The 109,729-nt window shown below is 71.8% G+C and carries 80 protein-coding genes, 1 tRNA gene and 1 pseudogene; 43 read left to right on the top strand and 39 right to left on the bottom strand.

Translation table 11 applies throughout. The features are described from left to right. Positions 1–238 precede the first annotated feature (238 nt). Positions 239–931 carry a gamma-glutamyl-gamma-aminobutyrate hydrolase family protein gene (locus tag PKF00_RS37350; RefSeq protein ID WP_271222456.1) on the top strand — a complete coding sequence of 231 codons (693 nt, stop codon included), beginning with the start codon at positions 239–241 and terminating at the stop codon, positions 929–931. Between the two features lie 78 nt (positions 932–1,009). On the opposite strand, the gene PKF00_RS37345 is transcribed toward PKF00_RS37350, so the two are convergent. Then, positions 1,010–1,582, bottom strand: a complete 573-nt coding sequence (locus tag PKF00_RS37345) for a MarR family winged helix-turn-helix transcriptional regulator (protein ID WP_271222455.1) — start codon at positions 1,580–1,582, stop codon at positions 1,010–1,012. A 270-nt stretch (positions 1,583–1,852) separates the two neighbouring features. Further along, positions 1,853–2,662, bottom strand: a complete 810-nt coding sequence (locus PKF00_RS37340) for an acetoacetate decarboxylase family protein (protein WP_271222454.1) — start codon at positions 2,660–2,662, stop codon at positions 1,853–1,855. A 185-nt stretch (positions 2,663–2,847) separates the two neighbouring features. On the opposite strand from PKF00_RS37340, the gene PKF00_RS37335 reads away from it, so the two are divergent. Then, complete coding sequence (locus PKF00_RS37335) at positions 2,848–4,233, top strand: glutamine synthetase family protein (protein ID WP_271222453.1); 1,386 nt, start codon at positions 2,848–2,850, stop codon at positions 4,231–4,233. Positions 4,234–4,305: 72 nt separating this feature from the next. On the opposite strand, the gene PKF00_RS37330 is transcribed toward PKF00_RS37335, so the two are convergent. Next, positions 4,306–4,506, bottom strand: a complete 201-nt coding sequence (locus PKF00_RS37330) for a ferredoxin (RefSeq protein ID WP_271222452.1) — start codon at positions 4,504–4,506, stop codon at positions 4,306–4,308. A gap of 299 nt (positions 4,507–4,805) precedes the next feature. On the opposite strand from PKF00_RS37330, the gene PKF00_RS37325 reads away from it, so the two are divergent. Both PKF00_RS37325 and PKF00_RS37320 read left to right on the top strand, forming a co-directional pair. Next, positions 4,806–5,474, top strand: a complete 669-nt coding sequence (locus PKF00_RS37325) for a TetR/AcrR family transcriptional regulator (protein ID WP_271222451.1) — start codon at positions 4,806–4,808, stop codon at positions 5,472–5,474. A gap of 65 nt (positions 5,475–5,539) precedes the next feature. Further along, on the top strand, positions 5,540–6,844 hold the full coding sequence (locus PKF00_RS37320; RefSeq protein WP_271222450.1) for a YncE family protein: 1,305 nt from the start codon (positions 5,540–5,542) through the stop codon (positions 6,842–6,844). Between the two features lie 32 nt (positions 6,845–6,876). Here the strand turns inward: PKF00_RS37320 and PKF00_RS37315 are convergent, their stop codons facing one another. Continuing rightward, positions 6,877–7,761 carry an alpha/beta fold hydrolase gene (locus PKF00_RS37315; protein WP_271222449.1) on the bottom strand — a complete coding sequence of 295 codons (885 nt, stop codon included), beginning with the start codon at positions 7,759–7,761 and terminating at the stop codon, positions 6,877–6,879. 349 nt (positions 7,762–8,110) lie between these two features. Between PKF00_RS37315 and PKF00_RS37310 the strand changes: the two genes are divergently transcribed. From PKF00_RS37310 to PKF00_RS37300, 3 genes are read left to right on the top strand one after another with little or no spacing between them, the layout of a single operon-like run. Beyond that, positions 8,111–9,148, top strand: a complete 1,038-nt coding sequence (locus tag PKF00_RS37310; RefSeq protein WP_271222448.1) for an ABC transporter substrate-binding protein — start codon at positions 8,111–8,113, stop codon at positions 9,146–9,148. Then, complete coding sequence (locus tag PKF00_RS37305; RefSeq protein ID WP_271222447.1) at positions 9,148–11,142, top strand: sugar ABC transporter ATP-binding protein; 1,995 nt, start codon at positions 9,148–9,150, stop codon at positions 11,140–11,142. The genes PKF00_RS37310 and PKF00_RS37305 overlap by 1 nt, the downstream gene beginning before the upstream one ends. 6 nt (positions 11,143–11,148) lie before the next feature. After that, positions 11,149–12,267, top strand: coding sequence for an ABC transporter permease (locus tag PKF00_RS37300; RefSeq protein WP_271222446.1), 1,119 nt, complete (start codon positions 11,149–11,151; stop codon positions 12,265–12,267). A 124-nt stretch (positions 12,268–12,391) separates the two neighbouring features. Here PKF00_RS37300 and PKF00_RS37295 read toward each other — a convergent pair. After that, positions 12,392–12,529, bottom strand: a pseudogene (locus PKF00_RS37295) (SAM-dependent methyltransferase); the annotation flags it as partial. A 208-nt stretch (positions 12,530–12,737) separates the two neighbouring features. Here PKF00_RS37295 and PKF00_RS37290 point away from each other — a divergent pair. After that, positions 12,738–13,646 (top strand): Sco1979 family transcriptional regulator, encoded by a 909-nt coding sequence (locus tag PKF00_RS37290; RefSeq protein ID WP_498073066.1) that lies wholly within the window; start codon positions 12,738–12,740, stop codon positions 13,644–13,646. Between the two features lie 52 nt (positions 13,647–13,698). Here PKF00_RS37290 and PKF00_RS37285 read toward each other — a convergent pair whose 3' ends face one another. Then, a complete protein-coding gene (locus PKF00_RS37285) occupies positions 13,699–16,839 on the bottom strand; it encodes an AfsR/SARP family transcriptional regulator (RefSeq protein WP_271222445.1) in 3,141 nt (1,046 codons plus the stop codon). A 113-nt stretch (positions 16,840–16,952) separates the two neighbouring features. Continuing rightward, positions 16,953–17,771 (bottom strand): SAM-dependent methyltransferase, encoded by an 819-nt coding sequence (locus tag PKF00_RS37280; protein ID WP_271222444.1) that lies wholly within the window; start codon positions 17,769–17,771, stop codon positions 16,953–16,955. A gap of 428 nt (positions 17,772–18,199) precedes the next feature. Here PKF00_RS37280 and PKF00_RS37275 point away from each other — a divergent pair, with 428 nt between their 5' ends. The 5 genes from PKF00_RS37275 (at position 18,200) to hutI (ending at position 24,786) form a co-directional block, all read left to right on the top strand. Beyond that, positions 18,200–19,066 carry a MurR/RpiR family transcriptional regulator gene (locus PKF00_RS37275; protein ID WP_271222443.1) on the top strand — a complete coding sequence of 289 codons (867 nt, stop codon included), beginning with the start codon at positions 18,200–18,202 and terminating at the stop codon, positions 19,064–19,066. 89 nt (positions 19,067–19,155) lie between these two features. Continuing rightward, positions 19,156–20,826: a urocanate hydratase gene (hutU, locus tag PKF00_RS37270; protein ID WP_271222442.1), complete on the top strand. Its 1,671-nt coding sequence runs from the start codon at positions 19,156–19,158 to the stop codon at positions 20,824–20,826. Positions 20,827–20,918: 92 nt separating this feature from the next. Further along, positions 20,919–22,109 carry an allantoate amidohydrolase gene (locus PKF00_RS37265; RefSeq protein WP_271222458.1) on the top strand — a complete coding sequence of 397 codons (1,191 nt, stop codon included), beginning with the start codon at positions 20,919–20,921 and terminating at the stop codon, positions 22,107–22,109. 227 nt (positions 22,110–22,336) lie between these two features. Further along, on the top strand, positions 22,337–23,629 hold the full coding sequence (locus PKF00_RS37260) for a formimidoylglutamate deiminase (protein WP_271222441.1): 1,293 nt from the start codon (positions 22,337–22,339) through the stop codon (positions 23,627–23,629). Further along, positions 23,626–24,786: an imidazolonepropionase gene (gene hutI, locus PKF00_RS37255; protein WP_271222440.1), complete on the top strand. Its 1,161-nt coding sequence runs from the start codon at positions 23,626–23,628 to the stop codon at positions 24,784–24,786. The genes PKF00_RS37260 and hutI overlap by 4 nt, the downstream gene beginning before the upstream one ends. A 105-nt stretch (positions 24,787–24,891) precedes the next feature. On the opposite strand, the gene PKF00_RS37250 is transcribed toward hutI, so the two are convergent. Further along, on the bottom strand, positions 24,892–26,043 hold the full coding sequence (locus PKF00_RS37250; protein ID WP_271222439.1) for a Fic family protein: 1,152 nt from the start codon (positions 26,041–26,043) through the stop codon (positions 24,892–24,894). 245 nt (positions 26,044–26,288) lie between these two features. On the opposite strand from PKF00_RS37250, the gene PKF00_RS37245 reads away from it, so the two are divergent. Then, on the top strand, positions 26,289–27,092 hold the full coding sequence (locus PKF00_RS37245) for an SDR family NAD(P)-dependent oxidoreductase (RefSeq protein WP_271222438.1): 804 nt from the start codon (positions 26,289–26,291) through the stop codon (positions 27,090–27,092). Positions 27,093–27,284: 192 nt separating this feature from the next. Continuing rightward, on the top strand, positions 27,285–27,968 hold the full coding sequence (locus PKF00_RS37240; RefSeq protein WP_271222437.1) for a PASTA domain-containing protein: 684 nt from the start codon (positions 27,285–27,287) through the stop codon (positions 27,966–27,968). Between the two features lie 137 nt (positions 27,969–28,105). On the opposite strand, the gene PKF00_RS37235 is transcribed toward PKF00_RS37240, so the two are convergent. Then, on the bottom strand, positions 28,106–28,768 hold the full coding sequence (locus tag PKF00_RS37235; protein WP_271222436.1) for a response regulator: 663 nt from the start codon (positions 28,766–28,768) through the stop codon (positions 28,106–28,108). Next, positions 28,765–30,033: a sensor histidine kinase gene (locus PKF00_RS37230; protein WP_271222435.1), complete on the bottom strand. Its 1,269-nt coding sequence runs from the start codon at positions 30,031–30,033 to the stop codon at positions 28,765–28,767. Before PKF00_RS37230 ends, PKF00_RS37235 begins: the two co-directional genes overlap by 4 nt. A 449-nt stretch (positions 30,034–30,482) precedes the next feature. On the opposite strand from PKF00_RS37230, the gene PKF00_RS37225 reads away from it, so the two are divergent. Then, positions 30,483–32,075: an alpha/beta hydrolase gene (locus PKF00_RS37225; protein ID WP_271222434.1), complete on the top strand. Its 1,593-nt coding sequence runs from the start codon at positions 30,483–30,485 to the stop codon at positions 32,073–32,075. A gap of 77 nt (positions 32,076–32,152) precedes the next feature. On the opposite strand, the gene PKF00_RS37220 is transcribed toward PKF00_RS37225, so the two are convergent. Beyond that, positions 32,153–35,125 (bottom strand): helix-turn-helix transcriptional regulator, encoded by a 2,973-nt coding sequence (locus tag PKF00_RS37220; RefSeq protein ID WP_271222433.1) that lies wholly within the window; start codon positions 35,123–35,125, stop codon positions 32,153–32,155. A 247-nt stretch (positions 35,126–35,372) separates the two neighbouring features. On the opposite strand from PKF00_RS37220, the gene PKF00_RS37215 reads away from it, so the two are divergent. From PKF00_RS37215 to PKF00_RS37190, 6 genes are all read left to right on the top strand, one after another. Further along, positions 35,373–35,576, top strand: coding sequence for a hypothetical protein (locus tag PKF00_RS37215; protein ID WP_271222432.1), 204 nt, complete (start codon positions 35,373–35,375; stop codon positions 35,574–35,576). Positions 35,577–35,750: 174 nt separating this feature from the next. Beyond that, complete coding sequence (locus PKF00_RS37210; RefSeq protein WP_271222431.1) at positions 35,751–36,341, top strand: ATP-binding protein; 591 nt, start codon at positions 35,751–35,753, stop codon at positions 36,339–36,341. 221 nt (positions 36,342–36,562) lie between these two features. Further along, a complete protein-coding gene (locus tag PKF00_RS37205) occupies positions 36,563–39,940 on the top strand; it encodes an FtsX-like permease family protein (RefSeq protein ID WP_271222430.1) in 3,378 nt (1,125 codons plus the stop codon). Next, positions 39,937–42,531 (top strand): FtsX-like permease family protein, encoded by a 2,595-nt coding sequence (locus tag PKF00_RS37200; protein WP_271222429.1) that lies wholly within the window; start codon positions 39,937–39,939, stop codon positions 42,529–42,531. The genes PKF00_RS37205 and PKF00_RS37200 overlap by 4 nt, the downstream gene beginning before the upstream one ends. Then, complete coding sequence (locus PKF00_RS37195) at positions 42,528–43,541, top strand: ABC transporter ATP-binding protein (protein WP_271222428.1); 1,014 nt, start codon at positions 42,528–42,530, stop codon at positions 43,539–43,541. Before PKF00_RS37200 ends, PKF00_RS37195 begins: the two co-directional genes overlap by 4 nt. Further along, the gene (locus PKF00_RS37190) at positions 43,531–44,331 is read left to right on the top strand and encodes an ABC transporter ATP-binding protein (protein WP_271222427.1); all 801 of its coding nucleotides are present in this window, start codon (positions 43,531–43,533) and stop codon (positions 44,329–44,331) included. The genes PKF00_RS37195 and PKF00_RS37190 overlap by 11 nt, the downstream gene beginning before the upstream one ends. Positions 44,332–44,349: 18 nt before the next feature. On the opposite strand, the gene PKF00_RS37185 is transcribed toward PKF00_RS37190, so the two are convergent. Further along, positions 44,350–45,201 carry a maleylpyruvate isomerase family mycothiol-dependent enzyme gene (locus PKF00_RS37185; RefSeq protein WP_271222426.1) on the bottom strand — a complete coding sequence of 284 codons (852 nt, stop codon included), beginning with the start codon at positions 45,199–45,201 and terminating at the stop codon, positions 44,350–44,352. 765 nt (positions 45,202–45,966) lie between these two features. On the opposite strand from PKF00_RS37185, the gene PKF00_RS37180 reads away from it, so the two are divergent. The 6 genes from PKF00_RS37180 to PKF00_RS37155 are packed head-to-tail and all read left to right on the top strand — an operon-like array spanning position 45,967 to position 53,167. Beyond that, on the top strand, positions 45,967–46,872 hold the full coding sequence (locus PKF00_RS37180) for an AfsA-related hotdog domain-containing protein (RefSeq protein WP_271222425.1): 906 nt from the start codon (positions 45,967–45,969) through the stop codon (positions 46,870–46,872). Continuing rightward, positions 46,869–47,549 (top strand): methyltransferase family protein, encoded by a 681-nt coding sequence (locus tag PKF00_RS37175; protein WP_271222424.1) that lies wholly within the window; start codon positions 46,869–46,871, stop codon positions 47,547–47,549. The genes PKF00_RS37180 and PKF00_RS37175 overlap by 4 nt, the downstream gene beginning before the upstream one ends. Beyond that, positions 47,546–48,217: a nitroreductase family protein gene (locus tag PKF00_RS37170; RefSeq protein ID WP_271222423.1), complete on the top strand. Its 672-nt coding sequence runs from the start codon at positions 47,546–47,548 to the stop codon at positions 48,215–48,217. Before PKF00_RS37175 ends, PKF00_RS37170 begins: the two co-directional genes overlap by 4 nt. Further along, the gene (locus PKF00_RS37165) at positions 48,214–51,039 is read left to right on the top strand and encodes a PEP/pyruvate-binding domain-containing protein (protein ID WP_271222422.1); all 2,826 of its coding nucleotides are present in this window, start codon (positions 48,214–48,216) and stop codon (positions 51,037–51,039) included. Before PKF00_RS37170 ends, PKF00_RS37165 begins: the two co-directional genes overlap by 4 nt. Further along, a complete protein-coding gene (locus PKF00_RS37160) occupies positions 51,039–51,947 on the top strand; it encodes a UbiA prenyltransferase family protein (RefSeq protein WP_271222421.1) in 909 nt (302 codons plus the stop codon). The genes PKF00_RS37165 and PKF00_RS37160 overlap by 1 nt, the downstream gene beginning before the upstream one ends. Next, complete coding sequence (locus PKF00_RS37155) at positions 51,944–53,167, top strand: cytochrome P450 (protein WP_271222420.1); 1,224 nt, start codon at positions 51,944–51,946, stop codon at positions 53,165–53,167. The genes PKF00_RS37160 and PKF00_RS37155 overlap by 4 nt, the downstream gene beginning before the upstream one ends. A gap of 93 nt (positions 53,168–53,260) precedes the next feature. Here PKF00_RS37155 and PKF00_RS37150 read toward each other — a convergent pair whose 3' ends face one another. Continuing rightward, positions 53,261–53,629: a hypothetical protein gene (locus PKF00_RS37150; RefSeq protein ID WP_271222419.1), complete on the bottom strand. Its 369-nt coding sequence runs from the start codon at positions 53,627–53,629 to the stop codon at positions 53,261–53,263. Positions 53,630–54,603: 974 nt separating this feature from the next. On the opposite strand from PKF00_RS37150, the gene PKF00_RS37145 reads away from it, so the two are divergent. Continuing rightward, positions 54,604–56,703: an ATP-binding protein gene (locus tag PKF00_RS37145; RefSeq protein ID WP_271222418.1), complete on the top strand. Its 2,100-nt coding sequence runs from the start codon at positions 54,604–54,606 to the stop codon at positions 56,701–56,703. On the opposite strand, the gene PKF00_RS37140 is transcribed toward PKF00_RS37145, so the two are convergent. From PKF00_RS37140 to PKF00_RS37130, 3 genes are all read right to left on the bottom strand, one after another. Next, the gene (locus PKF00_RS37140; RefSeq protein ID WP_271222417.1) at positions 56,621–57,064 is read right to left on the bottom strand and encodes a hypothetical protein; all 444 of its coding nucleotides are present in this window, start codon (positions 57,062–57,064) and stop codon (positions 56,621–56,623) included. The two genes, PKF00_RS37145 and PKF00_RS37140, sit on opposite strands and share 83 nt — an antisense overlap. Beyond that, on the bottom strand, positions 57,061–58,293 hold the full coding sequence (locus PKF00_RS37135) for a hypothetical protein (RefSeq protein ID WP_271222416.1): 1,233 nt from the start codon (positions 58,291–58,293) through the stop codon (positions 57,061–57,063). The genes PKF00_RS37140 and PKF00_RS37135 overlap by 4 nt, the downstream gene beginning before the upstream one ends. Positions 58,294–58,462: 169 nt before the next feature. Continuing rightward, positions 58,463–58,756, bottom strand: coding sequence for a hypothetical protein (locus PKF00_RS37130; protein WP_271222415.1), 294 nt, complete (start codon positions 58,754–58,756; stop codon positions 58,463–58,465). 288 nt (positions 58,757–59,044) lie between these two features. On the opposite strand from PKF00_RS37130, the gene PKF00_RS37125 reads away from it, so the two are divergent. Further along, on the top strand, positions 59,045–62,158 hold the full coding sequence (locus PKF00_RS37125) for an AfsR/SARP family transcriptional regulator (protein WP_271222414.1): 3,114 nt from the start codon (positions 59,045–59,047) through the stop codon (positions 62,156–62,158). Between the two features lie 34 nt (positions 62,159–62,192). Here PKF00_RS37125 and PKF00_RS37120 read toward each other — a convergent pair whose 3' ends face one another. Continuing rightward, a complete protein-coding gene (locus PKF00_RS37120) occupies positions 62,193–62,528 on the bottom strand; it encodes an ArsR/SmtB family transcription factor (protein WP_271222457.1) in 336 nt (111 codons plus the stop codon). Positions 62,529–62,888: 360 nt separating this feature from the next. Here PKF00_RS37120 and PKF00_RS37115 point away from each other — a divergent pair, with 360 nt between their 5' ends. Further along, positions 62,889–63,056, top strand: coding sequence for a DUF3073 domain-containing protein (locus PKF00_RS37115; RefSeq protein ID WP_271222413.1), 168 nt, complete (start codon positions 62,889–62,891; stop codon positions 63,054–63,056). Between the two features lie 131 nt (positions 63,057–63,187). Here the strand turns inward: PKF00_RS37115 and PKF00_RS37110 are convergent, their stop codons facing one another. From PKF00_RS37110 to PKF00_RS37095, 4 genes are read right to left on the bottom strand one after another with little or no spacing between them, the layout of a single operon-like run. Beyond that, positions 63,188–64,519 carry a proton-conducting transporter transmembrane domain-containing protein gene (locus PKF00_RS37110; RefSeq protein ID WP_271222412.1) on the bottom strand — a complete coding sequence of 444 codons (1,332 nt, stop codon included), beginning with the start codon at positions 64,517–64,519 and terminating at the stop codon, positions 63,188–63,190. Next, positions 64,516–65,985: a proton-conducting transporter transmembrane domain-containing protein gene (locus PKF00_RS37105; protein ID WP_271222411.1), complete on the bottom strand. Its 1,470-nt coding sequence runs from the start codon at positions 65,983–65,985 to the stop codon at positions 64,516–64,518. The genes PKF00_RS37110 and PKF00_RS37105 overlap by 4 nt, the downstream gene beginning before the upstream one ends. Beyond that, a complete protein-coding gene (locus PKF00_RS37100) occupies positions 65,982–69,107 on the bottom strand; it encodes a YbcC family protein (protein ID WP_271222410.1) in 3,126 nt (1,041 codons plus the stop codon). Before PKF00_RS37100 ends, PKF00_RS37105 begins: the two co-directional genes overlap by 4 nt. Continuing rightward, complete coding sequence (locus PKF00_RS37095; protein ID WP_271222409.1) at positions 69,104–70,735, bottom strand: SulP family inorganic anion transporter; 1,632 nt, start codon at positions 70,733–70,735, stop codon at positions 69,104–69,106. The genes PKF00_RS37100 and PKF00_RS37095 overlap by 4 nt, the downstream gene beginning before the upstream one ends. 272 nt (positions 70,736–71,007) lie before the next feature. On the opposite strand from PKF00_RS37095, the gene PKF00_RS37090 reads away from it, so the two are divergent. Continuing rightward, positions 71,008–71,193, top strand: coding sequence for a hypothetical protein (locus PKF00_RS37090; RefSeq protein WP_271222408.1), 186 nt, complete (start codon positions 71,008–71,010; stop codon positions 71,191–71,193). Between the two features lie 673 nt (positions 71,194–71,866). On the opposite strand, the gene PKF00_RS37085 is transcribed toward PKF00_RS37090, so the two are convergent. Further along, positions 71,867–72,277: an NUDIX domain-containing protein gene (locus PKF00_RS37085; RefSeq protein WP_271222407.1), complete on the bottom strand. Its 411-nt coding sequence runs from the start codon at positions 72,275–72,277 to the stop codon at positions 71,867–71,869. 631 nt (positions 72,278–72,908) lie between these two features. Between PKF00_RS37085 and PKF00_RS37080 the strand changes: the two genes are divergently transcribed. Next, complete coding sequence (locus PKF00_RS37080) at positions 72,909–73,298, top strand: hypothetical protein (RefSeq protein WP_271222406.1); 390 nt, start codon at positions 72,909–72,911, stop codon at positions 73,296–73,298. Beyond that, complete coding sequence (locus PKF00_RS37075; RefSeq protein ID WP_271222405.1) at positions 73,283–74,158, top strand: HTTM domain-containing protein; 876 nt, start codon at positions 73,283–73,285, stop codon at positions 74,156–74,158. Before PKF00_RS37080 ends, PKF00_RS37075 begins: the two co-directional genes overlap by 16 nt. On the opposite strand, the gene PKF00_RS37070 is transcribed toward PKF00_RS37075, so the two are convergent. The 4 genes from PKF00_RS37070 to PKF00_RS37055 form a co-directional block, all read right to left on the bottom strand. Further along, entirely contained in the window at positions 74,155–75,600 is a 1,446-nt protein-coding gene (locus PKF00_RS37070) for an endonuclease Q family protein (protein WP_271222404.1), read from the bottom strand. The two genes, PKF00_RS37075 and PKF00_RS37070, sit on opposite strands and share 4 nt — an antisense overlap. 188 nt (positions 75,601–75,788) lie before the next feature. Next, the gene (locus tag PKF00_RS37065) at positions 75,789–76,562 is read right to left on the bottom strand and encodes a peptidoglycan recognition protein family protein (RefSeq protein WP_271222403.1); all 774 of its coding nucleotides are present in this window, start codon (positions 76,560–76,562) and stop codon (positions 75,789–75,791) included. A gap of 65 nt (positions 76,563–76,627) precedes the next feature. Next, the gene (locus tag PKF00_RS37060; RefSeq protein WP_271222402.1) at positions 76,628–76,945 is read right to left on the bottom strand and encodes a hypothetical protein; all 318 of its coding nucleotides are present in this window, start codon (positions 76,943–76,945) and stop codon (positions 76,628–76,630) included. Next, on the bottom strand, positions 76,945–77,343 hold the full coding sequence (locus PKF00_RS37055) for a hypothetical protein (RefSeq protein ID WP_271222401.1): 399 nt from the start codon (positions 77,341–77,343) through the stop codon (positions 76,945–76,947). The genes PKF00_RS37060 and PKF00_RS37055 overlap by 1 nt, the downstream gene beginning before the upstream one ends. 670 nt (positions 77,344–78,013) lie before the next feature. On the opposite strand from PKF00_RS37055, the gene PKF00_RS37050 reads away from it, so the two are divergent. The 5 genes from PKF00_RS37050 to PKF00_RS37030 all read left to right on the top strand — a co-directional run bounded on the left by PKF00_RS37050 (position 78,014) and on the right by PKF00_RS37030 (position 83,033). Further along, the gene (locus PKF00_RS37050) at positions 78,014–78,286 is read left to right on the top strand and encodes a hypothetical protein (protein WP_271222400.1); all 273 of its coding nucleotides are present in this window, start codon (positions 78,014–78,016) and stop codon (positions 78,284–78,286) included. Positions 78,287–78,748: 462 nt separating this feature from the next. Further along, positions 78,749–79,672, top strand: a complete 924-nt coding sequence (locus PKF00_RS37045; RefSeq protein WP_271222399.1) for a carbohydrate ABC transporter permease — start codon at positions 78,749–78,751, stop codon at positions 79,670–79,672. Between the two features lie 73 nt (positions 79,673–79,745). Beyond that, positions 79,746–80,573, top strand: a complete 828-nt coding sequence (locus PKF00_RS37040) for a carbohydrate ABC transporter permease (RefSeq protein ID WP_271222398.1) — start codon at positions 79,746–79,748, stop codon at positions 80,571–80,573. Between the two features lie 128 nt (positions 80,574–80,701). Further along, complete coding sequence (locus PKF00_RS37035; protein ID WP_271222397.1) at positions 80,702–81,886, top strand: extracellular solute-binding protein; 1,185 nt, start codon at positions 80,702–80,704, stop codon at positions 81,884–81,886. 1 nt (position 81,887) lies between these two features. After that, on the top strand, positions 81,888–83,033 hold the full coding sequence (locus tag PKF00_RS37030) for an ABC transporter ATP-binding protein (protein WP_271222396.1): 1,146 nt from the start codon (positions 81,888–81,890) through the stop codon (positions 83,031–83,033). A 95-nt stretch (positions 83,034–83,128) separates the two neighbouring features. Here PKF00_RS37030 and PKF00_RS37025 read toward each other — a convergent pair whose 3' ends face one another. Together PKF00_RS37025 and PKF00_RS37020 are read right to left on the bottom strand one after the other, a co-directional pair. Beyond that, entirely contained in the window at positions 83,129–84,238 is a 1,110-nt protein-coding gene (locus tag PKF00_RS37025) for an acyltransferase family protein (RefSeq protein WP_271222395.1), read from the bottom strand. After that, a complete protein-coding gene (locus PKF00_RS37020) occupies positions 84,235–84,870 on the bottom strand; it encodes a TetR/AcrR family transcriptional regulator (RefSeq protein WP_271222394.1) in 636 nt (211 codons plus the stop codon). The genes PKF00_RS37025 and PKF00_RS37020 overlap by 4 nt, the downstream gene beginning before the upstream one ends. A gap of 621 nt (positions 84,871–85,491) precedes the next feature. Between PKF00_RS37020 and PKF00_RS37015 the strand changes: the two genes are divergently transcribed. Further along, positions 85,492–85,563 (top strand) — tRNA-Cys (locus PKF00_RS37015). 282 nt (positions 85,564–85,845) lie between these two features. Continuing rightward, positions 85,846–87,102 carry an MFS transporter gene (locus PKF00_RS37010; protein WP_271222393.1) on the top strand — a complete coding sequence of 419 codons (1,257 nt, stop codon included), beginning with the start codon at positions 85,846–85,848 and terminating at the stop codon, positions 87,100–87,102. A 24-nt stretch (positions 87,103–87,126) separates the two neighbouring features. Here the strand turns inward: PKF00_RS37010 and PKF00_RS37005 are convergent, their stop codons facing one another. From PKF00_RS37005 to PKF00_RS36980, 6 genes are all read right to left on the bottom strand, one after another. Then, on the bottom strand, positions 87,127–88,341 hold the full coding sequence (locus tag PKF00_RS37005) for an LLM class flavin-dependent oxidoreductase (protein ID WP_271222392.1): 1,215 nt from the start codon (positions 88,339–88,341) through the stop codon (positions 87,127–87,129). Further along, positions 88,338–89,732 carry an NtaA/DmoA family FMN-dependent monooxygenase gene (locus tag PKF00_RS37000; RefSeq protein WP_271222391.1) on the bottom strand — a complete coding sequence of 465 codons (1,395 nt, stop codon included), beginning with the start codon at positions 89,730–89,732 and terminating at the stop codon, positions 88,338–88,340. The genes PKF00_RS37005 and PKF00_RS37000 overlap by 4 nt, the downstream gene beginning before the upstream one ends. 95 nt (positions 89,733–89,827) lie before the next feature. Continuing rightward, complete coding sequence (locus PKF00_RS36995) at positions 89,828–90,835, bottom strand: NAD(P)/FAD-dependent oxidoreductase (RefSeq protein ID WP_271222390.1); 1,008 nt, start codon at positions 90,833–90,835, stop codon at positions 89,828–89,830. 136 nt (positions 90,836–90,971) lie between these two features. Next, positions 90,972–92,060 (bottom strand): glycoside hydrolase family 113 protein, encoded by a 1,089-nt coding sequence (locus PKF00_RS36990; protein ID WP_271222389.1) that lies wholly within the window; start codon positions 92,058–92,060, stop codon positions 90,972–90,974. A 273-nt stretch (positions 92,061–92,333) separates the two neighbouring features. Continuing rightward, a complete protein-coding gene (locus PKF00_RS36985; protein ID WP_271222388.1) occupies positions 92,334–93,509 on the bottom strand; it encodes a Vgb family protein in 1,176 nt (391 codons plus the stop codon). A 376-nt stretch (positions 93,510–93,885) separates the two neighbouring features. After that, complete coding sequence (locus tag PKF00_RS36980; RefSeq protein ID WP_271222387.1) at positions 93,886–94,479, bottom strand: hypothetical protein; 594 nt, start codon at positions 94,477–94,479, stop codon at positions 93,886–93,888. 397 nt (positions 94,480–94,876) lie between these two features. Here PKF00_RS36980 and PKF00_RS36975 point away from each other — a divergent pair, with 397 nt between their 5' ends. Both PKF00_RS36975 and PKF00_RS36970 read left to right on the top strand, forming a co-directional pair. Next, entirely contained in the window at positions 94,877–95,458 is a 582-nt protein-coding gene (locus PKF00_RS36975; protein ID WP_271222386.1) for a hypothetical protein, read from the top strand. Then, positions 95,451–96,521 carry a hypothetical protein gene (locus PKF00_RS36970; protein WP_271222385.1) on the top strand — a complete coding sequence of 357 codons (1,071 nt, stop codon included), beginning with the start codon at positions 95,451–95,453 and terminating at the stop codon, positions 96,519–96,521. Before PKF00_RS36975 ends, PKF00_RS36970 begins: the two co-directional genes overlap by 8 nt. A gap of 111 nt (positions 96,522–96,632) precedes the next feature. Here the strand turns inward: PKF00_RS36970 and PKF00_RS36965 are convergent, their stop codons facing one another. The 5 genes from PKF00_RS36965 to PKF00_RS36945 form a co-directional block, all read right to left on the bottom strand. Further along, entirely contained in the window at positions 96,633–102,683 is a 6,051-nt protein-coding gene (locus PKF00_RS36965; protein ID WP_271222384.1) for a type I polyketide synthase, read from the bottom strand. Further along, on the bottom strand, positions 102,680–104,623 hold the full coding sequence (locus PKF00_RS36960) for an AMP-binding protein (protein ID WP_271222383.1): 1,944 nt from the start codon (positions 104,621–104,623) through the stop codon (positions 102,680–102,682). The genes PKF00_RS36965 and PKF00_RS36960 overlap by 4 nt, the downstream gene beginning before the upstream one ends. Before the next feature lie 4 nt (positions 104,624–104,627). Beyond that, entirely contained in the window at positions 104,628–104,804 is a 177-nt protein-coding gene (locus tag PKF00_RS36955; protein ID WP_271222382.1) for an MbtH family protein, read from the bottom strand. Continuing rightward, positions 104,801–109,213 (bottom strand): non-ribosomal peptide synthetase, encoded by a 4,413-nt coding sequence (locus PKF00_RS36950; protein WP_271222381.1) that lies wholly within the window; start codon positions 109,211–109,213, stop codon positions 104,801–104,803. The genes PKF00_RS36955 and PKF00_RS36950 overlap by 4 nt, the downstream gene beginning before the upstream one ends. Before the next feature lies 1 nt (position 109,214). Beyond that, the coding region (locus PKF00_RS36945) for a phosphopantetheine-binding protein (RefSeq protein ID WP_271222380.1) at positions 109,215–109,729 on the bottom strand (515 nt) is incomplete at its 5' end.

Below are 109,729 nucleotides of genomic sequence, written 5' to 3'. Positions count from 1 at the left end.
ATCTGGGCGATGAGCGCCCCGTCGATGGGGGAGTGGTCGTCGAACGTGGTGGGCGAGCTGACCCGCTCGCCGCCGATCCAGTGATCGCCGTTGACGGGGACGCCGGCGACTGTGGTCATCCGCTTCTCCTAATCGTTTGACTCCAAACAACCTAGGGCGAGCCGCGATGACCGGTCAAGACCCAGGGGAAGGCCTAGAATACCGTTTGGCTACAAATGAACCTTTGGAGGAGTCCGGGATGTCTCGTCGCCCGCTCATCGCGATCCCCTCGCGTTTCGCCGCCAGCACCTCGGCGCTGCGGTACGCAGCGGTGGTCACCGCCCGCGCGCTGGCCGAGGCGGTCTACCAGGCGGGCGGTGAACCGTTCCTGATGCACCCGGTCGACGCCGGGCGGGCCGCCGACCGGCTCGCGGCCGCCGCCGGGCTGCTGCTGCCCGGCGGCGGGGACCTGTCGCCGGAGGTCTACGGCGAGAGCGTGGCGCACGAGCAGGTCTACGACGTCGACGCCGAGCAGGACGCCTTCGACCTGGCCGCGGCCCGGCACGCGCTGACGGCCGGGCTGCCCACACTGGCGGTCTGCCGGGGCCTGCAGGTGGTCAACGTGCTGCTCGGCGGCCGGCTGCGCCAGCACATGGAGGTCGACCACCGGCACGTGGTGCACCCGGTGGCGGTGCGGCCCGGCTCGCTGCTGGCCGAGGTGACCGGGGCGGAGAAGATCACCGCGTCGTGCTACCACCACCAGTGCGTCGAGGCGCTCGGCCAGGGGCTTGTGGCCGTCGCGCACGCCGCGGACGGCACGGTGGAGGCGGCCGAGCTGGCCGAGCCTGCCGGCTGGTTCGTAGGGGTGCAGTGGCATCCGGAGGACACCGCGGCCACCGACCCGGTCAACCAGCGCCTCTTCGACGCCCTGGTGACCGCCGCCACCCGCTGACCCTTCCGGGAGACGTCCCGGTGGCGGTGGTCGCCCGCTGACCCCGCTCCCCACGGCTCTTCGGGGGCGGGGTGGTGATCATTCGGTGCGACGGCGGCCGCCGCGGCGCGGCGGGACGGGGGTCTGGCGGCGCAGGTCGTTGCGGCGCTGCTCGCCGTGCTCCTCCAGGTGGGTGACGATCCGGCGCAGGCAGGCGGCCAGGTCAAGCGCCTCGTGCTCCTCCAGCGCGCCGACCACGAAGGCCTCCTCGTCGTTGAAGGCGGGAAACAGCCGTTCCATCAGCGCCAGCCCCTCGGGGGTCAGGCGCAGCAGGGCCAGCCGGCGGTCGTCGGGGTGCTGGCTGCGCTGGATCAGGCCGCGGGACTCCAGGGTCTTGATGATGCCGGTCAGGGTGCCCTTGGAGATGCCGGCCTCGGCCGCGGCGTGCCGGGTCTCGATCTCCTCCCATATCCACACCACCCACAGCACGACGAACGCGCTCCAGGTCAGGTCGGCCACCCGCAGCGCGGAGTTCTCCAGGTGCTGGCGCACGGCGGCGGCGGCCCGGTGCAGGTTGGAGACGGCGGCCAGCGCCTCGCGTCTGATCGGGAACGCGCCGAGGCGGCGGTTCACCGCCTCCTCGGTCTCCGTCAATGAGTAGTGCGCGGGCACACAGGCTCCTTCGATGTCGAGCGGCAGCGGACTCTTCGGGAACTGACCTGAAAGAACAGTCCCTTACGCCATTTTCATTCGTGTACGTGTGATTCTGGACACACGAAGCTCACGATGGGGTCGGCGTTTCGTCTCCCCGCTGTCCCGGGGGCGGCGGGCGACTGGGGGAGCGCTCTCCCTCCCACATCCCAGCGGAAGACCGCCACACCCGTCAACGGGCCGTCCCGGCCGCCCCCTGCCGCTCGTTCGAAGGTCAGCGCCCGGAACGGGTCACTGCGCGCCCGAGACTCCGGACGCCAGCAGGGTGCCGCCGTTCCAGACGACCCCGACCTGCTGATAGTAGCCACCGATGATCTCGTCGACCTTGAGCGCGGCGAGTTCCTCGGTGGGGGAGTCGAACAGCTCGAGCTCCGCTTCGCCCTTCCAGGCCTGGCCGCCCTCGAAGGACTGCCCGCCGCTGGAGATCAGCTCGTCCAGGGCCAGGCCGCCGCCCGGCTCGATCGACGGCAGCCAGCGGTTGTGGGCCATCGGGTGGCCGTTGACGAAGCCGTTGGTCTCGCTGGGCTCGCGAAGCCGTACCACGGCCTGGGCCAGGCGGCGGTCGGCGGCGGCCAGGGTGCCGCCGAACGTGCCGCCCTCGCCGATGCGGGGCGCGGCCTGACCGAACGGGAAGGCGCGGGTCTGGTGGATCGAGCCGAGCTTCTTGGGGTAGCCCTGGTGCGTGCCGCGGGCGATCGCGAAGTCCTTGTCCACCCAGATGTAGACGCAGCGTGAGAAGGTCCTGCCCTCGAAGGCGCAGCGCACGACCACGAAGCATTCCTTGTACTGCGAGCGGACCGGGTCGAGCAGCTCCTCCTTGGTGCCGGAGCAGGACTGCCAGTCGGCCCAGATGATCGCGACCGCGCCGGGGTCCTCGTCGGCGAGGGTCAGGGGCTCGGGCAGGAGTTCGGCGACCCGGGCGGGGTCGGTACGGTATTCAACGGTGAGCAGGTCGCCGGAGTAGTACCACGGCGGGTTGGGGACCAGCGAGGAGCGGCCGGTCGCCGTCTTGGGGGTGAAGAAACCGCGCACCGTGGCCACGGCGCCTCCTTAGTTGAGAGGGACGTCTCGTTCGCGCTGACTGTTTGGGGCCATACGATATGCGTTGAACTGCGAGATGTCACGATGGAAAACAGCGGCCTCCTCTCAGGGAACCTTGTTCCCCGGGCGTTCGAGGCGTATGTTTTGCACCCAAACGAGTTGTCCGGACGTACCAGGGAGGCCCAGTGAGCGCGGAGTCCGTCGAGCGGACCGTCGAGCGCCTGAGGGAACAGGGCATCGACGTCGTCCGGGTCGGCTACCCCGACCTGATCGGCACCGAGCGCGGCAAGGACGTCCTGCTGGAACGCCTGCCCGACATCCTGCACAGCGGCGTGGCCTTCTGCCAGGCGGTCTACTACACCTCCCCCCAGGGCGACACCGTCCCGGTCCCCGGCGGCCTGGACCGCGGCCTGCCCGACGTCTCCATCCGCCCCGACCTGACCACCCTGGTCGAACTGCCGTGGGAACCCGGCGTGGCCCACGTGCTGGGCGACGCCTACGACCCGGCCACCGGCCTGCCCTTCCTGGAGTCGCCCCGCACCGTGCTGGCCGCGGCCGCCGCCCGGCTGACCGACCTCGGCCTGACCGCGATCGCCGGCCCCGAACTGGAGTACTACCTGCTCGAGCCCGCCGCCGCCGGCACCGGCTCGGCCGCCGCCAACGGCACCGGCTGGCAGCGCTACGACGACGCCCTGGGCAACGTCTACGTCACCGGCCGCAAGGGCGACCGCGGCTCCCACGTGCTGCGCACCCTGCGCACCCTGCGCGCGCTGAACATCGGCGCCACCATGGGCAACCACGAGTTCTCCGGCGGCCAGTTCGAGATCAACCTGCACCACTCCGACGCCCTCGACGCCGCCGACCGCGCCTTCCGCTTCAAGACCGCGATCAAGGAACTGGCCCGCCACGACGGGCTGATGGCCACCTTCATGGCCAAGCCCTTCGACGACGAGGGCGGCTCCGGCTTCCACGTGCACCTGTCCTGCCTGGACGCCGCCGGCCGCAACGTCTTCGCCGCCGACGCCGACGGCGACGGCGACGGCAGGGCATACGGGCTGTCGGCCACCGCGCTGCACGCCATCGGCGGCGTGCTGGCCCACGCCCCCGCGCTGGCCGCGCTGCTCAACCCCACGATCAACTCCTACAAGCGGTTCGGCCCGGACACCCTGGCCCCCTGGCTGAACGACTGGGGGCTGGACAACCGCAGCGCGATGCTGCGCATCCCGCCCGAGCGCGGCGCGGGCTCGCGCCTGGAGGTGCGGCTCGGCGACGCCTCGGCCAACCCCTACCTGGGCATCGCCGGCCTGCTGGCCGCGGTCTACCTGGGCATCCGCGACCGGATCCAGCCGCCGGCCCCGCTGGAGGGCTACGGCTACGACGCGACCAAGGCGCCGGTGCTGCCGATGTCGCTGCCAGCCGCGCTGGACGCCTTCGAGGCCGACAGCGAGCTGATCGAGGTGCTGGGCAAGGAGTTCGCCGCGGCCTATCTGGCCTACAAGCGCGACGAGGTGCAGCGTTTCTCCCGGACCGTCACCGACTGGGAGTTCCGCGAGTACGCCTACCACCTCTGAGTCCGTCTTCGGTCTCCCGGGTCACGCGGGGCCCCTCGAATGTCCTTCGAAGGGGCCCGCGAAGGGCGACGGTCATTCGGACAGGAGCACCGAGATGGCCCCCGAGGGGCACAGCCGTTCGGCTCGCTGGACGGCGGCCTGCCGCTCGGGCGGCGGCTCCGCGTCGAGGAGGAGAACGGTGCCGTCCTCCTCGTTCTGGTCGAACACCTCCGGCACGGTGAGCGCGCACATGCCCGCGCCGATGCACCGATGCGTGTCGGTCTGCACTTTCATCTGATCCTCCGGTCTGTACGGCCCAGGACTCAGGGTGTGGAAGGAGCCGAGGTCGCTCCCGCCCATCCGGACCTGAGTGCCTGCACACCGCAGATGGACATCATGGTGAACATGGTGGTGGACAGGGTGTCGCGCGTGGCGCCTCCTCCGCAGTGCGGCGAGGCACGGCTCAGGAATGATCAAACAGCATGAGGGGGCGGTTCGCATCTCCCCGTGTGCGAGTTGTCGGCCCCGGCGCCCCGTCACTCCCATAAAAGTACATCTAGTGCAAGTTTGCAATAAGTGCATAAGATAATTCCATGCACTACTCTTCCGTCATGGGTGAGGTTCCCGGACTGCGTGAACGCAAGAAGCTCCGTACCAGGCAGGCCTTGATCACAGAGGCGCTGCGCCTCTTCCTGGAGAAGGGATACGAGCAGACGACCGTCTCGGAGATCGCCATGGCGGCCGAGGTCTCGACGCGGACGTTCTTCAGCTACTTCGCGAGCAAGGAGGAGGTGCTCCTGCACCACGTCAGGGAGAGCCTCGACCGCGCGTTGCGGACGGTCGCCGAGCGCCGGAGCGACGACAGCCCGGCCGACCTGCTGGCCCGCGTGGTCGCCACGGCCTTCGAGGCCACGATGGGCAGCGCCGAGATGAGGCGGGACAGCGCGTCGATCACCCAGCTGATGATGACCGTTCCCTCGCTCAGGGCCTACGGGCTGCTGCTGCTGTTCGACACCCAGCGGGAGCTGGCCGAAGCCCTGCACCAGGCCTGCCCGGAGGAGCTTGACCTGATCGAGGCGTCCGCCGCCGTCGGCGGGGTGATCGGCGCGGTCAAGCTGGCGGGGTTCATCTGCCTGAGGCGTGGCGGTTCCCCCGACGAGGTGGCGGAGGCCAGCAGGCGCGCCGCCGAGATCGCCATCGCCGGAATGCGCGCCGTGGGGAAAGGCGAGACCCCCGGTGACCCTGCTTTGGGCAACCGCTGACCCACCTGTCCCTACCGTTTCCGTAGCCGGCCGCACGGAGAGCCGGGGCGACCGGGGAGCGCGCCATGCGGCAGTTGGAAAACGGACGGCGGCTCGTCGCGAGCGTGGTCCTGACCGCCTCGACGGCGTGCGTCCTGACGGCCTGCGGGGCTGGTGCCCCCACGTCGCACGACTCCGCGGCGCACACCGGTCCGCCCTCCCCGGCGGCCTCCGCCGACACCCCCGGCGTCCTGCCCGCGGACGCCGTTCGCGGGGCAGGTGAGGCCGATCCGGTGGACGTCTACGCCCATGACCGGCCCGGCATGCTCAGCCCGGCCGTCAGGAGGTTCCCCGCGCGGGTCTACGTGCCGAACAGCGAGAGCGACACCGTCAGCGTGATCGACCCGCGTACCTACCGGGTGATCCGGGAGTTCCCCGTCCACGGCAGGCCGCAGCACGTCGTCCCCTCATGGGACCTGAGGACGCTGTGGGTCAACAACAACGACGGCAACACGCTCACGCCGATCAACCCGATGACCGGCAGGCCCGGCAAGGCCGTACCCGTCGACGACCCCTACAACCTGTACTTCACCCCGAACGGCCGTACCGCCCTGGTGATGGCCGAGCGGAACAACCGGCTCGACTTCCGCGACCCGCGCACCATGCGGCTGCGGCGCTCGCTGAGCATGCCCTGCAGGGGGATCAACCACGGCGACTTCACCGTGGACGAGACCGTCTTCCTGGCCAGCTGCGAGTTCTCCGGTCAGCTGGTGGTCGTGGACGTCGGCGCGCGGAAGGTCCGCTCCGTCATCGACCTGCCGGGCAGAGGAGTGCCGCACAGCGACATGCGGAGCCTCGGGGCGCACCACGGCACGGCGGCCGGTACGGCGCACGAGATGTCCTCCGGCGCGGCACGGGCGGCGGGGCACAGCAGCATGCCCCAGGACGTCAAGCTCTCGCCCGACGGCACCACCTTCTACGTCGCCGACATGGCCAGAGGCGGGGTCTGGCTCGTCGACGCGGAGAGGTTCCGTGTCCGGCGCTTCGTCAGGACCGGCGCCGGCGCTCACGGACTCTACGTCAGCCGTGACTCGCGGCTGCTGTACGTCTCCAACCGCGGCGCGGGATCGGTCTCCGTGATCTCCTTCGCCCGCCGCAGGCCCGTCGACACCTGGCGCATCCCCGGTGGCGGCTCGCCGGACATGGGCGGGGTGTCCGCGGACGGACGCCGTCTGTGGCTGTCCGGGCGCTACCACGGCGTGGTCTACGTGTTCGACACCGGCAGCGGCCGCCTCGTCAGGAAGATCCCCGTCGGCGCGGGACCCCACGGCCTGGCGGTCTATCCCCAGCCGGGACGCTACTCGCTCGGTCACACGGGGATCTTCCGGTGAGGTGACGAGGCCACGCGGGCGGGACGCCGGGCTCAGGTCAGCGCGGTGAGGATGTCCTCGGCGTGCGTCCACAGCAACGATCCGCCCGCCTCGGGCAGCAGACGCCTGCGCGCCGTCGGGATGCGCAGGGCGAGGGTGGCCCCGTGGTCGGGAGAGTGGACCGTGCTGGTGTCGTGCCCGCCGTACCAGAGGTCGACCGGGACCGTGATGTCCGCGACGTCGAAAGGCCAGGGGGACATCGTGACGAGCAGGTCGCGGACGTAGCCCGCCGGCCCCTGGGAGAAGCCTTCGGCCAGCGCCCGGCGGTAGTGCTCCGCGAACGCCGGGTCGGTGTAGACGGCCCGGTCCTGATCCGAGCTCATCGAAACGATCAGCCGCCACAGCCCCTCGGCGTCGGCCTGCTTCTCGAAGGACGCCGCGAACCCGTCCGGGTCGGCGGCGACGGCCTGGAGCATCCCTCTCAGATGCGGGTCCAGGTCGTCGGCGAAGGCGGGATGGAGGAGTTCGTCCTGTCCGGAGACGATCGCGACCGCCCTGGCGACCCCCGCCGCCGCGCAGGCCAGCGCGAACGGAGCCCCCTGCGAGAACCCGACGACGGCGACGCCCCGCCGACTCCCGGAGACTCCCCCAAGGTCCCTGAGCCGGACGAACTCCCGGACGTCCGCGACCCAACTCTCCAGCGTGCGCCCCGGGTCGGGGTCGGAGGAGCCCAGGCCGGGGCGCTCCAGGGCGATCAGCCTGATCCCGCGCGCGGCGACCGTGTCCTTCCCGAACCCCAGCCACCGGCTCATTCCCGCACCGGAGAACAGCAGCACCGGAGTCCCGTCCTCCGGTCCCCACTCCGCCCAACCCGTCTTCCGGCCGTCGGACAGCTCCGCCTGCCCCAACCGCTCCGGATCCGCAATGCCGTATTTCATGTTTTGGACCCTAACGGTGTGCCGTCAGGGGGAGCCATCGATTAACCGGCCGTCCGGGAGGCGGCACCGGTGACGGCCTGACCGGCGGGAGCCGGTCCCGGGTGGTGCCGGAGACGGCACGGGCGAGTGCGGTAAGTAATGACTTCTTTTCTTTTTGCTAGTTTCCGGCACTACCTTTCCCGGGCTTTGCTGGGAGGGTCTGATCGGCCTGAGTCCTTGCTGAACGCAGAGTTCCTCATGTGCGCGCCTGACTGCCGCCGGCGCCCGCGCGCCGTTCACACGTCCACCGGCGGCAGCCGTCTGAGACGTCTGCCGGGAGTCCCCCCTGAGACATCTTCAGGAGGCCGCCATGGCCCGTTCACGTATCGTCTTCTCCCTCTCGCTCGTCGCCGCCATCGCGCTGGTGGCACTGGTACTCGGAGTGGTGGGAGGCAGGGCGACCAGTTCAGCCTCCCAGGCGTCCGGCGGGGGCGCGGGAGGGGCGGCGAGCGGCAAGAAGATCGACGTGATCATCAAGGCGAGCGACTCCTCGTTCTGGCAGACGATGATCGCCGGAGCGAAACACTCGGGCGGTGACTTCGGCCTCAAGGTGAGCACCTTCGGCCCCACGTCGGAGACGAACATCGACCAGCAGGTGCAGCTGGTCGAGAACTCCATCTCCCGGGGCGTCGCGGGGCTGGTCATCGCGCCCAACTCCTCCAGCGCCCTGAACTCGGCGATCGACCGGGCGCGCAAGGCGGGCATCAAGGTCATCACCGTGGACAGCCGCGTGACCACTGCCTCGGAGGGGTTCATCGGCACCGACAACGTCAAGGCGGGGACCCAGGCGGGCAAGCGCATGTGCGAGCTGCTCAAGGCGCAGAACAAGACCAGCGGCAGCGTCATGATCGAGTCCTCCGTGGCCGGAATCCAGTCGCTGGTCGACCGGGACGCCGGCTTCAAGCAGGGCCTGGCGAACAACTGCCCCAACGTCAAGGTGACGCTGCAGCGCTACAACAACAACGACATCAACACCGCTGCGTCGCAGGTCAACGACGCGCTGACCGCCAACCCGAACCTGGCGGGCGTGTTCGCCGACAACAACACCTCGGGCGTCGGCGCGGCCAGGGCGATCCAGGACAACAACGCCACCGACACCGTTCCCGTCGTGGCCTTCGACTCCGACCCGCAGGAGAACGCGGCGCTCGCCGCGGGCACCATCGACGCGCTCGTGGTGCAGAACCCCTACTTCTTCGGCTACCAGGGTGTCGTGGATGCGGGGATGGCGTCGGTCGGCCGTATCCCGCCGCGTGACATCGACCCGGGCGCGGTGGTCGCGGACAAGCAGAACATGAACCAGCCCGACGTGAAGCAGTTGCTCAACCCGCCGACCATGAAGGCGGAGTGATGAGGGCCGACGAAGAAGGAGCGAACGGAGGCGGAGCGACGGGCAGGCCCGTGGTCGAACTCCACGGCGTGTCCAAGGCGTTCGGTCCCGTCCAGGCGCTCAGCGACGTCTCGCTCACCCTCGTCCCCGGGCAGGTGAACTGCCTGGCGGGAGAGAACGGGGCGGGAAAGTCGACGCTGATCCGCGTGCTGACGGGCGCGCTGCGCCGAGACAGCGGCACCTACGAGATCGACGGGCGTCCGGTCACCGCGCCGACCCCCGCCTCGGTGCGCGCGGCGGGCGTGCAGGCCGTCTACCAGGAGCTGAGCCTCCTGCCGCACCTGTCGGTCGGGGAGAACCTGTTCATGGGCCGTCTTCCCGCCCGTACCGGGATCATCGCCAGGGCGAGGCTGCGGTCCCGCGCGAGGAAGGCTCTCGACGAGGTCGGCCTGACCGACCTCAGCCCGGACACGGTCGTGGAGCGTCTCCCCGCGGCCACCCGCCAGCTCGTGGAGATCGCCAAGGTGCTGACCGCCGACTCCGTCAAGGTGATCGTTTTCGACGAGCCGACCACGGCCCTCACCGAGGCGGAGTCGAAACGGCTCCTCGAGCACATTCTGCGGCTGCGCGACCGCGGCATAGCGATGCTCTACGTGACGCACCGGCTTGAGGAGATGTTCGAGATCGGCGACTGGGTGACCGTGTTGCGTGACGGAGGCCTGTCCGAGGCCGGGCCGATCGACCGCTACGACGAGGACCGCCTGATCACCGCCATGGTCGGCCGGGAGATCAGCTCGCTCTACCCGGAGTCCCACCGCCACGCGGGACCGCCCGCGCTGCGCGTGCGGGGCCTGCGCAGGTTCGACGGCTCGCCGACCATCGACCTGCACGTCGGGGCGGGGGAGATCCTCGGTCTCGGCGGCCTGCTGGGGTCCGGACGCAGCGGGCTGCTGCTGTCCGTCTTCGGCGCCGCCCCCATCGTGGCGGGCGAGGTGGAGGTCGAGGGGAGAAGCGTCAAGCCGTCCGGGCCGCGCACGATGATGAACGCCGGGGTCGGGCTGCTCACCGAGGACCGCAAGGTCCTGGGCCTGCTGCCGGAGCTGTCGATCAGGGAGAACGTCACCATCGCCAGCCTGCGCAGCGGTTCGAGGAAGGGGCTGCTGCCCGGTCGCGAGCAGGCGGAGGAGGCCGACCGGCTGCTCGACAGTCTGCGGCTGCGGGCCGGTTCCTACGAACAGCCCGTCTCGACGCTGTCGGGCGGCAACCAGCAGAAGGTCCTGCTCGCCCGCTGGCTGCTCACCAAGCCGAAGGTCCTCATGTTCGACGAGCCGACGAAGGGGATCGACGTCGGCGCGAAGGGCGAGCTGTACACGGTCATCGGAGACCTGGCGGCACAGGGGCTGGGAATCATCGTGGTCTCGTCCTACCTCCCCGAACTGCTGGGACTCGCCGACCGCATCCTCGTGCTGCGCGACGGCGAGGTCGCGGGCGAGTTGCCGGGAACGGCCACGGAGGAGGACGTCCTGCGTCTGGCGAGCGGAGGCAAGGGCGCCGAGACGCCGGTGCTCAGCGAGGAGATCCCCGCCCCCAGAAAGGGAACCGCCCCGACCCCGCCGCCACCCGGCGCCCCGCCGTCGGGTACGGCGTCGCAGCCCGGCCCGGCGTCGTCGTCCGGTGCGGCCTCGTCACCCGGCGTCGCGTCGCCGTCGGGTACGGCCTCGTCCGCCTCCCAGCCCTGGCCGCCGCCGCCGACCATGCTGACCCCCGGGTCGCCGCCGACCCCCCTCACCCCGTTGACGCCGACCGCCCGGCCCGCCGCCCGGCCCACGGCTCAGCCGAGCGCCCAGTCGCCCACGCGGGACCCGTCGCCTCCGGTGGGCGACCTGCCGCGCCCGGCGGACCCGCCTCCCTCCACTTCCCCTTCCCCCGCCTCGTCGGCCCGGGACGAGGGGCGACCGCCTCCCGGCGACGGAGGCGGCGCGATTCCACCGGTCCAGGACGACCAGGAGAGGTGAGCCGAGATGCCCAAGCTGATCTGGCGTGAGCCGATCACCACCACGACGATCGTCAACCGCCCGCCCGCTCCCGGAGGCCCGCCCGACCTGGAGACCGTGCCGAAGGTCGGACCGGACCTCCACCCCGAGGGCGCCACCGCCACCGTGGAGACGGTGACCGAGGCCCCACGCCGACGGGTCGTCACACTGGGGGACATCGCCGGACGCGAGAGCGGCGGCCTCGTCGTGCTCCTCGTGGCGGTCGGCGCTCTCACGCTCGCCAGCGACGAGTTCCTCACCGGCAACAACCTGGCCAACCTCGCCCGGCAGGTCGCGATCTTCGGAATCATCGCGGTCGGCCAGCTCGTGGTCATCCTGACCGCGGGCATCGACCTGTCGGTCGGCTCCGTCCTGGGCCTGGCCGGAGCGTCGACCGCGCAGTTCCTGGTCGCGGGCATGCCGATCGTGCCCGCCTTCCTGATCGGGGTGGGGATCGGCACCGCGCTCGGAATCGTCAACGGACTGCTGGTGACACGGGCCAAACTGCCGCCGTTCATCGCCACCCTGGGCATGCTCGGCATCGCCCGGGGAATCGTCCTGGTCACCACCGACGCCCAGACCATCCAGGGACTGCCGCCCGCGTTCCAGAACATCGCCAACGGCACGGTCCTCGGCATTCCCAACCTGCTCATCGTGGCCGTCGTGGTCACGGGCGTGATGTGGTTCGTGCTCAGCCGTACGGTCTTCGGCCGCTACATCTACGCCGTCGGCTCGAACCCCGAGTCGGCCCGCCTCGCCGGTGTGCCGGTGCGCCTGGTCACGACCTCGGTCTACGCGATCTCCGGCCTGCTCGCGGGTCTGGGCGGGGTGCTGCTCGCCTCCCGCCTCGGAGCCGGCATCCCGACCGCGGGCACGGGCTTCGAGCTCAACGCGATCGCCGCCTGCGTCATCGGCGGCGCGAGCCTGTTCGGCGCGAAGGGCAGCGCGCTCGGCGCCGCGACCGGCGCCCTGATCATGGGCGTCCTCAACAACGGCGGCAACCTGCTCGCGATCAACGCCTTCTACCTCCAGATCGCCATCGGCGTCCTCATCCTCGTCGCGGTCGGCTTCGACCAGCTCAACACCCGCCGCTCGGCGGCCGGCTGACCGTCGGGTCCTCCGCCGTTCCGCAGGGGCTTCGCCCCGGTCGTGCGGGCGGAGGAACCACGGGGACGGAGGCGGGGTTCTCGCCTTCGCGCCGGGGTCAGGGCTTGCGGGCCACGGCTCCGTACTGGGCCACCTGGGCGGGGAACGCGCGATCGGCGGGGTAGTGGTCCTTACCGCCGAGCCAGTAGTTCCAGACCCTGGCGTTGTGCGCGACCCCGGGGTTCAGCCTGCTCGGGTCGGCAGGGCTCCGCCTGCCGTCCACGCGTTCTCCTTGCTCTTTTCGCACCCGAGGCTCGCCCGGTTCCACCGCCTGGGGTACGGTGACGCCTTCGGTGTGATCACTGGGAATGATAGTGAACTCCTCGTTGCGAAGGCCGTTCCCCCTGTCCGAGTTCGGGTCGACATGGGAAGCTTGGACGCGGCCGTACGCCAGTGGTCTGCCGTGTCGGTTTGCTGCATAGGGAGCGAGCTTGCGCACTGTTCGGACGACCGTAAGCGACCTGGACGAGTCCCTCCAGGATCACCGGCAGGCGGGACCCACGGTCTCGCGGATGCTGGTCGGGGCGCAGCTGCGCCGTCTGCGTGAGGCCAGGGGTGTCACCCGCGAGGAGGCGGGCAACGCGATCCGGGCGTCGCACTCCAAGATCAGCAGGCTGGAGCTGGGCCGCACGAGCTTCAAGCGTCGTGACGTGGCCGACCTCCTCACCCTGTACGGCGTCACCGACGACGCCGAGCGCGCGACCCTGCTCTCGCTGGCCGAACAGGCCGGGGTGCCGGGCTGGTGGCAGGCCTACGGCGACGTGGTGCCCGGCTGGTTCGACGCCTACCTCGGACTTGAGCAGGCCGCCTGCGTCATCCGCAGCTACGAGGTCCAGTTCGTCCCCGGCCTGCTGCAGACCGAGGAGTACGCCCGCGCCGTCATCCAGCTCGGCCGCCGCGACGTCACGGGCCCCGAGGTCGAGCGCCGGGTCGCCCTGCGGATGCGACGCCAGGAGCTGCTGCACCGCCGCTCCAACCCGCCCAAGCTGTGGACCGTGATCGACGAGACGGCGCTGCGTCGTCTCATCGGCGGTCCCGCGACGATGCGCGCCCAGATCGAGCACCTCATCCGCGTCTCCGAGCTTCCCCAGGTCACCGTCCAGATCATGCCGCTGTGCGCGGGCGCCCACCCGGGGGCCGCGGGGCCCATCACGATCCTGCGCTTCCCCGAGGGGGAGCTTCCCGACGTGGTCTACCTCGAACAGCTCGCCGGAGCCCTCTACCTCGACAAGCCGGCCGAGACCGAGCGTTACTGGCACCTCATGAACCGTCTGGACATCGAGGCCGAACAGCCGGGCGCCGCGGCCGCCACCCTCCGCCGGATCCTCAAGGAGATCTGAGCGCCCAAGGAGATCTGAGCGCCCGGAGAGATCCGGACATCCTCCTCGGTGCCTACCGCCGCCGCGCCTGACCGCCCGGTTCGCCGCCCTGAACGAGGGCCAGCGCCCCCGCCCGGTCCAGGTCGCGGCCCGCGGCGTAGGCCGCCTCGTAGGCGTCGTCGCCCAGTTCGCGGCGGAGCCGTTCGGCGAGATGCGCGACCTCGGGATTGGACCGGTCGGACGTCCCCCTGAGCAGCTCGGCCGCGCCGAGAGTCCTCGCGGCCAGGGCGTGGTCGCCGCGGCACGCCCACAGCGCCGCCGCGGCGACCCCGGCCCTGGCCAGCACCGGCATGTCCTTCGCCTCGATCGCCTGACCGACCGCCTCCGCGACCTGCGCCCCGGCTGTCTCCAGGTCTCCCAGGTCCATCGCCAGCCGTGCCTGGGAGCTCAGGACCAAGGCGAGGAACTGCGACGAGACGACGGGCGCGTTCGCGATGGCGGCCGTCGCCGCGGCGTAGTGCCCGGCCGCCTCCTCCAGGTTCCCCTCCTGGCGGGCCAGGTCGCCGAGGCCGAGCCCGGCGAAGGCGACGTCCCTGGCCGACCACCCCCTGGCGTCCAGCTCCGCCATCTCCAGCAGCTGCTCGCGGGCCGCCTCCACCTCGCCCTTGTGCACCAGCACGGTCGCCAGCCAGATCCGCTGGCGGCCCGCGGGGTCGGCGGGGTTCAGCTCCTGGACCAGCCTGATCGCCTCCCGCAGGGTCCCGACGGCCTCGTCGAACTCGCCGAACGCCATATGCCCGTCGGAGAGGGAGGTCAGCGCGTTGGCCAGCCCCCAGCGGTCTCCGGCCTCGCGGAACTCCTCGGCCGCGACCGTCATGTCCTGGCGCATCCCGGCGAGGTCGCCGTCGTTCTCCCTGAGGAAGCCGCGCAGCATCCGGAGCATCGCCCTGGTCCAGGGGATCGGGTGGTTCAGCGACCGCTCGGCCGAGGTCGGCCCCGGGGGCGTGTCGTCGGTGAAGAGGGCGAGGCCGGGCTCGAGCAGGGCGAGGACGGGGTGCTCCGGGTCGGGGCCCGTCTCGGCGAGGAGCTCCCGCATCCGGGCGACGATGCCCTCCAGCGCGCCGTGGTTCCCCGAGACCGCCGTGTTGACCAGGTACAGGCCCGTCGCGATGGCCCGTGCCCGCTTCGGCGACTCGCCGGGAACGTCGAGGGCGAGCCGCTGCCACCCCGCGGCCTCCACGTATCTGCCCCGGATCGCCCACCACTGGCTCAGCGCCGCGACCAGTCGTACCGCCGTGTCGGCGTCGCCGGTGTCGGCGGCGAAGCGCAGCGCGGCGAGCAGGTTGTCGCCGTCCGCCTCCAGCCGGTCCATCCAGACCAGCTGCCGCGGACCTCTCAGGTGCGGCTCCGCCGCCTCGGCCAGCTCCAGGAAGCAGGCGGCGTGGGCGGCTCTGACCTCGGAGATCCTCCCGCTCTCCGCCAGGCGTTCGAGCCCGAACTCCCTGATCGTCTCCAGCATCCGGTGGCGCGACCCCTCGACCGGCTGGAGCAACGACTTGTCCACCAGGGCGGACAGCAGGTCCAGGGTGCCGCCGAGCCGCTCGGCGGCCTCCAGCGTGACCCCTCCGGGGAACACCGAGAGCCGCTCCGCGAGGTCGCGCTCCGCGTCGTCGAGGAGGTCCCAGCTCCAGCCGACCACGGCGCGCAGCGTCCTGTGCCGGGGCAGGGCCGTACGGCTGCCGCCGGTGAGCAGGCGGAACCGGTCGTCGAGACGGGCGGCGACCTGCTCGACGCCGAGGGAACGAAGCCTGGCGGTCGCCAGCTCGATCGCCAGCGGCAGCCCGTCCAGCCGCTCGCAGATCTCCAGCACCTCGTCGCGGAGGGTGAAGCCGGGCCGTACGGCCGCCGCCCTGTCCAGGAAGAGCCGCACCGCGGGGCTCCGCTCGGGCGCGGACCCCGGCTCGGGCAGCTCCAGCGGGGGCACGGGACACAGGGCCTCTCCCAGGATCCCGAGCGGTTCCCTGCTCGTGGCCAGCACCCGCAGCCGGGAGCAGCGTCCGAGCAACTCGTCGGCCAGGCGGGCGACCGCGTCCACGAGGTGCTCGCAGTTGTCCAGCACCAGGAGGGCGTCGTCGGCGGACAGCGCCTCGACGAGGCGGGTCATCGTGTCCCGCGTCACGGCGGGCATCCCTCCCGCCAGGCCCGGATCGCCCAGCGCGCCGAGCACGGCCTGCGGGACGTCCGCGGGGTCGGTCACCTGCGCCAGCTCCACCAGCCAGGCCCCTTCGGGAAGGCGCGCGGCGACGGTGGTCGCGAGCCGGGTCTTCCCCGCCCCTCCCGGGCCGACCAGCGTGACCAGCCTGCCCTCCTCGAGTCGCTCGCCGATCCGCCGGATCTCCCGGTCCCGTCCGACGAAGCTGGTCAGCGGCGTCCTCAGGTTGCCCCGTCTCCCGCGTCCCAGGGGCGGCGTCCTGTCGGCGCGGAGCACGGCCAGGTGGATCTCCCGCAGCTCCGGTCCGGGGTCGACGCCCAGCTCGTCGGCGAGCCTGCGGCGGAAGTCCTCGTAGGCGGTCAGGGCCTCCGCCTGGCGTCCCGCCGAGGCCAGCGCCCGCACCAGCAGACCGTGCAGCCGCTCCCGCAGCGGATGCCGGGCCGCGAGCACGGAGAGCCCGGTCACCAGGTCGGCCGTCCGGTCGGGGCGGTGACCGGTCGCCAGCTCCGCCTCCGCGCGGTCCTCCTCCGCCGTCAGCCGCGTCTCGTCGAGTCCGGCGACGTACGCGGTCGCGAAGGGGAAGGCGGAGGCGTCGGCCAGGGCGAGGCCCCGCCACAACCCGAGCGCCTCGCGGAGCCGCGGCGCGGCGGTCGCGGGGTCCCCGTCCGCGAGCGCGCGCCGCCCCTGCCTGGCCAGCCGTTCGAACCGGTGCGCGTCGACGGCGTCCGGCGGGACGTCGAGGCGGTAGCCGCCGGGAACCGAGCTCAGCGCCGACGCGTCCGGCAGGGCCCGGCGCAGCCTGGACACCAGGGACTGCACGGCGTTCGCGCGGTCGGCGGGCTTGTCCTCGGGCCACAGCGCGTCCGAGAGCTCCTCGACGGTGACGACACGTCCGGCGCTCAGGGCGAGCCGGGTCAGGAGCACCCGAAGCCGCGCCCCTCCGATCTCGACGGCCGAGCCGCCCGCCGTCACGGTCAGCGGCCCCAGGATGTCCACGTGCATACGGTCACTGTGTCACCCGTGCGGGGCCGCCGCGCCACCCGATCACGCCGCTGTGCCCCGGTCCGTTCCCCGTGGCCTGTGGGGCTGGAACCTGTGGGACCGGAGCCGGTGGACTACGCCTTGCGGCCGATCCCGCCGACGACCCATATCGAGTCGGGCCGGTGGAGCACGACCCCGTCGGGGCGCCACTGCGGGATGTAGACGACGCCGGGGTCGACGAGGTCGAGCCCCTCGAAGCAGCGTTCGACCTCGGTCTTGGTGCGCAGGCCCTCGCGGCGGGGACCGCTGATCGCGCCCTCGTCCTGGTAGAAGGCGGCGAGTTTCGCGGTCGCCTCGGGACGCAGGTCGGAGACGGGCTGCGAGATGGCCATGTAGCTGCCCGGGGAGATCGCCTTGCGCAGGTGGTCGGAGATCTGCAGGACCAGGGCGTCGTCCGGGATGTCCTGGAGCACTCCGAAGAGCAGGATCGCCACGGGCTCGTCGAGGTCGATCATCTCGGTGAGCCTGGGGTGGGACAGCAGGAGCTCCGGCTCGCGGACGTCGGCCTCGATGACCACGGTCAGCCGGTCGTCCTGGAGAAGGGCCTGGCCGTGCACCACGACCATCGGGTCGTTGTCGACGTAGACCACCCGCGCGTCCGGCGCGACCGAGTGGGCGATCTCGTGCACGTTGCCCTGGGTGGGCAGGCCGCAGCCGATGTCGACGAACTGCCGGATGCCCGCCTCCTGGGCGAGGAAGCGCACCGCCCTGCCGAGGAAGCGCCGCCCTTCGCGCCAGAGCGCGGGCAGCTCGGGAGTGATGGCCAGCGCGGCCTCCGCCGCCTCCCTGTCGACGGCGAAGTTGTCCTTGCCCCCGAGGAAGTAGTCGGCCACCCGTCCCATGTTGGGGGTCGTGGTGTCGAGCCTCGGCCGCTGGGGCCTCGACGATGCCACGATGCTCTCTCCATCCAGCAGATCCATTTTCTGCGGAGAGTATCCGCTTTTGTTATGCCTGGGGGGCGTATTCCGGCAACCGGTGGCTCCAGCTGCGATGATTTCTGCCCTTCCCATCCGGCTCGTGTCCCGTTCTCCGTATGATCACGCCTCTGGCGTCCGGGCCTGGCACGGAAGTCCAGGGAACGACCGGCATGGCTTCGGGAAACCGTCGAAAGCACCGTCGGCGGCCGAGCGGCCAGGCTTCACGCACCGACCGAATACGCCATTAGGGACTGCTTGTCGCTCTGCATGTAGCCATGCAGACTTCATGGTGAATGAAGATATGTCAATGATCGGAAGGGGTGTCGAGCGCGCCCGAGCCTGGGGTGCGGGAAGGCTCGACGTCACCGTGTCACCTCGCCCTCCCGGGGCCGTTGAGGAGAACCATGAACCATGACGACGCCGGATCCCGCCTGCTGCGGCTGTTCGAGGGGCACCGGCTGACGCCGGCTCAGCGTCGGATCGCGCACTGCCTGGTCCAGCACGCCGCGGAGGCGGCCTTCCTGTCCAGCGTGGAGGTCGCGGAACTGGCGGGGGTGAGCCAGCCGTCGGTGACCCGCTTCGCGATGGCTCTCGGCTTCGACGGATACCCCGCCCTGCGCAGGCAGCTCCGTGAGCTCGGCTCCCCCGACGCGGGCGTCCCGGGTGCGCGTGCGGACGAGCAGGCGGGGGACGCGGGGCCGAACGAGCACCAGCGGGCCGTCCTCGCCGAGATCGCCAACCTTCAGCGCCTCGCCGGGATGCTGGGCGATCCCAAGCCGGTCGCGGGGGCCGCGCGGCTGCTGGCCGCCTCCCGGCCCCTGCCCGTCCTCGGACTGCGCGCCGCCGCGGCGCAGGCCGCGGGTTTCGCCTACTTCGCGGCCAAGGTCCACCCCGACGTGCGGCTGCTCAACGAGGGGGGTTCCATGCTCGCCGACCGGATCGAGCAGGCCGCCGCCGCGGGGGCGAGCGCGCTGCTCTGTTTCGCGTTGCCCCGCTACCCGGCCGAGCTGACCGACGCCCTCGGCGTCGCCAGGGACGCCGGGCTGAGCGTGGTGACCGTGGCCGACAGCGCCTTCGCGCCCGCGGCCGCGCTGTCCGACGTGGTGCTCGCCGCCGCCGTGGGCACCAGCCTGGTCTTCGACACCGCCTGCGGGCCCATGATGCTCGGCCGGGTCCTGCTGGAGGCGATGTGCGATGAGATGCCGGGCGCGGAGGGGCGTCTCGAGGCGTTCGAGGTGTCGGCCGCCGCCAGGGAACTCTTCGCCGAGTAGGTTGTTGACTGAAACTATTCAGTCGAGATACAAGTGAATATATCTATTTGAACAGGTCGGTGGGCAGCCGACGTCTGGAGGGCGGAAGCGTGGCTGAGGAGAGCGGCCGAGGGCCGATCAGGGCCCCGCGCGGGACGGGACTGAACACACGAGGGTGGCAGCAGGAGGCCGCCCTGCGGATGCTCATGAACAACCTCGACCCCGAGGTCGCCGAGCACCCCGACAAGCTCGTCGTCTACGGCGGCACCGGCAAGGCCGCACGCGACTGGCGCTCCTACGACGCCATCGTGCGGACGCTGGCCACGCTCAAGGGCGACGAGACCCTGCTGGTCCAGTCGGGCCGCCCTGTCGGCGTGATGACCACCCACGAGTGGGCGCCGCGCGTGCTCATCGCCAACTCCAACCTGGTGGGCGACTGGGCGACCTGGCCGGAGTTCCGCAGGCTCGAACAGCTCGGGCTCACCATGTACGGGCAGATGACCGCCGGGTCGTGGATCTACATCGGCACCCAGGGCATCCTCCAGGGCACCTACGAGACCTTCGGCGCCGTCGCCGCCAAGAGGTTCGGCGGCTCCCTCGCCGGGACGATCACGCTCACCGCCGGGCTCGGCGGCATGGGCGGCGCCCAGCCTCTCGCGGTCACCATGAACGGCGGCGTGGCGATCTGCATCGACTGCGACCCCCGCAGCATCGACCGGCGCATCGAGCACCGCTACCTCGACGTCAAGGCCGCCGACCTCGACGAGGCCCTGCGCCTGGCCTACGAGGCGCGCGACGCCCGCAGGCCGCTGTCCATCGGCGTCGAGGCCAACGCGGCGCAGGCCGTTCCCGAGCTGCTCGCGCGCGGCGCCGAGATCGACGTCGTCACCGACCAGACCTCGGCGCACGACCCCCTGGCCTACCTGCCGCTCGGCGTCGCCTTCGAGGACATGGCCGCCGAGGCCGCCAAGGACCCCGAGGGGTTCACCCAGCGCGCCCGCGAGTCCATGGCCAGGCACGTCGAGGCCATGGTCGGCTTCCAGGACGCGGGGGCCGAGGTCTTCGACTACGGCAACTCCATCCGCGGCGAGGCCAAGCTGGCGGGCTACGCCCGGGCCTTCGACTTCCCCGGGTTCGTCCCCGCCTACATCAGGCCGCTGTTCTGCGAGGGCAAGGGCCCCTTCCGGTGGGCGGCGCTCTCCGGCGACCCCGCCGACATCGCCAGGACCGACAGGGCGATCCTGGAGCTCTTCCCCGAGAACGAGTCGCTGGCCCGCTGGATCAGGATGGCCGGGGAGAAGGTCCACTTCCAGGGACTCCCCGCGCGCATCTGCTGGCTCGGGTACGGCGAGCGCGACAGGGCGGGCGAGCGTTTCAACGACATGGTCGCCTCCGGCGAGCTGTCCGCCCCGGTCGCGATCGGCCGTGACCACCTCGACTGCGGGTCGGTCGCCTCGCCGTACCGGGAGACGGAGGCGATGCTCGACGGCTCCGACGCGATCGCCGACTGGCCGCTGCTCAACGCCATGGTGAACGTGGCCTCCGGCGCGTCCTGGGTCTCCATCCACCACGGCGGCGGCGTCGGCATCGGGCGTTCCATCCACGCGGGTCAGGTCTCGGTCGCCGACGGCACGGCTCTGGCCGGGGAGAAGATCCGCCGGGTGCTGACCAACGACCCCGGCATGGGCGTCATCCGGCACGTCGACGCCGGATACGACCGGGCGGCCGAGATCGCCGACGAGCGCGAGGTGCGGGTTCCGATGCGCGAGGGCGACGCGTGAGGGACGCACAGGAGGGGCTCGGCGAGGTTCGGCCGGCCCGGCGGAGTCAGGACGCCGAGCGGGTCGAGGAGGTCGAGGAGGGCTTCCGCCGGATGTGGCGGGAGCTGCTTCCCGTCGGCCGCTACGACGCCACGGGCGGCTACCGGCGTCACGCCTGGACGGCCGCGGACGGCGAGTGCCGTGCCTGGTTCGCCGAGCAGGCGCGGAGCAGGGGCCTGACCTACGAGGTCGACCGCAACGGCAACCAGTGGGCCTGGCTCGGCGATCCCGCGGCCGGTGACGCCGTCGTCACCGGCTCCCATCTGGACTCGGTGCCGGACGGCGGCGCCTACGACGGGCCGCTCGGCGTCGTGGCCTCCTTCGCCGCCCTGGACGCGCTCGCGCGGCGGGGCGTCAGGCCGGACCGTCCGCTGGCCGTCGTCAACTTCGGAGACGAGGAGGGCGCCAGGTTCGGCGTCGCCTGCGTCGGGTCGCGGCTGATGACGGGGATCCTCGAGCCGGGCCACGCGCGGGGCCTGCGCGACGGCGACGGCGTTCTCCTCGCGGACGCGATGGAACGCGCGGGACAGGACCCCTCGGCGATCGGCCGCGACGACGAGCGGCTCTCCCGCGTCGGCGCGTTCGTCGAGCTCCACGTCGAGCAGGGCAGACACCTGGCGGACACGCCGTACCCCGTGGGCGTCGCCTCCGCCATCTGGCCGCACGGCCGCTGGCGGTTCGACTTCAGGGGCGAGGCCAACCACGCGGGCACCACCCGCCTCCAGGACCGCCGCGACCCCATGCTGGACTACGCGGCCACCGTGCTCGCCGCCAGGGAGCGGGCGCGGGCCGCCGGAGCCCTGGCGACCTTCGGCAAGATCCGCGTCGAGCCGAACGGGACCAACGCGATCGCCTCCCTGGTGACCGCCTGGCTCGACTCCAGGGCCGCCGACTCCGCGACGCTGGACGCCCTCGTCGAGGAGATCTCCGCCGCGGCCGGGGACGCCGAGATCACCCGCGAGTCCTACACGCCGGTCGTCGACTTCGACGTGCCGCTCAGGGACCGCCTCGCCCGGGTGCTCGGCGGGGTGCCCGTCCTGCCGACCGGCGCGGGACACGACGCGGGCATCCTCGCCTCGGCGGTTCCCACCGCGATGCTCTTCGTGCGCAACCCCACCGGCGTCTCGCACTCCCCGCACGAGCACGCGGAGGAGCCCGACTGCCTGACCGGGGTCGCCGCCCTGGCCGACGTCCTCCAAGATCTGCTGTGCGCGCCGCCGGACGCCGCGCGGAGCCCGCGGTGAGCGCCCCGGAGAAGTCCGGGGCGAGCGGCCGGTTCTGGGCGCGGTACGCCTGGACGGAGGGGGCACGACCCGGACCCTCCGAACCTCCTGGACCTTTCAAGCCCCTCGGACCCTCCGGGGTCCCCGGATCCGAGGTGTCCGGGGCTGGGGCCTCCGGGTTCGGGGGCTCCGGAGCCGGGACTTCCGGGGCGGCGTCCTCGGGGGCCGGTGACCTCGGGACGGGCGTCTTGGAGTCCGGCGTCCTCATCGAGGTCGCCGAGGGCCGCGTCACGTCGCTGCGGGCGGGCAGCGCCCCCGGCGACGCCGTCGTCCTCGACGGCCTGGTCCTGCCGGGCCTGGCCAACGCGCACTCGCACGCCTTCCACCGGGCACTGCGCGGCGCGACCCAGACAGGCGGCGGCACCTTCTGGACCTGGCGGGAGATCATGTACCGGGTGGCCTCGGCCCTCGACCCGGACACCTACCTCGACCTGGCCAGGGCCGTCTACGCCGAGATGGCCATGGCCGGGATCACCTGCGTGGGCGAGTTCCACTACCTCCACCACGCCCCCGGCGGCACGCCGTACGCCGATCCGAACGCCATGGGCGAGGCGCTGGTCGAGGCCGCCGCGCAGGCGGGCGTCCGGATCACGCTGCTCGACACCTGCTACCTGTCCTCCGGATTCGGCGCCGGACCCGACACCACCCAGCTCCGCTTCAGCGACGGCTCGGCCGAGGCCTGGGCCGAGCGCGCCGAGTCCCTGGCCGGGGCGCTGAAGGCACGCGACCACGCCCGCGTCGGCGCCGCGATCCACTCGGTCCGCGCCGTTCCCGCCGACCAGCTCGGCACGGTCGCCGCCTGGGCGGACGCCCGGCGGGCCCCGATCCACGTCCACCTGTCCGAGCAGCCCGCGGAGAACGAGGGGTGTCTGGCGGCGTACGGCGTCACGCCCGCCGGGCTCCTCGCCGACCACGGCGTGCTCGGACCGCGCACGACCGCCGTGCACGCCACCCACCTCACCGACGGCGACGTCGCCCTGCTCGGCGGCACGGCGACGACCGTCTGCATGTGCCCGACGACCGAGCGGGACCTCGCCGACGGCATCGGGCCCGCAAAGGACCTGCAGGAGGCCGGGGCGCGCCTCACCCTGGGCAGTGACAGCCACGCCGTCATCGACCTGTTCGAGGAGGCGCGCGGCATGGAGCTGAACGAGCGGCTGCGCACCCGCCGCCGGGGCCACTGGAGCGCCGCCGAACTGCTGCGCGCCGCGACCGGCGACGGCCACGCCTCGCTCGGCTGGCCGGACGCGGGCCGCATCGAGGTCGGCGCGGTCGCCGACCTGGTGACCGTCTCGCTCGACTCGGTCCGCACCGCGGGGCCGCGTCCCGGCGCGGAGACCGCCGTCTTCGCCGCGACCGCCGCCGACGTCCGCGATGTCGTGGCGGGCGGCCGGGTGGTCGTACGGCACGGCGTCCACGTCCTCGTCCCCGACGCGCCCGCCGCGCTGCGTGCGGCCATCGCCCGCCTGGAGGCATCGTGAGTCTGCTCGTCACCGGCCTTTCCCGCCTCGTCACCAACGACCCGTCACTGGGCGAGGGCCCGCTCGGGGTGATCGAGGACGCCGCCGTCGTCTTCGAGGACGCGACCGTCGCGTGGGCGGGACCGGCCTCCCGGGCCCCCGAGGCCGACCGGGTCCACGACGAGGGAGGCAGGGCCGCGATCCCCGGGTTCGTCGACTCCCACGCGCACCTGGTCTTCGCCGGGGACCGCACGGCCGAGTTCGACGCCCGGATGTCGGGCACGCCGTACACCGCGGGCGGGATCCGCACGACGGTCGCGGCCACCCGGGCGGCGAGCGACGCGGAGCTGTCGGCGAACGTGGCCAGGCTGGTCGCCGAGGCGCTGCGCCAGGGGACCACGGTCATCGAGTGCAAGTCGGGCTACGGCCTCACGGTCGAGGACGAGGCCCGTTCGCTGCGGATCGCGGGCGAGCACACCGACGAGGTGACCTACCTCGGCGCCCACGTGGTCCCGGCCGGGCTCGACGCCGACGCCTACGTCGGCCTCGTCACCGGGCCGATGCTGGAGCGGTGCGCGCCGTACGCCCGCTGGGTCGACGTCTTCTGCGAGCGCGGAGCCTTCGACGGAGAGCAGGCGCGGGCCGTCCTGGAGGCGGGCGTGAAACGCGGCCTGGTGCCCCGCGTGCACGCCAACCAGCTGGGCCACGGGCCCGGCGTACGGCTCGCCGTCGAGCTCGGAGCCGCCTCGGCCGACCACTGCACCCACCTCGACGACGCCGACGTCGACGCCCTGGCCTCGGGGGAGACGGTCGCCACGCTGCTGCCCGGAGCCGAGTTCTCCACCAGGTCGCCCTATCCCGACGCCCGGCGGCTGCTGGACGCGGGGGCGACGGTCGCCCTGTCGACCGACTGCAACCCGGGCTCCAGCTTCACCACCAGCATGCCGTTCTGCGTCGCCGTCGCGGTGCGGGAGATGGGCATGACCCCGGACGAGGCGGTGTGGGCGGCGACGATGGGCGGGGCACGGGCGCTGCGCCGTACGGACGTCGGCCGGATCGCCCCCGGCGCCCGCGCCGACCTCGTCCTGCTCGACGCCCCCTCCCACGTCCACCTGGCCTACCGCCCGGGAGTCCCCCTGGTCTCGGCCGTCTGGCGACGCGGCGAACGCGTCGTCTGACCGCCGCCCTCGTGGATTCCGCTGCCTGAACGAACGAGGGCCACCGGGACGGAATCTCTTTTCATCCCGCGGCGTGTGACCCCGTGCCGAACACGGGCAAAGGCTTCAGGAAGCGAATGGATCGGAGTCATCACGTTTTCCACGGGCGCGGACGACCTCCTGCCGGACGGCCGTCAGCTCCTTGCCCGCGACGTAGTAGCGGCCTCGTTTCTCTCCGCGTGGTTCCAGAAGACCGGTCTCGACCAGTTGCCGGAGATCCCGGTTGGCGGTTGTTTCGGTGATCGGCTCTTCGCCCGAGCGCTCCAGTGCCGTCCGGTAGGTCTGGTTCCGTATCCGGAACCCCATCATCGCGTCGAACATGACCGTCATGGTTCGTTCGGGCAGGTGACGATTCTCGGCGAGCCGCTCCAGCGCGATCCACATCAGTTGGCTCTCGCGGATGCGGACAAGATGCGTGCGCGCCTGCCGTAGGTGAGCGGTCAGCATGAAGCGGAGCCACGGCCGGGCGTCGTTGGCGGGATTCCAGGCCCCCTGGCCGACTTCGGCCAGCACCGCGTAGTAGTCGAGGGTGTTACGCCCCAGATACTCCTCCACGCTCATGAAGATCGGAGACAGGACTCCCTCACGGGCGAGTACCAGGCTCTGCAGACATCTGGCCATAGGGCCGTTGCCGTCCTTGAAAGGGTGGATCATGACGAGGTTGAGATGCGCCATGGCAGCCCGTACGGGAGCCGGACTGTCGTTCCCGTTCTCCATGGAGAGCCTGTTCGTCAGCTCTTCCATCAGAGCCGTTACCTCATCCACCGAGGGACCCTCGTAGACGATGTCCCCTGACTCCTCGTTCCTGACGTAGATGGATCCCGCTCGCCATCTGCCGGGCCGGTTGCCGAGGCTGTAACTCGTCATCATGAAGTGCAGGCTCTTGAGCATCTGCGTCGTGTAGGAGAAGTCGTCCTCTCCCGCCATCTGGAGCACGTAGGTCATCGCGTCGCTGTACCCCTTGATCGCGAGCTGGGTCTCCTCGGTAGCCTCCAGAGGCTCGTCACCTGCGGCGATGGCGGCGGCGTCGTCCAACTTGGCCACGTAGCCCTCGATGGAGTTGGAACCCTGGACCGCGCGCGCGAAGGTCTGGCGACGCAGCTGACCGACCCATCGACGAGGCTCATGGAGCTGATGGCGGAGCTTCTGCTTGGCGGTCTCGATCTCCTCGAGAACCTTTAGCTCCCGGTCGTGGAGGTCGGGAGTGGCGAACAGCATGAGCGATAGTCCGTTTCTATCCGGCATCATGTTGGTTATTATCCATCACTCTGCTGGATAGTAACCAACTATCCAGCAGGGTGATCCTCGGGGGAGAGGAGGGGATCATTTGAGAGTCGTCCGTGTCGGGCGGGCCTGAACGGTGACCTATTGTGAGTGATATATCGCTATTTGTTATTTTTGGGCGAGGGTGCCCTGGGCCTGCGGGGGCAGGGCGTCGGCCACGGGGCCGGGGGGAGTGAGCGGTGGACCGTCTCAGGGACAAGGTCGTGATCATCACCGGGGCCGGGAGCGGCATCGGCAGGGCCGCGGCCGAGCTGATGAGCCGTGAGGGGGCGAGCGTCCTCGTGGCGGACCACGACGCCGCCGCCGCGCGGGCCGTGGCCGACGGCATCGGGGACGGCGGCGGCCGTGCCGCGTCGTGCACGGTCGACGTGACGGACGACGACTCCGTCGCCGCCATGGTGGAGACCGCCGTGCGGGAGTACGGGCGGCTGGACGTGCTCTGCAACCACGTGGGGGGAACCGATCCGCGCAGGGACCTGGACCTGCTCCGCCTGGACATGGTCGAGTTCCAGCGGGCCGTCGACCTCAACGTGCGCAGCACCCTGACCGGGACGCGGCACGCCCTTCCGCACCTGATCGACGCCGGGGGCGGGTCCATCGTCAACACCGCCTCCGTGGCGGGCCTGCTGGGCGACGCCCTGCAGACCGCCTACGGCGCGGTGAAGGCGGCGGTGATCAACATCACCAGATACGTCGCCGTCCAGTACGGCCCGCAGGGGGTCCGCTGCAACGCCGTCGCGCCCGGAGCCGTCATGACCCCCGCCCTGCGGGACAACCTTCCCGTCGAGGCGATCGAGCGGCTCGAAGGGCACAACGCGCTGCCGTACCTCGGAACCCCGGAGGACATCGGCCACGCCATGCTCTTCCTCGCCTCGGAGGAGTCGCGCTACATGACCGGGCAGGTGCTCGTGGTCGACGGCGGCATGACCTGTCAGGCTCCGACCGCACCCGATCGCAGGGACCTGCTTCCTCCCGTCCAGTGATCGTCGTGCGCTGCGGTGACCTGTGGGGACGCCCGCGGGGAGGGGGCCGTGTCGGTCCTCGTTCGCCATGGTTGCGGCCGGGACTGTCCACATGTGGACAAACCAGTGGTTATCGGGGCGTGAAGATCATTGGACCGCTACAATTCCGTCCCGGGTCGGGGGATCCTCGCGTGTCGAATCTGGGGGCGATCCATGCCATATGGAATCTCCAAGCCCATGGGATGCCTGGTCGCGTTCCTCGGGCTCGCCATAGTGGGCGGCTGTGTGAGTCTGTTCACTCCCTCCGAGGAGGGAAACGGCTCCTCGAGCGCCTCGGCCGCGCCGTTCGGCACCGAGAAGATCAAGGTTCCGGCCCTGAAGGGCAAGCAGGTGACCGCGGCCCAGGAGATGGTCCAGAAGCTCAATCTGAGATTCACGCAGACGGGCATCACCCCGGGGTCGTTCTGCGCTCCGGGCCAGTCATGCCTGGTGTACGCGATGAAACCCGCTCCCGGGACCGAGGTGGGATGGGCGGCGGAGGTCAGTGTCACCTTCGTCACCGGCCCGCAGTGGTCCTTCTACAAGAAGAACCGCACCATGCCGAACGTGATCGGATGGAGCGACGAGAAGATGGGCTCCCTCTTCGAGCCGGTCAGCGGCCTGGTCACCGCCTCCTTCAAGCAGAGCGCGAAAACGCCGGTCGGCCAGAACACGGTCATCGCCCAGGCGCCGAAACCCGGGGCCCCTCTCAAGGTGGGACAGAAGATCAAGCTGGTGGTCGGGGTCAACTACGGAAACTCCACGTCCACGGGGAACGGTGATGCCGACGTGGACGTGGACGTGGACGTCAGGCGCTCCGGCGAGGGCAGGTTCTGCAGCAAGCGCTGGTGGTGCTGAGAGCCGGGTTCGCCTGGAAGCAGCGCAGGAGGCGGCCTTCTCCGACCGCGCGTTCCGCGGCCTGTCCGACCGCGCGTTCCGCGCCCTGTCCGGGGGGCGGCGCGGCGGCCGAGGTGAACCGGGCGGCCCGGTGGTCCTCACGCGGGGCGGACGAGCCGGGTCTCGTAGGCGAAGACCACGGCCTGCACACGGTCGCGCAGCTCCAGTTTCAGCAGGATCCGGCCCAGGTGCGTCTTGACGGTGGCCTCCGCCAGGTGCAGGACGGCGGCGATCTCGCTGTTGGACAGGCCGCGGGCCACCTCGACGAGCACCTCCCGCTCGCGGGAGGTGAGCCGCCGCAGTCGTTCGTCGCCCTCGGGAGCGTCGCCGACGGGGAGCCGGTGGGCGAAGTTCTCCAGCAGGCGGCGGGTGACGCGCGGGGAGACCACGGCGTCGCCCAGGGCGACGCTGCGGATCGCCCCGAGCAACTCCTCGGGCAGGGCGTTCTTGAGCAGGAAGCCGGACGCCCCGGCTCCCAGCCCGGCGAAGGCGTACTCGTCGAGGTCGAAGGTGGTCAGGATGAGGACCCGGGTCTGCGGGCAGTCCCGGATGATCTGGCGGGTCGCCTCGATCCCGTCGATGCCGGGCATGCGCACGTCCATCAGGACGACGTCGGGGCGCAGCCGTCGTGCGAGCCGTACGGCCTCGGCGCCGTTCCCGGCCTCGCCGGCGGCCTCCATGTCGGGCTGGGCGTCGAGGACCATGGTGAAGGCCATGCGCAGCAGGGGTTCGTCGTCGACGAGCAGGACGCGGATCGTCACGCGGCCTCGCCTCCGGCCGTGCCGAGGGCGAGGGTGGCCGAGACCCGCCAGCCGCCGCCGGGCAGGGGGCCGGCGTTCAGGGTCCCGCCGTACGCGGCGGCGCGTTCGCGCATGCCGAGAATGCCGTGCCCGGACGGCGATCCGGGCGGTGATCCAGGCAGTGATCCAGAGGGCGATCCGGACGGTGATCCGGACGGCGGGCCGGGGGCTCGCGCGGTGCGGCCGTCGTCGGTGACGTCGACGGTGACGAGGCCGGAGGAGCAGCGCACCCGGACCTCGGCCCGGGCGCCGGGGGACGCGTGCTTGAGGGTGTTGGTCAAGGCTTCCTGAACCAGGCGGTAGACGGTGAGCTGAGCGGCGGCGGGGACGGGGGCAGGGTCGCCTTCCAGGCCGAGGCGGGTCACCAGCCCCGCGGCGCGCATCTGGCCGACCAGGGACTCCAGCTGTGCGATGCCGGGCGCCGGGTGGCGGTGCGCGTCCGGTTCGTCGGCCCGCAGGACGCCCAGGGAGCGCCGCATGTCGGTGAGGGCCTGGCGGCCGGTGCCGGAGATCTGACGCATCGCGGCGGTCGCCCTGTCGGGGGAGCGGTGCTGGGCGAAGACCGCGCCGTCGGCGAGCGCGACCATGACCGACAGGTTGTGGGTGACGATGTCGTGCATGTCGCGGGAGATCCTGGCCCGCTCGTCCGCCACCGCGAGCCGGGCCCGCTGGTCGCGTTCGCGCTCCAGGCGCACCGCGCGGTCCTTCAGCGAGTCGAGATAGGCGCGCCTGATCCGGGTGTTGACGCCGGTGACGGCCACCGCGACGGCCACCGCGGTCAGGAAGAGGGCCGAGCTGACAGACGGCCCGTCGGGGCCCGCCCAGCGTGTCGTGGCCAGCAGGATGCCGACCTCCAGGACGGCTCCGGCCACGAGCGTGCGACGCCACGTGGAGCGGGCGGCCACCGTGTACAGGGCGACCAGCAGCGCCACGTCGGTCAGCAACTGGATGTCCGCGAGCCACTGGACCAGGGCCACCGCGGCCACCGCGTAGAAAACCGTCAGGGGCGCGCGACGCCGCCACACCAGGGGCAACGACAGGGCCACCTGAAGGACCAGAGATCCGGAGGGGCTCTGGTAGACCTCGCTGTTGAGGCCGACGGTCGCGAAGAGGATCACGGCCGCCAGCGAGGCGTCGAACACCACCGGCGGGAGCCGGGCGCCCGCCTGCAGCAGGGACCGCACGGGCCGCGCCGTCTGCGCGGAGGCGAAGGCGGCGTATCTCACGAGTCGCCCGGCCCGCGCCGATCGGAGAACGCCGAACTCGGTCCATGGCGTTCGGTGCGTGCTCGTTCTCGGGCCATCGGGTCGTCCTCGTCGCAGTGGCAGGTCGTCCAACCGTCCCCACGTTATGCGCGGAGTCCCGCGAGGACGTGATCCCACCGGCTGAACTTACTCTCGGAGAACTACGACCACAGGTGGAACCCCCTGCGTCCGGTGGTGTGAGGCGAGGGCTTCCGCCGCCGCCAGGTCGTGAGGAAACCCCTGGTCAGGAGCTGTGCGGCAGGCGGTCGTCCGCGTCGGCGCGCAGGCGGGGGAAACCAGACCGGGAGCTGACGCGCCGGTCGGGCCGCGCGCCCTAACTTCGACCACGTGCCGGCGCGGCCTGTGGCTCATACGGGGCGCACGGAACAGCGTCCGAGACAGCGCGCGAAACGGCGCAGGAGGAGAATGTGATGCGTGGAAGAAGGCTGACCGCGGCCACGGCCGGGGTCGGGGTCGCGGCGGCGGCCCTGGTGGGCGCCGCCGTGGTCGGCGCCAGGGCGGACGCCGGCACGACCAGGGCGGACGCGGGCGGCCGCGCCGCGCCTCCGGGACTGGCCCGGTTCCAGCGGCAGGAGATCGCCTGGCACCGCTGCCAGACCGGCCCTGACGACGCGACCGGCAAGGAACTGGACGAGGCGAAGGCCCAGTGCGCCGAGGTCGTCGTGCCGCTGGACTACAGCCGTCCGGGCGGGCGGACCATCAAGGTCGCGATATCCCGGCTGAAGGCCACCGACCCCGGACGCCGGCGCGGGGCGTTGCTGTACAACCCCGGCGGTCCGGGTGTTCCCGCGACGTACCTCGTGCTCCAGGTCAAGCGGGTCGCGCCCACGGTCGCGGCCCGTTACGACCTGATCGGGATGGACCCCCGGTTCGTCGGGCACAGCACCCCGCTGAACTGTGACTGGCCCAGCGTCGCCGTCGGCTCCGCCGGACCGGACCGGCGGAGCTTCGACCGGACCGCGGAGCTGGCCAAGGACCTGGCGTCCCGTTGCGCCGCCCACCGGGACGTGCTGCCCCACGCCTCGACCCGCAACACCGCCCGCGACATGGACGTGATCCGGGCCGCCCTCGGCGAGACGAAGCTGTCCTACCTCGGTTCGTCGTACGGCACCTACCTGGGCGAGGTCTACCTCCAGCTCTTCCCCCGCCGCGCCGACCGGGTCGTCCTCGACAGCGCCATCGACCCCGACCGGTTCGGCCCCGACTCCGCCAGGACCCAGGGGCCGGCCCTGGCCGGGGTCCTGAGGAACTGGGCGTCCTGGGCGGCCCGCCACCACGACCGGTACGACCTGGGAGCCACCGCCGCCCAGGTGCTGGCCACCGTGAACCGGATCAACCAGGCCGTCAACCGCGGCCCGTTGCGGGTCGGCGACCACCGGCTCGACAGCCGCCTGCTGCCCCTGATCCTGTTCAACGTCACCGGCGGGGACAGCGACGAGGCGTACGGGAGCTTCGCCGCCGACATCCGGGTCCTGCGCGACGCGGCGCGCGGCGTCAAGGTCACCCCGACCCCGGTCCTCGATCAGGTCCTGGCCGGCTTCGCCTCCCCGGACGCCGACGGGACGAGCAGCGTCCAGAACGCGATCATGTGCGCGGACCGGGCCGCCTCCCGTGACCCCGAGGCCTACTACCGCGACATCCAGGCCCACCGTGCCGACGAGCCCCTGTTCGGCCCGCTGATCCGCAACCTCACCCCCTGCTCGTTCTGGCCCGCCTCCCCGGCGGAGCCCCCGACCAAGGTCCGTAACGCCGTCCCGGTCCTGATGGTGGGCGCCACCGGCGACCCGGGGGTTCCCTACGCCGACCAGCTGGCCGCCCATCGGGCCCTGACCGGCTCCCGCATGGTCACCCTGCGCGGCGCCTTCCGCCACACCGTGTACGGAGGGCTGTTCGCCCCGCGGAACACCTGCGTCGACGACGCCGTCAACGGCTACCTGGTCGACGGTGTCCTGCCCGCCGAGGACGCCACCTGCGCGAACACCCCCTCCGCAGGCAAGGGCTGACCCTTCCCCGCCCACGGTGACCATGAGCCTCCGCGACCGGGGACGCCGTCGTGCCCGAGACCTTTCCGGCCGGGGGCTCAGTCGTCGAGCAGGTCGGTCCTGGAGCGCTTGCCCAGCTTCTTGAGAGTGCGGGCGACGTGCTGCTCGACCGTGCGGGGGGACAGGAACAGCACCTGCGCGATCTCGCGGTTCGTCCGCCCCCGCGCCAGCAGCCTGGCCACGTCCTCCTCGCGGGGCGACAGCACGTCGCCGTATCCCCGGCGTCCCCTGCGGGAGGGGGTGACCGCGCCGTGGCTGCGCAACTGGTGCCTGCAGCGGTCGGCGTCGCGCGTCGCGCCCATCTCGGCGAACCTGTCGGCCAGCGCGGACAGCTCCTCCGCGGCCTCCACCGCCTCAGGGGGCTCCGGCGTCCCCGGGGGAGCCGCGGGTTCCGGGACCCGTGAGGACTTCTCGGTCCCCGCCGCCTCCGCCTCCAACCGGCACAGTGCGGCCTGCTCGGCGGCCAGGGCCTCGTAGTACGGCGCGGGCAGCCGGAGGTAGCGCCGCCGGGCGTCGTCGTAGTGTCCCAGCGCGGACGACAGATCGCCTCTGGCCTGCGCCAGCTGCCCCCTCGCCATCTCGAGCGCCGCCCCCGCCATCGGCGCGTCCTTCGCCGCGATGCCGTGTTCGAGCTCGTCGGCCAGTTTCTGCGCCTCGCCGATCCGGTCGTGGGCCACGAGGACGGCGACCGCCACGGGAACCAGCTCGCCCGTCCAGGTCCAGACCCCCTTGGACCGCACCGCCGCCAGGGCGCGGTCGATCTCGGCGAGGGCGAGCGTGTCCTCCCCCTGCGAGAGCCTGAGCCTGGCCAGCGCCGTGAAGCCCCCGAAGATGACGGGCGTGATGGCGTCGTGCGGCGATCTGACACCGGTGGCCGAGAGCCGCTCCTCCGCCTCCTCCCAGTCGCCGCGGACGATCGCGAGCGAGCCGAGGACGAGCGAGAGCTCGCTGGCCACGGGGAACAGGTCGTGATACTCGTCGAGGAGGTCGGCGGCGCGTTCGGCCAGGCCGTGCCAGTCACCGAGGAACCAGTTGAGCCTGGCCTGGGTCGCGCGCGCGGTGCTCACGACGAACGGGGTCCCGGCGTCGATCGCCAGCCGCAGTCCCGTCTCCAGCAGCGTTCTCGCCCGCCGGTAGTGGCCGACTCCGGTGCAGGCGTCCGCCATGTTGCAGTGCACCCGCGCCAGCTGCCGCTGCTCGCCCGTGCTCAGCGGGGCGCTCGACGGCAGGAACGTCAGGTTCCGCAGGACGTGCGGGTCCCCGGTCTGCATCAGGGAGGACAGATGGTTGGCCTGCAGGGAGAGCCGCACCTCTCCCTCGGACGTCTCTATCAACGTCCGCAGCCGATCTCTCCACGGCAGGATCTCCGCCAGCGGTGTCGTGCCGTAGAACGGCTGGGCGAGCACGGACACCCCCCTGGCGAGCAGGGCGGGGCGTTCCTCCAGCTCGTCCAGGGCCGTCTCGATCACCGCGCGTCCCGCCTTGAGCCTGCCCGTCTGGCGCACCAGGAGCATTCCCAGGAACAGCCGCACCTCGCCTCTGGCGGCGGTCGAGAGCCTGGGGTCGCTCAGCAGCCGCTCCAGCGTGGCCACCGGGTCGTACTGGTCGAGCCCCGTGTGCGCGACCTGCCCGAGTTTGACCGCGAGGCGGTCGACGTCCCGCGCGGTCAGGCCCGGCGTCCCCAGCAGGCGCTGCAGCAGGCGGGTCGTGGTCGACACGTCGCCGACCTGCGCCGCCAGGTCGGCGGCCTCCTCGCCGTAGCGCAACGCCTGCGCGGCGTCCCCCGCCCTGTGGCTGTGGTCGGCCATCTGCACCAGGGGCCGGGGATCGAGGCCTTCGAGCGCCCGCAGCGCCCGCGCGTGCAGCCGCTTCCTGTCGTATCCCAGGATGGTGTCGTACACCGCCTGCCTGGCCAGCGAGTGACGGTAGCCGTAGGCGTAGTCGTCGACCTCGTACAGCACGCCGTTCCCCAGCGCGGACGCCAGCGCCGCGTGGCAGCGCTGCTCGGTCAGCCCGGCGACCTCGCGGAGCAGTTCCACACTCGACGGCACGTTCAGGACGGCCGCGGCCTGCGCGAGCCTCACCGCGGCCAGGGGCATGCCCGTGAGCCGCTCCGTCATCGCCTCGCGCAGCAGTACCGGCACCTCGACGTTCTCCAGCAGCTGCCTGGCCGTCGCGCCGTCGAGGTGCACGGCTCCCGCGGAGTTCCGCAGGGCCCGCAGCGTCTCCTCCACGACGAACGGGATGCCCGCGGTGCGCTCGTAGAGTTTGGTGGCGAATTTCACCGAGATGGACTTCCGGCCGAGGATGGCCGAGGCGAGCGCGCGCACCTGGCCGCGGTCGAGCGGCCGCAGGTCCACCAGCACGCTCGCCGCCCCAGGAGGCGGGCGGTAGGCGCTTCCCAGCGGCACCCCGCCGGGCACGTCCTCCCGCCGGTAGGTGACCACGATCGAGAGGTCGCGCGGGAGGTCGGCCATCAGGAAGCGGAGCAGGTGGCGTGAGCCGTCGTCGGCCCAGTGCAGGTCCTCCACGACGAGCAGCGCGGGGCCGATCTCGGACAGCAGCTCCCTGACCGCGCGGAACAGCCGGTGGCGCTCCGACCTCGGGTCGCCCGTCGGCTCCGGCGCCTCGGGAAGGTGGTCCGACAGCTCGGGCAGCAGCGCGCGCAGCACGCCGGTCACCGGGCTCAGCCTGCTCCGTTCGATGAGGGGGGCGGGGCCGTGCGGGCGGTGGAGGCCGCCGAGCGCCTCCAGCACCGCGCCGTAGAGGAACGGCTCCCGCGGCGACTGGCAGCGGCCCAGCATGACGCGCAGACGCCGGAGGGCGGGCCGGGCCAGCAGCTCGCGCACCAGCCTGCTCTTGCCGACCCCCGCCTCCCCTTCGATCATCGCCACGGCGGGCTGCCGCGAGAGCGCGGAGGTCAGGGCGTCCAGTTCGGACTCGCGTCCGACCAGCGTCGACGACGCCTCCCGCGTCGGACCGGAAACCTCATGTCTCGGAGCTGTGGCCATCGCATGCCCCTGTCCCGCATCGCCCTGCCGCTTCGCGTGAGGTGAAAAGCGTAGGTGAAACGTATTCGGGTTGGGAACAACGTGCTTTTCACATCAATCACGTATCCCTACGTAGGTCTCTACGGATTGTTCGGGCGCGGGCTGTGACGGATGGTGCTTGCCATACGGCTGCCATCCACCCCCCCGTGGCCGGGCCGCCGCGTGCCACAGCCGGGCCTCGCCCGGCACGATGGAAACGGAGGCCTCCGTGAGACACCACCCCTCCAGGCGTCGCGCCGACCTCGCCGCCCTCATGTCGGCGGGAGAGTCCGAGTCCGCGACGCGGACGCGGTCCGCCGCCGCGCCGGCCCACGACGCGGACAGAGACAGGAACGGCGTCTGGAAGCTCCAGGTCCGCGATGTCCACTCCTACGACGTCGGCGCCATCGACCCCTGGTCGACCGCCTTCTGAAAGCCGGCGTGCCGCCGAAGAAGCCGGGCTTCCGTAAGCCGCCACGTTCCGGAAGCCCGGCCTTCGAAAGAAGCACGGTCCGGGAAAGCCGCCGCCTTGTGAAAGCCGCTGTGTTCGCCGTACGGCCGACGTCCGGTTCACCGCGTGGGCGGTAAGACATGACGAGGACATGACATGGCCATGACAGGGCACCGGCAATCCCATCCGTGCGTTTTCCTTGAGGGCGAGTGCGAGGAGGCGACGCCTGGGCGCTGGGCCACGTGCTGGGCCAGATGCTGGTCCGCGCGCTGGGACGCGCGATGGACGGAACGCTGGGACGCGGTGCGCCCGCTGGGCCTGCGCGCCTTCGCGGGCACGCCCTCCTCGATACCGCGGGCGCGCCGGTGGGCGCGCGAGCTGCTGGCGGGCAAGGCCCAGGGCGACGCGCTCGACGACGTGATGCTGCTCCTGAGCGAGGTGGTCACCAACGCCGTCCTCCACTCCGACTCGGGGCATCGTCAGGACGGCCTGGTGACGGTGCGCCTGGGCGTCGGGCCTGGGGTGGTCCATGTCGAGGTGCTCGACGCGGGGTCGGCCGTGAGCGTGCCCGCCGTACGTGAGGCGGTCGCGGACGGCGCGGGCGGGCGGGGCCTGTTCCTGGTCGACCTGGTGGCGACCGACTGGGGCGCGCACCACGGTGACACGGGCAACGCGGTCTGGTTCAGGGTCGGGATCGGCGGGGCCGTGCGGCGGCGTCCCGCTCTCAGGGTGAACGCCCCGACCTGACGGACTCGTCGCGCACGCGGTCGGCGCCCCGGTCACAGGGGCTGTTCGGGTTTCAGGCTCGCGGTCGTTTTCACGGCCGTAAATGTCACGATTTCGATATCACACATAAGTTTCTGCGATATATCGGATCTGTCACTCTATTGACGCTGAACTTGTTCTCTGTGTCGTTTCCCCGGAATGTGCCTACAACGAACGGGGTGGCGGCACGGGGAGGCGGTGCCATGCGGGGGCGAACGGCATTGGTGTTCCGGCGGGCGTTCAGCGAGCCCCTTCTGCTGGCCGCGGCCTTCGGCGCGATCCTGCTCGCCACCACCACGCTCGTCGGACTGACCGTGTACGCCACCTCGGTGGTCGACGCGGGCGTCCGCCGAACCCTGGAGACGGTCCCGATCGAGACCTCGGGGGCCGTGATCAACGCGCCGGTCCACGCCGGTTCCTTCGACGCGACCGACCGGGCCCTGCGCGCGCAGATCGCCGCGACCTACGCGGGCCTGCCGGTCTCGGTGACGGCGAGCGGCCAGTCGGGCTCCTACTCCATGCCGGGCCAGGAGCGCAGGGCCAAGCCGGAGCTGCTGCGGTTCGGCGTGCAGCAGGACCTCGCGGAGCACGCCCGGCTCGTCCGGGGCGCCTGGCCGGGCGGGGCCGGGTCCGCGACCGGCGGGACGGGCGGGACGGGCGGGACCGGGAGCGACGCCGGCACAGGGGGCGGCGCGGGCGAGGACGGGATCGTCGAGGTCGCGATCACCGGGAACGTGGCGCGGGACACCGGATTCTCCGTCGGAGACGTCTTCACGGTCGAGGGACGGCTCGACCAGGCGAAGATCCGCGTCAGGGTCGCCGGCGTCTTCGAGCTGCGGGAGCCCCGCTCAGGGCGCTGGAACGGCCAGACGCTGCTCACCCGGGGCGTCGAGATCGGCGGCTACGTCACCCACGGGCCGCTCATGGTGTCCGAGCAGACGTTCCTGCGGCGGTTCGCGGCGGGCACGTCCGTGACCTGGCTGGCCGTGCCCGACCTCCGCTCGCTCCCGCGCGAGCGGCTGCGGACCCTCGCCGCCGAGGTCGGCTCCCTCCAGAAGGACCTCAGGGCGCGGCCGGGCTGTGAGGGCTGCTCGCTGTCCACCCGCCTGCCGGAAAGGCTCACCCAGCTCGCCACCGCGACCCTGGTCGCCAGGTCGATCATGCTCGTCCCGGTGCTGCAGCTGCTGCTGCTGGCCGCCTACGCGCTGACGCTGACGGCTCGGCTGCTGGCCGACCACCGGCGGATGGAGACGGCGCTGCTGCGCTCCCGGGGGGCAGGGGCCGTACGGCTGGCGCTGCTCGCCGCGGGCGAGGCCCTGCTGGTCGCACTGCCCTGCGCCGCGGTCGCCCCGCCGCTGGCCCTCCCGCTGCTCAGGGCGGTCAACGCGATCCCCTGGACGGGGACGTCCGGGACGCCGATCGAGGTCGGCGCCGGGCAGGGCGTCTACCCCGCCGCCTACGCCGTCTCGGCGGCGGTGGCGCTGGGCTGTGCCGTGCTGATGACCCTGCCCGCGCTGGGCGGCGCCCGCCGCACCTACGTGACCGAACAGGCGACGCGCGGGCGCGGCGAGCGGTACGGCCTGCTCCAGCGGGCGGGCGCGGACGTGGTGCTGCTCGGCGTGGCGGCGCTGGCGGTGTGGCAGCTGCGGCACTACGGCGCCCCGGTCACCGCGACCGCGGGAGGCGAGCTCGGCATCGACCCGCTGATCGTGGCCGGCCCCGCCGTCGCCCTGCTCTGCGGAGGCCTGATCGGGCTGCGCTTCGTGCCCCCGGTCTCCCGGATCGCCGAGCGGCTGACCTCCCGCCGCGTCGACCTGGCGCCCGCGCTGGGAGCCTGGCAGGTCAGCCGCCGTCCCGCGCGCTACTCGGGACCCGCGCTGCTGCTGACCATGGCGATCGCGATCGGCGTCGTCTGCATGACGACCACCGCCACCTGGCGCGACTCCCAGGAGGACCAGGCCAGGCACCAGGCAGGAGCCGACCTGCGGGTGGCCTCGCCGCCGGACAACTCCGAACTGGGACCGCTCGGGCGGGCGGCGGCCTACGCGGCGCTGCCCGGCGTGACCTCGCTCGGCCCGGCCTACCGGGCCGGGACCGAGCTGGCGGGCGAGGAGGCCAACCTGCTCGCCGTCGACGGGAGCGAGCTGCCCGGCATGCTCAAGCTCCGTCCCGACCTGTCGGACGACCCGGTCGGCGTGCTCGCGCGCGGGCTCACCGCGGCGCGCCCCCGGCTGCCGGGCCTGCCGATCCCGGGCAGGCCGGAACGGCTGCTCGTGCGGACGAGGCTCACGGCGGACGACCCCGCGCTGGCCGAGCCGTACGGGCGGGCCCCGCTGACGCTGGTGGTCGCGGACGGCGAGGGCACGTGGCACCCGGTCCGGTTCACTCCCGGCCTGGGGGAGCGGGAGACGGCGATCGACCTGGCGGCCCTGCGCGGGCGGAGCGGGCGGCTGACCTACCCGCTGACCGTCGCCGCGATCGTCGCCGACGTGCCGCTGCCGCCGGTGGGAACCGGCTACGAGGTGGCCGTGCTGCGCATCGAGACGGGTGAGGGCGCCCAGGTGGGACCGGCGGCGGGAACGCGGCTGGCGCACGGGGGCGCTGCCGGGCTCGCGACGGAGCGGAGCTACGACACCGAGCGGGGACTGTTCGCCGCCGCGTTCGAGGCCCCGCCGCGTCGCGGTCCCTTCGACACGCTCGCCCCGCAGCGGATCACGGTCGTCCCCGTGCCGCGGGACGTGCCGGACAGGGCCCTGTTCGTCGGCGAGGGCGCTCCGCAGGGCGCCTACCTCGGCCCGCTGCCGGTGATCCTCACCGACGACCTGGCCGCCCGGCGCCACCTGGTCACGGGCTCGACGGCCAAGGTCACCTTCGACCGGCGGAGCACCGTGATCAAGGTCGCCGGGATCGTGGACGAGCTTCCCGGGACGCCTCCGGACAAGCCTGCCGTGCTGCTCGACTGGCAGACCATGCAGGCGTGGGACCTGCTGGACCACCGCCTCCCGCGTCCGCCGACCGAGTGGTGGCTGGGAACGGGCGGGGCGGAGACCACCGGGGCCGCCGCCGAACTCGGCCGCCACCCCGAGTGGGACGTGACCGTGGTCGACCTGTCCTCGCTGACCGGCAGCCTCAGGGACGACCCGCTGGCGGGCGGCCTGCGGGGGGCGCTGACCCTCGGCTTCCTCGCCGCGCTCGTCTTCGCCGTCCTCGGCTTCGTCGTCAACGCCCTCGTCGCGGCCAGGGAGCGGACGGCCGAGTTCGCCATCCTGCGGGCCCTCGGGGTCGGCTTCCGGCAGGTGTTCGGGCTGCTCGCGGTCGAGCAGGCCTTCCTGATCGGCCTGTCCCTGGCCGCGGGCACCGCGGTCGCCGTGGTCGTCGCCTCCCTGGTCGTCCCGCACATCGTGCTGACCGGCCAGGCCGCCGCCGTCACCCCGCGGGTGCTGCTGGAGATCCCCTGGGCGGCCACGCTGGCCCTGCTGGCCGCGGTCGCCGTGCTGCTGTTCGCGATCGTCGCCGCGCTGGCCCGCGTGCTGCGGCGTCAGGGCATGGGCCGCGCCCTGCGGATCGGGGAGGACCGATGAACCCCTGGACACTGGTACGGGCCAACCGGGGGGTCGCCGCCGTGCTCGGCCTGCTGGTGCTCAGCGCCTGTCTGCTGGTCGCCGCCGTGCCCAAGGTCACGCAGTCCGCCTACGACGAGGCGCTGCGCGACACCGTGGCCGGGAGCGAGCCGAGCCGTACCGACCTGGTCGTGGTCAGTCAGCGGCGGAGCGGCTCCGGCAGGCCGCTCACCCCCGAGGCGCTGCTGGAGGCGGAGCGGAGCTTCAGGGCGGCGCTGCCCGCCGAGCTCCGTCCGGTCGTGACGCCGCTCGGCACGGGCGGCAGCCACTACGGCGTGCACAAGGACGAGGTCCCCATCATCTCGGTGGACGGCCAGGCGCGTTCCTACCAGTACCTGGACCTGGGCTGGCTGTCGGACACCGGCAGGCGTGTCCGCTACGTCGCGGGCCGCCCGCCGGGGCCGCCCGGCAAGCTGGACGGCGGGCCGCTGTTCGAGGTGGCGCTGGCCCGGCAGGCGGCCGAGAAGATGCGGCTGTCCGTCGGCGCGACCGTGCTGCTCGGCGACACCGGGAAACTGGCGGCCCGTGTCAGCGGGCTGTTCGAGCCGCTGGACCCGGCGAGCCGTTACTGGCTGCACAACACGGCCGTCCGTCAGGTCATGGAGATCAGCAAGCCGATGGCGGACCACCCCGACTGGCACGCCACCGGGCTGGTGTCCGACGCGAGTCTGCCCGAGCTGGGCAGGCTGTACCGCAACACCGACTACCGGTGGGTGATCGGCGTCGACGGCCCGGCGGTCACGACGTTGCGGGCGCCCGGGCTCGTCGAGGCGGTGAGCGCCTTCCGCGGGGCCGTCCCGGTCGTGCTCGACGGGCCCTCGCCCGGCTCCCTCGAAACCGCGCTCGACGCCCTGCTCACCGAGCACCTGACCCGGCTGCGCGTCGCGGAGTCCCTGCTCCTCCTCTTCGTCGGCGGGCTGCTCGCCGTGGCCCTCGGCGTGATCGCCCTGGCCGTCCGGCTGCTGGCCGAACGCATGAGCCACGGCCTGGCCCTGATCCGGGCCAGGGGCGCCTCGCTGGCGCGGATCGCCGCGACGGCGACGGCGACGGCCTCCGCGGTCGCGGCGCCCGGGGCGGTCGCCGGATACGCCCTGTCCTACGCGGTGCCGGGCCCGGTCACCCCGATCGTGCACCTGGGGCCGCTCGCCGTCGTGGCCGCCACCGCGCTGTTCGCCGCCGGGCACGCCGTCACCCACCGGTGGCCGAGATTCGACCGGCGCGACGACGTCGTCGCCTCGCGCCCCTCGCCGCGGCGGATCACGGCCGAGGCGTCCGTCGTCGTGCTCGCCCTCGCCGGGACCTACCTGCTGCGCTCGCGCGGGCTCACCACCCAGGCGGGCGAGCGGGGCTCCGACCCCTTCCTGCTCCTGGTGCCCGCCGGGCTGACGCTGGCCGTCGCGCTGGTCGTGGTGCGCTGCTATCCCTATCCGCTGCGCCTGGCCGCACGGCTGGCCGTCAGGCTGCGGCCCGCCGTGCCCTTCCTCGGATTGGCCCTCGCGGCCAGGGCCAGGCCCGCCTCCACGCTGTCCGCGCTGATCCTGCTCCCCGCCCTCGCGGTCGCGGTGTTCGGCGCGGTGATCTCCAGCGGGCTCACCGTGACGCAGACGACCTCCGCCTGGCAGCAGGTGGGCGCCCGAGCCCGGTTGGACAGCGCCCTTCCCGTCGTCCCGGAGACGGTCGAGCGGATCAGGCGGGTCCCCGGGGTGCGGGCGGTCGTCACCGCGACGCGGACCGCCACCATGATGAGAACCGACATGCAGAGGGTCACCCTGCTCGCGGTCGACGTCCCCTCCTACCGGGCCGTCCTGCGCGACGGCCCGCTCGTCCTGCCGGACGCGCCGGTGCTGATCTCGCCCGACCTCGAGAACCGCGGCACGATCGAGCTGGTCGGCCCGCGCCCGCGCACGCTGACCCCCGGCGGGGTCGTCACCGGCCTGTCCCGCGTGTACGGCGGCGGCCCGCTGGTCCTGGCCCCGCCGGACGGCTCCCCGGCCAACACGGTGTTCGTCGACGGCGAGGGCCTGGACGCCAAGCTGCTCCTGGCCGCCGCGAACCTGCCGGGGGCGCAGGTCACGACCCTCGACGGCGTCCTCGAGGACATCGCGGAAACGCCGTTCACCGCGACGATCGAGCGCGCCTTCACCGTCGCCACGATCGCCCTGGCGGGTTACGCGCTGGCCGCCGTGCTCGTCGCCCTGGTGACCGGCGGGGCCGAGCGCGCCGGCGCGCTGACCCACCTGCGCGCCCTGGGCCTGTCCCAGGGACAGGCCCGCCGCCTGACCGTGCTGGAGATCTCCCCGATGATCGTGCTCACCGCCGTGGCCGGGCTGCTGCTCGGTCTCGCGCTGCCCGCCGCGCTGGGGCCGGGCGTCGACCTCAGCGCCTACACCGGAGGCCTCGCCGTCGAGGTCTACCCCGCCGATCTGACCGCGCCGGTCCTGCTGACCGTGGGGCTGGCGGCGGCGGCCATGCTCGGCGCCTTCGCGTACGCGGCCTTCGGCCGCGGCCGCCCGCTGGGAACCGCCCTTCGAGGACTCCGAGGAGAAGAATGACGGTGAGTCGACCGACCGGGCCCGACGCGCCTGACATATCCGACGTGTCGGTGCCGTCCTCGCTGGCCGAGCTGGAGTCGGAGGCCGTACGGCACCGGCCCGCCTTCGGGGAGAACGCGCACATCCTGTGCGACAACCTGGTGCGCATCTACAAGACCGAGGGCGTCGAGGTGGTCGCCCTGCAGGGACTCGACCTGCTGATCGACGCGGGCGAGCTGGTCGCGATCGTGGGAGCGTCGGGATCCGGCAAGTCGACCCTGCTCAACGTGCTGTCCGGGCTGGACGTGCCGACCGCGGGGGTCGCCAGGGTCGCGGGGGTCGACCTGCTGTCGATGGCGGCACGCGACCGGCTGAGGTACCGGCGCGAGGTGGTCGGCTTCGTCTGGCAGCAGACCGCGCGCAACCTCCTGCCCTACCTGACCGCCGCGGAGAACGTCGAGCTGCCCATGCGCCTGGCGGGCGCGCGGCGGCGCGGGCGCGCCGGCGAGCTGCTGGAGCTGCTGGGCGTCGGGTACTGCGCGCGGCGGCGGCCAGGCGAGATGTCCGGCGGCGAGCAGCAGCGGGTGGCCGTCGCGGTGGCGCTGGCCAACTCCCCGCAGGTCCTCCTGGCCGACGAGCCGACGGGCGAACTCGACAGCGAGACCTCCGAGGAGGTGTTCGCCGCGCTGCGCGCGGCCAACCGCGAGCTGGGCGTCACCGCGGTGATCGTCACCCACGACGTCCTGGTCTCCGAGCAGGTGGACCGGACCGTCGGCATCAGGGACGGCCGGACCAGCAGCGAGACACTCCGCCGCGCCTCCTCCGACGGGCGGATCGTCGCCGAGGAGTACGCCGTGCTCGACCGCGTCGGCCGCCTCCAGCTGCCCAGGGACTTCATGAACGAGCTGAACATGGAGCGTCGTGTCCGCCTGCAGCTGGAGCGCGACCACATCGGGGTCTGGCCCGAGGGAGCCGAGGACGGGACGGGACGGGCCGACGGCGAGGCGGGAGGAGCGGAGAGTGGGACGTGAGGAGCCGGGGGCGGCGCGGAACGGGACGGCGGCGGAACCGGAGGAGGCGGGGCGTGGTGAGCCCGTGACGGGTGAGCCGCTGGTCCTCGTCGAGGGGCTGCGCCGGGTCTACCGGAGCGGTCCCAGGGAGGTCGTCGCCCTGCACGAGGTGTCCTTCGAGGCGCACCCGGGAGAGCTGGTCGCGATCAGGGGCCGGTCGGGGTCCGGCAAGACCACCCTGCTCAACCTGGTCGGCGGCCTGGACCGTCCCGACGCGGGACGGGTGACCGTCGCGGGGCACGAGGTCACCGAGCTGGGGGAGGAGGGGCTGCTGGCCCTGCGCAGGGACGTCGTGGGCTTCGTCTTCCAGTCGTTCGGGCTGATTCCCGTCCTGTCGGCGGCGGAGAACGTCGGCGTGCCGATGCGGCTCGCCAGGACGCCGGTGGCCGAGCGCGAGGAGCGGATCCGCGTGCTGCTGTCCCTCGTCGGCCTGGCCGACCACGTCAACCAGCGCCCCTACGAACTCTCCGGAGGACAGCGGCAGCGGGTGGCGATCGCCCGCGCGCTGGCCAACCGGCCCCGCCTGCTGATCGCCGACGAGCCGACCGGCCAGCTGGACTCCCAGACGGGCCGCCAGATCATGAGGCTGATCCGCGCCGTGGTCCGGAGCGAGAAGGTGACCGCGCTGGTCGCCACCCACGATCCCGCCCTGATCACCCTGGCCGACCGGGTCCTGGAGATCCGCGACGGCGTCCTGCGCGAGGCGGGGCGGTGGGCCGACCCGGCGGCCGGGGACGCCGCCCAGGTCTGACCTCTCGGGGCACGGCGGTCAGGGCATGTGCACCACGCGGAGGAACGCGGGCAGCAGCCACGGGCGTGGGCCCCGGATCGCCACCTTGCCGCTGAGCACGGCCCGCGGTCTGCTGACGCGGCCGAACATCATCAGGATGAACGTCACAGGGTCGAAGGAGAGACGCACGTCGGCCTCGCCGCCCGGCTCTCCGATCGTCACCCTGCCCCTGTCCAGGACCAGCGTCACGGGAGTGGTGTGCGCCGAGCGGAACTCCACCGCGATGCGACGCCCGGGCACGGGTTTTCCCGTCTCCAGCAGCCGCCCCGAGTCGTTGTGGACGACTCCCACCATGAACAGCTCGAAGAACAGGGCGGCGTCCCGCGGGGATATCTCCCACGGCCTCCGGGTGGCGCGGGCCAGGTCGCGGCCGTGGATCAGCAGCTCGTTGAGCAGGTGGGCGACCACCCCCGCGACGGGGACCCGGGAGCCGCCGAGCCAGACGACCGGCTGGGCGGGGTCGAGGCCCTCCGTGGCCCGCAGGAGATGGTCGATGTGGGCGCGCAGCTGTTCGGTGAGCGCCTGGGGATCCCGCTCGCCGAAGTGCCGCAGGGTCAGGTCGTTGAACGCGTCGATGGTGTCCACGGTGATGTCCTCGAGGCCCGCCTCGAGGGCGGGGATCGGGATCGGGGTGTCCTCGGGGCGCACCAGGGAGGTGTACAGCCAGGCGATGGCGGTCACGTGGGCGGCGGTCTCGACCACCGACCAGCCCGAGGTCACCTCCGCGTGCGGGTCGGACGACGAGGAGACCATCCCGGTGAACCGGTCGCCGGTCCTCCTGATGGAGGTGCGTACGGTCTTCCACTGGTCGTGTGTGATGGGCGCGGCCACGTCTGCCTCCTCCACGGAGCCTTTCGGGAGCCCTGAAAGGACGAGCGGTGCGGGTGTTCGAAAACGCGGTCTGCGGGCCGTCCCGTTCCCGTGGCGCGAACTCCAGCCAGGCAGGGCAGGGGCGACCGAAATCACCGCAACGTTAACATCCGGTCGCCGTTACGGGGATATTTCAGGATATGTAGTCGTCACTCTGGTCGAAGCCCTTCCGGGTTCCCCTGGTTTTCGGGCGGCCCGATACTCGTGCACGCATTTCCGGAGCGGATGATTTCCGGGATTCATTGCTTCCGGAACGGGTGATTTCTGGAACGCGCCGTTTCCGAAAAGCGGTGTTTTCCGAGCCGCCGCACCTGGACAGGGCTCGCGATCCCGTGGTTTCCGGGAAGCGGGTGCGTTCCGCCTCCCGTGGTCCGCCGGAACGGCGTGCGGACGTCCGGCGCGAACCTGACACAAATACCGGCAAGTCAGGGGTCGAATCGCTGGGAATCCGGCGTCTCTCTCCGGAAACCGGGGTCGTGAACGTTCGGGACCAGCCGATCCGACCGACAGGCCGGGTGTCAACTCGGTTCCCTCAATAGAGCAATTTGGAAGATGCGATATCACGATTTAGTAGTGATGATCGGCTAACGAATTGGTCTGGGGCAGTTCGAGTTTTTGGTCACACATGTCATGGATTCAAATGGCATGTCTGGTTCAGGGGAGGCGGGGGTCGCCCCTGAACCGTCGAACAGCGTCCGCCCCTAGCCCATGCTGGAGGTTTGATCCTTGGTATCTCATTCACATCTGGGCACGTCATACGACACACCGACGTCGGACTGGCTGAGCGTCATCACGCCGACGCCCCCGCAGCCGGGACGGCACGGCGCCGTGTTGCGGGTGGACCGGGACCACCCGTTCTTCTTCGACCACCCGCTCGACCACGTGCCGGGGATGCTGCTGGTGACCGGGCTGCTGGATCTGGTGCGGGCCCGCACCGGCGTCTCCCGGTGGACGCGCGGCGACCACCGGATCCGGCTGTCGCTGAAGTTCATGAGGATGTGCGAGCTCGGCAGCGGGGTGCTCCTGCTCGCGGAGCCCGGTTCCGGCGGAGACGACGGTGAGTGGGCCGTCAAAGTCGTGCAGGACGACAGCACGGTGTGCTCGGGCACCGTCGAACTGGTCGAGGAACGCGAGCAGGCCGCGCAGCCGTGCGACTCCGAACGCGGCGACCCGGTGACACCGGCCCCGCCGGACCTGGTGCACCGCGCGGACCCGCAGAACGTGGTGGTCGGCGAGCCCGTGATCTCCCCGGAGGCGTACGAGGCGTCGACGGTCTCCCCGCCGTCCGGGCACTTCCTGCTCCGGCACGGCGACGAGCGTTACGGAATCGAGGAGATGATCGAGTCGGGACGACAACTGGTGACCGTGGCCAGTCACCTGGCGCACGAACGGCCCCGCGACGTGATGATGCTCTGGCTGGAGCTGAGAGCCGACCTGCCCGTGGGCGTTCGCCGCTCCGTCCCGCTGGGGCTGCACTGGCCGGTACGGCCCGCCCGCGGCAACTTCGGGAGCTTCGACCTCACCGTGGTCGCCCGCGCCACCGGCCTGCCGCTCGGCTCGTTGTCCTACGAGTCCAAGTGCCTCGCCCCGGCCGCCTACCGCAGGCTCCGCGGAAAGGAGCCGCGGGCATGAGCGGAACGCCGTCCTCGAAACCGCCGACCACGGCCGCGAAGCGGGCCTGGACCGGCTACATCATCCCCGCGCTGTTCGTCGTCGCCGTGGCGATCAACGTCGCCGGACTGGTCCTGCACCTCACGAGGGCGGGCGAGCCGACACACCTGTTCGCCGCCGCCTTCGTCGCGGCCAACCTGCTCTGGGTCGCGCTGGAGACGCCGATCTCCTTCCGCAGGCCGTCCGCCCCGCCCCGCGAGGTGGCGACCCTGGTGACCTACGGGGTCGCCCGCATGGCCACGGTCGCCGCCGCCGTCCTCGGGCCGATCCCGTGGCAGCGCCCGTTCCCCGTGGCCGTGCCGGCCGTGCTGCTCTTCCTGGGCGGCGTGCTGCTGCGCCAGGTCGCGATGCGGGTGCTCGGGCAGTTCTACTCGCACCACGTGATCCGCCGCGACGACCACATGATCGTCAGGACCGGCCCCTACCGGCTGATCCGCCACCCCGCCTACGCGGGCATGCTGCTGGGGCACGCGGGCCTGGTGCTGTTCTTCCTCAACTGGGCCAGCGTGCCGCTGTTCGCGGCACTGGCGCTGGCCATCGGCTGGCGGATCCGCGTCGAGGAGCGGGAACTGCTGGCGATCCCGGCCTACCGTCAGTACGCGGCGGACAGGCCCCGCCTGGTTCCCGGAGTGTGGTGAGCGTGGCCGTACCGCTCGACCTCACCTGCGACGAGTTGCTGAGCACCACCAGGGCGGTGCGCCGCGGCCTCGACCTGACGAGGCCGGTGGACCTCGAAGTGGTCAAGGAGTGCCTGCGCCTCGCCCTGCAGGCCCCCAACGGCTCGAACCGGCAGCGCTGGCGCTGGATCGTCCTCACCGACCCCGCCCTGCGCTCCCGGGTGGCCGACGTCTACCGCCGGGCCTTCCACGACCGCATGGGGCCCGCGCTGGACCGGCTCGACGAGGCGGAGGCGTCCGTCCGCCGCCTGCTGACCGACGGCCGCGACCTGGCCGAGAAGCTGCACCGGGTGCCGGTGCTGGTCGTCCCCTGCCTGGAACTGGACAGCGAACGGCTGCCCGAGGGCAACCAGGCGGGAGTGTGGTCGTCGCTGCTTCCCGCCATGTGGAGCTACGCGCTGGCCGCCCGCTCCCGCGGCCTGGCGACGACCTGGACGACGGTTCACCTGGACCGGGAGAAGGAGGTGGCGGAGCTGCTCGGCCTGCCGAAGACGGTGCACCAGGGGGGCCTGCTGCCCACCGCCCACAGTCTCAGGACCAGGTTCGGGCCCGGCCCGCGCCTGCCGCTCGAGGAGGTCCTGCACATCGACGGATGGAACGGCGAGACCCGGGTGGAGGCGCGTCCATGACACCGGTGACGCGGTTGCTCGTCAGCGGGGCGGGCCTTCTCGACGCCGCCCGGGTGGGCAACAAGTTCGCCAGGCTGGAGTCGATGCGGCTGGCCGGGTTCCCCGTGCCGCCGCTGTACTGCCTGTCGGCGCTCGCCTTCGACCAGGCCACCCGATCGGTGCGCGAGGGCCTGCCGCCCGTGCCGTCCCCCGGCGACGTCGAGGCGGTGCGGGCCTGGGGCGGGGCCGCCGCCGCCGAGGTGGCCCGTCTGCGGGTGCCGGGGCGTGTCGCCGAGCGGGCGCTCGCCGCGTTCGACGAGGTGGTCGGGCCCGGCGGGCTGGCCGCCGTACGGGCCTGTGTGGTGGCCGCGGAGGGGCTGCCCGGCGAGGACGACGTCGCGGACCCGTTCGCCGGGATGAGCGACAGCTTCCTGTACGTGCCGCGCGAGGACCTGCTCGCCCGGATCGTGGACTGCTGGGCCTCGGCGTACAAGCCGGAGGCCGTGCTCTACCGGCTGAACAGGGGCGGCGACCCCGCCGCGACGCGCGTCGCGGTCGGCGTCCAGCGCATGGCGCTGGGCACCCGCTCCTTCGTCGCCTTCACCCGGGACCCGCGCGACGGCGCGGTCCGGCACGTGATCGCCGCCGCGCACGGGATCGGCGAGGGCGTGGTGCAGGAGAAGGCCGACGTGGACCACTTCTTCGTCAGCCCGGACACCGGCCACGTGCGCGCGGAGACGGTGCGCAAGCACCGGATGGTCGGCCCGCCCGCACCGGACGGACCCCCCGAGCCCGCCCTGCTGGACGTGCCGCCGGAGCTGGCCGAGACGCCGGTGCTGGACGGGGCGCAGATCGGCAGGGTCGTCGCGGCGGCCACCCGGATCGAGCTGCACTTCGGCTGCCCACAGGACATCGAGGGCGCCTTCACCGAGGACGGGGAACTGCACGTGGTCCAGGCCAGGCCCATGGTGCTGCCCTCGGTGCCGCCCTCAGTGCCACCTTCAGTGCCCGCCGCGCGCCCCGGCTCCAACGGCTCTCGCGGTTCCGTCCCCGCCGGTTCGGACGGCTCCGGCGACACCGGCCGTTCCGGCGCGCGCCCCCCTGCCGACCGGCGGGTGCTGTGGAGCAACCACAACATCACCGAGAGCTATCCGGGGGTGTCCGGCGCGCTGACCTACTCGCTGGCCCGCGACTTCTACCGGTGGATCTTCACCGACCTGTACCGGCGGATGGGCGTGTCCGAACGCGGGCTGCGCCACGACGCGCACCATCTCGACCGGATGGTCGGCATGCTCGACGGCCGGATCTTCTACCGTCTCGACGCCTGGTACGTCCTGCACGGCCGGATGCCCGCCTTCGAGTTCGTCAGGGGCTGGTGGGAGCACTCGATGGGGCTGGTCGACGACCCCCGCTCGGTCCCGCCGCGTCCCGGGTGGCGGCTGCGGGCGGCGCTGGCCGCGCCCGGCCTGCTCCGCGGGGCGCTCGGCCACCCGGCCGCGGTGCGCGACTTCCTGCGCTGGTGGGACGGGGTCGCGGCGACGGCGGAGCGGGAGATCGACCGCCGGAGCCCGGAGGAACTGGTCGTCTTCTACCGGCGGCTGTGGGCACAGGTCGCGGTCCGCTGGGGGGTCACCCTGACCAACAGCGTCTTCAGCATGCTGGTCGCGGGCGCGCTGGACAGGCTGCTGCGGCGCTGGGCCGGTCAGAACGGCCACACCCTGATGCTCGGCCTGCTCTCCGGCGGCCCCGACAACCGCTCGCTGGCCGCGCTGCGGTCGGCGATCGCGCTGGCCGAGCTGATCGACGCCGACGCGCGGGCGCGCGAGCAGGTGCTGGGCGCGGAGGACCCGGACGCCGCCCGCGAGGTGTGGGGGCGGCTGGCGGCAGGGGAGTACGGCGTCGCGCTCGCCGAGGCGGCCGCCGAGCACCTGCGCCGCTACGGCCACCGCGCGGCGGGCGACCTCAAGCTGGAGGAGCCGACGCCCCGCCAGAGGCCGTGGATGGTGCTGGACATGGTGCGCCCCTTCGTCAGGCAGCGCCGTACGGTGGCCGGGAGCCGCGCGGAGGAACTCAGGGTCCGCCGGGAGGCGGAACGGGAGCTGCGCAGGAGCTGCCCCGACCCGCTGCGCCGTACGGTGCTGCGGACGCTGGCCGCCGTGTTGCGCGGCCACACCAAGGCGCGGGAGGACACCAGGTTCTGCCGCACCGAGCTGTACGGCCTGTCCCGCGGGGTGCTGTTCCGGCTGGGCGCGGAACTCGCGGCGGCGGGTCACCTCGACGACGCGGACGACATCGTCGACCTGACCGTGCAGGAGGTGCTCGGGGCCTTCGAGGGCACCCTGCCCGGCTCGGAGCTGCGCCCGCTGGCCGCGCACCGCAGACGGGAGCGGGAGCGCCACGCCACGCTGCCGGTTCCGCCGTCGCGCCGGTTCACCGCGGCGGGCGTCGCGCTGGCCACGCCGGTGTCCGCGGAGGAGGACGACGCCGCCCCGGCCGCGCGGGACGCCGACCCCCGGCTGCTGCGAGGGCTCGCCTCGAGCACCGGGGTCGTGCGCGCCCGCGCCAAGGTGGTGCTGCACCCCTCGGTGCCGCCCGAGTCCTGCCAGGACAGGATTCTCATCGCCAGGGAGACCGACCCGGGGTGGCTGTTCCTGATGACCGCGGCCAAGGGGCTGGTGGTCGAGCGCGGCACCCTGCTGTCCCACACCGCCATCACGGGCCGGCTGCTCGGGGTGCCGACCGTCGTCGCGGTGCCCGGCGCGACCACCCGCATCCCCGACGGAGCCCTGGTCGAGCTGGACGGCGCGGAGGGGACCGTGCGCATCCTGGAGGACGAGCAGTGATGATCACCCGGCTCGGCAGATACGTCCTCGGCAGCTATCCGCCCGCCTTCTACCTCCCCTACGGCGTGAGCTGGGCGCTGGGCGTGACGGCCCTGTTCACCCTGGCCGACCCGCGCGTCACCGCCTGGAGCCTGGACGGCGGGGCCGCGGTCGCGGCGCTGACCTTCGCGGTCGACCTGCTGCTGATGCGGGCCGTCGACGACATCCGCGACCTCGACTACGACCGCGAGCACAATCCGGGACGGCCGCTGGCGAGCGGCGCCGTGCGGGTCTCCGACCTGGTGGTCCTCATCGTGGTCGGCGTCGTGGCGGTGTTGGCGCTCAACGCGGGCCGGGGAGTCGCCCTGGTCGCGCTGGCCGCGCAGCTCGGTTACGCGCTCCTGGTGCTGGTGGTCGACCAGAGGTGGCACTGGCCCTCGGGAGACGCCATCGCGCTCAGCGCGTGGGTGAGCTTCCCCGTGCAGGTGCTGATCAACCTCTACCTCTACGCCGGGGTGCTGAACCAGACGGGCCTGGCCCCGAGCTGGCACGCGGTTCCCGCGCTGGTCGTGGCCAGCACCGCGTTCCTGCACCTGGAGTACGCCCGCAAGGTCACCCGTGACCTGCGTCCCGGCGAGCGCAGCTACGTCGTCCTGTGGGGCGCGGACCGGACCGCGGTCACCGCGGTGATCAGCGCCGTGGTCTCCGTGGTCGTCGCGCTGGCGCTGACCCGCCCGTGGGGGACGGGCCCCGCCGCCTCGCCGTGGGGCTGGCTGGTCGTGCTCCCGCTGGCCTTCGTCGCGTTCGGCGCCGACCGCTTCTGGCGGGCGCGGACCGTCCGCTGGCCGCTGCTGGCCGCCGTGGCGTTCCTGCTGACCAGCTTCCTGCTCTACCTGGTGGTCGCCCTGCTCGGAAAGGACGTCGCATGACCGGTACGGCGCCGTGCCCGTTCCCCTTCCCCGAGGGACCGGACGCCCGCCCGCCACGGGAGTACGAGGAGTTGCTCGGCCGTCCCGGGCTGCCGCTCGTGATGCTGTCGAACGGCAGCGAGGCCCTGCTGGTGGCCCGGCACGCCGAGGTCAAGGCGGTGCTGTCCGACGACCGCTTCAGCCGGGCCTCCTTCGCGGGGCGGCCGATGTTCGCCCGTACTCCCGAGTCGCTGGCGCTGGCCACCAGCGACCCGCCGGTGCACACCCGCAGGCGCAGGGCCGTGCTGCACGCCTTCACCGCGCGCAGGGCCAGGAGGCAGACCCCCTGGCTGCGCGCGCTCGCCGGGGACCTGCTGGACGAGCTGGAGACGCGCGCGCAGCCGGTCGACCTGGTGAACGCCTTCACCGTGCCGTTCGCGCTGAACGCGATCACCGAGATGCTCGGCGTTCCCGCGGACGACCGGTCCCAGCTGCGCCCCCTGGTGGACAGGATGATGTCGACGACCCGCTTCACCCGGGAGGAGGTGGCCGCCGCGCACCGGGAGGCGGGAGACTACTTCGCCGGCCTGGTCGCGGCCAGGGAGGCGGAGATCGCCGCGGGCGAGGCGGGGGACGACCTGCTGACCGAGCTGCTGGCCGCGCCCGAGGCCGAGCGGCTGAGCCGCGAGGAGATCGCGGTCTTCGGCGCGGGGCTGCTCATGGCGGGCTACGAGACGACCGGCAACCAGCTCGCCATCTGCGCGCTGACCGTGCTCCTCGACCCCGCCCTGGCCGGCCGGCTGCGCGCGGACCCGGACGCGCTGGCCCCCGCCGTCGAGGAGATGCTGCGCTGGAGCTCGCTGGTCGCCACCGGAGGCGCGCCGCACGTCGCGACCGAGGACGTACGGCTCGGCGAGACCCTGGTGCGCGCGGGCCAGGTGGTCGTGCCGCTGACCGACGCCGCCAACCGGGACCCGGCGGTGTTCGCCGACCCCGGCCGGTTCGTCCCGGACCGGGAGGAGAACCCGCACGTGGCCTTCGGGCACGGCAGGCACTTCTGTCTCGGCGCGCATCTGGCCAGGGCCGAGCTCCAGGTGGGGCTGGGCGCGCTGCTGCACCGCCTCCCCGACCTGGCGCTCGCCGTGCCCGCGGGGGAACTGGTGTGGCGCCGCGGCATGTTCATCCGGGGGCTCATGGAACTGCCGGTCCGCTGGCCGGTCGTCCGCGACCGGCCGGTGTGACGGCCGGGCGCCGGAGAGAGCGGTTTCCGGCTGCCGGCTTCCCGCCGAACGTCGTCGGGGGTTTCGCGAGTGCGGGGTTCTCCTCCTCGCGGGTCAGCGAGGGCCCAGGTTGATCGAGCCGAACACGTCACCCGCCTGGATCACGGTCCCGTGTATCCGGGCCTCGCCGCCTATGGTGTTGGAGACGTCGTGGCTCTGCCGGACGATCCCTCCCGCCTGGGACGCCCACGACTCCAGCGACTCCTTGAATCCGGGGTCCGCGGCGGCACGGTCCACGAGGATCCCGGCGATCGCCTCAGAGGTGTCCTCGGTGGCCTCCTCAAGGGCGGCCACCTCGCCGGATCCGTCTCCGAACCGTTGCCTGGCGAGGGTGACCAGCGAGGTCCAGGCATTCTTACCCGCCTCGCCCGCGACGCCGCCGACCAGGGCGGAGATGATCGCGGTGAGCGTCGTCGGATCCATGTCTGCTCTCCTGTGTTCTGCTTGTCCTTCGGAAAAGTCCTGTTGCCCGATGAATTTCCTTGTTTACCGGCATTGATCGGTGTTGATTATGAACCCGGCCTCCGCGGATGAGAAGGGAGGGGGAGAGGAGGAGTGTTTCATGTCGCGCCGTGAGCCGTTCGGCATTCCCGGTGACGCGTCCCCGGGGCCGGGGGATCGTTTTCACGCCTCGTCGCCGAACATCGGCGTCCGCTCTCTCCGTTCCGGCGTCCACGGCCGTTTTCGGCGGCCGTCCGATTTAACGGAAGTCCGCGGCGCTGATTCGAGTCGCGAATCGGCGTCCTCGCGCGTGAGCGTAACGATCACCCCGGGCGGTGCGACGGGCACTCCGTCCGGCTCGTGAGCCGTGCGGACGGTGGGCGTTCGGCCTGGTCGCGGCAGTCGTCGTCGGAGAACCGGGGGGAAACGACAGGTGAACTCCATGCGCGGCGAAAGCGGGCCGCAGTGGATATGGGGCCGCATGCCAATCGGTTCTCCGTGGTGAGAAACCGCAGGACCCTCCTTGGGGCGGAGTGGCGGAAACGGTCGACGGCCGTTCCGTTCTGATTTCGTCCCGCCGGTTATCGCGCTCCTCGCGCCGTGGGCGCGCCGTTTCCTGACAGGAATCACATGGGCCACAGAGGCACCATGCGGCCGCGTCACCCGCCGGGAGCGTGCGGCGACTCCGTGCGGGGACGAAGGGCGGGTCGCTAAACGCGTTCACCGCACGAGGATATGGATCCCGAATCCGGTGGGTATACCGGTCTGCGCTACGGTGTCTGAGGGGGTTGTCGTTCGTCCCCCAATATGACCGGGGATGCTTTCCTTTGGATTAATAATGTGAATATTTCTCGGGAGCCGTATCTGTGAGCGAACGCAACGACAGACGGGAAAACCCAGATCCTCGCGAGGCACCGGTAACCAATGAGGTCGGCGGGACCGTATGGGGTCCCGCCGTGCAGGCGCAGTCCATCCACGGAGACGTTCGGATCGATGTCGGGACGCGTCCGCGTGCCCCCGCCCCGGCCCAGCTGGCTCCCGCTCCGGCTCTTTTCATCGACAGGGAGGACGAGCTCGCGCAGTTGCGCCGGCTGCTCGACGAGGGGGAGGAGACCCCTCACTCACCCACGCTGGTGGTCATCACCGGGCTCGGCGGCGTCGGCAAGAGCTCCCTCGCCCTGCAGTGGCTCCACCAGGTCCGCGACATGTTCGGAGACGGCCAGCTCTACGCCGACCTGCGAGGCTTCGCCTCCGATCCTCCGGTGCCCGCCGGTGAGATCCTCGAAAGGTTCCTCAGGGCCCTGGGAACCGCCCCCGAGCACGTCCCGGCCGAGTTCGACGAACAGGTGACGATGTTCCGCTCCGTCACCGCCGGCCGACGGCTCATCGTCATGCTCGACAACGCGCTCTCCGCCGCCCAGGTTCGCGCGATCCTTCCCGCTTCGGGAAGGAGCCTGGTCCTGGTCACCACCCGCCGCAGGCTCTCCGGACTGGTCGTCGAGGGCGCCCGCTTCATCGACCTGGATCCGCTCAGCCCCGCCGCGGCCGAGGCGCTGCTGGCACGGGTCCTCGGCCTCGACAGGACCAGCGCGGAACCCGAGGCGGCACGTGACCTGGTGTCCCTGTGCGGCAGGCTCCCGATCGCGGTCTGCGCGTCGGCCGCGCACCTGGCTCTGCGCCCGAAATGGTCGATCAGGCGTCTCGTCCGCGAACTCGCCGACGCCAGGCGCAGGCTCTCGGTGCTCAGCGCGGACGAGGACATCTCGATTCAGGCCGTGTTCGACGTCTCCTACGGAATGCTCTCAGAGGACGAGGCGCGGCTGTACCGTGCGCTCGGACTGCACCCCGGCACGGACTTCGGCTCCCACGTCGCCGCCGCGGCCGGCGGCATCCGGGTGGGCGAGGCGTTCCGTCTCCTGGACCGGCTGGCGGGGGCCAACCTGGTGGAGGAAGAGGAGGGAGCGCAGGAAGAGGAGGACCGTTTCAGGTTCCACGACCTCCTGCGCCTGCACGCGTACGCCAAGGCGGTGGAGACCGACCCTCCTGAGGAACGGCAGGCGATCTTCGTTCGCATCGCCGAGTGGTATCTCAGCGCCGCTGTCGCCGCCGATCTCGTCGTGATCCCGGGGCGCTGGCATCTCGGCTCCCGCTACGAGGCCGCCCACGCCGCCGACCCGGCCTTCGAAGGCCCGGCCAAGGCGCTGGACTGGCTGGAAGCCGAGCTGCCCAATCTGCGTGCCGTACTGCTCCAGGCCCATGAGCAGGGGCTGCACGACATCACCTGGCAGATGTGCGAAGCGCTCTGGGGCCTTTTCGTCAACCGCAAGCACTACGGCGACTGGGTGCGGACCCACGAGGTGGCACTCGAGTCCGCCAGGGCCTCGGACAACCGGCTCGCCGAACCGCGCATGCTGCTCGCGCTGGCCTCGGCCCACCTCAACCTGCATCGTTTCGACACCGCGGTCGCCCTCTGCGCGCAGGTCGTCGACCTGGAGCGGGCGGCGGGCCACGCCATCGGCGAGGCGTCGGCGCTGAGCAGCCTCGGTGTGGCCCACCTCGGGCTGGGACAGCCGGAACGAGCGATCGTCTGCTTCGAGCAGGCACGTCTGATCCACCGGGATCTCGGCCGCGAGCGCGGCGTGGCCCTGATGGCACGCCGGATCGGCGAGGCGTACCGCGACGCGGGCCGCTACGACGAGGCCGTCCTGAGCCTGACGGAGGCAGAGGAGCTGTTCGGCCTGCTCGGCGACCGCTACAACCGAACACGTGTCCTGACCGGCCTGGGACAGACCCATCTGCTCGCGGGCCGGTCAGAAGCCGCAAGGGGGCTCCTGACCGACGCGCTCGCCCTCACGGAGCAGATCGGAGCACTGTACGAGCAGGCCAACGTCCGCTCCCATCTGGCCGAGGCCCTCGTGGCCGCCGGGGAGGCGCGGCAGGCACGGGAGCATCTCGGCCGGGCGCTGGAAATCCTCACCCGGCTCGACGCGCCACGAGCAGAACCGGTCCGGCGCAGGCTGGAATCCCTGGCTCAGGATCCCCCCCGACCTCCATGATCGACACGCCGGGAAGATCTTCGAGTCGTCCGCCCGCGACGGCCCAGGCGTGCGCGGCCGACGCCGCCCGCCACGGCTCGGCCTCGTCGAAGGTGAGGATCTGCCCGTCCCGGGAGCCGACCACGACCGCGCCGTCGGCGCGACGGCACGCCGCGACCAGGCATCCCGGATGGCGGACGAGGGTCCTCGCGACCGTGCTCTCCCCGTCCCCGCACGGTGGGACGTCCGGGCAGAGGATCACATCGGCGACGGGCAGCCAGCGTGCCTCGTCGGAGGTCGCGCTCAGGTGTTCGTCCAGTGCGATCGGCGGAGTCCGGCCGTGCCGGTCAGGCCCGCCGCTCCAGACCCGCACGATGTTCATCGATCGGCCGCTGTGAGCGGGCGCGGCAGCGGCACCGCCTCCGCGCGCGCCTCGACGGTGGGTTCCGGCAGCCGTAACAGGCGGTACATCGCCTGACGGATCAGGCGGGCGGCGTCCCCCGGGACGGAGGTGAGCCGGTCCCGCAGCGCGTCGGCGTCGGCGGGCGACCAGTGCCGCTCGACGGAGTCGAGCTGCGCGGCCAACGGCGCGCGCACGTCGAGCCGAGGCGCGACCTCGCCCAGGAGCGCGAACTGCGAACCCGGCACGACATCCTCCGCGGAGTGGGGGATGAGCGTGACGGGCAGCCCCAGAGCGGCCCCGTAACAGGCCAGGCTGCCGCGATCCCCGATCATCAGATCCGCCCCGACCAGAGCCCCCCGCCATCCCTCCTCGGGCGGCAGGAGCACGACGTCCGTCTCTCCGTGTCGCCGGAACCAGGCCCTGACCTGTTTCCTGCCGTGCCAGACCCAGATGTTCGGGTGCAGGACCACGACGATCCGGTACTCCTCCGCCGGCAGTTCCGCCGCGAGCCTGGACAGCAGATCGGGGTGGTCCCACAGGAGCGACCCCGCTCCGTAGTGGGAGGAGACCACGACCACTCGCTGCCCGGGGCCCGCTCCCAGGGCGTTCCGGTAGGCCGTACGTCGTGATCGGCTCGCGAGGAGCCTGTCGAAGCAGAGATCCCCGGCCACGATCGCCGCGGGGGCGGCGTCCGGGCACTCGGCCGCCAGCAGCCGGTGGTGGTCGTCGTGGGAGACCATGATCGCGGTCGGGATGACACGGCCGTGCGTGACCAGGCCCTGGAGGCCGAACCCCGTCACCGCGCGGTTCGCGGAGAGCCCGTCCCCCTCGCGGCGGCCGACGTAGGAGTACGGTCCCGCGCCGTGGAAGAACGTCATGACCGGGGCGCGGAGCCGCTCCAGCAGTCCGTGGCCGGCGGCGAAGGCCAGGTCGAAGCGGACTTCCGTCGCCTGGGACCAGGGCATCACCAGGGCTCCGGTGTCCCGCAGGAAGTCGTGGGCGCCGTCCGCGAAGACCGAGGAGGGGGGAACCGTGTAGACCAGTTGCACCCGCCGGTCAGGTTCCACGAGGGGGACGATGTCCATCAGCCGGGTGGCGGCCGCGAGATGGTGCACGACCACCACGGCCGTTCGCTCGACCCTGTTGGTGTCCCCTCTGGGCGCGTCCAGGGAAAAGGGGCCTTTGATCGGTTGTTCGACGCATGCCATGACGCTCTCCCTCGCTTGTCGGCGGCCGTTCTCCGAAGGCCGCGGAGCACGAGCGTGCGATGGCGGGGAGGATGCTTTCCTTGCGAAAACCATGACGTTTCGCTTGCGGGCGTCGCTGGGTCGTGGCCAGGGGCCGACCACGACCCTGGAGGGGTCGGTGCGGGGTGGATCAGATCATGAAGGTTTCAGGCTTCTCGGGGCCGGGCTTGGAGGCCGCCGTATTGTCCCGTGGGGGAGTAATCATGAACGTATAGGATTTGTCCGGTCCTCGCCGACCGAGGTGGATCATGAAGGTTCTGCTTTTGCCCGGGGCCGCGCTGACCGCCACGAGGTTGCGCTGTTCCGTGCGGTCGCCCGTTTTTCCGGCCTGCGCCGTCTCGGCGAACGCCGCCGTGGTCGTCGTGCCGAGGAGCCCCACACCGAGGGCGGTCGCCGCGACAACCGTTGACAGGATTTTGGTCATTTGTCCGTTTCCTGGCTATGTATAGATAGTCATCCAATGCGTGGTTATGGCGCATTGGGTGAGGCAACTATACTCGTTAGGCGGGTTTCTTGCGCCCCATTTCCGTTATTTCCTGCTATCCGGAATTTAGTCCTGGTTGCGTGTCGCGAACATGGACATAAGAGATAGTCGGCGAAATTCATATCTATCGTGACGCATGGTTCTTGGGTGGTAGATCTAGGTTCATTGGCGTGAGAAGATTCCGCTCAGGTGCTGATCCGGATTGCTAGATAAGCGACCGGAGGGAGCGTGTTCGAATTCAGGATGCTCGCTCTTGGGGCGAGCCTCGTGCTGCACGCCGAGGGCCGGGAGCACGTGCTCGGCCCTCCGAAGGAACAGCTCATACTGGCGATTCTCCTGCTCTCCCCTGGGCGCACGGTCACGGTCGACGCCATCGTGGACCACGTGTGGGCCGAGCGGCCGCCTCCCAAGGCCCGTGACGCCCTCGCCAGCTATGTCTCGCGCCTGCGTCGCCGGTTGCGTGACGCGCTGGGAGACAAGGTGCGAATCGTGGCTCGCGGTTCCACCTACCTGCTCGCGGTCGAGGCCGAGGCGGTGGACCTGCACCGGTTTCGCAACCTGCGGCGTCAGGCGAAGGCCATCCTGGAGAGCGGCGATCCCGAGCACGCCGTCCGGCTGTTCCGTGCGGCGGAGGAGCTGTGGCCGGGGGACGCGCTGGCCGGGCTCCCGGGGGCATGGGCCCGGCGGATGGCCAGGACGCTCGGCGAGGAACGCAGGGACGTGCAACGGGAACGCGTCGAGCTCGAGCTGCGAATGGGACGCCATGCGGAGGTCCTAGACGAGCTGCACCACCTCCTGGCGCTCCATCCGACCGACGAGACGATCGCCGCCCACCTCATGACCGCCCTCTACCGGAGCGACCGGCGCGTCGACGCGCTCGGCGTCTACCGGCGGATCCGCCGGGATCTCGTGACGGAGACGGCGACGGAGCCCGGTCAGAGACTGCGGGATCTTCATCGGAGGATCCTCGGCGGTGACTCCGACCTGGCGGTCACCCCCGTCTACCGGCGCGGTGGGGTCAAGCCGCAGCCCAACACGCTCCCGCGCGACGTTCCCCACTTCACCGGACGCGAGCCTGAGATCGACGCCGTCAACGCGATGCGTCGTGGCCACAGCGGCAATCTGGTGGTGGCCATCCAGGGAATGCCGGGCGTGGGGAAGTCGGCACTGGGGACGCACATCGCCCATGCCCTCGCGGCGCACTACCCCGACGCGCACCTGTACCTGGATCTCAGGGCGCACGATCCCGTGCGTCCTCCTCTGGACGCGGCGGCGGCGCTCTTCGCCCTGCTTCGCATGCTTGACGTCCCCGCCTCCCGCATTCCCCGGTCGCTGGGGGAGCGCGCGTCCGTGTGGCACGCCGAGCTCGCCTACCGGCGCACGATCGTGGTTCTCGACGACGCCGCGGGGCCCGAGCAGGTGCGGCCGCTGATCAGCGCCTCGTCGCCCGGTCTCACACTGGTCACCAGCCGCGCCCGGTTCGACGGGGTGGCCGACGTCCGATCCGTCTCCCTCGGCGTGCTGCCGGCCTCGGACGCCGTCAAGCTCGTCAGACGGCTCGCGGGGGAGGACACGGAGCCTGGCAAGGTCGACGAGGTCGTGCGCCTCTGCGGAGGACTGCCGCTCGCGATCACGCTGCGGGCCGGTCGCATCACGACGGGCCCGTCGGAGAGCGCGAGCCTGCTCCCCGGCTCCTCGGGAACGGCGCACGGCCTCGACGGCGACAACCGGGAGATCGACTCCGCCTTCGAGCTCTCCTACCGGGACCTCACCACGCGACAGCGGCTCGTCTTCCGGCGTCTTGGCCTGCATCCGTGCCGGGAGGCCACGGTGGTCGTGGCCGCGGTCCTGGGCGACGTCACCGTCGCCCAGGCCCAGGAGGTCGTCGACGTGCTCCTGCGGCACCATCTGCTGCAGGAGGTGAGGCCCGCGCGGTACCGCTTCCACGACCTCATCCGTGCCTACGCGCGTGAGCGCGCCTGGCGGGACGACTCGGAGAGCGAGAACCGGCGCGCGGTCACGCGACTCCTCGACCACTACCGGCGTGCCGTGGAGACCGCCGTCCAGACGCTCGAACCGGGCGGGGAGGCGGGCGAGGCCGACAGGGGAGACGAGGGCGAGTCGTCCGCCTCCCCGGGGAGACGGTGGCTGGAGGAGGAGTGGAGCGACGTGCTCCAGCTCGCCGAGTACGCCGCCGCCCACGAGTGGAAGGGCCACTGCGCCCGGCTGATGCGGCTGATGGCGGGCTATCTCGACACCGAGGGGCACTGGGAGGACGCCGCGGCGGGCCACGGGCTGGCACTGCGCGCCTGCCGTGAGCTCGGCGACGTCGGAGGAGTCGCCCAGGCCTCGCTCGACCTCGGCTTCGCCCGTTTCAGAACCGGCTGGCACGAGGAGGCGTTGCGCCACACCCGTGAGGCGCTGGTCGTCTACCGGTCGATCGGCGACCGGCACGCGGAGGCGAGGACCCTGGACCAGATCGGGTTCATCAGCTGGGCGTCCGCTCGCTACCGAGAGGCGCTGGCTCACCACGAGGAGGCCGGAGCGATCTTCCGGGCCATGCGCGACACCAGAGGAGAGGCGGACGCCCTGGGGCACAGCGGAATCGTCTACTGGCACCTCGGCCGCTACCAGGGGTCCCTGGACCTCTTCGGCCGGGCGCTCGCGGCCTACCGGAGGGTCGGCGACCGGCGGGGGGAGGCCAAGACCCTGAACAACATGGGCGACGTCCAGCGGCACCGGGGGTACCACCGGGACGCGGTCGAGCTGTACCAGGAGTCACTGAAGATCTTCAAAGAGATCGCAGGACGTCAGAACCACGCCATCCTCCACAAGAACCTCGGTGACGTCCACCAGTACAAAGGCGAGTTCGCATCCGCGCTCGAGTGCTATCGGACGGCCATGACCACCTTCCAGGAGACCGGCGACCGCAGGAGCAAGGCGGACATCCTCAACAGCATCGGGAGCACGTACCTCCGCATGGGCGCTCCCGGCGAGTCCATGGTCCACTTCCAGCGGGCCGAGGAACTGGCCGACGAGATCGCCGACCTGTACGAGAAGGTGCGGGCCCTGGTGGGGATCGCCGACGTGCACAGCGCGGCCGGCGCGTACACCCCGGCCCTGGACGTCTGCCGTGAGGCGCTCGCCATCGCGCGGACCATCGGCGACCTGTACCACGAGGCCCAGGTGCACAAGCGGATGGCGGACGTGTTCTTCTACCTTCGCGACTCCGACTCCGCCCGGATCTTCTGGCGTCAGGCCCTCTACCTGTTCGACTACCTCGACCTGCTGGAGGCCGAGGAGGTGCGCATAAGGCTGCAGGCGCTGGGCGGCGTCCTGTAGGGACCCCGCGTGGGGGCCCGCGTGGGGGCCCGCGTCACCCGTGGGTCTCCGCGCGCAGTTCGGCGACCAGTTCGCCCTGACCGGCCAGCAGGTCCGCCAGGATCCGGCGCGCGGCGACCATCAGGTCGGCCACGTCCGGGGTGGACAGCGCGTACACGACGGTCGCCCCGTCGCGGGTGGCGTTCACGATGCCGGCGCGGCGCAGCACCGCCAGCTGCTGTGACAGGTTGGAGGCCTCGATGTCGAGCTCGACCAGCAGGTCCCTGACCGGCAGGGGGCCTCGCCTCAGCAGTTCCAGCACCCGGATGCGGACCGGATGTCCGAGCGTGCGGAAGAATTCCGCTTTGGCCTGGTAGAGCGGAACCGTCATGGTCATGCGGTCCCGTCGGCTCCGTTTGCGCGTGCCCGCGGCGCCGCCGCGAACCCGCTCAGGCCGCCCGCTTTCCGCGGATCGTCAACCCCCTGCACCCAATCCAGGAACACAAGACATTTATAATCCGGCAAATTGCATAATTGTTCAAATCGTCAGGTTTCTAGGTAGGATGAGCCGGTGTTCTGTTCCCCAACGCCGCCCGGCAAGCCCCGATCCCGGTCGAATCGAGGATGAGGCAGGGCGCCGCTGGGTACGGGTACCGGCGAGCACAGCCTGACCTGCCGCGCCAGGCTGGAATCGTCGGCAACGCGACGGTGACAAGAGGTCGAGCACGACCTGCGTGAGGGAGTACAGCCAATGGGGCGGGGTCGAGCCAAGGCGAAGCAGACGAAGGTGGCGCGCGAGCTGAAGTACAGCAGCCACGGGATTGACCTCGATCGGCTGCGCGAGGAGCTCAGCGCTGGCGCTGGCTCCACGGCGGACGACAGGGCCGAGGAGAGCGTGGAGGAACTTCCCAACCGGTAGTCCTTCGCGTCCGGAGTTCGGGCGTCGCCGCCTCTCGACGGCGACGCGCGTCCCGGTCCGGCGAGCGGTGTGAGGCGGAGTCTCTCCTCTCACCGGGACGGGCGACCCGCCCTCTCACGAGGGCGGGTGACTCACGGGACCACGGGAAAGACGCCGCCGATCAGCAGCGCGCCGATCGCGATCGTCAGCGCGTACGTCTCGAGCGGGACGAGATCGCGTTCGCCGGAGTGCGTCCTGCTGCCCGCGAACAGGGCGAAGAAGCAGCGCATCACCGTCATCCCGTTGACGCCGACGGCCCCGATCAGCGCGAGCCAGACCAGCGGGGACTCGGCGACCGAGCCGTGGATCAGCAGGTGGCCGCCCGTGAACCCGAGGGACAGCGGGAAGCCGGCGGTCGCGAGCCCGCACAGCAGGAACGCCACGGCCAGGCGCGGGGTCCTGGCGAAGTTCCCGCCGGGCGTGACCAGCGACAGCGCGCCGCGCCGCGCCTCGAGCGCGGCCATGGCCATGGCGAATCCCGAGACGCCGAGGGCGGAGACCTGCCAGGTGAGCACGGCTCCGGAGACCGCGGCCGGTGAACCGCTGCCGAGCCCGCAGGCGACCAGCCCGGTCTGGCTCATCATCAGGAAGGCCAGCGCGCGCCTGGCGTCGCGCTGCGCCACCCCGAACACCGAGGCCACGAGGGCGGTCAGGCCGCAGACCAGGGCCACCTGGTGCGCGAGCGAGGCGGGCGGCGGAGCGGTCAGCAGATCCAGCTGGGCGAGCACGCCGACGGGAGCGGTGCCGAACGCGACCACGACTCCCAGCGGAGCCTGCTCGACGAACCTGGGGTACCAGCTGTGCAGGGGGATGACCGCGAACCTGATCATGATCCCGAGCACGACGAGAACCGTGCCCGTCGCCCGCCAGCCGGTGGCCGTCAGCGCCGTGCCCACGCCGAAGAGCAGGACGCCCGGCACCTGGTACACGGCGAACAGGCGGTCGAGGCCGTCGCCCCTGCCGCCGTGATCTCCGAGGCCGCCGTCACGTCCGCGCAACCCGGCCCAGACGAGCCAGACGGACAGCGCCCACAGCACGACGGAGACCGCCTCGTGCCGGACGGCGACGAAACCGGAGGAGACCGCCAGCAGCTGCAGGATCCGCGCCGTGGTCGCCGGCGGATGGGAGGCGAGCGGGCTCATCGCGACGACCAGCAGGCCCGCCGCGCAGGTCACGAGGCCGACGAGTCTGACGGCGCCGTCCGGCGCGGCGACGACGGTCAGGCCGGCGACCTGCCTTCCCTCGACGAACGAGGCGAACCGGTTGACCGTCGGCAGCGCGGCCGACAGCGCCGTCGCGGCGGTGGCGGCCGTCGCGCAGTACACCGCCGTACGGCGCGCGCCCCGCGGATCGGCCATGCGGGCGACGACGACGGAGGACACCAGGAACAGGGCTGCCACCAGCAGCGGAACCAGTGCGATCATGTCTCCTGCTCTCCTCGTGCCGTGGCGGGCGCTCCGCTGTCCCTGGCCGCCGCGACCATCCCGTCCCGGAGGCCGTCCCGGAGACCGTCCCGCGTCCCGGTGCGGCTCGCGGGAACCGCGCCGGCGCTGAGCAGTCCCGCCCACCGGTCGTCCAGCGAGTCCGCCCGCCTGACCAGGCGGGTCAGCCCGCCGACCACGTGGTCACGCAGCCAGGCGTCGAAGTAGCCTCGCTCCAGCGCGTACCGGTACAGCCATGTCTGCGCGCCCCTGGGGACGACGCGGTCCAGATGCCTTCCGGTGGGCGGCAGCGGCCTGCCCGTCGCCTGTTCCAGGTGGTGGTGGTCGTGGATCAGGCTCGGCGAGCGCAGGATCTGCGCGCTGCGCGACGCGGCGTGCGCGATCAGGTGTGCCAGCGCGAGATAGCGCAGGCCGAGCCCGACCTCGACCAGGATGATGCCGACCTGGGTCATCGAGGCGTAGGCCAGGGCGCTCTTGATGTCCGTCTGGGCGCGTCCGACCAGGGTGGCGTGGACGGCGGTCAGCGCGCCGACCACGACGATCGCGATCCGCGCTCCCGGCGCCCCCGTCCAGACGGACTCCGTGCGCAGCAGGAGGTACGGCCCCAGGCTGACGGAGATCGCGCCGTAGAAGACGGCGCTCGACGGCGTCGGCCCCTCCATGGCTCGGGGCAGCCAGCCCCCGAGGGGGACCTGCGCGGACTTGCCCATCGCCGCCCACAACAGGAGAAGCCCGATCAGGAGGGCGTCCCGGGCGGCGGCGGGGGCCTGGAAGGCCGCCCATCCGGTGTCGCCCGGGACGGCGCCCTCGGCGAGAGCCTCGGCGCCGACCACCGTGGACGAGCCGGTGGCGTGGTGCAGCCACACGACGCCGGCCAGCAGTCCCACGTCGCACACCCGGTAGGTCAGGAAGGCGCGCAGGCCGTGCTCGACGGGCTTGCGCCGCTCGTGGAAGAACGCGATCAGCAACGCCGAGGCCAGCCCCGCGAGCTCCCAGCCCACGAACGTGAGCTCGAGCGCGCCCGAGAGGGCGACGAGCTCGACACCGGCGCCGAACAGGGCCAGGAGCATGTAGAAGCGCAGGTAGCCCGGCTCCTTGTGCAGGTAGCGCTGTGAGAAGACGCCGATGAGACCGCCGAGGAGCGCCATGAGGACGGCGAAGGGGAGCGAGAGGCGGTCGCCGACGAGCAGCAGGTGGAACTCCGACTCCCCGGTGCCGAACCAGGTGCCGACGGAGACCGTCAGCACCCGCTCGCCGCCGCTCACCATGAGGCAGACGAGCACGATCGCGGACGCCGTCGCGAGCGCGAAGGCCAGCGCGACGGCCGTCGAGACGGTCCACTCGGCCCGTCGGCCTCCCCGCCACGCGAACACCGCCAGCAGCAGGAACGCGAGGAGGGGGAATCCGACGATCGACAGAAGGAGGAACCGCTCGACCGCGGTGCTCACAGCGCCTCCCGGGCGTGCGCCGCGGAGGGGGAAGACGTCGGGGAAGGCGTCGTCCCCGTGAGGTTCGCCCCCTCGGCGGGGGCGGCGCCGAACGCGGCCGTCGCGTGGGCGAACCCCAGATGCCCCCGGTTGCCCGCGTAGAACTGCGCCGAGCGGTTAACGGTCGGGAACTCGGTGCTCTCCGGGGTGTACGGCACGAAGCCGCCCCGCCGGAAGAGGTGCATCGCGTCGGAGTCCGGGCTCCACGCCACGAGCTGGATCCAGCCGTTGGCCACGAGGCGGAGCAGGCCCGCGTGCGCCTCCAGGATCGCCGTCAGGCGCTCCGGCTCCGCCTCGACGACCAGCAGCAGCCGTACCGGTTCGTGGATCTCGACCATCTGCCAGGGCAGGCCTGTGCGCAGGTCGGAGGCGTGTCCGTCCATCACGCCGAACAGCCCGACGATGTTGTGCGGCAGCTTCGTCCCGCACCCGTAGCCCGCCGGGTCCACGTAGCTGAAGTAGTACTCCAGGTTGATGCCCGCGCAGACCGGCCCGGCCGCGAGCAGCAGATTCGTCAGCAGGTCGCCCGAGGCGTCGCCGTCCGGGTCGTAGGAGACGAGGAAGGCGCGCCGGTCGAGGAAGAGCCCCCGGGTCCGCGAGCGCCGCCCGACGACGCACGCCGCGTTCGTGGCGTGCCCGTACTCCGGCCTCGGCTGCCCGAGGTCGACGGTGTGGCTCTCGACGTGGGCGAGCGCGGCGTCGAGCGGAAGGTCGAGGGGCGCGGACTCGAACCTGCGGCACCGCTCGTGGGCCGCCAGGACGCACGCCGCCGCCATGGCCTCCTTCGCCTCGCGGACCTGGAGACGGCGCCGCTCGGGCACCAGGTCCTCGTCGTAGTAGGTCATCGAGTCGTCGCAGGTGTTGTGGTAGGCGCCCACGAACCACGTGCTGTCCGGGATGTCCGTTCCCCGGTCGCGCAGGCCTTCGCGCACCCCGGCGTGGTTGGCCATGGCGGCGAACGCGCGCGCGTTCGGGCCGCCGCGCCCGCCGCCGGTCGCGCCGCAGTCGTGCGCGGACTCGTGCGGGTTGTTGAGGCTGGACGAGCCGTGCCCGACGATCAGCACGACGGGCGCGTGCGCCCGGTCGAGCCCGATCGTCCGCAGGGCCGCCGAGACCACGTCGACCATCTCCGGCACGGAGTATCCCCGCAGCAGGCCGTCGCCGTCCTCCTGCGCGGGAGCGTCCCGGACGGGTGACTCGGCGGGGGACGTGTCGGGGGAAACGGCGGGGGAAACGGCGCGTTCGAGGGCCAGCCGGGTGACGGGCGCGGCTCCCGCGCCGTGGTCGAGGCGCTGGGACCAGCGGTGGAACAGCCGGGGGAAGAGACAGCGGCCGACCAGGGAGACGACGTGGGCGAACCCGAGGCCGAGCGTGATCACGCTCCCGCGCGCGAGGGTCCTGCTGCCCACGGTGAGTCGCCTGCCCCACACGCCTCGCCTGCGGGGCGGCACCGCGTGCCGTCCCGCCCCCGTCGCGCCCGCGGGCTCCTCGACGACGAGGTGCCTGGGGGTGACGACGACCGGGCACAGCGGGCGGGCGCGCACCTCCTGCAGGCCCCGGTAGGTCATGGCGACCCCGAAGAAACCGGCGTAGCCGTAGGTCTCCACCTCGGGGAAGTGCTCCTCCAGGTGCCTGCGCAGGGACTCCTCGCGCTCGTCGATGCAGAACACGGCCTGCAGTCGGGCGGGAGGCGTCCTGGCGGCCCCGGCCGCCACCTCCTGGTGCGCGGAGAGCGCGTCGAGCACCCCGACCCGGTGCCGCCGCTCGTACGCCAGGTGCAGCAGGCGACGCCGTTCGGTCGCGTCACAGGAGGCGACCGCCTCGATCCAGGCCCTCGCGTGCTCCTGTTCGGCGAACACCGCCGTGTCGACCGGCATCACCTGAGCCAGGACGAACGCCTCGTAGACCAGCTCCAGGCAGGGACGCGCGGCCGCGGCCGTCCGCCCGCCGGAACCGGTGAGCCTGTCGAGGTCGGCGACCGCGGCGTGCCTGCCGAGATGCTCGACCACGGCGTGCCGCGCCGCGTACGCGTCGAGGGTGAGCTGCACGGCCAGGTAGTCGATCAGCCGTGCGGCGTGCGCCTGGACCGGCGCGCGGTCGGGACGGTGCTCGAACTGGCGCATCATGCCCGCCCAGCCGCGCAGCGACAGCAGGGTCGCCTGGATCGCCGCGCCCCAGTCGGCCTCGGGGACGGCGAGCTCCTTCAGGGCCCACACGACGGTTCGCTCCGCCGTCCAGGCCTCGGACTCCTGCCGTCTCAGCTCCGGGCCCATGCCGCGCAGGAACCGGTCGGGCGGGCCGCCCGCCTGGCCGTACAGCCAGCGGAAGGCGCCGAGGAGGCCCAGCCCGCGTTCCGGCATCGGCCAGTAGGCGATCCCCTGGTCGAGGAAGGCGGCCGACAGCCGGATCAGCAGCGGATGGACGAGCTCGTCGGTGTCCTGGCCGGTCAGGGCGAGGATCTGGTCGCGTCTGCGCGTCACGGGGGCGTCGTCGCCGTGAGCGTGCGGGGCCGCCTTCTCAAGCCGGTTCCACAGGTCGTCCAGCAGCCGGGCCTGCAGCGCCCGTGGATCGGGCTCGGCCGTCGCGGGTCCGCTCCAGTCACGCCTGGCCTGTGCCAGCAGCTCGGCGTGCCGCCGAGGGTCGAGGCGGTCGGCGAACCGGGTCCGCTGGTCCGTCTCCAGGAGCAGCCAGCTCAGGGCGGGGCCCCGGGGGACCTCGAACAGGTGCTGGAGCCGGATGGCCAGGAACCGGTCGCGAACGGGACCGCCGGGCACGATCGGAGCCTGGTCGCCGGCCTCCGCCCCGACGACCTCCTCGATGTCCACGGGACGGATCCGCCCCGAGGCGAGGAAGCCCCGGAAGGCGGCCTCGCTCTGGTACGGCTCGGTGCCGAACACACGCGCCGCGCTGACGACGGCCTCGTCGAAGGGGAGGTGCTCGAACGCGTGCAGGGTGTTGTGATGGACGAAAGTCTGCAGCGGAGCCTGGTCGGGCAGCAGTCTCGCCGCCCGCTCGACCAGGTCGGGGACGCTCGTCGACGGGTCGTCGACCGGCGGGCGGGTGGCGACCTCCAGGTGACTCATGCCCGCCTCCTGCGCCGGGTCGCCTGCGGGTGCGCGGAGACGGGGGTGAGCTGGTCGAGCCCGCGCAGGGTGAGGGTGCCGTGCCACTCCTGGGCCATCGTCTTCAGCCCGGCCAGGAAGGTGTGGTCGACCAGGACGGCGTCCTCGACGTCGACGACGACCTCGGTGACGTCCTTGCCGCCGCCGCCCGCGCTGTCGACCGTACGGCGCAGCGGCAGCAGGGCGGTGAAGATGGCGGCGCCGGGGACGCGGACGTGCAGCGTGCTCCCGGTGCGGGTGGCCTCGGCGCGGGGGCGCACGAAGGCGGCCACGGGGACGCCGCGGAGCAGGTGCAGGACGATCTTGAGGGCGAGGCCGGCCGCGACGCCCATGAGCAGGTCGGTGGCGAGGGTGACCAGCAGGGTGGTCAGGAACAGGGCGAGCTGGTCGAGGCCGGCCTCTCCCGCGTGGACGAACTCGCGGGGCGAGGCGAGCCGGGTGCCGGTGTAGACGAGCATGGCGGCCAGGACGGCGAGCGGAATGGCCTGGAGCAGACCGGGCAGGAGGGCGACGAACAGCAGGAGGAACACGCCGTGGAAGAAGTTGGACCACCGGGAGGTGGCGCCCGCGTCGATGTTGGCCTTGCTGCGGACGATCTCGGAGATCATCGGCAGGCCGCCGAGCATGGCCGAGACGAGGTTGCCGCCGCCGAGGGCGAGCAGGTCGCGGTTGAGGTCGGAGGACCGCTTCCTGGGGTCCATGGAGTCGACCGCGAGCACGGTCAGGGTGGACTCGATGGTGCCGATCAGCGCGAACATCACCACGTACTTCAGCGACGTCCCTGTGAGGATCATGGAGAAGTCGGGGAAGGCGACGGCGTCGAGCAGGGTGCCGGGGAGCCGGACGAGGAACTCGGGGCCCAGGTGGTAGGTCCCGGTCATGAACCGGTAGTCGTGCGGGGTGCCCAGGTGGAACCAGAGGGCGACGGGCACGGTCACGGCGAGCACCACCAGCGGCGCGGGCACGGCGCGCGCCCACCGGGCCCGGATCAGGGGCATGCCGAACATGATCAGCAGCCCCAGCGCGCCCAGCAGCAGGATGCGGGGGTTGGCGGTGACGAGGCTGTGCGGGATCTCGGCGATCAGGCCGAGGGTCTCCTTGCTCTCGGGTTTGACGCCCAGCGCGACGTGCGCCTGCTTGGAGATGATGATGATCCCGATCGCGGCGAGCATGCCGTGCACCACGGAGGGGGACATGGCCACGCCGACCGTGGCCACGCGGCACAGCGCGAAGACGATCTGGATGATCGCGGCGACGACTCCGACGGCCAGCGCCCGCCGGTAGCCGGCCGCGAGGTCGCCCCCGCCGAGTTCCTGGACCGCGCCGAGCGCGATCACGATCAGGCCCGCAGCCGGTCCCTTGATGGTCAGCGCCGCGCTGCCGAGCAGGCTGACCAGGACGCCGCCGATGATCGCCGTCAGGACTCCGGCGACCGGCGGGAACCCGCTGGCCAGCGCGATCCCCAGGCACAGGGGGAGCGCTATGAGAAAAACCAGGAAGCCGGACTTCACGTCGGCCTTCTGGAAGGCGCGTCTGGGCGCGCCGGCTAAGTCGTCATGGGTCTTCAGGTCTTGCCGTTCTGGCGTCACGGGGGTCCTCACATGAGCGTGGGCGGTCCACTCCTGCCGTGTTCGGCAGGAGGCGGTGCGTACGGGAAGTGCCTGCTCGCAGGCTTTCCTTACGCACCGGGGGACCGCGCGCCGCGCCCGCCCTCGGGCTGGTTCCCGAGGGGGCGCCCCGATGGGCCGCGACGGCGACGCTCCGCACGGGGACGCGGGACTCGTTCGCCACGGTGTCCGAGAAGTCGTCCTTGACCTCTCTGGAGTCGTTCTGGAACGTCGACTGCCCGTTGTGAAGCGCCGTGGCGACCAGGTGGCTCGTGATCGCGGCGGCCGTGGCGTGGCCGTCGGAGGAGAGCTCCGGCGACCGGTCGCTCTCGTGGAAGGCCGCGCACGCCGTGGACATGCTCCGGGCCACCGACGGGACGATCGCCTCGATCCACGGCGTCATCGCCATCACGACCGCCAGCGCCGCTCCCACCGCGTGAAGCAGCCCCGTGTGCCCGCGTTTCGAGAGGGCCCGGGTGATTCGGGCCCGCGGGGGGTCGGGGGGTAGCGGCGTCACTCTGGCTCCGGGCCACGATATAGGGCGAGATGAAGCCTCATGATTGATCCAGAAAAGGATTAAAAAGGTCAAGACCTACGAAGCGTGATTGTTTACTCTCGGTCCGTGTCTTCGTCGTCCGTGTCGCCGGGCTCTAGCTGCGGCGATCCGGCTTCTCGCTGGCTTTGATCCAGTCAATGCCACTATGACTTTCCGTAAACGATGCAGGTCGTGAACGACGAAGCGTTATCGAAGCGTTACCAAAAGGGGCGCGAAATGCTGCTTTCTCGACCTGGGTATGAGCATTCGTCGGGATGCTCTCCCTATAACGCAAATACCTAACATCGTCTTCTCTATAACGTGAAGCCCTAATTTTTCATGCCTATACCACGGTTACCCAACATGAAGGGGTCGTCGAGTCCTCCAAAGAGGTAGGAAGGCGAGCCGGGGTGGCCCAGGGGTGCGCCCGGCGCGGCCGAAGGCCGGTGGAGGGCCCTCGCCGGGGCGGCCCGCGCCGGTCGCCGCAGCGAAGAGCGCCGGCGGGCCACCGCCCTGACGGTCCCGCCGACCAGCGCCCTCAGACGCGGCTCGTGGCCGGGGTCGGAGGTCCGTACGGCTCAGGCGGGCAGGGACACCGCCGCGGCGATCAGGTCGGCGTATCCGTTCTCGAGGTCCTCGGGAAGCTCCGCGGCGGGAAAGAAGCGGACGTCGCTGTGCTCGTCGCTGACCCTCGGGGCGGCAGGGCCCTCCACCGTGGCGCGCAACGCCACGATGAGCACCTTCCCCGACCTCCCGATGGTCATGATCTCCGCGCCGACGACCGGGCCGACCACCACGTCGAGACCGCTCTCCTCGTGGACCTCGCGCCGCACCACGTCGGCCAGGCTGGAGTCCTCCTTCGACGGCCACCCGCCCGGGAGCTCCCACTTGTCCCGGGGGTTCCGGCAGAGCAGCACCTCGCCCTCCACCAGCACCACGGCCTTGACGGAGGCGTGCATGAAGTACCAACCGGTCTCGGCGTCGATCACGTGAGAGTCCTCCGTCATGTTCGGGTCGGCCACGCGACAGGCCGACGTCGCCGGCCGGAGAACGCGCACCCGATCTCCGGCGGCCCCGTCATCCCGCCTCGAACACACTAGAGCCGGTCGTCCCCGTCGGGGAGGGGGGCGACCGGCTCGTCCGTCCGTTCCCCCGATCCGGTCGTCGCCGCCGAGACGGGAATCGAATCGAACACACGGGACACACGGGCGAAATATTCGTGCGTCGCCGTTCACGCATGGCCGAGAGAAAGCGCGAAGCCCGGCACCGTGCCTTTTTCGCCGTTTCCGAAACCAGCGGGACGGCCATCGTGACAGATTCGGGCAATTTGCATGCAGAGATACTTCGCCGTACGGCACAATACTGCCGATCCCGGCAGCCGGAATCTCTCCACGGCGGCTCAGGAAGGCGGTGACCGGGATGGGATTCCCCGTGTTCAGCTCGTGTTTCTCCCCTCACCGATCGTAGTTCAAGGATTTCGAACAACGGTCTGCGTCGAAGTGGCACCCGGTGTCCCGTAAGGCTTCCCAGCCGAGGTCACAGTGCCGAGAAGGAATTGTTGGGCGGGCCTCAATGGAATTGTCGGCAGGTGCGAGAGCGTGGCGTGTCATCGTTTCCGGAATGGTCCTCGCGGTGCTTCTGTACGGCACGGTCGCGGGCGGTGACGACCTCTTCCCGTTCGGGCCGATGGTGCAGTACGCCTTCAGCGTCCCGCCTGACGGGGAGATCAGATCGCTCCACCTGCAGTCGGAGACCGCGTCGGGCGGCCGTACGGAGATCCCGATCGAGCCCTACTACGTCGGGGTCCGCCGCGCCGAGTTGGAGACCCAGCTCACCCGCTACGAAAGGGACCCCTCGTTGCTGCAGGGACTCGCCGACACCTACTCCCGGCTGCGGCCTCAGGACCCCCGGCCGATCAGGCTGCGCCTGGTCACCAGGGTCATCACGCTGAAGGACCGCCGCCCGGTGTCCACCCGCGACGACGAGAGGGTGTCATGGTCGGTGCGCTGAACCGCTGGTGGTTCGAACCCGTGCCGGTGCGGCGGATCACCGTGCTGCGCACGATCGTCTACCTTTTCCTGCCCGTCGACATGCTGCTGTTCACCGGCAGCGTCTGGGGCCACGTGCACACGACGTCCGGCTACCAGCCGGTCCTGGTCGCCCGCCTGCTGCACCTTCCGGGAGCGAGCCCGGCCCTGGTGTACCCGCTGTTCGCGGTGGTGGTCGTCGCGAGCCTGGCGGCGGTCCTGCGGCGGGCGCCGCGCGCGGCGGGATACGTCGCGGCGCTGGGCTACGGCTACTGGGCCCTGCTCGCCATGTCCTACGGCAAGGTCGACCACGATCACCTGGCGCTCATCGTCGCGCTCTTCGTCCTGCCCACCGTGGGAGCCCGGAGCCGGGAGGCGGCGGGCTGGGCCGTACGGTGCGTCCAGATCGCGGTCGTGGCCGCCTACTTCCTGTCCGCCTACGCCAAGATCCGGCACGGCGGCTGGGAATGGCCCAACGGCGCGACCTTCCAGTGGGCGATCAGCAGGCGCGGCACCTTCTTCGGTGAGTTCCTGGCGGGCGTCCCGAACGCCCTGCTCGTCAGCCAGTGGGTGATACTGCTGGCCGAGACGGCCTCCCCGGCGCTGCTGTTCCTCCGGGGCCGCCCGCTCTATGCGGGAGTGCTGTTCTTCCTGGGCTTCCACGCGATGACCTGGGCGGTGATCACGATTCACTTCCTCCCGCACGTCATATGCCTGGCCGCGTTCCTGCCCCTCGAACGGATCCCGTCACGCCGGCGGAGCCGCAGGAGGGGCGCGCGTGCCGACGTCGCGGAGCCTCCGGCGGGAGAGGTCGGCGGCAGGCCGATGGAGGTCGCGGGTTAGAGCTTCCCGGTCCTGGCCGTGTCGACTCCTTCCGTGTCGACTCCTTCCGTGTCGATTCCTTTCGCGTCGGCTTCGTTCGCGTGGGCTTCGTCTGCGTCGGCTCTGTCCGTGTCGGCTTCGTCCGCGTCCGGCGAGCCGGCGCCCGGAGCGGGGTCCTCGAAGAGGGACGGCGTGTTGGCCGCGCTCGCCCGCTCCAGCTCACCGGGTTCGAAGAGGCGGACCACCCCGTATTCGCCGTCGTATCCGGGATCGGTGATCACCTCGCCTCGGCGCAGCCTGCCGACGGCCTCCCCGAGCGAGGGCAGACGGGCCTCCAGGTCGCTGACCGGCACGTCCTGGAGGATCCTCAGCTCGGAGCCCAGGGCCGCGACGAGCCTGTCCATCTCCCCGGCGACCTTCTTGCTGGTCGGTCCCACGTCCAGGATCTCGCCGACGACCTCGGGAAGCGGGACGAGGCTCTGGAAGGGGGCGTCTTCGCCGGACTGTACGCCGTCGGGCCGGTCGGCCAGGTCCTCGACCCGGCTCAGCACGCCCACCGTGAGCCGTTTGCCGCACACCGGGCAGATCCCGCCGAGCTTGCGTGTCTCCTCCGGCTCCAGCCGGACGCCGCATTTGCGGTGCCCGTCCAGGTGGTACCTGCCCTCCTCGGGGAAGAACTCGACCGTCCCCTCGTATCCCGTGCCGGTCCGCAGCGCGCGCAGGACCGCGAAGTAGTCCAGATCGGTGTCGAACATCGTGGTCTCGCGCCCGATCCTGGGCGGAGAGTGGGCGTCGGAGTAGCTCACCATGCGGTAGCGGTCCAGCTCCGAGACCCGCCGGTTCATCGCCGGGTCGCTGGACAGCCCGGTCTCCAGCGCGAAGATGTGGTCGGAGAGGTCGCCGTAGCACTCCTCGACCGTGTCGAACCCCGACTTGGAGCCGAACACGCCGAACCACGGCGTCCAGACGTGGGCGGGCACCAGATGGGCGCCCTCACCGCTGTCCAGGGTGATCTCCAGCAGGTCGCGTGAGTCGAGGCCGACGACAGGTCTGCCGTCGGAGCCCAGGTCGCCTGCCTGCCCGAGCCTGAGGTTGAACGCCTCGGCCGCCTCGAACCCGGGCATGTACACCAGATGATGGATCTTCCGGGTGCGCCCGCCTCGCCGGTAGACCGTGGAGATCTCCGCCGACAGCATGAACCGCACCCGCGCGGAGGCCACACTTGACGGCAGCGTACGGACGATCTTCCGGTCCAGGTCCTCGCGCAACCGGAACAGGCCGGCCTCCGCGGGCACGAGGTTCTCACGCAGCTGCTTGAACCACGCCGGATGCGTGAAGTCGCCCGTGCCCATCAGCGTGACGCCCTTGCGCCGCGCCCACCAGGTCAGATGCTCCAGATCGCTGTCCCTGCTGCAGGCCCTGGAGTACTTCGAATGCATGTGCAGGTCCGCGTGGAAGCGCATCTCTGACACTTTTCCACATGAGGGCGTCCGTAACATTCCACCGGTGACGGATGGGGCCATCCGCCCATGAGCCCGGGGAAGGCATGCGGTCGTCGTGCCAGGGAGCTGTGCGCCCGGGGAGCTGTCGACCTCCGGCCTGGTGGTCGGAAGCCACCAGGCCGGAGGTCAGGGGGGTCATGGGCGGTTGGTCACAGGCCCAGTAGTTTGGGCCAGGTGGCCTTGCCGACCATGCCGTCGTTGTCGAGTCCCTTGTCGGCCTGGAAGCGCCTCAGCTCGGCGACGACCGCCGGGCCGTAGACATTGGGATCGATCGTCGCCTGGTTCAGGGCCCTGCCGTACCCACGCGCCTGGAGGAGGTAGAAGCAGCTCTTGGCGTGGAGGCCGGTGTCGCCGGGAGTGAGCAGGGGCAGCTGGTTCACGGTCGTCTCCGTCCAGTTCGTCGAGGATGCCCCGGAAGCGCCGGGACGGGGCGCTCCGGCCTTCACCCAGGCGTACAGCGCGTCACCCGGGCAGTCCGTGCCGTAGCCGTCACGGTGGCCCTTGATCTCGCTTCCGGCGCCGCCGTGCTCGCGCAGGTAGCCGATCGCGTCGAGGATGCCCAGCAGCAGGTTGTTCGGCGGGCGGGTCAGACCCGAGCTTCCCACCAGGCCCAGGACGGCGTAGTGGTCGGAGTTGAGCCCGGCGCCGTTCGCGGCGGGCAGGTGTCCGGCGCCGCGGCCCTGGAAGACCGTGCGGTGCGGGCAGACCACCATCGAGTAGCCGATGTCGATCCAGCCGTTGTTGTCCATGTGGTGGTTCTGGATCGACTTGACGACGGCCACGCACCTGGCGTGGTCGTCGACGATGGCGGGGTCGACGTGGTCGCCGGTGTAGTGGATCTTGACGCCCCGGGTGCGGGTGAGTGTGGTGTAGGCGCCTCGGGGAGCGCGCGCTCCCCAGTCTCGACGGTTGATCACGGTCATGGGCATCTCCTCAGCTCGTGCCTGAGAGGGACGGGAACGCGGCGGCCGGGCCTGGGCACACGGACTCAGGCATGCTCGTCCTCCTCGGTGATGTCCGGGACCAGGCCGACCTGGGTGATCTGCCGCGTCAGCCGGGCGGCCTGTCGCTGGAGCGTGCGGATCTGCTCGGACTGCCTGGCGATCTCGGCCTGCATGCGGGCCTGGGTGTCGACGTCGAACGCGCTCGCCCGCTGGTAGGCGCCCTGCTCGACCTGACGAAGCGCCGCCCGCTCGCTCGCGGCCTCCTTGTCCTGCTCGGCCTTCCTGGCCTGTCGCGCGGTGTAGACGGTCGACACCAGGCCCGCGATCGCCCCCGCGGCGCCGACGATGACCCCCGGGTCCATCAACGCCCCCGCTCCGAAGGCTCGGGCCAGCGTGACAGGCGCAGGATGAGCCCCGCCACGGCGACCTGCACGACGCACGCCCAGTACGCCTGCGGGATCGCTCCCTGGATGCCGCCGACCAGATAGACCACGGCCCAGGCGACCAGCACGCCGGCGGTGAGCGCGAAAGCCGTCCAGTCCGTCACGGTGAACGCCTGGACGGCGCACAGGATCGCGCAGACGGCCCAGGGAACCGCCAGGGCTCCGAGGGGTGCGACGGTGGCCAGGTAGACGTATGTGGAGGTGCTGAGAATCGCCGGGTCGGCCCAGGCCAGCCGGACCGCCTGGGTGCCGCTCCACAACGCCAGGAACAGCAGCACCGAACCGCGGAAGCCGACCAGCTGGTCGAATCGCTGCACACACCTGCGTATCACTTCAGGACATCCCGGGGTGTCGCCGCTCCAGAGGAGGGCGAAGACGGTCTGAGGCGTCGCCCGTGGCGCCGATCGCGGTGGCGCGCGCGGTCGTGCGTGGACGGGGTGTGGTGATCCCGGGGTGCCCGGTGAGCTCGGAGCGTGGCGATCCCATGGGCGCGGTGTCGATCCACGCTGGAACGGCGGCTCTCATCAGCACCGTTCCGGCGGCCTTGCGGGTGTGCTGATCGGCATCGTCGTTCCTTCCGTAGTGGATCACCTACGTCGCCTGCACAGAGAGTAATCGAAGAGATACGGAAAGTTCAGAGGTTTGATCGATCCTTCGGTTCCCGGTAAGGGGCCAGTGACTGTTCGGTCATATCGCCAGAGGGGCGGGGCTTCCTGGCGGGGGTGTCGCGGGGCGCCGGGTGCGCCCTGGGGCCGCCCGGACCCCTGACCGGGCGCCGGGGGATCGGTCGGGCCGTTTCTCTCCGGTCGAACGGCCGAATCACGCCGTCAGGCGGAGGGTTCCCGTTGTCAATGGCAATGGTTGCCCATGCCGTACGGCTCGAAACGACAGAGGCATTTCCCTAGTGTTTCCCGCGAAAGGTCGAGCGTTTCCCCGGAAACGGTCTCGAAGGGCTCCCTGAGAAAGGTCACCACTTTGAACGTCGCAATGACCGTGAAGCGTCGTGCCGCCCTCGCCGTCGCCGCCGTCGCCGCCGCGACCGCCATGATCGGAGCGACCCCGGCGCACGCGGACAGCCTCTGCAACGTCAACCAGAACACCTGGGTCCGCAACGCCCCCAACGGCGCGGTGCTGTACACGATCCCGGCGGGAGGCGGCTTCCGCCTGCTGTGGACGGAGGCCAGCGGCTGGTCGTACGGCCACGGCAACAGCAGGCCCAACGGCTACATCCCCGCCGGCCACCTGTACGGCTGTCACTGACGCCCGTCGTCCGGCGACCTGAACGGCGAGACCCCCTCCGTGCCGGACGGAGGTCTCGCCGTCCTCGCCCGCGGGTGGGAGGACTTCGCGGAGAACGGCGTTCCCGCCGTTCGTCCAGAACACAACATACTCACGGAAAAGCCACTGAGATCCTCCCGGCAGGGAGCATTAGCATGATCGGCGGTGCGCCAGAAAAGCGCTTTGAAGGGGTCATATATTGCATGACTCGACAGACATCGGCCGTCTCGAAACGACATTAAAGCATGTCCGGGAAAACAGCGCGGTCAGGCTTTCCCGGACACCGCGCGGCCCGGCCCCTGGCCCGGCCTCGTGTCCAGGACCAGGACCAGGACCAGAACCAGGCCCGGAACCAGGACCAGAACCAGGCCCGGATCCGGCCGTGACGAGGGTCGGGGTCGGCGGGAGGGCCGGGGGCGGCGGGGCGGCAGGGGTGGCCTCCCGGTGAGCGTCGGCCTGTCGGAGCGGCCCGTGGGAACCGGCGCGTCACCCGCCCGGCGGGGCACGGGGCAGGGCCGGATCGCGGCGGTGCTGCTGGCCCCGGCCATGCTGCTCATCACGCTGTTCGTGATCCTGCCCGGCCTGCTGGCGTTCACCGCGGGCCTGTTCCGCGTCGACCTCACGAACGGGGTCCGGTGGACCTGGAGCGGTGTGGAGAACTTCGCCGCCGTGCTCGCCGACCCCGCCGTACGGCAGGCGCTGGTCAACACGCTCGTCTACTGCGCCTTGACGATCGTGCCGAGCCTGGTGATCGGGCTGGGGCTCGCGCTGCTGGCGAACTCGTTCACCAGGGGCAGGAAGGTCCTGCAGACCCTGTTGTTCCTGCCGTTCACCGCCAACCTCGTGGCGATGGCCGTGGTCTTCCGCTACATCTTCGACCTGCGCGGCGGGTTCGCCAACCAGGCGCTCGCCGTGGCCGGGATCGGCCCGGTGAACTTCCTCGGCGACACCCGCTACGCGCTGCCGACCGTCGCCGCCGTCGGGGTCTGGCGCGGCGCGGCCCTTGCGATGATCATGTTTCTGGCCGGGCTGACCAGCGTCCCCACCGCGGTGCACGAGGCCTGCGCGGCCGACGGGATCACCCGCTTCACGAAACTGCGCCTGGTCATCCTGCCGCTGCTGCGCCCGACCACGGTCTTCGTGACCGTCCTGACGGCGATCCAGGCGGTCCAGGTGTTCGACACGATCAACGTGATGACCCAGGGCGGCCCTCTCGGGGCCACCGAGACGGCGCTGACGATGACCTGGCGTCTCGGGTTCGCCTACTACGACCTCGGACAGGGGGCGGCGCTGTCCACGCTGCTGCTCGTCGTGCTCGTCGGAGCCGGGGTGTTGCGGCGCGGCGCTCTCACCGGGGGCGTCCGATGACCGGTCCCGTGCCGCGGAGGGGTGCTCGCATCGGAGGCGTCAGGACGAGACGCGCGCCGCGGCGAGGCGTCCGATGAACGAGCGCGCGCTCTGGCGCGTGGTCCGCGCGGGGCTGGCGGTCCTGACCGCGAGCGTGGCCGTGTTCCCGTTCGTCTGGATGCTGCGCACCTCGGTCGCGGGCGCGGACTCCGTGCTCGTCGACGGTCTCGCGCCGGTGCCGAGCTCGTTCGACCTCGGCAACTACACCAGGGCCTGGCGGCAGGCCGACCTGGGCACGGCCATGCTCAACGGCGCGATCGTCACCGTGTCGATCCTGACGCTGCAATTGCTGACCTGCGTCCCCGCCGCCTACGCGTTCGCCAAGCTCCGCTTCCGCGGGCGCGGGGCGCTCTACCTCGTGGTGCTGGGCTGCCTGCTCGTCCCCACCCAGGCCACCGCGCTGCCGCTCTTCCTCGGGGTCAGCTCCGCCGGCCTCGCCGACACCCTCGCCGCGCTGGTCGCGCCGTTCGCCACCAGCGCCTTCGGAATCTTCCTCATGCGCCAGCACATGCTCACCATTCCGGACGCGCTGCTGGAGGCCGCCCGCGCCGACGGCCTGCGCACCTTCTCGACCCTGCGCCGCGTGGTGGTGCCCGCCGCCGCGCCCGCCATCGCCACCTTCGCGGTTTTCTCGATCTTCGTGCACTGGAACGACTACCTGTGGCCGCTGCTCGTCGCCCGTGATCCCGCCCTCCGCACCCCGCCGCTCGCTCTGGCGATCTTCCAGCAGGCCGAGACAGGCCAGGACTTCGGAGCGCTCGCGGCGGGCGCCACGATCATCACCGTCCCCATCGTGCTGCTGTTCCTGCTCGCCCAACGCCGCTTCGTCGCCGGGATCGCCGGCGGCGAGCTACCAGGTTGACCCCCTCCTCTCCCACCTGGAGCGTCAGTATGTCCGTCACCCGGGTTAGACGGTCCGCGCCGTTCGCGCCGGCCCTGTCCGCCGTCCTCCTCGTCACCGCCTGCGGCGGCGGCTCCGCCGGACGACCGGTGACCGCCGCATCCGCCGCGGACTGCGACCCGCGGGGCGTCACGATCGTCGCGGAGTACGCACCCCAGGGCGACGTCGCGGCGAAGCTGGCCAAGACCAGGGTCGAGGCGGCCCGCCCAGGCCTCACCGTCAAGCTGAAGATGACCAACACCGCGGGATACGACCAGCTCACCCAGCAGATCGTCACCGACATCGCCGCGGGCGCCCGTCCCGACGTGGCGATGGTCGGGCTCGGCCAGATCCGCTTCTGGGCCGACCGCTACCAGCCGAGGCCCATCGACCCGGCCACGCTGAACGCCAGCTACGACCGGCGCTTCCTGACCATCGGCACGGTCGAGGGAAAGGTCTACGTCGCGCCTTTCCAGGTGTCGGTCCCGGTGCTGTACACCAACACCAAGCTGACGAAGGCCGCGGGCGTCGCCTCGGCGCCCTCGACCACGGGCGAGCTGATCGCCAACGCCAGGCGGATCAGGGCGGCGACCGGCGCGGCGCCGGTGCAGGTGCCGCGCGACGCGATCGCCGACTGGGTCCTCCAGGCCGTGATCCAGAGCGGCGGGGCGACCTTCGTCAAACCCGACGGCACACCGGGGTTCGACGACGAGCGGGGACGGCGGGCGCTGGCGTTCTACGAGCGGCTGGGCGCGGAGAAGCTGCAGGATCCGATCGCCTTCGCCGACGCCCTGAAGCAGTTCGGCACCGGCAGGCTCGCCTACATGATCTCGACTCCCGCCCAGGCCGCCGCCATGGGCAAGACGATCGGCGACGCGTTCCCGTGGACGGTCACCGCCATGCCCGTCCCCGACGGCGGCGTCGCGTCGCTGCCGGCGGGCGGCAACGGCTGGATGGTGCTGTCGCAGGACGCGTGCAGAGCCGCCTACGCCGGGGAGCTGGTCAAGGCCATGCTCGACCCGACGGTGATCGCGACCAGCTCGAAGAACTTCAGTTACATCCCCGTCGACAAGGAGGCGGCCAAGCGACTCGCCGCAGATCCCGCGGCGGGCACCCAGCTCGGATACCCCTGGTCCTACACCGGCACGCCCACCCAGTGGGGCGGCTGGCACGGCGACGCGACCCCGCGGGTGAACGTCTTCCTGCAGGAGATGGTGCAGCGTCTGACCGGCGGCGAGAGCGTCGACCTCGTACTGCCCGACGTCGTCCGCCGCATCTCCTCGGCGGTGCGCTGAGATGAGCGGGATCTTCCTGACGGGGGTCTCCAAGAGGTTCGGCGACGTCGTCGCGGTGGACGCGCTGGACCTGTCGCTGCGCGGCGGTGAGAGCCTGGTGGTGCTGGGGCCCTCGGGATCGGGCAAGTCGACGCTGCTGCGGATCATCGCCGGGCTCGAGACGCCGGACGCGGGGGAGATCCGGATCGGCGGAGTCTTGCAGAACGGGCTGCCGCCGCACCGCCGCGACGTGGCGATCGTCTTCCAGCACTTCGCGCTCTACCCCCACCTGTCCGCGCTGGACAACATCACCCTGGGCCTGCGTCACGGCCTGCGGCTCGGCAGGCAGGAGGCGGCCAGACGCGCCGCGGAGGTGGCGGAGCGCCTGGCCATCACCGAACTGCTGCACCGGCTGCCGCGGCAGATGTCCGGCGGCCAGCGCCAGCGCGTCGCCCTCGCCAGGGCCCTGGCGAGGCAGGCGGGAGTGGTGCTGCTCGACGAGCCGCTGTCCGGGCTCGACGCGCAGCTGCGCCTGACGCTCCGGGCGGAGATCGCCGGTGTCCTGCGCGGCACCGGCGCGACCACGGTGCACGTCACCCACGACCAGAACGACGCCATGGCCATGGCCGACCGGATCGCGGTGATCCGCGAGGGCAGGCTGGAGCAGCTCGGCAGCCCGGACGACCTCTACCGGCAGCCGGACTCCCTCTTCGTCGCCGGATTCATCGGCTCGCCGCCGATGAACAGGCTGACGCTGACCGCCGTGGACGGCGTCCACCCGACGCCCTTCGGCCCCCGTCGCGCCGGTGAGCACGCCGACCTGGTGCTGGGCGTCCGCCCGGAGCAGCTCAAGATCGGAGGCGGGGACGTGGACGGCGACGCCGGTGAGGCCACGGGTGACTCCGGCCTCTGGCGGGCGTCCGCCCGTGTGACGCTCGTCGAGCACGAGGGGCCGTCGACGATCCTGCACCTCGACGTGGACGGGCACGCGCTGCGCGCCCGCACCCATCCCGACCTTCGGGTGTCCGCGGGAGAGCGGATCGTCGTCACCGCCGACCCCGCCCACATGCACGTGTTCGACCTGGCCTCGGGCCGGACCCTGGGAAGGGCGGCGGACCTGCTGATCCCCGTGGCCCACTCCGAGCGGGCCGCGAGGCGGTCACGGTGATCGGCGGCCCGTGACAGGCGGCCGGTGGCGGACCGGCGGGACGAGGGGCAGACCGCCCTGCTCACGGCCCTGCTCACGGCCCTTCACGGCCTTGCTCACAGCACCCTTCTGGCGCCCGGCAGGGATCGCACGGCGTAGGCCAGGCCCCAGCACAGTGGGAGCGCGAGGGCGGCGACCAGCGCGAACTTGACGACGGCCGGCGCCTCCAGCGGGCGGAAGGCGTAACCGAGGCCGACCAGCACCAGCGGATGGACGACGTAGACCGTGTAGGCGTGCTCGGCCAGGAACCGGCCACGTCGCTCCTGCCGGTCGAATCGCGCTCGGAAGAGCCACAGCAGCCCGACGGCGACGGCGACGGCGAACGCCGACTCCCATGTCGCGACGACCAGTGTCCGCAGGGCGCCGGAGGCGACCCCCGCGAGCGGCAGCAGCACCAGCGTCACGACGCCGGCGGACGCGAGGCCGAGGCGTCCCGCCCGTGGCGACAGCGCCTCGAGCCAGCGCCCCCGCCCCGCGAGCACGCCGACCGCGAACAGGCTCGCGTACTGCGGCAGGTAGGCGGGGGACGGCAGGCCGACGACCGGCCAGTAGGCGCCGATCGGCACCGCCAGCCGCCACAGGAACGTGACGACGGCCAGGCCGAGCACGAAGGCGACGACTCTCCCCGCGCCCGGAGGCGGCGGGGCCGCCGGAGCGGTCGTGTGCGGGACGGGCCCGGCGAAGCGCCGCCAGAGGGCGTACACCCCGGTGAACACCAGCAGCACCTCGACGAACCACATCGGGCCCGGGTCCCAGGTGACCACGTAGAACAGCCAGTACGGCAGGTCCGCCACGCCGACCGCCGCCGCCACGGAGGGGTAGGCGCCGAAGTTCACCAGCGGGCGGAGCAGCACCAGGAAGGCGAGCAGCGGGACGCCGAGGCGCACCAGACGGTCCCTGAGGAAGGGGCCCGTCCCCTTCCTGTCGTGGGCGCCGGGGGTGAAGAACCCGGAGATCAGGAAGAACAACCCCATGAAGAAGGCCTGGTCGAGGCCGACCAGGAGGTCGAGCAGCAGGCCGGAGGGGTCCTTGGCCGGTTCGGTGTAGAACCATAAGGGGATGTTGCCGTAGGTGACGGCGACGTGGTGCAGAACCACGAGCGCGGTCAGCGCGACCCGCAGGTTGTCGACGTGGAGCAGCCGCGGGACGGTGGTTTCGACGGTCACGGGAGGGCCCCCTCCGCGCGGGTGGCGTGCACGAAGATGTCGGCCAGTTCGCGGGCGTGCGCGTCGAGGTCGTGCCCCGGATGGGTGACCCAGTAGGCGAACATGTTGTCCACGGCCGCCGTGTGGCTCACGGCCATGACACGGACGTCGAACAGTCTGAACTCGCCGCTCTCCTGGCCGTGGCGGTAGATGAGCTCCAGCGACTGGAACAGCTCCTCGCTCGCGGCCACCCCGTAGCGGGGCGTGCCGTCGGGAAGGCGCAGGTTGTAGAAGATCTCCCCCAGGGCCTTGACCTGGGACCGGTGCTCGCGCATGTGCTGGGCGACAGCGGTGATCTGGGTTCTGAGCAGCGCAGTCGCGCTCTTGTGGCCCTCCATTCTCTCCAGGACGTAGCGCGCGATGTCGGCGTAGACCTGGTCGACCACTTGCTCCATCAGCTCGTCCTTGCCGGCGAAGTGGTAGGAGATGACGCCCTTGCTGATGCCCGCGTGCTTGGCGATCCGGGCCAGGGACGCGTTGGCGAACCCCTGGTCGGCGATCACCTCGATGGCCGACGCGATGATCTGCGCCCGGCGGGCCCTCTCGATGAACGATCCGCTCTCTTGGCCGGTCGGCTTGTTTTCTGGCCGCATGGCCAGAAACTAGCACAGTCGGCTGGACGGCGCGGAGGGTCGCGCGGCGTCGTGGTGAGCGCGGGCGTTCGGAAGCCGACGCCTCCTCGGGGACGCCGTCGGCCGCCGGGCGCCGGAGGGGGCGGAAAGAAATGCGCCGGACTGAAATCCTTTGAATTTCCTCCTGCGATTGACGTCGCCGACTTTCGCTATTAGCATCGTTTTCACAAAGTGACGGCGGGGTCCGACTTTCACGGCCCGCCCGAGGACGAGACAGCAGGAGCCAGATGATGGACAGGAAGACGGCGGTCATGACGACCCGCTCTGCCTGCGATCTCGGCCTCTCGTCCTGTTGTCGCGCCTGACGCGCTCCTCCCCCCCCTCTTTCCCGCGTTCCACCAGCCTGTCGGTGGTCCCCGCGACATGTCCGCGACCTGGCGGCGTGATCGCACGGCGCGGTGCGAGCCCCTTTCCCGATGCCTGGAAAAGGATTAATCAATTATGTCTGAAACGCTTTCACCGTTCGTGAATTTCGTGCGCTCACACGCGCTCGCGACAGGTGCGAAATCAAGAGCGAGCGTGCCGCCGTCGACCTGACAGGCGAGACTCCGGGGCACTGCCCCACGTATTCGCACTACCCACGGCCGTGTGCCCGAGTGGCTCAGGGAACCGCCTGCAAAGCGGTGTACACCGGTTCGAATCCGGTCACGGCCTCTTACGACGAACGGACCTTCGCCTGGCCGCGTCGGTTCGAACGGCTGAGGACCCGCCCCGAACACCGCGCCGACCTCATCAGGGCCCGCTCGACACGGCGCGCGGCCTTGGCGGGGCAGGCGGGTCCGGAAGGCGTCCGCGGGCACGGGGCGCGGTGGGAACGCCGCTGGTCAGCGGCCCGCGGGCAGGGATCTGACGGAAAGGGACGGAGCGCGTACCCTGTGACGATCCGGTGACGGGCCTTCGCCTGAGGACCGTCTCTTTCGGACCCAAGGGGCTTTCATGTCGAGTTTCAGCGACCCCCCCACCATCACCCACACGCCGACGTCCGACACCCGCCGCTGGGCGGTGCTCGTCGTCGTGTCGCTCGGTTTCGTGATGATGACCGTCAACTGGTTCAACATCGCCCCCGCCTTCGGGCAGATCGGCGCGGAGTTCCACGTGGAGATCCCGCAGGTCGCGTTACTCATCTCCGCGTTCGTCGCCGGCTACGGCGTCTTCCACATCCCGGCGGGCTTCCTGGCGACCCGTCTCGGCCTGCGCGCGACGCTCGTCGCCGGCATGGCCGTCGAGGGGATCGCCGCGGCTCTGTCCGGCCTCGCGGACGACCACACCCAGCTCATGATCCTGCGGACCGTCTGCGGCGTCGGCGCGTCGATCTACGCGGGCATCGGCATCGCCGCCGTGAGCGTGTGGTTCTCCGGCCGCATGCACGCCTTCGCCCTGGGCATCGGCTCGGCCACCTTCGCCCTGGGCGCGGCCCTGGGCCTCTACACCTGGGCGGACGTCATCGCGATGCTCGGCTGGCGTCAGGCCCTGGTCGTCAGCGGGGCGCTGTGCGTCGTCGTCGGGCTCGTCGTCGGCGTGGTGTACCGCGTGCCACCGGGCACCGACACCCTCACGGGCGTGCGCGTCACCCGCGAAGCGGTCAGGCAGACCCTGGGCAACCGGCTGCTGTGGGTGTACGGCCTCGCCTTCCTGGGCGGCTACGGCGCCTACTTCACCGCCGCGCAGCTCATCAGGGGGTACGGCACGGACGAGCGGCACTTCGCCTCCGTCGGGGCGGCCTCGCTGCTCATCGGCCTGGCGGGCATTCCCGGCAGCGTCATCGCGGGCTGGGTCTCCGACCGGGTCGGCAGACGCCGCCTCCTCATCCTCGTGATGCTCGCCCTGGAGGCGGTCGGCCTGCTGCTCATCCCCGTGGCGGGTGAGGGATGGTTCTGGGTGCCCGCGTTCGTGGTCGGGTTCGCCTTCAACGGCTGCTTCGCCGTCTGGCAGACGGTCCCGGGAGAGGACTGGTCGGTCAACCCGGAGAACATCGGCACGGCCATCGGCCTCATGCTGACGATCACGGCGGTCGGCGGGTTCGTCATCCCCTGGCTGTTCGGGCTGATCGTCCCCGTCGGGGGTTACACGACGGCCTGGCTCTTCCTGGGCGTCGCCTGCCTGGTCTTCGCCCTCATCGGCCTGGCCGGCCGCGAACCCGACCCGCGCACCCCCGACACCGTCCCCGCCCCCTCCCTTCGGGTCTCCGGCTGATCCCGGCGACCTCGGGGAGGGGTCTCACGGCGTCGCCGAGGTCGTGTAGCGGTTGGCGGGGCGGGGGAGGCCCAGCAGGCCGCGCAGGGTGTCCGCCTCGTACCCGGTGCGGAAGGCGTCGCGTCGTCGCAGTTCCGGCACGAGTCCCGTGGTGATCGCCGTCAGGTCGTGCGGCAGCGCGCCGGGGCGGAGCCGGAAGCCGTCGAGCCCGGCGTCCCGCCAGTCGAGGAGCAGGTCGGCCAGTTCCCCCGGCGTGCCGGTGAAGATCTCGGCGTCGGAGGCGAGCAGTGCGCCGTCCAGGTCGTCCAGCCGTGCCTTGCGTTCGGCGGCCTCGCCGGGAGCGTCGTCCAGGAAGACGACCAGGTCGGCGAACGTCCTGAGCGGCGTCCCTTCGCGTCGGACGGTCGTCTCCGCCGCGCGGACCTCGGCCAGGATCGTCGCGGTCCCGGCGCGCGAGTGCGGGGTGACGAAGACGACGTCGGCCCCGCGCGCCGCGAACTCGTACGGCACGGTGGCGTGCGCGAGGGCGGTGACCAGCGGCTGGCCCTGCGGCGGACGCGGTGTCATCGAGGGGCCCCGGACGCTGAAGTGCCTCCCCTCGAAGTCGACGTAGTGCAGTTTGTCGCGGTCGACGAACCGGCCGGTCGCGACGTCGCGGATCTCGGCGTCGTCCTCCCAGCTGTCCCAGAGCCGCCGCACGACCTCGACCGCGTCGGCCGCCTCGCCGAACAGCTCGCGGAACAGCCCGCCGATGAACTCCGTGGTCCTGCCGTCGCGGACGTCGTCCAGGTTGAGGACGGGGATCGTGCGGCGGCCGAAGTGCGCGGCGTCGGCGGCGCGGACCGAGATCTGCGGTCGCCAGCCCGCGCGTCCTCGGCTCGCGTGGTCGAGTGAGGCGATGCCGCTCGCGATGTGGAACGGCTCGGTGTAGGTGACGTTCGTCGTCGGGACCAGGCCGATGCGCGAGGTCAGCGGGGCGAGCCGGGCCGCCAGCAGCACGGCGTCCAGGCGTCCTCTGACCTGGTCGGTCCGGTCGTCGGGCGCGTCGATCGAGGCGGACTGGAGGCCGAGGGCGTCCTCGAACGTGACGAAGTCGAGCAGACCGCGTTCCGCCTCGGAGACGAGGTCGGCCCAGTAGGCGGCGCTGAGGAGGTCGGCGGGCCGGGCGTCCCGGGCACGCCAGGCCGCCGGGTGCCAGCCCGCGCCGTCCAGCGCGACGGCGAGGTGAAGCCGGGTCACGAGGTCTCCTTGGTCCGTGGGGCGGTCTCCCCGGCGGGGGGTGGGGCGTCATCCGGCCTGGGCGCGCGCACGGGGTTCAGCCCGAGGTGGTCGCGGAGGGTCGTGCCGGTGTAGTCCTCGCGGAAGACGCCCTTCTCCTGGAGCAGCGGCACGACCCGGTCGACGAGGTCGTCCAGCCCGCCGGGCGTCAGGTGCGGGACGAAGACGAAGCCGTCGGCGGCGTCCGTCTGCACGAACTCGTTGATCTCGTCGGCGACCTGACGCGGCGTCCCGACGAACGTCTGCGGCGCGGTGACCTCGACCACCAGCTCGCGGATGCTCAGTCCGCGCGCCCGGGCGATCTCCCGCCACCGGCGGGCCGTCGCGGCCCGGTCGCCGCGGAACTGCGTGTTGCCCTTGGAGATCAGGTTGTCGGGCTCGGGGGCGATCTCGGGGAGGGGGCCGTCCGGGTCGTACGCCGACAGGTCGCGGCCCCAGACCGCCTCGACGTGCATCATCGCGTTCTGCGGGCTGACCTGGGCCCTGTGGATCTCCGCGGCGTGTTCCACGGCCTCCTTCCGGGTGTCGCCCAGCACATAGGAGACGGAGGGGAAGATCTTCAGGTCCTCGGGGCGGCGGCCGTACCTGGCCAGTCGTCCCTTGACGTCCTTGTAGAAGGCGCGTCCGTCCTCCAGCTTGCCGTGGCGGCTGAAGATGACGTCGGCGTCGGCCGCGGCGAACTCGCGTCCCTCGGGGGAGTCACCCGCCTGGATGATCACGGGGTGTCCCTGCGGGCCGCGCGGGGTGACGAACCGTCCGGAGATGTCGAAGTGCCGCCCCCGGTGGGCGAACGTCCCCGCGCCGCTCCGGAGGAACTCCCCGCTGTCGGCGGCGGCCCTGATGTCGCCGGGCCGCCAGCTGTCCCACAGCTCACGTGCCGTGTGGAGGAACTCGGCGGCGCGCGTGTAACGGTCGGCCTCGTCGAGGAAGCCGCCGCGCCGGAAGTTCTCGCCGGTGAACGCGTCGTAGCTGGTCACGACGTTCCAGGCGGCGCGGCCTTCGCTCAGGTGGTCCAACGTGGCCAGGCGTCGCGCCACCTCGTACGGCTCGTTGAACGTGGAGTTGACCGTCGCGGCCAGGCCGAGACGGGTGGTGACGGCGGCGAGCGCGCTCAACACGGTGAGGGACTCGGGTCTGCCGACCACGTCCAGGTCGTGGACGCGGCCGTTGTGCTCGCGCAGCCGCAGCCCCTCGGAGAGAAAGAAGAAGTCGAACCTGCCGCGTTCGGCGGTGGCCGCCAGCTTCGCGAACGAACCGAAGTCGATCTGGCTCTCCGACCGCGGGTCCGACCAGACGGTGATGTTGCTGACGCTGGGGAACTGCGCGGCGAGATGGATCTGCTTGAGGGGCATCGGGAGCGCTCCTGGGGACGAGGCTCGGCCCTGGAGTCACGGTGACCCAAAACCTATTTTTATGGTAGGAAAAATAGGCTTATGGGTCAAGAAGGTCATCCCGTGACGGAGGACGACTCGCGTCGGGCGGCGACGGCCCTGCGGGTCTCCTCGGCGATCAGGTCGGCGTTGACGGCCGCCGCGGCGCGCATGCCCGCGGCGGCGGCGACGATGACCTGATCGGTCAGGCTGGCGACGTTGCCGGCCACCCAGACTCCGGGGACGGCGGTCGCGCCTGTCGCGTCGGCGGCGATGTGGCTGCCGACCACGTGTCCGCCCATCTCCTGGTCGGTCGGCTCCAGGCCCAGCGAGGCGAGGAAGCCCGCGCGGGCGACGAGGCGTGACGTGACGGCCAGCGCCTCGCAGGGGACCACCCCGCCGTCCGCCAGGCGAACGCCGGACAGTCTGCCGTCCGACGTCTCCAGGGCGGCCGCCTCCCCGCGCACCACGGTGACGCCGCGGGCGGCGAGCCGCTCGTGCTCCTCCTCGTCCGGCTCGGGCGCGGAGTGCAGGAAGAGAGTGACCCTCTCGCTCCACTGCCGCCAGAGCAGGGCCTGGTGCACCGCCAGCGGCCCGGTCCCCAGCACGCCGATCTCCCGGTCGCGGACCTCCCAGCCGTGGCAGTACGGGCAGTGCAGCACGTCCCTGCCCCACAGTTCGGCCACGCCGGGCACCTCGGGCAGCTCGTCGACCAGGCCGGTGGTCACCAGCAACCGGTCGGCCCGGACCGCGCCGCCGTCGGCGAGGACGACGCGGAAACCCCCGTCGTCGCGGCGTTCGGCCGCGACGACGGTGCCCTCGAGGAACGCGCCGCCGTAGCCGCGCACCTCCGCACGGCCCGCGGCCAGCAGCTCGGCGGGCGGTGTGCCCTCCCGTCCCAGGTAGGTGTGCACGCCCTCGGCCGGGGCGTTGCGCGGCCGTCCCGAGTCGATCACCAGCACCGAGCGCCGTGCCCGCCCCAGGGTCAGCGCCCCGTTCAACCCGGCGGCGCCGCCTCCGACCACCACGACGTCGTAGTGTCGCTCGTCGGCTGTCTGCTCTGTCAGTTCTGCCTGTCGGCTCATGTGAGATCCCTCCGTTCCCGAAGATGATGCGCTCGCCCTCCCTCACCTGACAAACAGACTTGCCGAAATGGCAAGAAGGTCCGACTGGCGACGACCTCACGTCCGCGCCGACCGCCGCCGGACCGCGACGGCGCGGCTATCCGAAGCGCCGCGCGACGGTGTGGAAGACGAGTTTGGGCTCCCAGCGCCCGGTGGCGACGTCCGACGGCCTGACCTTGACCAGGGTGAAACCGGCCATGTCGAGGTCGTGCCGCGGGTCCGGCGAGTACGGCGCGTCCCGGTCGACGAAGGTGTAGACGAACGCCCCGTACACGTCCTCCGCCTCGTACACGTCGAGAAGCTCGTCGACGTACCTGGCCTGGACGCGTTCGTCCCGCACGTGGCCCGCCCTGACGACCGGCGGGTCCGCCGTCCAGTCGACGATGTCGAACCCCTCCCCGCCTGCTTTGTCCGCGCCCCTGAACGTGCAGCAGCCGAACTCGGTGATGATCACAGGCTTGCCGTGCCGCCGCAGCGCGCGCACGCTCTGGGCGTAGGTCGCCTCGTTCGTCCTGTCGCGGTAGAGGTCCACGCCGACGGCGTCGAAGTCGCGCCAGGCGACCTGTTCCCACACCCCGGAGGAGTAGGTGAGCCATCCCTTGAAGATCGGTCGCACGGCGCCGACCGCCTGGCCGAGGAACGCGTTGAGCCGTTGGTTGTAGTCGGTCGATCCGGGCCCGCCGATATTGCCCGCTCGTTCCCGCCAGTCACGGCCCGGCACGAGGCCCGACATGAAGAGGGTGAGCTCACAGCCGACGGAGATCCCCACGCGCGGATGCCTACGGCGCAGCCGTTCCGCCGCACGCGCCACGGAGGTGAGGAACCTCAGGGTCTGCCCGGCGTCACGGTCGAACTGCCGGGCCTCGAACCACACGTACAGTCCCTCGTCCGCCGCGGCCGAGGCGGCCTCGGTGAGTCGTCCCAGGTCGGAACCGAGGAGGATGACGGCGTTGCAGTGCAGGTCACGGCGGACGGCCCGCATGTCGCGCCGGACGAAGTCGCTCCGCCAGACCTCGCGCTCGGTGTCGTAGTTGACGCCCCTGTGCCGGAGGGGGCTCGTCCGCCCGGCGGGGCCCGGATCCCCCTGCGCGGACGCGCGCGGGACGTCGAGGGACACGGGGGTCGCGGCGGCCAGGGCCGCGGCCCCCGCGAGCAGGGTCCGTCTGCCGATCGGCGCAGCTGTCATGGGGGGCTCCTCACCTGGTCGTCCGTCCCGAACGGCCCCCGCCCGGCCGATCGGTCGACCCGGCTCTTCTCGGGAGCCCCGCCGATTCTTCTCCGACGGCCGTGCCGCGGTCATCGGTCCATCGTCTGGACGACGCCTACCAAAGTCGCGTCTCCACCGGCGTCCCACCCCTGATGACCTCGACGGGTGGGAGTCCGTCGTCGTGACGCCCGCCGCCCCGGCTCAGGGCGGGGCGGGCGCCACGACGACCCCGGGTGTTTTCGCGCTCGGTGGTCAGGGGGCGACCAGGGCGATCTGGTCGACGTAGTCCTCGGTCAGCCAGAGGTTGTCGTCGGGGCCGAGCGTGATGTCGAACGGCCCGGCGACGGGGGTCGGCAGCGGGTACTCGCCGATCGTCCCGGAGGTGGTGACGCTGGCGACGTTGTTGGCGATCTGCTCGACGAACCAGAGGTTGTCGTCCGGGCCGACGGTGATGCCCCACGGGAAGCTGTTGGGGTCGGTCAGCGGGTACTCGGTGAAGGAACCCGAGGTGGTGGCGGAGCCGACCTTTCCGTTGGCGTCGGTGTACCACAGGTTGCCGTCCGGGCCCGCGGTGATGCCGATGGGCATCGCGCCGGTGGAGGGCGCGGCGAACTCGGTGATGGTGCCGGAGGTGGTGATACGGCCGAGGCCGCCTGCCAGCGCCTCGGTGAACCACAGGTTGCCGTCCGAGCCGGCGGTGATGCGCAGCGGGTAGGCGCCGCTGGTGGGCAGCGGGTACTCGGTGATGCTGCCGGAGGTGGTGATGCGTCCGACCTGGTTGGCGTCCGACTCGACGAACCACAGCGCGTCGTCCGGACCGACGGTGATGCCCCAGGGGTAGGCGGCGGCGGTGGGCAGCGAGTATTCGGTGATGGTGCCGGAGGTGGTGATGCGTCCGATCTTGTTGCCGACCGCCTCGGTGAACCACAGCGCGCCGTCGGGGCCGACGGTGATGTGTCCGGGCTGGGCGTCGACGGTGGGCAGGGAGTACTCGGTGAACAGGCCGGTGGTGGCGATCCGCCCGATCTTGTTGGCGTAGTTCTCGGTGAACCACAGCGCGCCGTCCGGCCCGCCGGTGATTCCGATGGGGGTCGCCGGGCTGGTCGGGATCGCCAGCTCACTGATCGCCGGCACCAGACGGGCCTTCGCCGTGCGCGGGGCCTGCGCGGTCGGCCGGATCGGTGTGCTCAGCCGGGTCTGCGCGGCCGACCGGGTCTGCGCGGCCAGCCGGGGCGCGGGAGGGAAGTGACAGCGGACGCGCCGGTGTTGCGGCATCAGCTTGAGCTTCAGGCACAGGGAGACCCACGGGCGGGGAGGAGACGGGCGCTGGGGCGGTGCGGCGGCGAAGGCGGCTGTGGGAGCGCTTACCACCAGGGCCATGGCGATGGCCGCGAGCCGGTGTCCCCGGCGTCCAGAACGATGACGCATGACATCCCTTTCCAGGACTGACGGTGCGGAAGAAGGCAGGGCGGGCCGGTGGGCGCGTGCGAGCGGTCCACCGCTGCGGCCTCGAACGGGCCGGTCGGAGGTGGCCGCGCGTGTCGGTGCGCATGTCGAAGAGGCCGCTTCGGGCGGCGCCGGTCGGGACTGTCCGGTCCCGCCCGGGCTCACTATCTCCTGCGGCGACTGGGCGGTTTCGGGGATTTACGTTCGTGGCTGGTCATGGAAGCGCCAACTCATCGGCGAAACCGCCGCGGGCGGGTGGAGGGCTGTCGGCCTCCTGCGGTGGGCCGGGGACGCCGGCCTCCCGTCGGAGGCAGAAGACGTCGGCCTTTCGTCGGGCTCAGGGGGAGAAAGGGGCCGCTCAGGCGACCGAGTGGGTGATGACGCCGGTGTAGACGCCCGTGGCCGCGGAGGACGGGACGGTGACGACGAGCGTCGGCTGCCAGCTGGTGGAGTTGGCGATGCCGTTCAGCTTGCGCCCGCTGAACGCGGTCACCGTCGCGGTCAGGGCGGCCTTCTGGGCCGCGGTGGGCTGACCTGGGGTGCGGCTGCCGCCGCCGGAGGAGGCGGTGGTCGGGCCGGACCAGTAGGAGACGCTGCTCTTGGCGATGGTCTGGGCCGGGGTTCCGGTTCCGGTGGTGAAGTTGGTGGCCGACACCGTCGCCGTCCACACGGGAGATCCGTTCCGGCTGTCGGCCACGATGACCGTGCCCAGGGAGGCGCTGAAGACGTCGCCGACCTTGTGGCTGCCGAAGTTCGCTGAGGTGGGCACGGTGATGGTCAGCTGGTCGGCGCGTAGCGCCACCGTCGAGTTCACCGTCCTGTCCACTGTGGCCCCGCGGGCCGACGCCGCGGCAGGGACGGCGGGGGCGCCGAGGGGGAGCAGCATGATGATCGACGTCGCCAACGGCAAAGGGGCCGATACGGCGAAGGCGCCCGCACGGGTCTTACGCATCGTGACTCCTCGCACGTGTCTGATCGATGACGCCGGTGAGGCGTCCGGGCCGGTGGTGCGCGGCGGAACCGGTGGCAGCCTAGATGACACCCGCGACGCCGCGTTTCGCAGCCGTGATGGCGGGCGGCCAATCCACGACAAAGACGGCGGCGCAAGCAACCGACGCCGGACAAACGCGCACACTTCCGGGGTGTCGTGTCCCAAAGCCCCTACAAGCGATATGACCGGCGGTCACGGCCATCGGCCTGGGAGGTCCGCACCTGTTGATCGTCAAAAGTCGCCATGTGATCGCCAAAAGCTGGCACGGGCCCCCTAGGGCGGCTGGTTCGGGGGGATCACGAAGCAGAATGCGATCAGAACGGCCCGGACGACGGCCGCTCAGCGAAGGAGATCGATCGTGCCGAACAACCGTCTGGGCGTCGCGTTGGCAGGCGCCGCCAGCCTGGTGGTGGCCCTGGGAGCGGTGGTCCTGCCCGCCCACGCCGACACCTGCCCCGCCTCGACCACCTGTTCCACCACGGTGTCCTTCACCGTGACCGCGCAGAACGGGCTGACGATCGCCGTGCCCGACGTGCCGGCCAACATCGGAGGCGGCGTGCCCGGCAACCAGATCAGCGGGCCGCTCGGGGCGATCACGGTGACCGACCAGCGCGCCGCGCTGGCCGCCACCTGGACGGCGTCGGTGATCGCCGCGTCGGGCGGGTTCACCACCGGCGGCGGCACCGCCGCCGAGACCATCTCCACCGCCGACGCCCTGTACTGGTCCGGGACCGCCACCACCACCGGCACCGGCACCTTCGTGATCGGTCAGGCCGACCGGGCGGCCGCGCAGTCACTGGACGTCTCGCGCACCGCCTACGCCAAGACGACCGGGTCCGGTAACAACTCCGCCACCTGGACCCCGAACATCGTGATCAACATCCCCGCTCAGGCGGTGGTGGGCACCTACACCGGTACGATCAACCACTCCGTTGCCTGATCGTCCGCCGCATCCGCCGTGCCGCGCCGTCCGCGCGGCACTGCTGACAGCGCTGCTGCTCGCCTTCGTCGCCGCTCCTGCCGCCGTGGCCGCAGGAGCGGCCACGGCCGGTGGGCCGGGCGGGGAGCCGGCCCGGCCGGCGGGCAGGAGCATCCTGGGCATCAGGCTGCTGGAGATCCCCGCCAACCGGATGAACGACCCCCGTTCGCACGCCTTCATCGTCGACCACGTCAACCCCGGCACCACCTTCACCCGGCGGTTGGAGATCCACAACGCCTCGTCCAGACCTCAGCACGTGGAGCTGTACGCGGCCGGGGCCTCCGTCAAAGACGGTGGCTTCGTCTTCGACCCCGGCCGCACCGCCAACGAGCTGAGCTCATGGATCACCCTCGACCGCTCCGCGCTGGACCTGCCGGGCCGCAGCAGAGTCCCCGTCAAGGCCACCGTCGCGGTACCGGCCTGGGCGACCAAGGCGGAGCGCTACGCGGTCATCTGGGCTGAGCTGTCCTCTCCCGCACCAGGCCCGCAGGGAAACATCGCCCTCGTCCACCGGGTCGGGATCCGCGCCTACCTCGACATCGGGCCGGGCGGGGAACCGCCCTCCGACTTCGAGATCGGCCAGATCATCCCGCAACGCACCGAGGACGGGCAGCCCAAGATCATCGCAGCCGTCGCCAACACCGGCCAGCGCGCCCTTGACCTGGAAGGACAGGTGTCGCTGTCGGAAGGGCCGAGCTCGATGAGCGCAGGCCCCTTCTCCACCGAGCACGCCACCACCCTCGCCCCCGGCGACCACACCGACGTCGCCGTCCTGCTGGGCGACGACCTGCCCGACGGTCCGTGGAAGTTCCACCTCACCCTGCACAGCGGCCGGATCGAGCGTACGGCGACCGGCACGCTCACCTTCCCCACCCGCCCCGGAACCTGGGGCCTGCCGGCCGCCCTGTCCTCCCCGCTGGGGGCCAGCCTGTCGCTGGCCGCCCTGATCGCGTTCGTCGCCGCGCTGGCCCTGCTGATCGGCTTCCGCCGCTCCCGCGCCCGCCGCGTCCCGACCGCCCCGTGACCGGAGGGCGCCCAGATCCGTGACCGGGCGATCAGCCGACGGGGTCGGACCGGCTCCGGGGGCTGTCCCCGAGTCCGGTCCGGGGGACGGGATGGCCGTCCCCCGGACCGGTCACGGACGGGCGTCCTGCCCGTCGGCGAGCCCGCCGGTGAGGCTGTCCGTGAGCTTGTCGGTGAGCAGGGACATCCAGCGGGCGGAGAGCCGCTCGACCAGGTCGTGGTCGAACGGGGCTCGGTAGGTCACCTCGACCAGGCCCTCCTCGGCGATCGGTATGACGTCGAAGAACAGCCCGTACTTCGCGTGCCCGGCCTGCGGGGCGGCGATCTCGACCTCGAGCCCGGGCCAGGAGAGGTCCGTCAGCGCCGGGTTCAGGTCGAAGACCACCTCGACCGCGGTGTCGGACTGCTCGGACGAGCCCAGCAGCCTGACCAGCCGGCTCTGGATCCGGTCGCGGTAGTGGTCGAAGGAGTCGCTGGAGGAACTGGTGACGGTGGCGACCTCGAGGAAGTGACCGGCGAAGGCGTGTTCCTCCGAGGTCGCCCTGCGGTCGACGTGGACCCCGACGGCCAGCTCGGCGCGCCCCGTCACCTGGTGCAGCGCGTGGCCGAACGCGCTGAACGCGAGCATGAAGGGGGTGCACCCCAGACGCCTGGCGCGTTCGGCCACCGCGCTCCAGAGGCCGGACGGCAGATGGACGGTGTGGCGCGAGGCCGGTTCGAAGTCCGCGGCGGCGGCCGGTTCCCGGCGCGGAGCCGTACCGTCGTGGGTGAGGCCGCGCAGGCGGCCCGGCACGGGGAGGGCCGCGGAGGAGACCGGCTCGCCGCGCACGGCCTGGGCGTACGCGTCGGTGAGATCCGCCAGTATGAGCGCGGCGGACACGCCGTCCATGACGATGTGGTGCGCGCACAGGACCAGCGTGTGCAGGTCGGGCCCGCGCTCGAGCAGGGCGGCGCGGAACAGGGGGCCCTGGTCAAGCGGGAACGGGGCGTCCGTCCACGCCCTGAGGTCGCTCTCCTCGATGACGGGGACGTCCAGAGTGGTGTCCTGGTCGCACCGGAGCAGAGTTCCCTCCTCGGCCAGCGTGGCCCGCAGCGCGGGATGGCGACGCCAGACCGACCTGACGGCGGTGGTGAGGGCCGTCCTGTCGAGCGGTCCGCGCAGGTGCAGCAGGACGCTCTCGTGGTAGGCGGTCCACTCGGGACCGTGGTCGCGCTGGAGCCGCCACAGCTGCCGCTGCTGCGGGGTCGCGGGCCACTTCAGCGGCTCCCGCCTCGGCAGGAACTCGGCCGCTCTGAGCCTGCCGACGCCCCGTTCGACCGCCGACACGAGCTGCTCCACGTCGTGGTCGTCGTGGGCGGTCGACAGGAAGAACGTCCGCCCCTCCCACACGTAGATCCCGTCCGACAGCAGGCTCTGGTAGAGCATCTCCAGCTGCAGGGGCTGGTAGAAGTTGGACGCGCCGCGGTACTCGACGCGCCACAGCGAGCCGAAGGACGCGATCGTGTACGGCAGCTCCTCGGCGCGGATGATCTCCGCCAGCGCGTCGGTGACCCGCTTGGCCCGGCCGTTCAGCTCCTCGTAGAGGGCCGGTCCCCGCGCTTCGAGGTGGTCCAGCACCGCCCGCGCGGCGCTGACGGAGAGCGGGTGCTTCTGGAACGTCCCCCCGAAGAGGGTGGTCGTCGCGGTCGGCGCGCTGTCGTCGCCGTAGCCCCACGTGCCGCCGTCCATGCCGTCCATCAGGTCGGAACGGCCCGCGATGGCCGCGATCGGCAGGCCACCACCGATGATCTTCCCGTAGGTGGCGATGTCCGGCGTGACGCCGAAGTGCCCCATCGCGCCGCGCAGGCCGACGCGGAAACCGGTGATCATCTCGTCGGCGATCAGCACGACGCCGCGTTCGGCGGTGAGCCGCCGCAGCTCGGCCAGGAACGCCGCGGGCTGCACGGACGGGTTGCGGTTCTGCACGGGCTCGACGATGACCGCGGCGAGGTCGTCCGCCACCGACCTCAGGTAGTCCAGTGAGGATTCCTCGCCGTAGGGCAGGACGATCGCCTCGTTCACCGCGCCTGGGGACAGGCCCGGCGCGATGGGCAGGGACTGCCCCGGTTCCAGGCCTCCACGGGCCAGGACCGAGTCGACCAGCCCGTGGTAGGACTTCTCGAAGTAGGCGATCCTGCGTCGCCCGGTGGCCAGCCTCGCCAGCCGGACCGCGCCCATCACGGCCTCGGAACCGGTGTTGCAGAAGGTGACCCGGTCGTGGCCGGTGACGCGGCAGAACTGGTCGGCCAGCTCGTAGCTCTGCCTGAGCTGGTATCCCAGCGAGTAGGTCCGGTCGAGCTGGCGGCGCACCGCCTCGGTCACGAAGGCGGGGTTGTGGCCGAACAGCTGGACGCCGAAGCCCATGCAGTAGTCCGTGTACGCGTTGCCCGCGTCGTCCCAGATCCGCGCGCCCTCCGCCCGCTCGGCCACGATGGGGACGAGCAGTTCCTTCAGCTCGGGCCGGAAGTTCGCCCACGGGCGACTCTCCGCGAGGCGCGGCCTGAACGTGCCCGCCAGCTTCTTCGCGGAGTCGCCGCGCGCGTCCATCCGCGTCACGAGCTCGTTCACGTAGCGCTGCTGGCTCTCGGTGAGCCTGCCCGCGCGCTGCCGGTGGACGGGCGCGGAGGCGGGTTCTCCTCGGAGCGCGGACGTGCCGCCCGCACTGTCTCCATCGACGGCGCCATGGGCGGCACGGGCGGTTCCGCCGGTCTGGCCGGTCGGCGCGGCGACGCCGTTTCCGCTGGAACCGGGGTTCAGGGCGCTCTGGCCGTCCGCCCGGGCGGGGAGCCCTGCCGCGCCGCCCGCGCTCGGGCTGGGGACGCCGCCCGGGCCGACGGCCCCCGGGGCGGGGCCGCCGACGCCCGGAACGGGGAGGCCGGTCGCGACGACCGTGTCCGGGTTGGGAGCGCCGGTCAGGCCGCCCGGGGCGAGGACGCGCAGCTGCTCCCGCATGACGGCCAGTTGCTCGGCCAGGATACGGGCCACGGACGCGTCCGCCGCAGGCCCGGCTGAGGGCTGCCACGCCGTTTCCGGGCCCCCTGCCGACGCCACCGCCGCAGGTCTCGCCGCCGCCGCGGGGGCCGCCGCCGCCTGACCGGCCGCCGAGGCCCAGGCGGTCGCCGCGGCCTCCGGCTCGGAGGACGTCGCCGCGGCGGCGGCCGTCGCCGTCGTCGCCACGGCCACCGCGACCGCGGGCGCGGCCGGGGTCCCGGTCGCCTCGATGGCGGCGGCGAGCGCCCGCACGGTCGGGTGGTCGTCGAAGAGCATCGTCGGCTGCAGGGAGGTCCCGTGACGCTCGTTCAGCTGGGACACCAGCTTCAGCAGGACGAGGCTGTCGGCGCCCAGGTCGATGAACTTCGCGTGGTCGGAGATCTCGGCGGTGCTCAGCTTGAGGTGATCGGCGAGCAGCGTCTTGATCGTTGTGACGACGTCGTCCCTCATGCCGCTTTCCTTTGTGATCGCCCAGTGTCGGGTCCGCTGCCAGGGATAGGTGGGTAGCTCGGGGATGAACGCGCCCTCGGGGTGGACGGCGTTCCAGTCCAGCTCGGCTCCGGCGCGGTAGAGATCCACGAGCGTGGGCACGACGCCGTCCGCACGGTGTGCCTGTACGACGCGGACCCCGCCGCCGCGCCGTCGCGCGGTCTTGACGATCCCCGAGGCGTGGATCGGCTTCGGGCCGATCTCCAGGAAGGAGCCGAAGCCGGTGTCCAGGAGCGCCTCGACCGCCTGCTGGAAGCGGACGGGGCCGGTGATGCCCTCCGCCCAGTAGTCCGTGTCGAGCCGGTCGCCGGTGGCGATCGTCCCCAGGACGGTCGAGAAGAACAGCGCCGACCCCGCGAGGGCGGCGGGTCCGAGCCGAACCGCCCGCATCGCCTCGGCGGCGGGCCGCATGTGCGGGCTGTGGAAGGCGTACTCGCCGCGGAGCGGCGAACAGGCGAACCCGGCCCGGGTGAGCGCATGCGTCACGGACGTGAGGGCCGGGTCGCGCCCGGAGACGACGAAGGTGTCCGGGCCGTTGTGGGCGGCGACGACGACGCCGTCCTCCAGGTACGGCCCGGCCTCGTCTGCGGAGCCGCTGACGGCGACCATGCGTCCGCACCCGTGGACGAGGCGCATCGAGGTCCCGCGGGCGGCCGTCAGGTCCGCCGCCGACTCCAGGTCGAGCAGCCCGGCGGCGTACGCGGCGGCCGTCTCGCCCGCGCTGTGCCCGACGACGGCCGCGGGGACCACGCCGAGGGAACGCCACAGGTCGCACACCCCGGCCTGGAAGGTGAACAGCATCGCCTGCGCCACGTCGGTGTGCGGGGGAAGCGGCTCGTCGCCGCCCAGCAGCGCCCGCACCGACACCCCCAGCGACTGCCCGAAGACGGGTTCGCAGCGCGCGACGACGTCGGCGAAGGGCGCCTCGTCCATCAGGTGGCGGGCCATGCCCGGGTACTGCGCGCCCTGCCCGGAGAACACCAGCACCGGATCGCGCCACGGCGTGCCGTCGTCAGGGAGGTCGGGAAGGTCCCTGAGGTCGCGCAGGAGCTGTCGTCTGTCCTCCACGACCAGGGCGACCCGGTGCCGGTGGTGCGCCCGCCGTACCGCCGTGCTGTGGCACAGGTCGGAGAGGGACACCTCCTCACGCGCCTGGAGGAAGTCGGCGTACCGCCCGGCCAGAGCGCGCAGGGCCGCCGTGCTCCGCGCGGACAGCGGCAGGACGAGCCGCTTCGCGGCGGGGCCGGAGGCGGGTGGGGAAGGGGAGGAGGAGACGGCGGGGACGGAGACGGGGGAAGGGGAGGAGCGAGCGAAGGCGGAGACAGAGGTGGAGGCAGGGTCGGGGGCGGGCGGCCGGGGGCGTCCTGGTGGCGCGGCCGCGACGATGACGTGCGCGTTGGTGCCGCCGAAGCCGAACGAGCTCACCGCGCCGGTCAGCCGCCCCTCGGCGGTCCACGGCCGGGCCTGCGTGACCACCCTGACCTTCGTGCCGTCCAGCCGGAGCCGGGGGTTCGGCGGCGTGGCGTGCAGCGAGGCGGGCAGGTGGGCGTGCCGCAGGCACAGGATCAGCTTGGCCAGGCCCGCGATCCCGGCCGCGGACTCGGCGTGGCCGATGTTGGACTTCACCGAGCCGACGTGGCAGAGCCCCGCCTTCCGCCTGCCGTACGTGCGGACCAGCGCGCCCATCTCGATCGGGTCGCCGAGCGGCGTGCCCGACCCGTGGGCCTCGACGTAGGAGACCGCGTCCGCGTCCAGGCCCGCGTCGGCCAGCGCGTTGCGGATGACGGCCTCCTGGGACGGCCCGTTGGGCGCGGTGAGCCCGTTGCTCCGCCCGTCCTGGTTGACCGCGGAGCCCATGATGACGGCCAGGATCTCGTCGCCGTCGCGTTCGGCCGCCTCCAGCGGTTTGAGCAACAGCAGGGCGCAGCCGTCCGAGCGGACGAAGCCGTCGCCGTCCGCCCCGAACGACCGGCAGCGGCCGTCCGTCGCCATCATCCCGAACTTCGACAGCGACACCCAGTTCTCCGGCCCCAGCACGACGTTGACCGCGCCCGCCAGCGCGATCGAGCACGCGCCGCGCCGCAGGCTCTGCACCGCCATGTCGACGGCCACCAGCCCGGAGGAGCACGCCGTGTCGACCGCGACGCTGGGGCCGCGCATGTCCCAGGTGTAGGAGATGCGGTTGGCGGCGATCGACAGGGCGTGCCCGGTGCTGAAGTAGGGGCCGATGGCCGACAGGTCGCCGCCGACGGCGCGGCCGTAGTCGCTGCCGCTGATGCCGACGAAGACGCCGCAGTCGCGGACCAGGCCGTGCGAGGGCGGCAGCCCGCCGCGTTCCATGGCCTCGTAGGCGACCTCGAGCAGCATGCGCTGCTGGGGGTCCATGTGCTCGGCCTCCGCGGGGGACAGGCCGAAGAAGGCGGCGTCGAACTCCTCGATCCCGTCGACGCACCCCGCCCACCGGCTGCTGATCTTCCCGGGCTCCGCGGGGTCCGCCGAGTACAGCCGGTCCACGGGCCACCGGCCGGCCGGCACCTCCCCGATGGCGTCGACCTCTTCGACGAGGAGCCTCCACAGGTCCTCGGGGGAGGTGACGCCACCGGGGAAGCGGCAGGCCATCGCGACGACGGCGATCTCCTTCATCGTGATTCCAGTGCCTTCGCCAGATCCGAGATCGTCGGATAATCGAAGATCATCGACGACGCCACCGGCGCGTCGAGCAGGCGTTCCAGCTCACCGGCGAGTTCGTGGGCGCCCTTCGAGTCGAGGCCGTAGTCGGCGAAGGGGACGTCGTCCTCAAGCTGGGGGGCCGGCACGCCGAGGATCCTGCCGAGCAGGAAGCGGAGCATCGGCCTCGCCGCCGCGGCGCTGATCTGCGGCCGCGCGGGCGCGCTCACCTGCTGGGTCCGGTAGCGCACGCGCAGCTCGCCCGAGGCCAGCCTGCGGCCGCACTCGTTCCTGCGCACCTTGCCGCTGGAGGTCTTGGGCACGCTCCCCGGCTGGACCAGGGCGATCACGTCGAGCTTGAGCTGGAACGTCTCGGCGATCACGCGCTGGATCGCGGTGGCCGTCTCCGCCAGCGACTCCTCACTCCGTTGCCCCCGCACCTCGCACACCAGGCCGACGGAGTCACCGTCCTGGAAGGCCGCCAGGCAGCCGGGGCGGATCTGGGGGTCGGCCCTCTCCGCGACGTGTTCGAGATCCACCGGGTGGAAGTTCTGGCCGCGGACGATGATCAGGTCCTTGCGCCTGCCGGTGATGTAGAGCTCGCCCTCGTGGAAGAAACCGAGGTCGCCCGTGTACAGCTGGGTCATCCTCACCGGTTCCCCGTGGAAACCCCTGGCGACGCCCCAGCCGGTCACCCTGATCTCGCCGACGGTGTCCTCCGGCAGCTCCTCCCGGGTGTCCTGCGTGACGATCGTGACGTTTATCCCGGGTATCGGACGCCCGCAGGACACGAGCGTCCGCCCGACCGTCGCCGTTTTGGCGATTCCCTCACTGAGCGCGTCCCGGTCGGCGACGAACCTGCCCGGCGTCTCGTTGAGCGGGGGAGTGGTCACCGCCAGCGTGCACTCCGCCAGCCCGTACGACGGACGCATCGCCTCGGCACGGAAGCCGTACGGCGCGAAGACCTCGGCGAACCGGTCGACGGTCTCCGCGCGCACCGGTTCCGCGCCGTTGATCGCCACTCTCCAGGTGTCGAGGCGCAGTCCGGCCCGCCTGGCCTCGGGAATCCTCCTGAGGCACAGGTCGTAGGCGAAGTTCGGGGCGGCGGAGTGGGTGCCGCCGAAGTCGGAGATCGCCCGCAGCCAGCGCTCGGGATCGCGGACGAAGGCCTGCGGCGACATCGTCACGATGTGACTGCCGCGCAGCAGCGGGACCAGGACGCCCAGCACCAGCCCGAGGTCGTGGAAGAGCGGCGCCCAGTTGACCAGCACCGAGTCCTCGTCGAGCCCGAGCGCCGCGCCGAAGTAGTCGACCTCGTCCAGCACGTTGCCGTGCGTGATCTCGATGCCGCGCGGCGACCCGGTCGAACCCGAGGTGTACTGCAGGTAGGCGACGTCGTCCCGCCGCGCCGCGCCCGCGCTGAGGACGGCCCCCTGGGCGAGCCGGCTGAACCGGTCGAACCTGTCGAGATCCTCCTGCCCGGGCGTCACATGCTCCAGCCACGTGACACTGCGCAGACGCGGGCTCAACGCCACCACGTCCGCCGCCGAGACCTGGCGCGCGATGGTCGCCGCGGTGACGTCGGCGTCCTCCACGATCCTGGTGAGGCGCTCCGCCGCCCGGTGGTACGGGATCTCGGGTTCGGGGGCGGGGATGGGCACGGCGCCGGCCAGCAGACAGCCGAAGAACTCGACGATGAAGTCCACGCCCGTGTTGTGGAGCAACATGACGCGCTGACCGGGTTTCACGGTCGCGCTCAGGTGGACCGCGAACGCGGTGGCCAGGCGGTGGAGCTCGCCGAAGGTCACCTCGGAACGCCGCGGTTCGCCCCCGCTCTCGAAGCCGAGGTGGGTGATCGCCAGGCGGTCGGGCCGGAGGCTCGCCTGGCGTGCGATGGCCTCCTCGATCAGTTGCACGGGCTCAGATCCGTTCACGCAGGCTGCGCGGGCGCATGTCGGTCCACACCTGGTCGATGTGGGCCAGGCACTCGTCCTCGGAACCCCGGTGGCCGGCGTCGCTCCAGCCTTCGGGGAGCTCTCGCTCCGAGGGCCAGATCGAATACTGTTCCTCGTCGTTCACCACGACGATGTAGTTCATCGAAGCTCCTCGTGATAGTTGGAGTACGGCTGGCCGGTCATGGCGTGCAGGGCCTCGAGGTACGCGTCGGCGTAGCCCGCGGCGACCGTGTGCGGCAGCTTGGAGGCCGGGTATTCGGCGATCAGCAGCGCCCGGTCGGACGCCGGGTCCTGCACGAACCCGACGCTGAGCGTGAAGTGGTTCGGTTCGTAACGCATCGTCGGCGCGCAGCCGATGCGCTCGTCGTCGATGCGGACCCCGGCGAGCGTGTGGAACCGGTTGAAGCCGAAGTTGACGTCCAGGTTCCAGTTGCTCATGTAGCGGGCGAACACCGCGAACGGCACCCGCCTGTGCGGCATGATCGCTGTCTCCCGCCGGTGCACGTGCCGTACCAGGTCGAGCCAGGTCCCGCCGTCGAGACGGACGGTGAAGGGAACCGTGTTGAGGAACAGGCCCAGCGCCTCGGCGCCCGCCTCCTCCTCGAGCCTGCCGTTGACGCCGAGGCCGGTGACGACCTCCCGCCGGCCGGTCACCCGTCCCAGCGCCACCAGGTGGGCGGTCAGCGCCACGCTCTTCATGCCCGCGCCCGCCGTCTGGGCGAGCCGCGCCATCGACCGCGACAGCTCGTCCGTCACCTCGCGGTCGACGCTCTGGGTCACCGTCGCCGCCGCGCCGGAGGAGGGGAACAGGGTCCCGTCCACGGAGGAGAGCCGTTCCTTCCAGAAGGCGAGCGACTCGGCGGAGGCCGCGGCGGTGCGTTCGAGCGCGACGAACCGGCTGAACCGCGACTGCGGAGGCGGCGCCTGCGGCGTCTGCGGGTGCTCCCGCAGCAGGGCGTGGCGGTTGAGGATCTCGGCGACGAGGGAGGTGAAGCTCCAGCCGTCGAGGATCGCGTGGTGCTCGGTGAGCGTGAGCTGGAAGGCGTCGGAGGACAGCCGCTGGGCCGTCACCCGGAACAGCGGAGCCCGGCCGAGGGCGAACGGGGTCGACCACTCGCGTTCGACGAGCGCGGTGACGGCCGCCTGCTGGTCGGTCCCGCTCAGGTCCTCGACCGTCAGCGGCGACGGTGCGGAGCGGTGGACGAGCTGCATGGGCTCGCCGTAGGAGACCAGGTCGAAGGAGGTCCGCAGCACCGGGTGACGCTCGACGGCCTCGGCGACCACCCGCGCGAGCGCCTGTTCGTCCAGCGGCGCGGAGACCCGGTAGCTGTTGACGTTGTGGTACGGCCTCCGCTCCGGCTCCAGCTCCATGTGGTAGACCATCGCGAGCTGCATGGAGGTCATCGGGTAGGCGTCGACGACGTCGCCGAGGGCCAGGGCCCGTTCCCTGTCGGCCGCGCCGAGCAGCGCGAACGGCTCCAGCCGCGCCCCCTCCTCGGCCCGCGTCACCTGGATCGCCGCGGCGGACACCGTGGGATGGGCGAACAGCACGTCGAGCGGCAGCGCGTAGCCCGCCCGCCGCAGCCGCCCCGCGACCTGGATGCTGCGCACCGAGTCGCCGCCGAGATCGAAGAAGTTGTCGTTCCTGCCCACCCGCTCCAGCTTCAGCACCTCGGCCAGGGCGTCCGCGAGCGCCTGCTCGACCGGCCCCTCAGGAGGGTCGTAGGCCGTCTCGGGACGCCCGGCCTCCGGCAGCGCCCGGTGGTCGACCTTCCCGTTGGAGGTCAGCGGTATCCGGTCGAGGAAGACGACCGCCGACGGCACCATGTACTCCGGCAGCCCGCCCGCGAGGTGGGCGCGGAGCTCGGCCGCCGACGGCCGCTCCGGTCCCGGGACGACGTAGGCGATCAGCCGCCCGTCGTCGACCACGACGACGCAGGACCGCACCGTGGGGTGGTCCGCCAGGGCCTGCTGGATCTCCCCGGGCTCGATGCGGAAACCCCGGATCTTGACCTGGTCGTCGATCCTGCCGAGGTACTCCAGATCGCCGTCCGGCAGCCAGCGCACCAGGTCGCCGCTGCGGTAGCGCCGCGCGCCCGGGAGGGCGGGGTCGGGCAGGAAACGCTGGGCGGTGAGCGCGGGACGGCCGACGTACTCGCCGGTCACGCCGAACCCGCCGACGAACAGTTCGCCGGGAACCCCGACGGGCACGGCGCGGCCGTGCCGGTCGAGCACCTCGGCCGACAGGTGCGGCAGGGGACGCCCGATCACGCTGCGGTCGAAGGGGGTCTCGGGGGTGATGTCGTGGGCGGTGACGTGGACCGTCGTCTCGGTGATGCCGTACATGTTGCACAGCCGCGCCTTCGGCGCCGCGCCGGCGGCGAACCACCGCCGCACGTGGTGCGGCTGCAGCGCCTCGCCCCCGAAGACGATCAGCCGGAGGTGTTCGAGGGCGCGGGGCTCCTCCTCGAGGAGGCCGACGAGCTGGCCGAAGGCCGAGGGCGTCTGGTTGAGGCAGGTGACCCGCTCCCGTTCGAGAAGGAGGGCGAACGCCTCGGGCGACCTGCTGACCTCCTTGGGCACGACCACGAGCCGCCCGCCGTACAGCAGCGCGCCCCACATCTCCCACACCGAGAAGTCGAAGGTGTAGGAGTGGAACAGCGTCCACACGTCGTCGGGCCCCGGTTCGAAGCGTCCCTCGGTCGCGGCGAACAGCTCCAGGACGTTCGCGTGCGTGACCGCGACGCCCTTGGGCCGCCCCGTCGAACCGGAGGTGTAGATGACGTACGCGGTCGAGCGAGGGGAGACGGGCAGCCCGAGGTCGTCGGAGGGCCGCGCGGCGATCGCGGCCTCGTCCTCCAGCAGGCCGACCGTGACCCCCTCCCCGACCCGGTCGGCCACCAGCACCTGGACGCCGGCGTCGGCGACGATGAACGCGACACGGTCACGCGGGGTCTCCACGGCGATCGGCACGTAGGCCGCGCCCGCCTTCAGGACCGCCAGAACGGCCTCCACCTGGCGGGGCGTGCGTTCGAGCAGCAGCCCTACCCGGTCTCCTGGACGCACCCCGAGGTCCCGCAGGTGGCGGGCGAGGCGGTTGGCCCTCGCGTTCAGCTCGCCGTAGGTCACCTCGACGGCGGTCAGGTCGCGGTGCGCCCGCGCCACGACCTCGAACTGTTCGTGCAGGCAGGCGTCCACCCCGTGGCTCATGGCGGTGGCCACGCCGAGGACGTCGAGGTCCGCCCGGGTCAGCATGGGCAGCTCGGCGACGGGCGTCTCCGGCGCCTCGGTCGCGGCCTCCAGCAGGGCCAGCCAGTGCCCGGCCATCCGCTCGACCGTCGCGGCGTCGAACAGGTCGGTGTTGTACTCGACCTCTCCCACCAGCCGGTGTCCCTCGTCGAAGACCGACAGCAGCAGGTCGAACTTCGCCGTGTCCGTCGTGAGGACGCCCGGGACCCCGGTCGCGTCGCCCAGCCGCAGCGGTTTGACGTCGTACCTGGTGTGCGCGCCGAAGGCGACGTGCATCAGCGGCCGGTCGACGACCATGTCGAGCGGCGCCCTGTGGTGGTCGAGGTCCTCCATGACGTCGCGGCCGACCGCGGCCAGCAGTTCGCGGAAGCTCCCGGCGCCGTCGACCCGTGCGCGCAGCGGCAGCATGGTGACGAAGTATCCGATCAGCTCTTCGAGCTCGATCCTGTCCCTGCCCGCGACGGGGGAACCGATCACGATGTCGTCCTGGCCGGTGTAGCGGTGCAGCAGCACCGTGAACGCGGCGAGCAGCACGACGAACGGGGTGACCTCCTCGGCCATGGCCAGCGCGCGCACCCGCTCGCCCACCTCGGGCGGGACGCCGAACACGTGCGTCGCCCCCGCCGTCGACCGCACCGGCGGGCGGGGCCTGTCGGTGTGCAGCGCCAGCCGCTCGGGCGCGCCGGCGAGCCGCCGCTGCCAGTAGTCGAGGTCCTCCCGCGGGTCCTGCTCCCGCAGCCACGCCGCGAAGTCCGCGTACTGCACGGCGGGCGCGGGCAGCCGGGGCGCGCGCCCCTGGGTCCGCGCCGCGTACAGCTCGGCGAGCTCGCGTTCGAAGACCGGCAGCGACAGTCCGTCACAGGCGATGTGGTGGAAGACGACGACCAGCGCGCCCGCGTCCGGCGCCCATCGCAGCAGCCGCGCCCGCACCGGCAGGTCGTGCTCCAGGTCGAACGGGCGGCGCGTCTCGGCGCGGATCAGCTCCTCCGCCGCCTCCTCGCCGCAGTCGACCACCGCGAGACCGATCGCCGCGGCGGGGCGGACCACCTGGTACGGCTCCGCGACCGAGGCCGCGAACACGGTGCGCAGGACGGCGTGCCGCGCCACGATCGCGTCAAGGCACTCCTCGAGCAGCCCGGCGTCCACCTGCCCTTCGAGCCTGAGCACCCAGGGGATGTTGTGGACCGCGGTGCCCGGGGTCAGCCGTTCGAGGAACCACAGGGCGCGCTGGCCGTACGACAACGGGGCGGTTTCCAGGTTCCCCGGTCTGAGCGGCCGCCAACCGTGTTCGACGGTCGTCATGTCAGCTCTCCTCAACCGTCAGGCCGGTCACGGCCGCCACCCACTCCTGGTCGTCGAGCCGCGGCAGCGCGGCGACCGCCGCGGCGCGGCGCAGCAGGGCCTGGGGTGAGGACGCCTTCTCCAGGAGCACCTCGGCCTGTTCCACGACGGTGCGGGAGGTGAAGAACACGCGCGGCGGCAGGTCTATCCGGAGCGCGACGGCGATGCGCGCCTTCACCTTGGCGATCGCGAACGAGTGCGCCCCCAGCTCGAACACGTCACTGTCGGCCGTCACGGGCAGACCGAGCACCCGTTCCCATATGTGGGTGAGGGTGTGGTGGAGGGGGGAGACGGCCTGGTCGGTGCCGGTGCCGGTGCCGGTGTGGGCGGCCGCGTCCCCGGTCTTCTGTGCGTCTGTGTCCGCGCCGTTGGTTGTGTCTGTGTTGGTGTGGTGGTGGGGCAGGGGGGTGCAGGTGTGGGGTGGGGGCAGGGTGTTGCGGTTGATTTTGCCGTTGTGGGTGAGGGGCATGGCGGGCA

The sequence above is a fragment of the Streptosporangium carneum genome, assembly GCF_027922005.1.
GTDB lineage: Bacteria > Actinomycetota > Actinomycetes > Streptosporangiales > Streptosporangiaceae > Streptosporangium > Streptosporangium carneum.
Note: the sequence above shows the minus strand (reverse complement) of the source record. Positions and strands in the feature narration are given on the sequence as shown.

What these genes read in the sequence shown, in the direction of transcription:
- PKF00_RS37350 (WP_271222456.1), top strand. Translation starts at nt 239, where the DNA reads ATGTCTCGTCGCCCGCTCATCGCGATCCCCTCGCGTTTCGCCGCCAGC.
- PKF00_RS37330 (WP_271222452.1), bottom strand. Translation starts at nt 4,506, where the DNA reads ATGAAAGTGCAGACCGACACGCATCGGTGCATCGGCGCGGGCATGTGC.
- PKF00_RS37325 (WP_271222451.1), top strand. Translation starts at nt 4,806, where the DNA reads ATGCACTACTCTTCCGTCATGGGTGAGGTTCCCGGACTGCGTGAACGC.
- PKF00_RS37320 (WP_271222450.1), top strand. Translation starts at nt 5,540, where the DNA reads ATGCGGCAGTTGGAAAACGGACGGCGGCTCGTCGCGAGCGTGGTCCTG.
- PKF00_RS37315 (WP_271222449.1), bottom strand. Translation starts at nt 7,761, where the DNA reads ATGAAATACGGCATTGCGGATCCGGAGCGGTTGGGGCAGGCGGAGCTG.
- PKF00_RS37310 (WP_271222448.1), top strand. Translation starts at nt 8,111, where the DNA reads ATGGCCCGTTCACGTATCGTCTTCTCCCTCTCGCTCGTCGCCGCCATC.
- PKF00_RS37305 (WP_271222447.1), top strand. Translation starts at nt 9,148, where the DNA reads ATGAGGGCCGACGAAGAAGGAGCGAACGGAGGCGGAGCGACGGGCAGG.
- PKF00_RS37300 (WP_271222446.1), top strand. Translation starts at nt 11,149, where the DNA reads ATGCCCAAGCTGATCTGGCGTGAGCCGATCACCACCACGACGATCGTC.
- PKF00_RS37285 (WP_271222445.1), bottom strand. Translation starts at nt 16,839, where the DNA reads ATGCACGTGGACATCCTGGGGCCGCTGACCGTGACGGCGGGCGGCTCG.
- PKF00_RS37275 (WP_271222443.1), top strand. Translation starts at nt 18,200, where the DNA reads ATGAACCATGACGACGCCGGATCCCGCCTGCTGCGGCTGTTCGAGGGG.
- PKF00_RS37265 (WP_271222458.1), top strand. Translation starts at nt 20,919, where the DNA reads ATGTGGCGGGAGCTGCTTCCCGTCGGCCGCTACGACGCCACGGGCGGC.
- PKF00_RS37250 (WP_271222439.1), bottom strand. Translation starts at nt 26,043, where the DNA reads ATGCTGTTCGCCACTCCCGACCTCCACGACCGGGAGCTAAAGGTTCTC.
- PKF00_RS37240 (WP_271222437.1), top strand. Translation starts at nt 27,285, where the DNA reads ATGCCATATGGAATCTCCAAGCCCATGGGATGCCTGGTCGCGTTCCTC.
- PKF00_RS37225 (WP_271222434.1), top strand. Translation starts at nt 30,483, where the DNA reads ATGCGTGGAAGAAGGCTGACCGCGGCCACGGCCGGGGTCGGGGTCGCG.
- PKF00_RS37220 (WP_271222433.1), bottom strand. Translation starts at nt 35,125, where the DNA reads ATGGCCACAGCTCCGAGACATGAGGTTTCCGGTCCGACGCGGGAGGCG.
- PKF00_RS37210 (WP_271222431.1), top strand. Translation starts at nt 35,751, where the DNA reads ATGGCCATGACAGGGCACCGGCAATCCCATCCGTGCGTTTTCCTTGAG.
- PKF00_RS37205 (WP_271222430.1), top strand. Translation starts at nt 36,563, where the DNA reads ATGCGGGGGCGAACGGCATTGGTGTTCCGGCGGGCGTTCAGCGAGCCC.
- PKF00_RS37200 (WP_271222429.1), top strand. Translation starts at nt 39,937, where the DNA reads ATGAACCCCTGGACACTGGTACGGGCCAACCGGGGGGTCGCCGCCGTG.
- PKF00_RS37195 (WP_271222428.1), top strand. Translation starts at nt 42,528, where the DNA reads ATGACGGTGAGTCGACCGACCGGGCCCGACGCGCCTGACATATCCGAC.
- PKF00_RS37175 (WP_271222424.1), top strand. Translation starts at nt 46,869, where the DNA reads ATGAGCGGAACGCCGTCCTCGAAACCGCCGACCACGGCCGCGAAGCGG.
- PKF00_RS37165 (WP_271222422.1), top strand. Translation starts at nt 48,214, where the DNA reads ATGACACCGGTGACGCGGTTGCTCGTCAGCGGGGCGGGCCTTCTCGAC.
- PKF00_RS37160 (WP_271222421.1), top strand. Translation starts at nt 51,039, where the DNA reads ATGATCACCCGGCTCGGCAGATACGTCCTCGGCAGCTATCCGCCCGCC.
- PKF00_RS37155 (WP_271222420.1), top strand. Translation starts at nt 51,944, where the DNA reads ATGACCGGTACGGCGCCGTGCCCGTTCCCCTTCCCCGAGGGACCGGAC.
- PKF00_RS37150 (WP_271222419.1), bottom strand. Translation starts at nt 53,629, where the DNA reads ATGGATCCGACGACGCTCACCGCGATCATCTCCGCCCTGGTCGGCGGC.
- PKF00_RS37140 (WP_271222417.1), bottom strand. Translation starts at nt 57,064, where the DNA reads ATGAACATCGTGCGGGTCTGGAGCGGCGGGCCTGACCGGCACGGCCGG.
- PKF00_RS37135 (WP_271222416.1), bottom strand. Translation starts at nt 58,293, where the DNA reads ATGGCATGCGTCGAACAACCGATCAAAGGCCCCTTTTCCCTGGACGCG.
- PKF00_RS37130 (WP_271222415.1), bottom strand. Translation starts at nt 58,756, where the DNA reads ATGACCAAAATCCTGTCAACGGTTGTCGCGGCGACCGCCCTCGGTGTG.
- PKF00_RS37120 (WP_271222457.1), bottom strand. Translation starts at nt 62,528, where the DNA reads ATGACGGTTCCGCTCTACCAGGCCAAAGCGGAATTCTTCCGCACGCTC.
- PKF00_RS37115 (WP_271222413.1), top strand. Translation starts at nt 62,889, where the DNA reads ATGGGGCGGGGTCGAGCCAAGGCGAAGCAGACGAAGGTGGCGCGCGAG.
- PKF00_RS37110 (WP_271222412.1), bottom strand. Translation starts at nt 64,519, where the DNA reads ATGATCGCACTGGTTCCGCTGCTGGTGGCAGCCCTGTTCCTGGTGTCC.
- PKF00_RS37100 (WP_271222410.1), bottom strand. Translation starts at nt 69,107, where the DNA reads ATGAGTCACCTGGAGGTCGCCACCCGCCCGCCGGTCGACGACCCGTCG.
- PKF00_RS37080 (WP_271222406.1), top strand. Translation starts at nt 72,909, where the DNA reads ATGGTCCTCGCGGTGCTTCTGTACGGCACGGTCGCGGGCGGTGACGAC.
- PKF00_RS37075 (WP_271222405.1), top strand. Translation starts at nt 73,283, where the DNA reads ATGGTCGGTGCGCTGAACCGCTGGTGGTTCGAACCCGTGCCGGTGCGG.
- PKF00_RS37070 (WP_271222404.1), bottom strand. Translation starts at nt 75,600, where the DNA reads ATGCGCTTCCACGCGGACCTGCACATGCATTCGAAGTACTCCAGGGCC.
- PKF00_RS37065 (WP_271222403.1), bottom strand. Translation starts at nt 76,562, where the DNA reads ATGACCGTGATCAACCGTCGAGACTGGGGAGCGCGCGCTCCCCGAGGC.
- PKF00_RS37060 (WP_271222402.1), bottom strand. Translation starts at nt 76,945, where the DNA reads ATGGACCCGGGGGTCATCGTCGGCGCCGCGGGGGCGATCGCGGGCCTG.
- PKF00_RS37050 (WP_271222400.1), top strand. Translation starts at nt 78,014, where the DNA reads ATGACCGTGAAGCGTCGTGCCGCCCTCGCCGTCGCCGCCGTCGCCGCC.
- PKF00_RS37040 (WP_271222398.1), top strand. Translation starts at nt 79,746, where the DNA reads ATGAACGAGCGCGCGCTCTGGCGCGTGGTCCGCGCGGGGCTGGCGGTC.
- PKF00_RS37030 (WP_271222396.1), top strand. Translation starts at nt 81,888, where the DNA reads ATGAGCGGGATCTTCCTGACGGGGGTCTCCAAGAGGTTCGGCGACGTC.
- PKF00_RS37020 (WP_271222394.1), bottom strand. Translation starts at nt 84,870, where the DNA reads ATGCGGCCAGAAAACAAGCCGACCGGCCAAGAGAGCGGATCGTTCATC.
- PKF00_RS37010 (WP_271222393.1), top strand. Translation starts at nt 85,846, where the DNA reads ATGTCGAGTTTCAGCGACCCCCCCACCATCACCCACACGCCGACGTCC.
- PKF00_RS37000 (WP_271222391.1), bottom strand. Translation starts at nt 89,732, where the DNA reads ATGCCCCTCAAGCAGATCCATCTCGCCGCGCAGTTCCCCAGCGTCAGC.
- PKF00_RS36995 (WP_271222390.1), bottom strand. Translation starts at nt 90,835, where the DNA reads ATGAGCCGACAGGCAGAACTGACAGAGCAGACAGCCGACGAGCGACAC.
- PKF00_RS36990 (WP_271222389.1), bottom strand. Translation starts at nt 92,060, where the DNA reads ATGACAGCTGCGCCGATCGGCAGACGGACCCTGCTCGCGGGGGCCGCG.
- PKF00_RS36985 (WP_271222388.1), bottom strand. Translation starts at nt 93,509, where the DNA reads ATGCGTCATCGTTCTGGACGCCGGGGACACCGGCTCGCGGCCATCGCC.
- PKF00_RS36980 (WP_271222387.1), bottom strand. Translation starts at nt 94,479, where the DNA reads ATGCGTAAGACCCGTGCGGGCGCCTTCGCCGTATCGGCCCCTTTGCCG.
- PKF00_RS36965 (WP_271222384.1), bottom strand. Translation starts at nt 102,683, where the DNA reads ATGAAGGAGATCGCCGTCGTCGCGATGGCCTGCCGCTTCCCCGGTGGC.
- PKF00_RS36955 (WP_271222382.1), bottom strand. Translation starts at nt 104,804, where the DNA reads ATGAACTACATCGTCGTGGTGAACGACGAGGAACAGTATTCGATCTGG.
- PKF00_RS36950 (WP_271222381.1), bottom strand. Translation starts at nt 109,213, where the DNA reads ATGACGACCGTCGAACACGGTTGGCGGCCGCTCAGACCGGGGAACCTG.